General features: G+C 59.4%; 102 protein-coding genes and 1 pseudogene (2 of these 103 running past the window's edge). 80 read left to right on the plus strand and 23 right to left on the minus strand.

Going from position 1 to position 115,343, the window contains the following annotated elements; translation table 11 throughout:
* The 4 genes from VJU77_10160 to VJU77_10175 all read right to left on the minus strand — a co-directional run.
* A protein-coding gene (locus VJU77_10160; protein HKP03705.1) for a RibD family protein crosses the window boundary here: on the minus strand, positions 1 to 304 show its 5' portion. The gene continues 428 nt to the left of window position 1, outside the view; only the first 304 of its 732 coding nucleotides appear in the window; the start codon lies at positions 302 to 304; the stop codon falls past the left edge of the window.
* On the minus strand, positions 279 to 1,340 hold the full coding sequence (locus VJU77_10165; protein HKP03706.1) for a lysylphosphatidylglycerol synthase transmembrane domain-containing protein: 1,062 nt from the start codon (positions 1,338 to 1,340) through the stop codon (positions 279 to 281). The genes VJU77_10160 and VJU77_10165 overlap by 26 nt, the downstream gene beginning before the upstream one ends.
* Positions 1,337 to 2,248: a TIM barrel protein gene (locus VJU77_10170; GenBank protein HKP03707.1), complete on the minus strand. Its 912-nt coding sequence runs from the start codon at positions 2,246 to 2,248 to the stop codon at positions 1,337 to 1,339. Before VJU77_10170 ends, VJU77_10165 begins: the two co-directional genes overlap by 4 nt.
* A 108-nt stretch (positions 2,249 to 2,356) precedes the next feature.
* Positions 2,357 to 3,646, minus strand: coding sequence for an MFS transporter (locus tag VJU77_10175; GenBank protein ID HKP03708.1), 1,290 nt, complete (start codon positions 3,644 to 3,646; stop codon positions 2,357 to 2,359).
* Between the two features lie 517 nt (positions 3,647 to 4,163).
* On the opposite strand from VJU77_10175, the gene VJU77_10180 reads away from it, so the two are divergent.
* The 4 genes from VJU77_10180 (at position 4,164) to VJU77_10195 (ending at position 11,081) form a co-directional block, all read left to right on the plus strand.
* Positions 4,164 to 7,244 (plus strand): ATP-binding protein, encoded by a 3,081-nt coding sequence (locus tag VJU77_10180; GenBank protein HKP03709.1) that lies wholly within the window; start codon positions 4,164 to 4,166, stop codon positions 7,242 to 7,244.
* Between the two features lie 109 nt (positions 7,245 to 7,353).
* Positions 7,354 to 9,924, plus strand: coding sequence for an ATP-dependent chaperone ClpB (gene clpB / locus VJU77_10185; GenBank protein ID HKP03710.1), 2,571 nt, complete (start codon positions 7,354 to 7,356; stop codon positions 9,922 to 9,924).
* A gap of 44 nt (positions 9,925 to 9,968) precedes the next feature.
* Positions 9,969 to 10,295 carry a hypothetical protein gene (locus tag VJU77_10190; protein ID HKP03711.1) on the plus strand — a complete coding sequence of 109 codons (327 nt, stop codon included), beginning with the start codon at positions 9,969 to 9,971 and terminating at the stop codon, positions 10,293 to 10,295.
* Between the two features lie 459 nt (positions 10,296 to 10,754).
* A complete protein-coding gene (locus VJU77_10195; GenBank protein ID HKP03712.1) occupies positions 10,755 to 11,081 on the plus strand; it encodes a hypothetical protein in 327 nt (108 codons plus the stop codon).
* 168 nt (positions 11,082 to 11,249) lie between these two features.
* Here the strand turns inward: VJU77_10195 and VJU77_10200 are convergent, their stop codons facing one another.
* The 5 genes from VJU77_10200 to VJU77_10220 all read right to left on the minus strand — a co-directional run bounded on the left by VJU77_10200 (position 11,250) and on the right by VJU77_10220 (position 18,743).
* Entirely contained in the window at positions 11,250 to 13,445 is a 2,196-nt protein-coding gene (locus VJU77_10200; protein ID HKP03713.1) for an amidohydrolase family protein, read from the minus strand.
* A 21-nt stretch (positions 13,446 to 13,466) separates the two neighbouring features.
* Positions 13,467 to 14,396 (minus strand): ABC transporter ATP-binding protein, encoded by a 930-nt coding sequence (locus VJU77_10205; protein HKP03714.1) that lies wholly within the window; start codon positions 14,394 to 14,396, stop codon positions 13,467 to 13,469.
* Between the two features lie 181 nt (positions 14,397 to 14,577).
* A complete protein-coding gene (lnt, locus tag VJU77_10210) occupies positions 14,578 to 16,341 on the minus strand; it encodes an apolipoprotein N-acyltransferase (GenBank protein ID HKP03715.1) in 1,764 nt (587 codons plus the stop codon).
* Positions 16,342 to 16,347: 6 nt separating this feature from the next.
* Positions 16,348 to 16,662 (minus strand): hypothetical protein, encoded by a 315-nt coding sequence (locus tag VJU77_10215; GenBank protein ID HKP03716.1) that lies wholly within the window; start codon positions 16,660 to 16,662, stop codon positions 16,348 to 16,350.
* 41 nt (positions 16,663 to 16,703) lie between these two features.
* Positions 16,704 to 18,743: a phospho-sugar mutase gene (locus tag VJU77_10220; protein HKP03717.1), complete on the minus strand. Its 2,040-nt coding sequence runs from the start codon at positions 18,741 to 18,743 to the stop codon at positions 16,704 to 16,706.
* Between the two features lie 193 nt (positions 18,744 to 18,936).
* Between VJU77_10220 and VJU77_10225 the strand changes: the two genes are divergently transcribed.
* The 10 genes from VJU77_10225 (at position 18,937) to VJU77_10270 (ending at position 26,910) form a co-directional block, all read left to right on the plus strand.
* A complete protein-coding gene (locus VJU77_10225) occupies positions 18,937 to 19,518 on the plus strand; it encodes an NfeD family protein (protein ID HKP03718.1) in 582 nt (193 codons plus the stop codon).
* Positions 19,511 to 21,046 carry an SPFH domain-containing protein gene (locus VJU77_10230; GenBank protein ID HKP03719.1) on the plus strand — a complete coding sequence of 512 codons (1,536 nt, stop codon included), beginning with the start codon at positions 19,511 to 19,513 and terminating at the stop codon, positions 21,044 to 21,046. The genes VJU77_10225 and VJU77_10230 overlap by 8 nt, the downstream gene beginning before the upstream one ends.
* 326 nt (positions 21,047 to 21,372) lie before the next feature.
* Positions 21,373 to 22,569: an ADP-forming succinate--CoA ligase subunit beta gene (gene sucC, locus VJU77_10235; GenBank protein HKP03720.1), complete on the plus strand. Its 1,197-nt coding sequence runs from the start codon at positions 21,373 to 21,375 to the stop codon at positions 22,567 to 22,569.
* Positions 22,566 to 22,928, plus strand: a complete 363-nt coding sequence (locus VJU77_10240; GenBank protein HKP03721.1) for a VOC family protein — start codon at positions 22,566 to 22,568, stop codon at positions 22,926 to 22,928. Before sucC ends, VJU77_10240 begins: the two co-directional genes overlap by 4 nt.
* Entirely contained in the window at positions 22,925 to 23,281 is a 357-nt protein-coding gene (locus tag VJU77_10245) for a VOC family protein (GenBank protein HKP03722.1), read from the plus strand. Before VJU77_10240 ends, VJU77_10245 begins: the two co-directional genes overlap by 4 nt.
* 3 nt (positions 23,282 to 23,284) lie before the next feature.
* Positions 23,285 to 24,166 carry a succinate--CoA ligase subunit alpha gene (gene sucD, locus VJU77_10250; GenBank protein HKP03723.1) on the plus strand — a complete coding sequence of 294 codons (882 nt, stop codon included), beginning with the start codon at positions 23,285 to 23,287 and terminating at the stop codon, positions 24,164 to 24,166.
* A 17-nt stretch (positions 24,167 to 24,183) separates the two neighbouring features.
* Positions 24,184 to 24,423: a hypothetical protein gene (locus VJU77_10255; GenBank protein ID HKP03724.1), complete on the plus strand. Its 240-nt coding sequence runs from the start codon at positions 24,184 to 24,186 to the stop codon at positions 24,421 to 24,423.
* 15 nt (positions 24,424 to 24,438) lie between these two features.
* Complete coding sequence (locus tag VJU77_10260) at positions 24,439 to 25,566, plus strand: citrate synthase (GenBank protein ID HKP03725.1); 1,128 nt, start codon at positions 24,439 to 24,441, stop codon at positions 25,564 to 25,566.
* A 423-nt stretch (positions 25,567 to 25,989) separates the two neighbouring features.
* Entirely contained in the window at positions 25,990 to 26,358 is a 369-nt protein-coding gene (locus tag VJU77_10265) for a hypothetical protein (protein HKP03726.1), read from the plus strand.
* Positions 26,359 to 26,910 carry a hypothetical protein gene (locus VJU77_10270; GenBank protein ID HKP03727.1) on the plus strand — a complete coding sequence of 184 codons (552 nt, stop codon included), beginning with the start codon at positions 26,359 to 26,361 and terminating at the stop codon, positions 26,908 to 26,910.
* Between the two features lie 39 nt (positions 26,911 to 26,949).
* On the opposite strand, the gene VJU77_10275 is transcribed toward VJU77_10270, so the two are convergent.
* From VJU77_10275 to VJU77_10285, 3 genes are read right to left on the minus strand one after another with little or no spacing between them, the layout of a single operon-like run.
* Complete coding sequence (locus VJU77_10275) at positions 26,950 to 27,564, minus strand: hypothetical protein (GenBank protein ID HKP03728.1); 615 nt, start codon at positions 27,562 to 27,564, stop codon at positions 26,950 to 26,952.
* Positions 27,564 to 28,178, minus strand: coding sequence for an acyloxyacyl hydrolase (locus VJU77_10280; GenBank protein ID HKP03729.1), 615 nt, complete (start codon positions 28,176 to 28,178; stop codon positions 27,564 to 27,566). Before VJU77_10280 ends, VJU77_10275 begins: the two co-directional genes overlap by 1 nt.
* A gap of 57 nt (positions 28,179 to 28,235) precedes the next feature.
* On the minus strand, positions 28,236 to 29,033 hold the full coding sequence (locus VJU77_10285; protein HKP03730.1) for an RNA pseudouridine synthase: 798 nt from the start codon (positions 29,031 to 29,033) through the stop codon (positions 28,236 to 28,238).
* Here VJU77_10285 and VJU77_10290 point away from each other — a divergent pair.
* The 5 genes from VJU77_10290 (at position 29,011) to VJU77_10310 (ending at position 33,382) form a co-directional block, all read left to right on the plus strand.
* Positions 29,011 to 29,688 (plus strand): ABC transporter ATP-binding protein, encoded by a 678-nt coding sequence (locus VJU77_10290; GenBank protein HKP03731.1) that lies wholly within the window; start codon positions 29,011 to 29,013, stop codon positions 29,686 to 29,688. The two genes, VJU77_10285 and VJU77_10290, sit on opposite strands and share 23 nt — an antisense overlap.
* A gap of 181 nt (positions 29,689 to 29,869) precedes the next feature.
* Positions 29,870 to 30,328 carry an acetyl-CoA carboxylase biotin carboxyl carrier protein gene (gene accB, locus VJU77_10295; protein HKP03732.1) on the plus strand — a complete coding sequence of 153 codons (459 nt, stop codon included), beginning with the start codon at positions 29,870 to 29,872 and terminating at the stop codon, positions 30,326 to 30,328.
* Between the two features lie 85 nt (positions 30,329 to 30,413).
* A complete protein-coding gene (accC, locus tag VJU77_10300) occupies positions 30,414 to 31,799 on the plus strand; it encodes an acetyl-CoA carboxylase biotin carboxylase subunit (protein ID HKP03733.1) in 1,386 nt (461 codons plus the stop codon).
* An 8-nt stretch (positions 31,800 to 31,807) separates the two neighbouring features.
* Entirely contained in the window at positions 31,808 to 32,461 is a 654-nt protein-coding gene (gene thiE / locus VJU77_10305) for a thiamine phosphate synthase (GenBank protein HKP03734.1), read from the plus strand.
* Positions 32,462 to 32,464: 3 nt separating this feature from the next.
* A complete protein-coding gene (locus tag VJU77_10310) occupies positions 32,465 to 33,382 on the plus strand; it encodes a PfkB family carbohydrate kinase (protein HKP03735.1) in 918 nt (305 codons plus the stop codon).
* On the opposite strand, the gene VJU77_10315 is transcribed toward VJU77_10310, so the two are convergent.
* Complete coding sequence (locus VJU77_10315) at positions 33,379 to 33,552, minus strand: hypothetical protein (protein HKP03736.1); 174 nt, start codon at positions 33,550 to 33,552, stop codon at positions 33,379 to 33,381. The genes VJU77_10310 and VJU77_10315 overlap by 4 nt on opposite strands.
* Before the next feature lie 348 nt (positions 33,553 to 33,900).
* Here VJU77_10315 and VJU77_10320 point away from each other — a divergent pair, with 348 nt between their 5' ends.
* The 8 genes from VJU77_10320 to VJU77_10355 all read left to right on the plus strand — a co-directional run bounded on the left by VJU77_10320 (position 33,901) and on the right by VJU77_10355 (position 43,514).
* Positions 33,901 to 35,718, plus strand: coding sequence for a DUF4062 domain-containing protein (locus VJU77_10320; GenBank protein HKP03737.1), 1,818 nt, complete (start codon positions 33,901 to 33,903; stop codon positions 35,716 to 35,718).
* 63 nt (positions 35,719 to 35,781) lie between these two features.
* A complete protein-coding gene (locus VJU77_10325) occupies positions 35,782 to 36,456 on the plus strand; it encodes an aquaporin (protein ID HKP03738.1) in 675 nt (224 codons plus the stop codon).
* A 106-nt stretch (positions 36,457 to 36,562) separates the two neighbouring features.
* A complete protein-coding gene (locus tag VJU77_10330) occupies positions 36,563 to 38,650 on the plus strand; it encodes an MASE1 domain-containing protein (protein ID HKP03739.1) in 2,088 nt (695 codons plus the stop codon).
* On the plus strand, positions 38,647 to 39,315 hold the full coding sequence (locus tag VJU77_10335; GenBank protein HKP03740.1) for a response regulator: 669 nt from the start codon (positions 38,647 to 38,649) through the stop codon (positions 39,313 to 39,315). Before VJU77_10330 ends, VJU77_10335 begins: the two co-directional genes overlap by 4 nt.
* Before the next feature lie 51 nt (positions 39,316 to 39,366).
* Positions 39,367 to 39,810, plus strand: coding sequence for a response regulator (locus VJU77_10340; protein ID HKP03741.1), 444 nt, complete (start codon positions 39,367 to 39,369; stop codon positions 39,808 to 39,810).
* Positions 39,794 to 42,346, plus strand: coding sequence for a GAF domain-containing protein (locus tag VJU77_10345; protein HKP03742.1), 2,553 nt, complete (start codon positions 39,794 to 39,796; stop codon positions 42,344 to 42,346). The genes VJU77_10340 and VJU77_10345 overlap by 17 nt, the downstream gene beginning before the upstream one ends.
* Positions 42,343 to 42,720, plus strand: a complete 378-nt coding sequence (locus tag VJU77_10350; protein ID HKP03743.1) for a response regulator — start codon at positions 42,343 to 42,345, stop codon at positions 42,718 to 42,720. Before VJU77_10345 ends, VJU77_10350 begins: the two co-directional genes overlap by 4 nt.
* 392 nt (positions 42,721 to 43,112) lie before the next feature.
* Entirely contained in the window at positions 43,113 to 43,514 is a 402-nt protein-coding gene (locus VJU77_10355; GenBank protein ID HKP03744.1) for a hypothetical protein, read from the plus strand.
* A gap of 64 nt (positions 43,515 to 43,578) precedes the next feature.
* Here VJU77_10355 and VJU77_10360 read toward each other — a convergent pair whose 3' ends face one another.
* Positions 43,579 to 43,911: a hypothetical protein gene (locus VJU77_10360; GenBank protein HKP03745.1), complete on the minus strand. Its 333-nt coding sequence runs from the start codon at positions 43,909 to 43,911 to the stop codon at positions 43,579 to 43,581.
* A gap of 146 nt (positions 43,912 to 44,057) precedes the next feature.
* Between VJU77_10360 and VJU77_10365 the strand changes: the two genes are divergently transcribed.
* The 15 genes from VJU77_10365 (at position 44,058) to VJU77_10435 (ending at position 59,004) form a co-directional block, all read left to right on the plus strand.
* A complete protein-coding gene (locus VJU77_10365; protein ID HKP03746.1) occupies positions 44,058 to 44,249 on the plus strand; it encodes a hypothetical protein in 192 nt (63 codons plus the stop codon).
* A gap of 145 nt (positions 44,250 to 44,394) precedes the next feature.
* A complete protein-coding gene (locus tag VJU77_10370) occupies positions 44,395 to 44,799 on the plus strand; it encodes a hypothetical protein (GenBank protein HKP03747.1) in 405 nt (134 codons plus the stop codon).
* 88 nt (positions 44,800 to 44,887) lie between these two features.
* Positions 44,888 to 47,230: an ATP-binding protein gene (locus tag VJU77_10375; GenBank protein HKP03748.1), complete on the plus strand. Its 2,343-nt coding sequence runs from the start codon at positions 44,888 to 44,890 to the stop codon at positions 47,228 to 47,230.
* 85 nt (positions 47,231 to 47,315) lie between these two features.
* Entirely contained in the window at positions 47,316 to 47,744 is a 429-nt protein-coding gene (locus VJU77_10380; GenBank protein ID HKP03749.1) for a response regulator, read from the plus strand.
* Between the two features lie 565 nt (positions 47,745 to 48,309).
* Positions 48,310 to 48,711, plus strand: a complete 402-nt coding sequence (locus tag VJU77_10385) for a hypothetical protein (protein HKP03750.1) — start codon at positions 48,310 to 48,312, stop codon at positions 48,709 to 48,711.
* Positions 48,712 to 48,856: 145 nt separating this feature from the next.
* Positions 48,857 to 49,276 (plus strand): DUF3302 domain-containing protein, encoded by a 420-nt coding sequence (locus VJU77_10390; protein ID HKP03751.1) that lies wholly within the window; start codon positions 48,857 to 48,859, stop codon positions 49,274 to 49,276.
* A complete protein-coding gene (locus VJU77_10395) occupies positions 49,276 to 50,361 on the plus strand; it encodes a biotin/lipoyl-binding protein (protein HKP03752.1) in 1,086 nt (361 codons plus the stop codon). Before VJU77_10390 ends, VJU77_10395 begins: the two co-directional genes overlap by 1 nt.
* A 12-nt stretch (positions 50,362 to 50,373) precedes the next feature.
* Entirely contained in the window at positions 50,374 to 51,873 is a 1,500-nt protein-coding gene (locus VJU77_10400) for an efflux transporter outer membrane subunit (protein HKP03753.1), read from the plus strand.
* A 52-nt stretch (positions 51,874 to 51,925) separates the two neighbouring features.
* Positions 51,926 to 52,924, plus strand: a complete 999-nt coding sequence (locus VJU77_10405) for a L,D-transpeptidase (protein ID HKP03754.1) — start codon at positions 51,926 to 51,928, stop codon at positions 52,922 to 52,924.
* 742 nt (positions 52,925 to 53,666) lie between these two features.
* Positions 53,667 to 54,287: a carbonic anhydrase gene (locus VJU77_10410; protein ID HKP03755.1), complete on the plus strand. Its 621-nt coding sequence runs from the start codon at positions 53,667 to 53,669 to the stop codon at positions 54,285 to 54,287.
* Between the two features lie 33 nt (positions 54,288 to 54,320).
* Entirely contained in the window at positions 54,321 to 56,036 is a 1,716-nt protein-coding gene (locus tag VJU77_10415; GenBank protein HKP03756.1) for a SulP family inorganic anion transporter, read from the plus strand.
* 840 nt (positions 56,037 to 56,876) lie between these two features.
* The gene (locus tag VJU77_10420; protein ID HKP03757.1) at positions 56,877 to 57,398 is read left to right on the plus strand and encodes a hypothetical protein; all 522 of its coding nucleotides are present in this window, start codon (positions 56,877 to 56,879) and stop codon (positions 57,396 to 57,398) included.
* A 15-nt stretch (positions 57,399 to 57,413) separates the two neighbouring features.
* Positions 57,414 to 57,923, plus strand: coding sequence for a hypothetical protein (locus VJU77_10425; protein ID HKP03758.1), 510 nt, complete (start codon positions 57,414 to 57,416; stop codon positions 57,921 to 57,923).
* A 169-nt stretch (positions 57,924 to 58,092) separates the two neighbouring features.
* Positions 58,093 to 58,566 carry a GNAT family N-acetyltransferase gene (locus tag VJU77_10430; GenBank protein ID HKP03759.1) on the plus strand — a complete coding sequence of 158 codons (474 nt, stop codon included), beginning with the start codon at positions 58,093 to 58,095 and terminating at the stop codon, positions 58,564 to 58,566.
* An 18-nt stretch (positions 58,567 to 58,584) separates the two neighbouring features.
* Positions 58,585 to 59,004 (plus strand): hypothetical protein, encoded by a 420-nt coding sequence (locus VJU77_10435; GenBank protein HKP03760.1) that lies wholly within the window; start codon positions 58,585 to 58,587, stop codon positions 59,002 to 59,004.
* A 420-nt stretch (positions 59,005 to 59,424) separates the two neighbouring features.
* On the opposite strand, the gene VJU77_10440 is transcribed toward VJU77_10435, so the two are convergent.
* Complete coding sequence (locus VJU77_10440; GenBank protein HKP03761.1) at positions 59,425 to 59,862, minus strand: hypothetical protein; 438 nt, start codon at positions 59,860 to 59,862, stop codon at positions 59,425 to 59,427.
* Between the two features lie 122 nt (positions 59,863 to 59,984).
* Between VJU77_10440 and VJU77_10445 the strand changes: the two genes are divergently transcribed.
* The 8 genes from VJU77_10445 to cax are packed head-to-tail and all read left to right on the plus strand — an operon-like array spanning position 59,985 to position 66,969.
* Positions 59,985 to 61,223, plus strand: a complete 1,239-nt coding sequence (locus VJU77_10445; protein HKP03762.1) for a hypothetical protein — start codon at positions 59,985 to 59,987, stop codon at positions 61,221 to 61,223.
* 17 nt (positions 61,224 to 61,240) lie between these two features.
* Positions 61,241 to 61,684 (plus strand): potassium channel family protein, encoded by a 444-nt coding sequence (locus VJU77_10450; protein ID HKP03763.1) that lies wholly within the window; start codon positions 61,241 to 61,243, stop codon positions 61,682 to 61,684.
* A gap of 22 nt (positions 61,685 to 61,706) precedes the next feature.
* A complete protein-coding gene (locus tag VJU77_10455; GenBank protein ID HKP03764.1) occupies positions 61,707 to 62,345 on the plus strand; it encodes a hypothetical protein in 639 nt (212 codons plus the stop codon).
* Between the two features lie 23 nt (positions 62,346 to 62,368).
* Complete coding sequence (locus tag VJU77_10460; protein ID HKP03765.1) at positions 62,369 to 62,725, plus strand: STAS/SEC14 domain-containing protein; 357 nt, start codon at positions 62,369 to 62,371, stop codon at positions 62,723 to 62,725.
* 27 nt (positions 62,726 to 62,752) lie between these two features.
* Positions 62,753 to 63,661, plus strand: coding sequence for a polyphosphate kinase 2 family protein (locus VJU77_10465; GenBank protein ID HKP03766.1), 909 nt, complete (start codon positions 62,753 to 62,755; stop codon positions 63,659 to 63,661).
* Positions 63,658 to 65,376, plus strand: a complete 1,719-nt coding sequence (locus tag VJU77_10470) for a SulP family inorganic anion transporter (GenBank protein ID HKP03767.1) — start codon at positions 63,658 to 63,660, stop codon at positions 65,374 to 65,376. The genes VJU77_10465 and VJU77_10470 overlap by 4 nt, the downstream gene beginning before the upstream one ends.
* Positions 65,373 to 65,858: an FUSC family protein gene (locus tag VJU77_10475; protein ID HKP03768.1), complete on the plus strand. Its 486-nt coding sequence runs from the start codon at positions 65,373 to 65,375 to the stop codon at positions 65,856 to 65,858. Before VJU77_10470 ends, VJU77_10475 begins: the two co-directional genes overlap by 4 nt.
* 16 nt (positions 65,859 to 65,874) lie before the next feature.
* Positions 65,875 to 66,969, plus strand: coding sequence for a calcium/proton exchanger (gene cax, locus VJU77_10480; GenBank protein ID HKP03769.1), 1,095 nt, complete (start codon positions 65,875 to 65,877; stop codon positions 66,967 to 66,969).
* A gap of 34 nt (positions 66,970 to 67,003) precedes the next feature.
* Here cax and VJU77_10485 read toward each other — a convergent pair whose 3' ends face one another.
* A complete protein-coding gene (locus VJU77_10485) occupies positions 67,004 to 67,420 on the minus strand; it encodes an EF-hand domain-containing protein (protein ID HKP03770.1) in 417 nt (138 codons plus the stop codon).
* A gap of 166 nt (positions 67,421 to 67,586) precedes the next feature.
* Here VJU77_10485 and VJU77_10490 point away from each other — a divergent pair, with 166 nt between their 5' ends.
* The 5 genes from VJU77_10490 (at position 67,587) to VJU77_10510 (ending at position 74,247) form a co-directional block, all read left to right on the plus strand.
* Positions 67,587 to 68,225, plus strand: coding sequence for a VIT1/CCC1 transporter family protein (locus VJU77_10490; GenBank protein ID HKP03771.1), 639 nt, complete (start codon positions 67,587 to 67,589; stop codon positions 68,223 to 68,225).
* A gap of 4 nt (positions 68,226 to 68,229) precedes the next feature.
* A complete protein-coding gene (locus VJU77_10495) occupies positions 68,230 to 68,877 on the plus strand; it encodes a hypothetical protein (GenBank protein ID HKP03772.1) in 648 nt (215 codons plus the stop codon).
* A 122-nt stretch (positions 68,878 to 68,999) separates the two neighbouring features.
* Positions 69,000 to 71,495 carry a phosphoenolpyruvate--protein phosphotransferase gene (gene ptsP / locus VJU77_10500; protein ID HKP03773.1) on the plus strand — a complete coding sequence of 832 codons (2,496 nt, stop codon included), beginning with the start codon at positions 69,000 to 69,002 and terminating at the stop codon, positions 71,493 to 71,495.
* 4 nt (positions 71,496 to 71,499) lie between these two features.
* The gene (ptsG, locus tag VJU77_10505) at positions 71,500 to 73,278 is read left to right on the plus strand and encodes a PTS glucose transporter subunit IIBC (GenBank protein HKP03774.1); all 1,779 of its coding nucleotides are present in this window, start codon (positions 71,500 to 71,502) and stop codon (positions 73,276 to 73,278) included.
* Between the two features lie 21 nt (positions 73,279 to 73,299).
* Entirely contained in the window at positions 73,300 to 74,247 is a 948-nt protein-coding gene (locus VJU77_10510) for an L-lactate dehydrogenase (GenBank protein HKP03775.1), read from the plus strand.
* Between the two features lie 92 nt (positions 74,248 to 74,339).
* On the opposite strand, the gene VJU77_10515 is transcribed toward VJU77_10510, so the two are convergent.
* The 5 genes from VJU77_10515 to pyk all read right to left on the minus strand — a co-directional run bounded on the left by VJU77_10515 (position 74,340) and on the right by pyk (position 81,024).
* A complete protein-coding gene (locus VJU77_10515) occupies positions 74,340 to 74,816 on the minus strand; it encodes a hypothetical protein (protein ID HKP03776.1) in 477 nt (158 codons plus the stop codon).
* A 155-nt stretch (positions 74,817 to 74,971) separates the two neighbouring features.
* Complete coding sequence (locus tag VJU77_10520; GenBank protein ID HKP03777.1) at positions 74,972 to 78,106, minus strand: type ISP restriction/modification enzyme; 3,135 nt, start codon at positions 78,104 to 78,106, stop codon at positions 74,972 to 74,974.
* Positions 78,107 to 78,353: 247 nt separating this feature from the next.
* Positions 78,354 to 78,623 (minus strand): hypothetical protein, encoded by a 270-nt coding sequence (locus VJU77_10525; protein HKP03778.1) that lies wholly within the window; start codon positions 78,621 to 78,623, stop codon positions 78,354 to 78,356.
* A 180-nt stretch (positions 78,624 to 78,803) separates the two neighbouring features.
* Positions 78,804 to 79,547, minus strand: a complete 744-nt coding sequence (locus tag VJU77_10530) for an LOG family protein (GenBank protein HKP03779.1) — start codon at positions 79,545 to 79,547, stop codon at positions 78,804 to 78,806.
* Positions 79,548 to 79,557: 10 nt separating this feature from the next.
* Positions 79,558 to 81,024, minus strand: a complete 1,467-nt coding sequence (pyk, locus tag VJU77_10535; protein ID HKP03780.1) for a pyruvate kinase — start codon at positions 81,022 to 81,024, stop codon at positions 79,558 to 79,560.
* A 98-nt stretch (positions 81,025 to 81,122) separates the two neighbouring features.
* Here pyk and VJU77_10540 point away from each other — a divergent pair, with 98 nt between their 5' ends.
* Complete coding sequence (locus tag VJU77_10540) at positions 81,123 to 82,364, plus strand: ATP-dependent 6-phosphofructokinase (protein ID HKP03781.1); 1,242 nt, start codon at positions 81,123 to 81,125, stop codon at positions 82,362 to 82,364.
* 20 nt (positions 82,365 to 82,384) lie between these two features.
* Positions 82,385 to 82,714, plus strand: coding sequence for a hypothetical protein (locus tag VJU77_10545; protein HKP03782.1), 330 nt, complete (start codon positions 82,385 to 82,387; stop codon positions 82,712 to 82,714).
* A 19-nt stretch (positions 82,715 to 82,733) separates the two neighbouring features.
* Here VJU77_10545 and VJU77_10550 read toward each other — a convergent pair whose 3' ends face one another.
* Complete coding sequence (locus VJU77_10550; protein HKP03783.1) at positions 82,734 to 85,040, minus strand: acetate/propionate family kinase; 2,307 nt, start codon at positions 85,038 to 85,040, stop codon at positions 82,734 to 82,736.
* A 198-nt stretch (positions 85,041 to 85,238) separates the two neighbouring features.
* Here VJU77_10550 and VJU77_10555 point away from each other — a divergent pair, with 198 nt between their 5' ends.
* From VJU77_10555 to VJU77_10645, 19 genes and pseudogenes are all read left to right on the plus strand, one after another.
* Complete coding sequence (locus tag VJU77_10555; GenBank protein ID HKP03784.1) at positions 85,239 to 86,366, plus strand: sensor histidine kinase; 1,128 nt, start codon at positions 85,239 to 85,241, stop codon at positions 86,364 to 86,366.
* The gene (locus VJU77_10560; GenBank protein ID HKP03785.1) at positions 86,363 to 86,776 is read left to right on the plus strand and encodes a four helix bundle protein; all 414 of its coding nucleotides are present in this window, start codon (positions 86,363 to 86,365) and stop codon (positions 86,774 to 86,776) included. Before VJU77_10555 ends, VJU77_10560 begins: the two co-directional genes overlap by 4 nt.
* Positions 86,766 to 87,461, plus strand: a complete 696-nt coding sequence (locus VJU77_10565; GenBank protein HKP03786.1) for a response regulator — start codon at positions 86,766 to 86,768, stop codon at positions 87,459 to 87,461. Before VJU77_10560 ends, VJU77_10565 begins: the two co-directional genes overlap by 11 nt.
* 42 nt (positions 87,462 to 87,503) lie before the next feature.
* Positions 87,504 to 87,875 carry a response regulator gene (locus VJU77_10570; protein ID HKP03787.1) on the plus strand — a complete coding sequence of 124 codons (372 nt, stop codon included), beginning with the start codon at positions 87,504 to 87,506 and terminating at the stop codon, positions 87,873 to 87,875.
* A gap of 3 nt (positions 87,876 to 87,878) precedes the next feature.
* Positions 87,879 to 90,743, plus strand: a complete 2,865-nt coding sequence (locus VJU77_10575) for a hypothetical protein (protein HKP03788.1) — start codon at positions 87,879 to 87,881, stop codon at positions 90,741 to 90,743.
* A 24-nt stretch (positions 90,744 to 90,767) separates the two neighbouring features.
* The gene (aspT, locus tag VJU77_10580; GenBank protein ID HKP03789.1) at positions 90,768 to 92,462 is read left to right on the plus strand and encodes an aspartate-alanine antiporter; all 1,695 of its coding nucleotides are present in this window, start codon (positions 90,768 to 90,770) and stop codon (positions 92,460 to 92,462) included.
* 47 nt (positions 92,463 to 92,509) lie between these two features.
* Positions 92,510 to 94,165: a bifunctional aspartate transaminase/aspartate 4-decarboxylase gene (locus VJU77_10585; protein HKP03790.1), complete on the plus strand. Its 1,656-nt coding sequence runs from the start codon at positions 92,510 to 92,512 to the stop codon at positions 94,163 to 94,165.
* 37 nt (positions 94,166 to 94,202) lie between these two features.
* Positions 94,203 to 95,621: an OprD family outer membrane porin gene (locus tag VJU77_10590; GenBank protein ID HKP03791.1), complete on the plus strand. Its 1,419-nt coding sequence runs from the start codon at positions 94,203 to 94,205 to the stop codon at positions 95,619 to 95,621.
* Positions 95,622 to 95,682: 61 nt separating this feature from the next.
* Positions 95,683 to 97,365, plus strand: coding sequence for an aspartate-alanine antiporter (gene aspT, locus VJU77_10595; protein ID HKP03792.1), 1,683 nt, complete (start codon positions 95,683 to 95,685; stop codon positions 97,363 to 97,365).
* Between the two features lie 5 nt (positions 97,366 to 97,370).
* Positions 97,371 to 98,039: a TRIC cation channel family protein gene (locus VJU77_10600; protein ID HKP03793.1), complete on the plus strand. Its 669-nt coding sequence runs from the start codon at positions 97,371 to 97,373 to the stop codon at positions 98,037 to 98,039.
* Between the two features lie 93 nt (positions 98,040 to 98,132).
* On the plus strand, positions 98,133 to 99,521 hold the full coding sequence (locus tag VJU77_10605) for a DUF3300 domain-containing protein (protein ID HKP03794.1): 1,389 nt from the start codon (positions 98,133 to 98,135) through the stop codon (positions 99,519 to 99,521).
* Positions 99,522 to 99,539: 18 nt separating this feature from the next.
* The gene (locus VJU77_10610) at positions 99,540 to 100,529 is read left to right on the plus strand and encodes a DUF2950 domain-containing protein (GenBank protein HKP03795.1); all 990 of its coding nucleotides are present in this window, start codon (positions 99,540 to 99,542) and stop codon (positions 100,527 to 100,529) included.
* Between the two features lie 179 nt (positions 100,530 to 100,708).
* Positions 100,709 to 102,346: an alpha/beta fold hydrolase gene (locus tag VJU77_10615; GenBank protein ID HKP03796.1), complete on the plus strand. Its 1,638-nt coding sequence runs from the start codon at positions 100,709 to 100,711 to the stop codon at positions 102,344 to 102,346.
* A gap of 61 nt (positions 102,347 to 102,407) precedes the next feature.
* Positions 102,408 to 103,667 (plus strand): hypothetical protein, encoded by a 1,260-nt coding sequence (locus tag VJU77_10620; GenBank protein ID HKP03797.1) that lies wholly within the window; start codon positions 102,408 to 102,410, stop codon positions 103,665 to 103,667.
* Positions 103,664 to 104,674: a DUF4105 domain-containing protein gene (locus VJU77_10625; protein ID HKP03798.1), complete on the plus strand. Its 1,011-nt coding sequence runs from the start codon at positions 103,664 to 103,666 to the stop codon at positions 104,672 to 104,674. The genes VJU77_10620 and VJU77_10625 overlap by 4 nt, the downstream gene beginning before the upstream one ends.
* Before the next feature lie 259 nt (positions 104,675 to 104,933).
* Positions 104,934 to 105,874: pseudogene (locus VJU77_10630) on the plus strand (formylglycine-generating enzyme family protein).
* Positions 105,875 to 105,877: 3 nt separating this feature from the next.
* A complete protein-coding gene (locus VJU77_10635) occupies positions 105,878 to 107,359 on the plus strand; it encodes an arylsulfatase (GenBank protein HKP03799.1) in 1,482 nt (493 codons plus the stop codon).
* A 17-nt stretch (positions 107,360 to 107,376) separates the two neighbouring features.
* Entirely contained in the window at positions 107,377 to 108,228 is an 852-nt protein-coding gene (locus tag VJU77_10640) for a hypothetical protein (GenBank protein HKP03800.1), read from the plus strand.
* Between the two features lie 51 nt (positions 108,229 to 108,279).
* Positions 108,280 to 109,032 (plus strand): carbonic anhydrase family protein, encoded by a 753-nt coding sequence (locus tag VJU77_10645; protein ID HKP03801.1) that lies wholly within the window; start codon positions 108,280 to 108,282, stop codon positions 109,030 to 109,032.
* A gap of 150 nt (positions 109,033 to 109,182) precedes the next feature.
* Here the strand turns inward: VJU77_10645 and VJU77_10650 are convergent, their stop codons facing one another.
* Positions 109,183 to 109,323 (minus strand): hypothetical protein, encoded by a 141-nt coding sequence (locus VJU77_10650; GenBank protein HKP03802.1) that lies wholly within the window; start codon positions 109,321 to 109,323, stop codon positions 109,183 to 109,185.
* 1,675 nt (positions 109,324 to 110,998) lie between these two features.
* Between VJU77_10650 and VJU77_10655 the strand changes: the two genes are divergently transcribed.
* From VJU77_10655 to VJU77_10670, 4 genes are all read left to right on the plus strand, one after another.
* Positions 110,999 to 111,589: a hypothetical protein gene (locus VJU77_10655; GenBank protein ID HKP03803.1), complete on the plus strand. Its 591-nt coding sequence runs from the start codon at positions 110,999 to 111,001 to the stop codon at positions 111,587 to 111,589.
* 370 nt (positions 111,590 to 111,959) lie between these two features.
* Positions 111,960 to 114,221, plus strand: a complete 2,262-nt coding sequence (locus VJU77_10660; GenBank protein ID HKP03804.1) for a phage tail sheath C-terminal domain-containing protein — start codon at positions 111,960 to 111,962, stop codon at positions 114,219 to 114,221.
* 15 nt (positions 114,222 to 114,236) lie between these two features.
* Complete coding sequence (locus VJU77_10665) at positions 114,237 to 114,752, plus strand: phage tail protein (protein HKP03805.1); 516 nt, start codon at positions 114,237 to 114,239, stop codon at positions 114,750 to 114,752.
* Positions 114,753 to 114,764: 12 nt separating this feature from the next.
* Positions 114,765 to 115,343, plus strand: partial view of a hypothetical protein gene (locus tag VJU77_10670; protein HKP03806.1) — the 5' portion only. Its footprint extends 159 nt past the window's final position; the window shows 579 of its 738 coding nt (coding positions 1-579); its start codon is at positions 114,765 to 114,767; its stop codon lies beyond the right edge, outside the window.

Consider the following 115,343-nt stretch of genomic DNA (forward strand, 5'->3'; position numbering starts at 1 on the left):
TTGAGACAATCACGCGTAGCGGATAGGGCGTTTGTCCTCGCGCCACGCGGGCCTCGCGCATTTTCGGATCGGGCACGCCGAGCCGGACGTTGTCGTGCTTGAGGGTGCTGTGGCCGATCAGGACGGCGTCGCCCAGGGCGCGTTGCCGCAAAAGATGAGTCTTGTCTTCGCGCGAAGTGAAATCGACCGGCGTGAAGTTTTTCGTCGTGATTTTGCCGTCGAGGGTCATCGCGAACGTCACCGCAACGAACGGACGCCTGCCCTTCGTAGAAGATTTCCTATTCTTCTTTCTCGGCGATTTCATGCTCGAGGGTGGCGAACTCCTCCTTCATCTCGCGCATCCTCACATGGCCGGTGGCGCCGCTCGGTTTGTAGAAGAAATAGACAATTCCGCCGGGGAGGCAGCAAACCACGATCACCAGAAAGCCGGTGAGCCCGATCATTCGCGCGACGGCCGGAGGAACCGCGCAGAGATTGAAGAGCATGACCTGGAGAATGAACTCGCGCGTCCCGACCCCAGCGAAACTGATCGGCAACGATGAAATCGTGCGCTCGATCGGCATGATGGCGAAGAAATCGACCACTGCGACGTTGGCCTGGAAGGCGTAGGCGACGCAAAGGAAGGTGGCAAAGGTCCCGAGGTGACAGACCCATGATGCGGCGAAGGCGGCGGCGGTCGCGCGCCAGTGCCGCGCGTAAAGATGATAAGCGGCCGAGATTTCAATCAGCTTGTCCCGGCCCGGAAATCGATGGGGAAGTTTTCGCAGGAGATTGAACCCGCTCACGATAAAAGTTGTGCCCAGGAAGAGGACGGATGCCCCGAAAACGGCCAAAACGACCCAGACGTAAAAGCGCGGATTATGAAGCGGATTGGTGTCGAGCTGCGCGGCGGTTTCGCGGGTCAGCCAGCCGTAGCGCAGGAAAATCAGAATGCCGGTGATAATGATCAAGGCAATCAGCCCGACCATTCGATCGAAGAGCACGGCGAGAAGCGCCCCAGGCCTTTGCTTGGGAGTCTCCTTCCAGAGCAGGTAGGTTTTGATGATGTCGCCGCCCGTGCCTCCGGGAAGAAACTGATTATAAAACATTCCAATGAGAAACAGTGCACCGAGCCGTCCGGTGCTCAGGTTGATTCCCTGGACTTTCAAGAGAATCTGCCAGCGGACGACTGCGGCGAGCTCGACCAGGAAGTAGGCAAACATCGCGGCGACAATCCAGCGGTAGTCCGCGTCGCGAATCGCCACCGCCATCGCGCTTCGCACCGCCGGGTCGTGAAAAACCCAGTAGAGGAGCCCGCCAGTGACGGCCAGTTGGATAATCGTCAGGATCGTTTTTTTCATTCGCCGAAGTGTTCTTTCCAACGCGCGACAGATTGGCGGATTTCCTCGGCGGTCCTGCGCGGGCCCATTTCCCAGACAAATAAGCAGTTCGCCGGAAGAAGCGGAACAAGATTCTCCAAATTCACCATGCCGGTGAACGGCGCCTGGTGGTCCTGCGCCGGCCATTTGCAATCCTGGAGGTGACAACCGAAAGCCCGCGGTCCAATTGCGCGCAACCACTCGGCGTGATTGAGGAACCCGAGATTTTCCTTGATCTGGATGTGGCCCATGTCGTGCCAGTAGCCGAGTTGGGACGAGTTCAATTCGTCGAGCAACGCGGGCAGCTCGCGTTCGGTCGGGATCTCTTCGTAGCCGCGCCGGCCTTCCACTCCGAGCCGGATGTTTTTCTTCGCGGCGTATTCGGCGATGCGCTTGAGCGAATCCTTCACGCGTTCGAGATAAGGTGGCGCGGCGGCTTCGCGCGTTTGGACGGATTTCACTTTCTTGCGCACATATTCGCGGGAGAGCAGCTGTCCGGCCTTAGCCAGGGCGATCAATTCGTCCGTGATGGGATTCATTTCCACTTCGCCGCAGTGCAGAACCACAAAGGGTGCGCCGAGCCGCTCCGCGAAATCGATGGTTTTAAACGTGTGTTTGATCGCGCGTTCCCGTTCCTTCGTGTAGGCGGCCGAGATTTTGTAGCAATCGGGTGAGGCGTGCGTGATCTCGACTGGGAGCGGACAGAAATTATGCAGGCTCGTGAACTCCACTTCACCGGCTTCGAACATTTTCTGGATGCCCGGCATGAGCGAAATGCGGATGCCGTGCCCGAGCTCGACGCGGTTGAAGCCGAGGTTCTTGATCTCGCGCAGCATTTCGGCGCCGTCGGTATGGCGGCCGGAGTTCCAACAGGTGGAGAAGGAGATCATGTTTTCAAGGTAGGGACGGTGCGCTGCGCCGTCCGTAGGCGTGCAGCGGGTCGCGGAAACGGACGGCGCAGCGCGCCGTCCCTACCAAAGGCAATTCAATTCGCATCGTTAAGGAACAGTTGCTGTCGCTGGACTGGCGGGAGTGCCGATATGCGCTGTGGCCATTCCTGGACCCGAGCATTCCTTGCGCACGCGCAACAACACCAGGACCGTGATCGCGCCGTACGCGGTCGCGGCGATGGCCAGGGCGGTTTTCATTCCAATGAAGTCGGACAAACTGGTGACGCCCAGGCCGGCGATCGGCATCAGGCCGACGAAGCTCAGCATGAACACGGCCGAGACGCGGCCACGCAAATAGTCGGGCGCCCGTTCCTGGACGATGGTGCTGGCGAGCCCGAAATTCGTCGCCAGACCCAACGAGTTAACTACCAGCAGCGCCGTGGCGACGTAGAAACTCGGTCCGAGCGAGAGCCCCAGGATTGCTCCGGTCACGCCCAGCGCGCAGAAAATCATGAGCGGCACCCGTTTTTCTCGCGCCAGGCCGATGAGAAAAATCGAGCCGACCAGCGATCCGATGGCCGAAGCGCCCATGAGAAAGCCGAGGCGATCCGGGCCCAGTCCGAGGACCAATCGCACATAGAGCGGCATCATCACGGTGATGATCGGAAAGATGCAGACCGACTGGGTGGCGATCAGCGTGACCATGGCGAGACTCGGTCTGTCGTTGGCTACAAAACGGAAGCCGTCTTTGATTCCGCTGGTTCGCTTTTCTTCCTCCTCCGCGCTGCCTTTTGAACGAGGTGGCAGCGAGAGCAGCGCGATGATCAGGGCCACGAAGGAAAGGGCGTTGGCGAAAAAGGCGGAGGCGGTCCCCCAGAGACTGATGAGAATGCCGCCAATCGTCGGCCCGAACACGCGGGAGCCGTGGAAGACCGAGCGATCGATCGCGATGGCGCTTGGAATTTGCTCCTTTTCGACCAGCTCGGGCACAAGCGCGGAGAGCGTCGGCATTTCGAACGAATTCGAAACACCGAGGATCGCCGCGAACGCCAGAATATGCCAGATGGCGATCTGGTTTTTCCAGACCAGATAACCGATGGCGAGAGCGAGCGTGATCTGGACGTATTGAGTGACGAGCAGGATTTTGCGCTTGTCGTATTTGTCGGCGGCGGCCCCGCCGACCATCGTAAGCGCCAGCATCGGGAGGCCCGCCGCGAACTGAGCCATGCCCAACCAGACCGCTTTCGTCGTCAGCGTGCTCATGACGTAGCCCTGCGCCATGACCTGCATCCAGGTGCCGGTATCGGAAATCGCCGAACCAATGATGTAGCGCCGGTAGGGCGCATTGCGCAGTACGCGCAATGCGCTTCGTCCCGTCAATTTTGCTTCCGCGCTCATCGCGGAGACTCATACGCGGGGATGAACAGGCCTGCAACGCGTGAACTCCGTCGGTGTCAATTACCAGATTGCCGAGGTCGGCGCACAGGCCGGGCCGAATCGCGTTGCATACCATCTCAATGGCGAAAACCCAAACGAGAAAATCGCAACGCTTTCCTAATTCCGACGGCCCCAGGAGATTCGCATATTACGTAGCCCCCACCTTTGTCCCAAAAGCGACCATTTTTGGTCTGGCTTCGCAAACTTTTGTTCTTAGTATGCAGTCGCATATGAACCCCAGATGACTCCTGATTCCGACGGACTTCACGAGATTGCAAATACTGCAGATTCACGCCGGCAGGCCGACGTCGTATTCGTTCATGGCCTAGGAGGTGGGTCACATGGAACCTGGACGCACGCGAAAAAAGGAAACCCGGCGTACTTCTTTTGGCCAGAAGAGTTGGGAAAACGCTTCCCACAGTGTGGAATTTGGGCGGTCGGCTACCCAGCAGGACTAACAACACTCGGCAAACCCGGAATGATCATCGATAAAAGGGCGGGCAACCTCGCCTTAAAGCTTGCCAACGCGGGTATTGGCATGCGTCCCGTAGTATTTGTGACTCACAGCATGGCCGGGTTGATTGTGAAATCTCTAATCGTAGGCAGCCAAACGCTTGCTGATACGGATCGGAAGCGACTAGTTAGTGTAATTCGAGGGATTGTATTCTGCGCCGTTCCCCATAAAGGCTCCGCCTTTGCCGACGCTGCGGGCGTATTGGGAAGATTTTTCGGCGGTAGTCAGGCTCATGTGAATGAGATGCGTGCCAATGCCGAATCGCTTGACATTCTTCATGACGAGTTCATCGAATGGCACCACCACCACCCGATTCCAATCGATAGCTACGCAGAGAGTGTTGGACTGTTCAGAGGACGGTGGTGGTGGCGACCCCTAGCTCTAGGCCTTGTGGTTCCTCGGGCGTCGGCAAATCCGGGAATCGCTGGGTATACCATTCACGACGTGGATGACGATCACTTGAGCATCGTCAAGCCGCGAGACGCCAAGCACGACGTTTGCGCGGGTGTGCTGCGGTTTGTTGAGAGAATTGTGTCTGTAATTTCAGCGGAAGGAAGTCCTACAACCTCCGTTGTTCTACCGCTTTCTGTTCGTTCTTCGGAGAGCGCCGCCAACTTCGACGTATCCCGCATAATCAAGTATGCACCAGTTGAACTCGTGGGACGCAAAGAAGAACTCCAGCTGCTAAACGACGCTTGGGGTAGAGCAGTTCGCGGGGAAGCGAACCGCCCTCATGTCCTTAGCATCGTTGCGGTCGGTGGGGAAGGGAAAACCTCTCTCGTGAGCAAGTGGGTTACAGATTTGGCTCGCAACAATTGGCCCGGCTGCGAAGCAGCTTTCGCATGGTCCTTCTACAGCCAAGGGACTAGGGAAAATTTATCTTCGTCCGACGTGTTTATCAAAGAAGCGCTCTCATTTTTCGGTGACTCCGATATGGCAGCTAGCGGCGATGGGGCGTTCGAGAAAGGACAGCGCCTTGCTCATCTAATCGGTGGGCGGCGGACGCTTCTCGTCCTTGACGGTCTTGAGCCGATGCAATATACGCTAACATCACCGACTCCAGGGGCACTAAGGGATTTGGGGTTAGCCGCGCTGCTGAAAGGTCTTGCTTCCGCGAGCAATGGCTTGTGTATCATCACTACACGCTATTCAGTTTCCGACCTGCATTCTTACTTGCAGACAAGTGTCGCTGAGGAGCGACTAAACCAGCTTTCAAAACCGGCCGGCGTGGCGCTGCTCCGATCCCTTGGAGTGTTGGGAACACTCCGAGAGTTAGAGTCACTCGTCGGGGATGTCAAAGGCCACGCATTAACGTTGAACCTGCTCGGGAATTGGCTTCATACCGTTCACGCCGGAGATATTCGTCGGCGGGCGTTGGTGAAGTTGGAGCAAGCCGATTCGGAGCAACAGGGAGGCCACGCCTTCCGCGTCATGGCTGCATACGGACGCTGGTTCGAGTCCGAAGGCGAGCCAGGAAAATTCGCATTCGCGATGTTACGGCTGCTTGGATTGTTCGATCGTCCAGCGACCGCAGACTGTCTCGCTGCTTTGCTTCAGAATCCCGCAATACCGGGGTTAACCGACGCACTTGTCGGTGCCAGCGAGGCCCAATGCAACGCGGCATTCATTCGATTGGAGGCTGCCAGCCTGCTTGCAGTAAACCGAGGCTCGAACCGAAGATTGATCTCGCTCGACGCTCACCCGCTGGTGCGCGAATACTTTTCTCGCCAATTACGCACCAACAACCCAGAGGCGTGGCGTATTGCACACCGGCGGCTCTATGAACATCTTTCGCAGAACACGGCGGACAAGGCCGAGCCCACGCTGGAGGATCTCCAACCTCTCTACCAAGCGGTTGCCCATGGCTGCAACGCAGGACTGCAGCAGGAGGCCTTAGAACGCGTATACTACGATCGGATCAAGCGGCGAGCCCAAGGCTACAGTGATAAGAAACTTGGCGCGTTCGCTTCTAATTTAGGAGCTGTTGCGTGCTTTTTTGATCAACCTTGGAGCCGCCCGTCGGCTCTGGTTGCAGACGGGGCACAAGCGTGGCTCCTGAATGAAGCCGCGGTATGTTTGCGCGCGTTGGGTCGACTGACCGAAGCGCTAACTCCGATGAGGGTATCTGGGGAAATGGATGTCAAGGTTGGGCGGTGGAATGGTGCGGCCATCAGCTATGGTAATCTGAGCGAGTTGGAATTGACATTGGGCGACGTTGCTTCGGCAGTGGTGAACGCCGAGCTGTCCGTGGCCTACGCCGACCGAAGTGGCGAGTTGGAGGAGCGCGTGACCAAGCGAGCGGTGCACGCTGAGGCTCTCGATCGGGCGGGTCGCCGAACTGAGGCGCAAGCGCGCTTCGAGGAAGCCGAGCGGATACAAGTCCAGGAGTGTCCGGACTACCCACTGCTCCATTCGGTGTGGGGATTTTGGTATTGCGACTTCCTTATGGGTGAGGCGGAACGTGTCGCGTGGCAACTAATTCTAAAACTGCCCCTTTGCTCCGCCGTTAAGGACGCAGCGCTTTCTTGCCGTGCAGTCGCCGAGCGTGCTGCCCAAACCTTGAAATTAGCTGAATATTCTGGCGCGGACATCCTTAGTATTGCGCTTGACCGTCTTAGCGTAGGCCGCGCTGCAATTTGCGCTGCTATTCTGGAAGCAAATCGTTCAGACTTCGCTTTTGGCGTACGCCGCTCAGAGTTAGACTCGGCGGTGTCGGGACTCCGACGCTCTGGCAATATCGACGACCTTCCTCGCGGACTTATCGCGCGCGCCTGGTTGCGCTCGCTCACCGGCGCACGCACGGGAGTCGACAGCGCGCAGTCAGACCTAGACGAAGCTTACGACATCGCTGAGCAGGGACAGATGAAACTTTTTCTCGCCGACATTCACCTGCACCGCGCGCGGCTATTCTTGAATGAGGAATTCTACCCTTGGCTGTCTGCCGCAGGCGATCTAGCCGCCGCGAAGCAACTCATTGAAAAATATGGCTACGGGCGAAGAACAGACGAATTGCAAGACGCAGAAGAAGCGTTGAGGCGCGCCTAGGCTAGTCACTCATCAAACGCGATCTCCTCGCTATTTACGAACCCACAAGCGCAGGCCTTGATCACAAGCACGTATTTGCGGAAGTGATCGCAAAGACTACGTGTACATCATGCGGCCGGATAAATTTACCCAGAAGATGCAGGAGGCGCTGCACGCGTCGCAGACGGTGGCGTCGGACCTCGGGCATCAGGAAATAACGAATGAGCATTTTCTCGTGGCCCTCCTCGACCAGAGCGAAGGGGTGACCCGGCCGCTCCTGGAAAAAATGGGAGTGGCGGCCGGTGACTTGCATCAGCGCCTGATGAAGGACCTGGAGCGGCGCCCGAAAATCCAGGGCGGCAATCTGAACCAGGGGATCGGCAACGATTTGCGAACGACGATCGACGCGGCCGAGAAAGAAATGGCGCGGATGAAGGATGAATTCCTCAGCGCCGAACACTATCTCCTGGCGCTGTCGGACGGCAAGGGGGCGGCGGCGAAGCTGTTGAAGGACGCCGGCGTGACGCGCGATAAGCTGATGCAGGCGCTCCAGCAGGTGCGAGGTTCGCAGCGCGTGACCGACCAAAACCCGGAAGGAAAATATCAGACGTTGGAAAAATATGGGCGCGACCTGACGGAAATGGCCCGGCGCGGGAAGATCGATCCCGTCATCGGACGCGACAACGAAATCCGGCGGGTGATGCAGGTGCTGTCCCGGCGGACAAAAAACAATCCCGTCCTGATCGGCGAGCCAGGCGTGGGGAAGACCGCCATAGTGGAAGGCCTGGCTCGGCGCATCATCAGCGGCGACGTCCCGGAATCGTTGAAGCAAAAGAAGATCATCGCGATGGACATCGGGTCGATGGTCGCCGGCGCGAAGTTCCGCGGAGAATTCGAGGACCGGCTCAAGGCGTTCCTGAAAGAAGTGACCGATTCGCAGGGCGAGATCATTTTGTTCATCGATGAGCTGCACACTATTGTCGGCGCGGGCGCGGCGGAAGGATCGGTGGACGCGTCGAATCTGTTGAAGCCGCAATTGGCCCGCGGCGAACTGCGAACGATCGGCGCCACCACGCTCGATGAGTACCGAAAATACATCGAGAAAGACGCGGCGCTCGAGCGGCGTTTCCAGCCGGTCATGGTGGAGGAGCCTACCGTCGAGGACACCATAGCCATCCTGCGCGGACTGAAGGAACGCTATGAAGTCCACCACGGCGTCCGAATCCAGGACGCGGCCCTGGTGGCGGCGGCGGTGTTATCGCATCGTTATATCAGCGATCGATTTTTGCCGGACAAGGCGGTCGATCTCGTGGACGAAGCGGCTTCGCGGCTCAAGATCGAGCTCGATTCCATGCCGACCGAGGTGGACGTCGTCGAGCGCGAGATCATGCAGCATGAGATGGAGCGCCAGGCGTTGAAGAAGGAGAAGGACGCGGCCAGCAAGGAACGGCTGAAAAAACTGGAAAAGGAATTGGCCGAATTGAAGGAGAAATCGTCGGCCCTCAAGGCCGAGTGGCAGAAGGAAAAGTCGATCATCGAGACCCAGCGGAAATTCAAGGAGGATCTCGACCACGCGCGGACGGAATTGGAACGAGCGCAACGCCGCGGCGAGCTGGCCCAGGCGAGCGAACTGCAATATGGCCGCATTCCCGATCTCGAGAAAAAGCTGCGCGAAGTCGAGGAGAAGATCAAAGAGGGCGGCAACCGGTTGCTCCGCGAAGAAGTGACCGAGGAAGACATCGCCCAGGTCGTCTCGAGCTGGACGCACATTCCGGTCTCGCGTTTGCAGGAAGGCGAGCGCGAAAAGCTAGTCCGGCTGGAGGAGCATTTGCATCAGCGCGTCATCGGCCAGGATGCAGCCGTTAATTCGGTGGCGAGCGCGATCCGCCGGGCCCGGGCTGGATTGCAGGACGAGAACCGGCCGATCGGCTCCTTCATTTTTCTCGGGCCAACCGGCGTCGGCAAAACGGAGCTTTCGCGGGCCCTGGCCGAATTTTTGTTCGACGACGAGCAGGCCATGATCCGGATCGACATGAGCGAATACATGGAGAAACACACGGTTTCGCGCTTGATCGGGGCGCCGCCGGGCTACGTCGGTTATGAGGAGGGCGGGCAGCTGAGCGAAGCGGTCCGGCGCAAACCGTATTCCGTGGTCCTGTTCGACGAGATCGAGAAGGCGCACCAGGATGTTTTCAATGTGCTCCTCCAGGTGCTCGACGACGGCCGGATCACGGACGGACAGGGGAGGACGGTGGATTTCAAGAATACCGTCATCATCATGACGTCGAACATTGGGTCGCAGTACATCATGGAGGAATCTTCGCCCGAAGCGCGGGAGCGCCTGGTGATGGACGCCTTGCGGCAGCATTTCCGGCCGGAATTCCTGAATCGGATCGACGACATCATCATCTTTGACCGGCTGAACGAAGAGGAGCTGAAGAAGATTGTCGAAATACAGCTGAAGCGCCTGGTGCGCCGGCTGGAGAACCAGAAGATCACCCTGCAGTTATCGGACGCGGCCAGGGCGCTCATCGCGAAGCACGGATACGATCCGGTCTATGGCGCGCGCCCCTTGAAACGCGCGATCCAGAAATTGGTTCTCGATCCGCTGAGCATGGACATTCTCGAGGGAAAATTCCGGGAGGGGCAAACCATCAAAGTCGACGTTGCGGGCGAGGGTCTGACGTTCGCGGCGGGATGAGAATTCGAGCGACACGGGCGGGCTGATGTCTTAGGCTCCACCCCTTGAAAAGGTTTACTGCAATCGCTTTGCTGGCGGCGACAGCTTTCGCGGTGACGCCTGCCTTCGCCGGCGATAAAGAGAAGAACCGCAGTTGCTGCGCGGCAAAGGGCGAGATGGATTGCGCGGCGACCTACGCGAATCTCAAACTCACCCCGGACCAGAAGGCGAAGATGGATGCGTTGGTGGAGAAGTGTAAGGGGGCTGGCTGCACGAAGGAAAGCACTGCGGAGTTCATGAAGTCGGCCGAATCGATTCTCTCGAAGGAACAGATGGCTGTTTTTAAGACCGAGTGCGCCAAGGCGCACGAGAAGAACAAGGCTAAGTCGTGACGCGCGCTGCGCCGCCTGCACCTCAGTCCCGAAGGGACGTCGGAATAAGGCCCGGAGTGAAGCGAACCGAACTCCGGGGGACGCAGCCCTGGCGGTCAAACCCCTGCAAGGCGTGACGGACCGCGGCAGCGTGCATCGGCGTCTCGATCCGTCGCCCCTTCGGGGCTGGCTTCGTTTTTGGGAAGCCGTCCCGGAGTTCCGCTTCGCTTCACTCCGGGCTTTATTCCGGCGTCCCTACCGGACTCAGACTCGGAGCTTCTGCGGTGTCCCTTTGGGACTGAGAAGCGCCGGAGGCGCGAAGGATTAGAGCCCGGAGTGGAGCGAAGCGAAACTCCGGGAGTCTCGTTTCGCAGCGGGATCAGCCCCGGAGGGGCGACGGACCGGGAACACGACGGCACCCCGGCAACAGCAATTGAAAATTTGAACGACAAATCCCCGAGGCTGTCTTATTTGTCCAATATGAGCAAAATTACACGACTAGCTTTGATAGCTGCTTTGGCAGTTGCCGTCACCTCCGCCTATGCCGGAGACAAAAAGAGCTGCTGCGCGAGCCACGCCAAAAACGACAGCAAGGTCTGCATGACCGAGACCTTCGCGAAGATGAATCTTTCCAGTGAACAGAAGACGAAGCTGGAAGCCCTCCACGCCGAGGCCGACAAGTCCGGCTGCACCAAGGAGAGCATGGACAAGTTCCTGAAATCCGCAGAAGGCTTCCTGTCGAAGGAACAGATGGCGACGTTGAAGGCCGAGTGCAGCAAGATGCACGAAAAAGAGGCCAAAGCGTAACCGACAACGACCTGACAATTTGAGCGGCGATCCGGCGAAAGTTGGATCGCCGTTTTCTTTTGAGCGCGTAAAAGAATAGATAAGCATTTGACGACCAGCCTTCAACGCGTTTGAGCTAACTCGCGAATCGGAACGGCACGGCGACCGAGCGCCGCGGCTACAGCGCTGTCAGCGTTGCTCGAAGAGTTCGGCGCGGTTGACCCGCTCGCCTTTCAGGAACACCGCTGAGATCGACGAAAGCACGCGAACATCCCGAAGCGGGTCGCCATCGACCATGAGAAGCGTAGCTTCCTTGCCCTTTTCGACTGTGCCGATCCGGGAATCGGTCCGGAGCAGCTTGGCCGCGTTGCTCGTGGCGGCCTGAAGAGCCACCTCGACCGGAATCCCGGCCGCCACCCAAAGCTCGATCTCGTGTTGGACTGTCGGCCCGTGCATGACCAGGAAATTTCCGGCGTCGGACCCAGTCACCAAAAGCACGCCGGCCTGCCAGGCTTTCAGCAGGTTTCGGCCGCCAATTTCCATCGACATGGGGTAATGCTGCAAACCTTCGCGCAGTCCTTTGAATTGATCGCTGGTGGCCGCCTTTGCCGTGCCGTTAAGCAAATCCTTCTGGGTCACCTGCTGGACGAGGGAACGCTGGAGCAGCGTGGTGTCGCCCTTGGAGAAGTTCGAGAATCCTTCCACCACGCTTAAGGTTGGGTCGTAGGCGATATTCTTCGCCTTCATTTCCGCGATCGTAGCATCGGGGATTTCGTCAATGAACGAGCCGTGCTCGATCGAGTCCGCGCCCAGCAGGACCGCATCTCCGACATCCCTGGCGTTGCCGGTGTGGATGGCGACCGGGAGCTGCTTCGCGTGCGCTTCCTCAACGACCGACCGGAGAACTTCGACATCCATCCGGTTGAATGAATATCCGGGGACGCCCGCTTCCAGGACGCCTTTGATCGCATCGACGTGCTGCCCGGCCAGATCATTCACTTGCTTGCGCGCTTCTTCAGCGTTCTTCGGCGTCCGGACAAATTGAGCGTTGAACTCGGCCCGCATCGCTTCCGGCATGAACCTGGCGTATTCCGTTCCGTGCCCGCCTTCCGCGGTAAAGAGCGGCCCGCAAAATAGCAATTCGGTCCCGAGTTTTTCGCCGGTCCCAAAGCGACCGCGCAATTTCAACATGCTATCGAGACGATCGCCTGCGCTTCGGACTGCCGTCGTGCCGCAATAGAGATAAGCCTCGAGGGCGCGCTCGGAGGTCTTCGCCGGATCCATCTTCGTCATGTCCTCGGGGAAGCCGCCACTCGCGCCGAGATGGACATGCACGTCAATCAAACCCGGCAGGATCGTCTTGCCGGCCGCTTCGATCGCGTCGGCATTGAGTGATTTCGGGTCCGGAATATTTCCTTCGTAGATTTCTTCGATCTTCCCGTGGCGGATCAAAATCGCGCCGGATTCGATCACTTTTCCATTGCCGACAAAAATTCGGGCGTTGCGAATCAGCCAGGTATGACCGCGGGCCCGCTCCCGATCGAGAATCCGCGCCTTGGTCAATTCCTGCCGGCTCCAGACCTGATAACTGCCGAGAAGAAAGAAAGGGAGCAGAACGGCCAGGACCCAGAGTTTAGCGGATGGCCGGAGCTTTTCCTCCTTTTCCCAGCGGAAAAGTTTGGTCGCGATGAAAAGGGCGACCAGCATGGTAACAATCAGGGCGAAAACCGACGGCAGGTTCTGCATGATCGATTCGCCGCGTTGCAGAATTCCGGACATGCCGGTCACCAGGTAGGTGGCGGGGATGAACTGGGTCACGAGTTTCAACCAGTCCGGCATGAACGCGAGAGGGAAGCTCGCGCCGCTCAGGAAGAGCATCGGCATGTAAATGATCTGGATCAGGATGTTGCCTTCCTGCGAAGTATTGACCACTGCCGCGATGATCAAACCAAAGGCTCGGAAGGCGGCCACTCCGAGACAGACAAAGAGAAGCAGCGAACCCCAGTTCCCCGGGTAAGCCATGCCGAAGATGTTGTGCGCCAGGAACAACATCAGGCCCACCGTGGGGATGTAGAGGATCACGCCCATGGCGACCGACGCGCAGAGGAGCGGCACCGGCGTGATGGGGGTCACTTTGTAGCGCCGCAGAATATTTTCTTCCCGTTCCTGGACGGCGCGCATGCCGGCGCCGAAAAATCCGGTCCCTAGGATTCCGATCGTCGTGACCATTGTCACAACGAGGAGGATGCCGCTGCCAAATCGGCCGAAGGCGAAGCCGAAAGCGAAAAAGAAGATGAGCGGGAAAAGATAATTGAAGAAAAGAACGGCGCGATTTCGCCGCGCGAGCTTCAGATCGATCTTAAGAAAGGCGAGAAAGGCTTTCATGAATTCAGAAAATGCATGGCCTCAATCCCTCAATTTCTTCCCGGTCAGCTCGATGAAAACATCCTCAAGCGTGGGGCGGTTTAGGCGCACGTCATCGAGTTCAAGGCCCTGGGTGTCAATCCATTTGACCATCTCCACGAGGGTCCGGGCAGGACGCTTTGAATAGACGGTAATCCCCTGGAGATCCTCGCTCACGACGGTCCGAATTGCTTCCGGCCACTGCGGCAACGCGGAATCCTTCAGCGGTTGGTTCACACGAACTTCGATCGCCGATTGATTGACGCTTTTCTCCTGTAACTCCCGCGGAGAGCCGATCGCGATGATCTGGCCGGCGTCGATGATCGCAACCCGATCGCAAAGCCTTTCCGCTTCTTCGATGTAATGCGTGGTCATCAGGATCGTGCGTTTATCGGCGCGCAATTCTTCGATCAAATCGCGAATCTCCAGGCGCACCTGCGGATCGAGCCCCGTCGTCGGCTCGTCCAAAAAGAGCATTTGGGGGTCGTTAATCAGGGCCAGGGCAAGGGCCAGCCGCTGTTTCTGGCCACCTGAAAGCGTCGCGTATCCGGCATCTTTCTTGTCCTCCAGTTGGAGGCGTTTGAGGAGGGCGCCGGTGTCCGACTTCCGGGAATAAAGCGATCCAAAGAAATCCAACGCTTCCAGCACGGTGATCTTGTCGGGGAGATTGGTTGCCTGGAGACAGGCTCCGATTCGATCCTTGAGCTGTTTTTTTTGGCGATCCGGATCGAGATCAAGCACTCGTACTTCGCCGCCGGAGCGAGGCCGCAATCCCTCTAGGATTTCGACGGTGCTGGTTTTGCCGGCGCCATTTGGCCCCAGCAATCCGAAAACTTCGCCAGGGCGCACTTCAAAGTCGATTCCCTTGACCGCCTCGAACGTTCCATAGGCTTTCCGCAAGCCGCGCACATAAATCGCAAACTCTCCGTTCATGGCCATCTGGGTTGGCAAGACGAATACCGAACGAGAGACGCGGCGCTACAACTTTCGCCGCTTTTGACGCTCCCAATCTTGACGGCTTAAAGCCGTCAAGATTCCCTCGCGCCGGAGGCGCGAAGCACTGGAGCCGGCACGCCATCGTGCCGGAGGCGGGAGGCCAAGGTCACGGTTCCTCTCAACGGCCTGATGGCTGGCCGTCTCCAACGGACACTCTCCGCGTGAAGCGCCGCACTATGAGAAATGCGACCGCTAACGCGGTTATGCCCAAACAGACATGGTCGAACCACTCGCCGTAGCGGACGTAGAAGGTTGGCGAAGCGTTTACCGGAATAGCTACCTGGCCGGCGAGCGTGCCTTCAGTGAACTGGCTGCCGGATTCGTCCGTAAGCATTTGGGTAACGCTCCCGAACTCGTTCACGAAACAGGTGACCCCGGTGTTCGCGGCGCGGACCATCGGCAGGCGCGTTTCCACGCAACGAAAGACCGCGTTTGCCAAATGCTGGCGTGAGCCGGCGGAACGAAGAAACCAGCCGTCGTTCGTGACGTTGACGAGGAGGTTCGCGCCGCCGAGGACAAACTGCCGGGTCAGATCGCCGATCGTGTCTTCAAAACAAATGAGCGGCGCGATTTTCGCCTTGTCGCCGCTCAGGTGGAAAACGGTGTATTCCTTTCCGAAAGCGAAATCGTAGGGAACCTGGTCGCCGACCACGCGGGCGAGCAACGGAATCGTGTTTCGACCCGGAACATATTCGCCAAACGGCACGAGGTGGACCTTGCGATAGACCTGTCGTTTCGCGCCGCCGTCGGAAACCAGCAGCGCGGCGTTGTAGGCGAGCGGGGGATCGTAATCGAGCGTGCCCAGCATGAGATCGGTCTTCGCGGCAGCGGCGAAATCCATCACGAACCGGTTGCTGGTATTTTCGAACAGGACCGCGTCCGGCATTGAGCTTTCCGGCCAGACCAGGAGATCGGGGCGCGTCCCGGCTTCGAGCACCGGCAGGCTGAGCCGGCGGAATCCATCGAAGATTTTATTTTCAAATTCGACCGTGAATTTTTCGTCGCGGGGAACGTTGGGCTGGACGAGAGCGACGCTCAGCGCCCTGGTTTCGGGCCGGATATTGAGGGCGTGAAGGCCGAACCCCATGACGCCGACCAGGCCCGCCATGGTCAGGGTGAGATCGAAATGCGGCCGCATCGGTTTGACCTGCGTCTCCAAAATGAAGCGCCGGACCGTTGCGAGCAGGATCACGTTCGTGAACGCGACCAGGAAGGATAGCCCGGCCACTCCGGTGAATTCGGCCACTTGAATCAGGACAAGCTGCGCGTGCAAAGCGTGGCCGAGCGTGTTCCAACCCCAGCCGGAGAAGATCACGCCGCGGAGCCATTCCTGCGCGACCCAGGCCGCGGCGAGAAAAAGGGCGAGCCGGAGATTGTTGAAAGAGCTAAGCCACGGAGAGCGCCGGGCGGGAGAATCCAGGGGCGCGATCGGTTCTTCTGGCCCGAAAGTCTTCAAGCCGTGTTCGGCCGCGTATTTTTCGTTGAGCCGGCGGGTGACCGCGTCCACGCCTTCGGGCGCTTTCGGGGGCCGAGCCTTTCGCAATCGCGGCCGGAGCAAGCCGCAGAGCCAGCTCCAAAGCGCCACGTAAAGCGACATGTAAGCGCCGACCATCAGCCAGCCGGGAACAGTCACAGTCTGCAGCCAGGAAAAAACGGTCCAAAAAAAAGAAACCCCGGCGACGAAGCCAAGGAGAAGATCGCGAGCCCAGCGGCGTTTCAAGTCCGCCCCGGAAAACCAGACCGCGGCGAGGAGCGGGGTGAGCGCGATCCAGCAAAGCCAGTCGTAATTGAAAGGCGCGAAACAGCCGGCATAAAGGAGCCCGCTGACGATCGCAGCGATCCAGGGCCAGCAAACCCGCAGGAGTTTACCGAAGCGCGCCACTCGATTTTAACGTCGGCGCTGGCGCTCCTGCCGTTCGCGTTCGCGCTTCCGGGCCGGGTTCACCGCGTCCTGCAGATCCTTCGAGTAAGAGGGATTAACCCGGAAGGATGCTTTCTCAACGTCTTCCATCAGACGAATATTGACCTTGTTGGCAAGGACGTAGCCGAGATCGATCAATCCAATCAGCGTGTCGAGGAATTCGCCGGTCTCCATCTCTTCGATACGATCGATGAGCAGTTTGCCGAGGAGCGGGGAACCGGAGAGCCCGATTTTTTTCAGGATCGAGATCTCTCCGCCATCGAGTCTAATGTCACGGGCCATTTTGAAAACCTTTCCTTCTCTCGCGCAGGATGTCGAGCGTGTTATGACGCCGTCCGCGCGGCAGCGTCTTCCCGCAGCCAGTCCCATACCCGTTTGAGGTGTTCGCCCACTTCCGTTTTCATGGCCGCCAGCTCCGCCGCGGTGAATTTCGCACCCTTCGGACGGCGCTGGGCAAAGATATAATATTTGATCTTCGGCTCAGTCCCGGATGCCCGCACGGCGATCCGGGTGTGATCTCCAAACTCGTAGGTGAGCATTTTTTCCTTCGGAATTTCATCCCCTTCGATGTCGCGATAGGTATCGGTTTCGAAGTTTTTTACCTGGATAAGTTTCGCGCCGAGCATTTCATACGGTGGCTTCGACACATACGACGCCAGGAGCCGCTGGATGGTCTCGGCGCCGTCTGCGCCTTCGAAGGTGAGGGAGCCCGTGTATTCGTTGAAGTAGCCGAATTCCGAAAAGATCTCGTCCAGCAAACCTGCGACCGTGATCCCGCGCGATTTGGCGTAGGCGGCGACCTCACAGAACATGATCGCCGCGCCATTTCCATCCTTGTCCCGGACAAAATCCCCGCCGCTGTAGCCGTAGCTCTCCTCGCCGCCGAAGACATAATACGAAGCGAGCTCGAGCCGGAGGCGCCGGGTTTCCTTCTCTGGCATCTCCCGGTAGGGAAGGTGTGCTGCGCGGTCCGCCGACCCAGATAAGGAATCTTTTATTGACCGCCGCAGCGCGACGTCCCTACCAAGCGCCGCCAGCAACTCGCGCTCGTACTTGCCGAGTTTCGCGCCGATGTACTTGAACCCGGTCAGAGTTTCGACACATCGCAAGCCGTAATGCTGGGCGATCGCCTTTTGCAGGTCTGTAGTCACGAATGTCTTGATAATCACGGCGCGCGACGCGTTCTCCCTATTTAGAATGCCGAGCTCAAACAGGGTTTTGATCCGGTAATAGGCCAGGAGCGATCCGATCTGGTTGCCGGAAAGAAGTTGCATCGTCCCATCTTTCGCGCGCACGGCGACTCCCACCCGATCGCAATCGGGATCCGTGGCCACCACCAGGTCCGCCTTCTTCTTTTCCGCCAGGTCCACGCCGAGCTGGAGCGCGGCCGCGTTCTCCGGATTGGGTGACGCGACGGTCGGAAAATTTCCGTCAAACGTGTCCTGCTCTTTAACAACCGACGAATTGAAACCGAGGCGCTTGAGCATCGGCTTGATGATCACTCCGCCCGTGCCGTGCAGTGGGGTGAAGACGATCCGTAACGATTTCGCGGCGCCGATCAATTTCTTGTTCAGGATGAGGCTCTCGACCCGTTTCCCGTAGGCCGCGTCGATTTCCCGACCAAGGATTTTGACTTTCCCGCGCTCGCGGGCCGGGCGGGGGGTGTACGTTTCCCCCGGGATCGAAGAGACTTTTTCAATGATGGCGTTGGCATGTGGCTCGATCACTTGCGCTCCGTCATCGAAATACGCCTTGAAGCCATTATCATGCGGCGGGTTGTGGCTGGCCGTGATGACGATGCCGGCGCTCGCGCTCAGATGCCTCACCGCAAACGACAGCTCCGGGGTCGAGCGCGGACCCTCGAAGATCGCGGCATCGCAACCATTCTCCGCCGCGGTTTTCGCCGCCAGCTCTGAAAATGCGCGGGAGTAATGCCGGGTGTCGCACGCAATCACGAGCAGGGGCCGGCCAGCGATTTTTTTTCGGGCACGCCACGCGTGAAGGTAAGCCACGAGCCCCTGAGTCGCGCGGCTGACATTGTAGAAATTCATCGCGTTGGTTCCGACACAGGGAAATTCCGGGGGCTCGTTCTGTTCCGCGTTGCCCCGTTCTGCCTTGGTCACGATCTTGCCGATGGTCCGGCCGCGCAGGCCCCCAGTTCCAAAGGCGAGCGTTCGGAAGAAGCGATCGTTTAGTTCGTCCCACTGATTGGCCCGGGCGAGTTCCGAAACTGCGGCGAGATAAAGGGAAGAATTCGAGGCGGCGAGCAGGCCGCGAATGTTGGCAGCCGCCGAATCACGCAGGGCGCCGGATTTGACCGCTGCCTCCAGGATCGGTTCCAGATTTTCGGGTGTGCCCGGCATGGTCGCGAACTTGGCGACGCTATCCGGGCATTGCAAGCGGTTGTGGCCGGATCGGCCGCGCCGCCAGCGACCCGGCAATAATACTTACGGCGCGCTGAAACCGGTCGTGTCCGCGGGCGCCGCTAAAGAAGCTTGCAGTCTTTCGGTGAATCTTTCACGGTTCGAGCCCGAGCATGAAAAGGTGTTTCCTTAAATGAGCGATTGGTGGAACGCGCTTCTTATCGAGAAGCAAATTTTCTACGCGATCGGCCTTTTCTCCCTGGCAGTCCTGCTTCTTCAAATCCTTCTCACCCTGGTTGGCGTCGGCCACCACGATGCGGATTTCTCCGGACACGGCGATCACGATACGGGAATGGGTTTGCTCACGGTGCGAACCGTTACCGCATTTTTCGTCGGGTTCGGATGGGGTGGGGTTTTCATGCTCAATCGCGGCTATTCGATGGTGGCAGCGATTGCGGTAGGCGCGGCCACCGGCGCGGTTTTTCTTTTAACGACCGCGTTCCTCATTCGCAATCTGCTCCGGCTCCAAAGCAGTGGAGGCAATATCGATTACAACAACGCCATCGGAGCGGTTGGAACGGTTTACGTCACGATCCCCGGCGCGGAAGCGGGCGGAGGCCAGGTTGAGCTAAACATTCAAGGCCGCCTTATGACGGTGGGCGCCTACACCAAAGCCGCTTCCGCTCTTCGGCCAAACAGCAAAGTAAAAGTGGTCGGCTTGATTGGCGGAAGCACTCTGCTGGTCGAACCCCTGACGAATTCACCCAATGCCTGATCCCAACAACCCTGCTTCGCATATGGACATCCTTGTTCTCGCCGGTGCCGCGTTCGTCATCATTTTCGGCACGCTGATCGCGTTCGCCTCTCGCTACAAAAAATGTCCCTCGGATCGCATCCTCGTCGTTTACGGAAAAGTGAGCAGCGGACGGTCGGCCCACTGTCTGCATGGCGGGGCGGCCTTCATCTGGCCTATCATTCAGGATTACCAGTTCCTCGATCTCACCCCGATGCCGATCGAGATCAATCTCCAGGGCGCGCTTTCGAAGCAGAACATTCGTGTAAACACGCCCTCTACTTTCACGGTAGGCGTAGCGACCGAGCCGGGGGTGATGGAAAACGCCGCCGAGCGTTTGCTTGGTCTCGAGCTGCAGGAGCTCAAGGAACTCGCGAAAGACATCATCTTCGGTCAGATGCGGGTGGTCATCGCCACGATGAACATCGAGGAGATCAATTCCGATCGCGACAAGCTCATCGCCAATATCGCGGAGGGCGTCGAAGTCGAGCTGAAGAAAGTCGGGTTGCGGTTGATTAACGTTAACATCCAGGACGTCACCGACGCATCAGGTTACATCGATGCCCTTGGGCAGGAAGCCGCCTCAAAAGCGATTAACGAAGCGCGGGTCAAAGTCGCCGAAGCCGATCGGAACGGACAGATCGGCGCCTCCGAAGCACAACGCGACCAGCGCATTCGTGTGGCGACCGCGAACGCGGAAGCAACCAAGGGTGAAAACCTGGCCCTGGTTGATATCGCCAATTCCAATGCGGCCCGGCGGAGCAACGAAGCCGAAGCGGAACGCATCGCGAGCGCCGCGGAGAAAGTTGCGCACGCGCGGGCTCTCCAGGAAGCGTACACGTCCGAGCAGAAGGCAGAAACGCAGCGGGCCGAGCGCGACAAGGCCACCCAATACGCGAACATCGTTGTGCCCGCCGAAATCTCGCGCGACCGCGTTATCGTGGAAGCCGAAGCACAGGCCGAGCAAACCCGCCGGCTTCGTAAAGGCGAAGCCGATGGTCAACGCGCCACGAAACAGGCGGAAGCGGACGGGTTGCTCTTTGTTAAGAAAGCGGAAGCGGAGGGTCTGAAGGCACGTCTGCTGGCCGAAGCCGATGGCACGGAGTCCATTTTGACCAAGAAAGCCGCTGGTTTCCGCGATCTGATCGACACCTGCGGAGGCGCTGCCGGCGCCCAGAACATGCTCATCACCGAGCAACTGCCGAACATTGTCCGGGAACAGGTCAACGCCATTTCCAATTTGAAGATCGACAAGGTCACGGTTTGGGACGGCGGCAGGAACGCCGACGGCAAGACCGGCACCGCCGATTTTCTTTCCGGGATAATCAGCGCGCTCCCACCTCTGCATGAGTTGGCGCGCAACGCGGGGCTTGATCTGCCGACTTACCTCGGCCACCTCCAGCGCGAAGCCGAAAAATCACCGGCGCCGATGAAGTCGGCCGCACCGAGTGACGCGGGGACGTCTAAAGTGAAACCGGAAACCCCGGACCCGCAAAAGCCGAAGCCTTGAATCAGCGGCGGGCTGACAAATTAAAAACGGGTTGCCCGGCGCGCGCCAACGGCGTCGACTCAACTTAGCCTGGGGCATCGCCCCCAGGGTTTCGATATCCACTTCCGAATGAGCGCTGAAGGCGCGAATCAACGCCGTGCTGCAACCACGAGATGCATCGCGCTTTCAGCGCTACCCTGGGGTGCACGGCGATATTTCCTGGGGCGCTGCCCCAGGCTATAGAATGAGATAGCGCCTTTGGCGCGAGGCTGGAACTAACGATCTCGGGTTCAGAAAACGATTGCCGGGCGCGATGTTCGACGGCTTAGTGGTCCTCTAGCGCGCGAATGAACATTCACGAGTACCAAGCCAAGGAACTTCTCCAAAAATTCGGGGTGGCCACGCCTCCCGGCAAAGCGGCTGGCAGTCCGGCCGAAGCCGAGCGCGCCGCGAAAGACCTGGGCGGCGGAGAGCTTGTGGTGAAGGCGCAGATTCACGCCGGCGGCCGCGGGAAGGGAACCTTCACGAATGGCTTTAAAGGTGGCGTTCACCTGTGCAACTCGGCCGAAGAAGCGCGCGACCTTGCCTGGAAAATGTTGGGGCAAACGCTTGTTACCCACCAGACCGGTCCGAGCGGCAAAGTCGTGAACACGGTGCTGGTCGCGAAGTCGGTTAACATCGCGCGCGAGATCTATTTTGCGATTCTCCTCGATCGCGCGACAGCTGCGCCTTTGATCGTTGCGAGCACTGAAGGTGGTGTCGAGATCGAGGCCGTGGCTGAGAAGTCTCCCGAGAAAATCATTCGCGAGCCGGTAAATCCGCTGGCTGGTTTTCAGCCTTTCCAGGCGCGAAAGCTCGCGCGCCAGCTGGGCTTCGAGTCGTCACAAATCAAGGCGGCTGCGCAATTGTTCGACGGTTTGTATCGCACGTTCATCGGGCTCGATTGCTCGATGGTGGAAGTGAATCCGCTGGTGGTGACCGACAAAGGCGAAGTGGTCGCGCTCGATGCGAAGTTCAACTTCGACGACAACGCGCTTTACCGGCACCCGGAAGTCGCGGCCTTGCGCGACATCAGCGAAGAAGATCCGCGCGAGGTGGAAGCGTCGAAGCACGATCTCAATTACATCGGCTTGGACGGCAACATCGCCTGCCTCGTGAACGGCGCTGGTCTCGCGATGGCGACGATGGACATCATCAAGGTCTACGGTGGCAGCCCGGCCAACTTTCTCGATGTGGGCGGCAGCGCGACGGAAGAGCAGGTTACTGAAGCGTTCAAGATTCTCGTCGGCGACAAACGGGTCGAGGCGATCCTGGTGAACATTTTCGGCGGCATCGCGAAATGCGACGTGATCGCCCAGGGCATTCTCGCGGCAGCAAAGACCGTGGGACTCAGCGTTCCGCTAGTCGTGAGGCTTGAAGGAACGAACGTTGAAAAAGGCAAACAGTTGCTGAAGGAAAGCGGACTGGCGCTGATCACGGCCGATGATCTCGCCGACGCAGCGGAAAAAGCCGTTGGAGCCGCGAAAGCCAGAAACAAATCATGAAAGCTACTAATATAGCGTTCACCGGCATTCCGGTGACGGACATGAAACGGGCGCGCGCTTTTTACGAAGGCGCGCTTGGACTGAAACTCGCAGGGGAGTTCGCAGAAGGCATCTGGGTCGAGTATGAACTTGGGGACGATACCATCGCCCTAGGGAGCGTGGGCGATCAATGGAAACCGTCGCCGGACGGAACCAGCGTCGCGATTGAAGTGGAGGACTTCGAGGGCGCGATCAAGGATCTCAAGGCGGCTAACGTGACGTTCGCGGCGGAAGGAATCGACAGCCCGGTCTGCCGCATGGCCGTTGTTCAGGATCCCGATGGAAACAAAATCATCATTCACAAACTAAAATCGTCATGATCAAGGAAGTCGCATTTGTTGCCATCGCCGTGACCGACGCCGAGCGGGCGCGGAAATTTTACCAGGAAACCCTGGAGCTGAAACCGACCACCAGCGCAATGGAAGGCGCTTGGGTTGAATACGATCTTGGTGCGACAACGATCGGGGTAGGATGTCACCCGGCCTGGCAACCTTCGCGCGAGGGGACCACGGTCGCGTTCGAAGTGGACGATATCGATGCAACGATCGCGAAGCTGAAAGAGCGAGGGGTCGCGTTCGACATGGAGAAAATGGAGACGCCTGTCTGTTTCATGGCGCAGTTCCGCGATCCCGATGGGAACAAACTGGTAGTGCACAAACGCAAGAGCACCTGACGCATGGCCGTTCTCGTCGATAAAAACACCCGACTCGTTGTCCAGGGGATCACCGGAAGTGCTGGCGGTTTCCACGCGCGGCAATGCATGGAGTACGGCACGAACGTGGTCGCGGGGGTGACCCCGGGAAAAGGGGGGCAAAAATTCGACGATAAGGTGCCGGTGTTCGACACGGTCTCGGAAGCGCGCCGGGAGACGGGCTGCAATGTTTCAGTGATTTTCGTCCCGGCGGCCGGAGCAGCGGATGGAATCCTGGAAGCGGTCGACGCAGGAATCGAGCTGGTGATCTGCATCACGGAAGGAATTCCAGTGATGGACATGATGCGGGTGAAGGCCCAGATGGCTGGCAAGAAGAGCCGACTGATCGGGCCAAATTGCCCGGGGATCATCACTCCCGGCGCCTGCAAAATCGGGATCATGCCGGGCTACATTCATAAGCCGGGAAAGGTCGGCGTAATTTCGCGCTCCGGGACGTTGACCTACGAAGCGGTCTGGCAACTTACTTCGCGCGGCTACGGGCAATCCACCTGTATCGGCATCGGGGGTGATCCGATCAATGGGATGTCGCATCGCGACGCGGTCCAGCTCTTCGCCGAAGATCCCGATACGGAGGCGTTAATCGTCATCGGGGAAATAGGCGGCTCGGGGGAAGAAGAAGCCGCGGAATGGATCAAGGAAAATTACCGGAAGCCAGTCGCCGCGTTCATCGCCGGGGCCACGGCGCCTCCGGGCCGGCGGATGGGTCACGCGGGTGCGATTGTCTCGGGTGGGAAGGGGACGGCCGCTGGAAAAATCGAAGCGCTTAAGGCCGCGGGCATCGCCATAGCCGAAACACCAGCGACGATGGCGGACACCTTGATTGCACGGATGAAGAGCCGCGGGTAGCTTTGATCTACCCTCCTATGAAAATTACCAAGTTACGCGACGCGATGCATGCAGCCCCATTTCAGCCCTTTACGATTCACACCGGGGATGGACGCTCCGTGCACGTGCCGCACCCTGACTTCATCGCCCTGATGGGCGATGGCCGAACTGCCGTGGTGACCTCTCCCGAAAAGGAGGCATCCCCTTCGTACTTACTGATCGACGTCCCGTTGATCACGCAATTGGAAATTCAAGGGACCGCTACGAATGGCGCGTAGCGGTTATTACAGCTGATGACTGTTTCACGCGGACTCGAAGGCGTCATCGCGAATTCCACCGCCCTGAGCGACGTGCTCGGCGACAAGGGACAGCTGATTTATTGCGGCTACGACATCAACGAGTTGGTGGGCAAAGTCAGTTACAAGGAAGTCGTTTACCTGCTTTGGCACCGCAAGCTTCCTAACCGGAAAGAGCTGGAAACTTTCATTCGCGAACTGCGCAGCCAGCGGCAATTGCCGGGGCCGGTCATCGATTTCCTGAAGTCCGCCCCGAAAGACGCTAATCCCATGGACGTGATGCGGACGGCGATCTCGATGCTCGGGCTTTACGATCCGGATGCCGGGAAAGTCATCACCCCGGAAGTGAACCGGACCCGCGCAACTTCGATCACGGCGAAGATCGGCGTGATCGCGGCTTACTTTCATCGAGCGCGCCAGGGGAAATCGCTTCCGCCGGTGCGCGACGATCTGACCGAAGCGGAACACTTCCTCTATTTAATGTGCGGCGAGCCGCAATCGAAGGAAGCGAGCGACACGCTCGATGTCGCGTTCATTCTCCATGCCGACCACGGGATGAACGCCTCGACTTTCAGCGCCCGCGTCACGATCTCAACCCTCTCGGATTTCTATTCGGCGATCACGGCGGCAATCGGGACGTTGAAAGGCCCGCTCCACGGCGGCGCGAATGAGGGCGTAATCCACATGCTCGAGGAAATCGGGAGCGAAGACAAAGTCGACGCCTACGTCGAGAAACAGCTCGCGGAAAAGAAGAAAATCATGGGCATTGGCCACCGGGTTTATAAGACGCTCGATCCGCGCGCGCCCCATCTGCGCGCGATGGCGGTGAAACTGAGCGAAAAACTGGGCGAACCGAAATGGATCCGGATGTCGGAACGGATCGCCCAGATCATGAAGGAGAAGAAGAACCTGAACGCGAACGTCGATTTCTATTCAGCGACTGTCTATTATTCCCTCGGCATTCCGACGGATTTGTTCACCCCGATTTTCGCGATTGCCCGCTGTTCCGGGTGGTGCGCCCAGGTCCTCGAGCAACTCGAAGATAATCGCCTCTATCGGCCCCTGAGCGAATACGTGGGTGAGCCCGTCGGCAAGAAAGTCGTGCCCCTCGACGAGCGCCCGTAGGTCGACCTGCCGAGGCTCCGATTGCCAGGGGAGGAGTTTCGTTTGGTTGCGAATGAGCAGGGAAAATCTTGACGGCTTAAAGCCGTCAAGATTGCGCCGGCGGGCGGACAAGTTATTGGCGCCGGTGCGCGTTGCCCGCTGCGGCGCGTTGCTCGCTGCCGGCGCGTGATTGAGCCGGAAAGCGACGCTGCTCTGAACACTTCGCACAGCAGCGGCGACAGAGAATTATCGAACTTCTCAACTCGCCAAAGAGGATATCAGGCTTTCACACGCGGCGAGAATCTTGACGGCTTAAAGCCGTCAAGATTTTAGCGGGCCGGCGGGACGTACGTCCTCGTTTTGACGGGAGCGGTGCTCCAGGGTCCACCGCGGCCCCGCACAGCGCGCTAGACATTTTCATCGCGGCCGCTAATCTCGGCGCGAATGAAAGCCGTCGCGCTTCTGATTATGCTGGGGTTCTGCGCGGTCGGAGGTCTTTCGGCGCAGACTGGAAGCCTGGACGTCGGAGCTGATCCGAAGCTGCACGGACCGTATCCCACCAATTACCAGGAGGTCATCAACAACTGGCTCCAGACCGTGCTGATCGATGCCCCTAGTGCGCAGATCGAATGGATCAGCGGTCCCAAACCCGGCACCATGCCGGAAAAGAAGGGCGGGAATCCGCTTTTTGGCTACCTGGTGGAGTTCAGGCTGAATTCCCGGAATCGCTTTGGGGCCTACACCGGGATGCAAAGGAAAACGGTGTTGATCCACGACGGCCAGGTCGTTAAAGCAAAAGGGTTCGGTCTTTAAATGAAACTTGCTCGGAACACGCGGATCAAGGCGGAGGGGGCGATCGCCCTCTGGGTAATCGTGGCTGCCCTGGTGGGAGGCGTTCTTTGGTTCCTCTATTCGTCCCGTCAGGACGGCGAAAAGAACGCGCGGGCGTTTGCCGTCGAAGCCGTCAATCGCGTGGCCGTGCACTACGATGAAAAATATCTTCATGTGCATCTCAGTCCTCCCGCGCAGGTCAAATATTTGCAGTCGTGGCGGGATCGCTTGATGCAAAATCTGAAGTCACTGGGACCGGTGAAGCAACCGATCGAGGTGAAGGGCGACGTCCACTTCACCTCCGGATTCTTCGAGCCGGTCGGCAACTTCCGGGCGGAATTGACTTATCCAACGACGACGGCCGTCATGGAGCTGGCCGTTACGCGGGGAATGACGGTCTGGCAGATTGAGGACATTAATCTCGTCTGGACGCCGGTGGCGACACCCACTCCCACCCCCACGCCGGCGATGACGCCGACCGCTACGCCCACGCCGCCGCCGGAGCAGCAGCAGCGGCGGAAGCGGGGTAGGTAATCGGGGTCGCCGAGCGAGCGGGCAAGGGGCCTGGCGACGCTAGGTCAGCAATCGATCCAGTGAATCGACGCAAAGCTGGGACCACGTCTCGAGGTTTTGCCGGCGGGCCAGCAAATCGTTCTTCGTCAAAAAAGCGAGATTGGTGATCATGGCTTCGCGTTTCTGCACTTTCGGCTCGGCCAACCGGAAAACGTGGACGATCCCCAAATGGACCCGGCCGACTTCGGTGGTGTCGTCGTTCAGGAGCGCCACGATTCGATCTTCAAACGGCGATTCGATTTTGATCTCTTCGTTTACCTCACGCTCGACTCCAGCGCGGTAGGCATTTTCATCCCACGCGAAAAGGGATTCGTCCGTATCGTTCATGTGGCCGCCGATCCCGATCGATCCCTTAGCCACAAGGCGTTGTTCGCCCGCTTTTTTTCCCCGGACGTAATGCAACACCGTATCGCCATGCGCGATCACGGCGTAAGGAATGATCTGCTTGTGCGCCGGATCGTTCTCCGCCTGGGCGCGAGGGAGGAAGAAATTGTTCCCGCGAGAGAGCAGCGACCGGAGATATTTGTCCGGCTTGAAATTGAGGCCGTGAAAGCTGCCCAGCTCATCGAACAGGCTCCGGCGAATAACCAGGACGTTTTCCTCGGGAGCAGCCACTAGAAGACGTAGGTAACACCGACCTGGGGCCCGAGAAGATTCACGCTCGGGTTCGGATCGGTCTGGCCGCCGTTGGAATAATGCTGGTAAAGGATTCCGGCATTCAGTTTGAAATGGTCGTTCACCTTGTAGGAAACGCCGGTGGCCGTGAGGATGTTGAAGGTGAAGTCCTGCCCCTGCGCGCCGAAGATTTCCGAGTGGCTGTCGAGCCAGCCGAGCCCGATCCCTCCCGAGACGTAGGGAACAAAACGCGCCCCCGGCTTGGCGAAGTTGTAACGGAGCCCGACCGAGATGCCGTAATAGAAATTCTCCGGTCCGCGGAGGAGCGGCTCGACCATGAAGAGGGCGTAGACCTGGTTGTAACCCTGGAGCCAGCTGTCGCGTTCGACCACTCCCCAGCGCCATCGGGCGGTGAAGAACTGCGCGGCCACTTCGTAGCTGTTGGGGTTCCCGATGATGCCCAGCATGTAAGCGGTTTCGGCCGCAACTTCAAAGCTCGGCGCTTCCACCGTCCCACTCGTGAAGTGGGTGGAAATGCGATCCGTCCCCGCACAGGCCAGCGGCGCCAGCGAGCCCAGCAAGAGAGCGAGAAATGCAATTCGGAAACTTTTCATGAAAGAGCGGGAACGATAGGGCGACTGGGTCCAATTGCAATTTTCTCGAACGCGCCGTCAAAAGTCAGGGCGAACAAAGGCGGCCAGGTCGGGCGGAAGATCGCTGGTCCATCGTTCCTGGGCATCGATCTGCAAAGCGGCCGAGTGAAGTGCGTGGCGGGGCAGCAGGAGTTGCCCCTGCAATTTCGGCGTCCAGCCTGTCTTGATGAATTCCAGATAAAGCTTTTCGTCGGGTCCATAAATTTTGTCTCCCACCAGGGGATGACCCAGCGACGCGGCGTGCACCCGAATCTGGTGAGTCCGGCCGGTTTTGGGAAAAGCGCGGATGATCGCGAAACGTTCGCCACCCTCGCCGGCGAATCGGGTTTCGACGCGAAACTCCGTCCGGGCAGGAACGCCCGCCGGGTGAATCGCCTGTTTAAGCCAGATTGCGGACGGCCCATGCGCGCCTTGCCGCGCCAGGGGCGCGTCCACGGTGGTCGTTTCCCAGCCGGGCCAGCCCCAGATAATCGCCCGATATTCTTTGGCGATCCGTTGTTGCTGCATCAGGAGACCGAAGCGCCGGGCTGCGTTCGCGTTCTTCGCCACCAGGACAAGCCCGCTGGTTTCCCGGTCCAGGCGGTTCACGATGGAGACCTGTCCGCCATTGGCGATTTCAAAGGCCAGAAGCTGTTTCAGTTCGCCCCAGAGCGTGCGCACGTTGCCAGGCTTCGTGGGATGGACCAGTAGAAACGGCGGCTTCTCCACTACGACAAAATCCTCGTGCTCGGCCACGATCGAGAAGTCGCTCGCCTGGTTTGCACCGGCGGCGTCCGTGGCGGATAAAGCTCCCTTGATCTCGCTCCGGAATGTCACGCGCGAATATAAGACCGGCGAGCGCACGGTGCACGCTCTTGGCGGCGTCTCGCTCGAGATTGCGCGCCGCGAGTTCGTGGCCGTCCGTGGCCCCAGCGGTTGTGGCAAGAGCACGCTCATTCACCTTCTGGCCGGACTCGATCATCCAACGGCCGGTGAGATTTTTGTCGATGACCTCGCTCTGCACACGGCGGACGATGCGGCCCTAACCCAATTCCGGCGCCGCCAAGTCGGCCTCGTCTTTCAGTTCTTCAACCTTCTGCCGACCATGAATGTTCGGGAGAACATCTCTTTTCCCCTGCTTTTGCAGGGGGTCTCCCCGCGGGAAATCGACGAGCGAGCCGCGGAATTGATCGAATTGGTCGGGCTGGGGGAGCGGTCGGAGCATTTCGTTCATCAACTCAGCGGGGGCGAACAACAGCGGACGGCGATTGCCCGCGCCCTGGTGCATCGCCCATCGCTCCTGATCGCGGACGAACCTACGGGTAATCTCGACTCGCAATCCGCGGCATCGGTCATGGAGCTTCTGGAGAAGATCGGACGGGAAGCGATGACGACGCTTATCGTGGTCACCCACAGCAACGAAGTCGCCCGCGCCGCCAGTCGCCGGGTGGAGATGCGCGACGGCCGGGTCGTGGGCGATTCCGCTTCCTAGTCATCCGCGTCCTCGTTCTCGTCCTTCGTCCTCGAAAGCCGGGATTCACAAAAGAATCGAGGACGAGCACGAAGGACGAGGACGAGCACGACTGGGGGAGAGGTGGCTGATTCCTTTACTTGACCGGCCGGAAGAAACCGCGTTACCTAAACGCCCAGCCTCGACCACGGAGCCAACGCACTTGGAACTCAAAGACATCAAAGCCGTCATCGACCTGATGAGGAAGAACGACTTGTCGGTCTTCGAAATGGAGAAGGACGGGTTTAAGCTCAAATTGCAGAAGGGCGCGGAACAGACCCTCTATTCGGCGGCCGCGGCTGCTCCTCCGGCCCCCTTGGCGGCGCCGGCACCTGCGGCTGCGCCGCTGGCTCCAGCCCCGGCGCCGGAAGCTCAAACGGGCGGAGCGCTCAAGGACATCCTCTCGCCCATGGTAGGCACGTTTTACCGGGCCGGTTCGCCGGAATCGCCTGCCTTTACCGACGTGGGCAAAGAGGTCACCGAAGAATCCGTCGTCTGCATTATCGAGGCGATGAAAGTCATGAACGAAATCAAAGCGGAAGTAAAAGGGGTGGTCGCCGAGGTGGTGGCCGAGAACGGCAAGCCGGTCCAATTCGGCCAGGTCCTGTTCCGGGTGAAATGATCGTCGCACGAATCGTTTTTTGTAGGGCAGGCGCATCGCCTGCCACCTCGCACTGACCCGGCAAGCGAAGCGCTTGCCCTACAAGATGTTCGAGAAAATTCTAATCGCGAACCGGGGTGAAATCGCGCTCCGCATTATCAGGGCCTGCAAAGAGCTCGGCATCCGGACCCTCGCCGTCTATTCCGAGGCCGACGTCGATTCGCTCCATGTCCAACTGGCCGACGAAGCCATCTGCATCGGCGCGCCCCCCAGCTCCGAGAGCTATCTGAAGATCGATCGAATCATGAGCGCGGCCGAAGTCGGCGACGTCGATGCGATTCATCCCGGCTACGGTTTTCTGGCGGAAAATGCGCACTTCGCGGAGGTCTGCGAAAGCTGCAAGATCAAGTTCATCGGGCCGCCCGCCAGCGCGATGCACGCGATGGGCGACAAGAATTCCGCGCGCGCCTGTGCCCGCAAAGCGGGAGTCTCCGTTACGCCGGGCAGCGACGGGATAGTCGAGACCGAGGAGGAGGCGTTGAAGATCGGGCGCAGGATTGGTTATCCGCTCATGATCAAGGCCGTGGCGGGTGGAGGTGGACGAGGAATGCGGGCGGCCCATAACGAAGCGAGCCTCATCCCCGCCTTTCACGCGGCGCGGACCGAAGCGGAAAAAGCTTTCGGGAATGGCGCGGTTTACATCGAAAAGCTCATCATCAATCCGCATCACATTGAGTTTCAAATCATGGCGGACCAGCATGGGCACACCGTTCATCTGGGCGAACGCGATTGTTCGATTCAGCGCCGCAACCAAAAGGTGATCGAGGAATGTCCATCGCCATTGATTCCGCCCGGGCTTCGCAAAAAAATGGGCCATGCGGCGGTCAAACTGGCGGAATCAGTCGGTTACCAGAATGCCGGGACCCTGGAATTCCTGGTCGATAACGACGGCCATTATTATTTCATTGAGATGAACACTCGCATCCAGGTCGAGCACACGATCACCGAGGAAGTTTACGGGTGCGACCTGGTTAAGGAACAAATCCTGGTCGCCGCGGGCGAAAGGCTTTCGCGTCATGTGGCCCACGCGGAGCCGCGGCTTCATGCCATCCAGTGTCGCATCAACGCCGAAGACCCGGAACGAAACTTCCAACCCTCCCCGGGCCGGATTGCGTTTTATTATGCGCCCGGCGGACGCGGCGTAAGAATCGATTCCCATGCCTACACCGGCTACGTCGTGCCGCCTTATTACGATTCGATGATCGCCAAGCTGATCACCGTCGGCGCGACGCGCGCTTCGGCGATCGCGCGCATGCGGCGGGCCCTGGACGAATATTACATCACCGGGATCAAAACTACGGTGCCATTCCACAGCGCCATTATGCGCAACGCCGAATTTCAGAACGGCACCTACGACACCGGTTTCGTGGAACGCGTCATGAACTCGGACAACTTCCAGTTGAAGCCGACCCCGACGCGATTGCACGAATAGTCCTGCCCTTGAGTCCCGCCGATCTTAGCCGCTGCCGGCTCTATGGCATTCTCGATTCAGGGTATGTGGAGGCGACGGATGCGGAACTAGTTGCCCGGCAAATGATCGAGGGCGGCGTCGATCTGATTCAGCTTCGCGCCAAAAAAGAGACGCCGGGCGAAATTTCCAAAATAGCGGCCGGCCTCCGCTCGGTGACGCGAGAGTTGGGCATAGCCTTGATCATTAACGATCATCCCGAGATCGCGCGAGCGACCGAGGCGGATGGCGTGCACGTCGGCCAGGATGATCTTCCCATCGCGGAAGTGCGAAACGTGGTTGGGCCCAATTGCGTGGTCGGAAAATCGACTCACAGTCTCGACCAGGCCATCCGCGCTTTCTACGAAGGCGCGGATTACATCGGCTTCGGCCCTATCTTTTCCACGCCGACGAAGCCTGATTATCAGCCGATCGGTTTGGAGGAAATTCAAAAGGTTCATGAACTGCCGCTCCCGATTTTCTGCATCGGCGGCATCAAGCTGGAGAATTTGCCGGAGGTCTTGGCGGCGGGCGCGCGTCGTGTCGTGATCGTCTCGGGCTTGCTTCGAGCCGAAAATATCGTTGCCTATGCCCGCACCGCCAAAGCGCTCCTCAATCGCAAATCGCAAATCGCAAATCGAAAATAAACCATGTCCGTTCTCATCGTTGGTTCCATTGGTCTCGACACCGTCAAAACTCCGGTCGAAGAACACGCCGACCTGCTCGGCGGATCGGCCTCCTATGCCGCGCTGGGCGCGAGCTTTTTTTCTCCGGTCAAACTGGTCGGCATCGTGGGAGACGATTTTCCGGCCTCGGAGTTTGAGTTTTGGAAATCGCGCCGAATCGACGCGGCCGGGGTGCAACGCGTGGCCGGGAAAACGTTCCGATGGTCGGGCGAGTACGCCTGGGACATGAACACGCGCGAAACCCGCTCGATTGCATTGAATGTGTTCGAGCATTTTCGCCCGGCCCTGCCCGAATCGTATCGCCAGACCGAGTTTGTTTTGCTGGCCAACATCGCTCCCGCGCTGCAGGCGCACGTCCTCGACCAGATGAAACGCCCGCGCTTCATCGTAGCGGACACGATGGACCTCTGGATTGAAACCGCGCGGGGCGACCTGGACGCGTTGCTGAAGCGGGTCGATCTCCTGATTTTGAACGACAGCGAAGCGCGCGAGCTGACCAAGGAGACCAGCCTGATCAAGGCGGGCCGCAAGATTCTGAAGTCGGGTCCGAAATACGTCGCCATCAAAAAAGGGGAGCACGGCGCCCTCCTTTTCGGTGAAAACGAATTCTTCAGCTGCGGCGCCTATCCGCTCGAGGACATTCACGACCCGACGGGAGCTGGAGACACGTTTGCCGGGGGGATGGCCGGCTACCTTGCCAGCAAGGATACGACGCCGGACTTCGCGCATCTCCGCCGCGCGGTCATTTACGGAAGCGTCCTGGCCAGCTTCAATGTCGAGGAGTTCAGCCTGGAACGAATGCGCACCCTGACGACGGAAGAGATCCGCGCCCGTTACGACCTCTTCCGCGCCATGACCGCGTTCGACGAAATGCCTGATTAATATCCGCTCGGTCGATTGGGAGTCTGAGGCAGATGGTAGGTCGGGTCGGGCTGGTGAGGCGCGGGACCTCGGGCCGCCGCGTATTCTTCGTCGGTCATTAAGGAATTGTCTGCGCATCCGCCGAGCAGCAGGGCGCAACAAATCGAGGCGAGGATGAGTGCGAATTTCATAGGATCCATTTAGCGTTCGGGAGGTTTGGGAAGATTTCGAGCGAAGTCTTCACGCGCGTTCATTTCCGCTTTCGCTTGAGCCGGATCCTGCGGCGGAGGTGGCGGAGGCGGACCACCGGAACAGGCGGCCAGGAAAACAGAGATCGCAGATAGAATCGCAACTCTGGTCCGCATAAGGGCAACATTCATGCCTGCGTCCCTAATCCACCTGGCCGAGGGAGGCAATTCGAAAAACAATTTTCATGCAGGAATTTCGGGCGGCAGCCTCGGCGGCGATTTCGAAACCACCAGTCGTCCAGACGATCAATGCTTGTCAGCCTGCGAACAACCCGATAGGTGATCCTGTCCGTGGGCCCTCGACCAACAATTTTTGTTTCCGCCGTCAGCAAGGAGTTACGCAGTGCCCGCCAGCTCGTTTCCAATACCCTGACCTTCCTTGGCTACGAACCGATCTGGCAGGACATTTTCGGTACGGAAACGGGGGATCTGCGACAGATGTTGCGGGACAAAATCGACCAGAGCAAAGGCGTGGTGCAGCTCGTCGGTCAATGTTATGGCGCCGAGCCGACGTCACCGGATCCGGATTTCGGCCGGGTCAGCTACACCCAATACGAGGCACTCTACGCCCGGAAAAAAGGAACCAAGGTTTGGTACCTTTTCATGGACGAAGATTTCCCGATCGATCCGCACGAGCCGGAGCCGGAGGAGCAGCGCCAGCTCCAGGCGGCCTACCGAGGTGCGCTCAAGGTTGACTCGCATCTTTTCCATCCGCTCAAGACCCGCGAAGCGCTGGAGGCGGGTGTCCTCAAACTCCGCGACGATCTCACGGAATTACGGAAAGGTGCGCGGCGTTGGGCCTGGGGGATCGCGGCCCTGATCGGTTTTGTGGCGCTTCTTGTTATCTGGCTGGTCTTTGGGCAGAGCAAGGTGTCCACGAAGATCGATAAAAGCCAGCAAACGCTGGAAAAAATCGCGGACCGGTTCGATGCGCTCGCGTCGAACGGCGGTGTCATCGCAAACGCGAAGACGCCTGAAGAGCATTATCACAACGCCCGGATCCACGAGCTGAGCGGGAATTTCTCATCCGCCCGCAAGGAATACGCTGAGTATTTGTCGGCCAATCTGGAAGCGCTCGATCCGTGGCTGAGTTACTCCGCCATGTTGAAGATGGCGGACGGCAAGGCAGGGGCTCTCGAAGCGATGCGGTATTTTGCCAAATTGACGCCCCGCACGGTCTCCTACGACACGGCGCTCGCCATGCTGGAAGACGCCGACGCTCGCGTGAAAAAGCTGGAGGCGCTCGCGCAAAGCCATCCCGAGTTCGGCCCGCTCCCGTGGCTGATTAGTCAGGAATACTCCGAGGGGCGCCGCGGCGAACAGACGCTGGCGGATCAGCGCGCGGAAAAAGAATGGCTCCAGAAGTACCGTGACGCCCAGGCCGGCGGTAAATTTCTCCGCTATTTCCTCGATAAGAAGGAGGCCCAAAAATGGATCGAGACCGCGGACGCGCGCTGGGCAAAGCTTTCCAGCCTCCCGGAGAATGTCCTCGAAAATCCGGTCACCTTCATGGTCCAGGAAGCGCGTGACGGTTGGGATGTCATTCTTCAGCTCGCCGATTCGAGAGCGAAGGAAATCTTCTACAGGCTCGATGGCCAGGGTGACTTTAAATCCACGGGATTTCTCCAGAACAAGAACCCGCAAACCGGAACGGACATGATCGACTCCCGGGTTCATTTGAAAAATCTCGCGCCCGGCGAACACGCGATCGAGGTGAAATACCTGGATCGAACGGAGAAAAGCAACGGGCCGTATCCATTCAAGTTTTCGACGGTGACCGCGCGACTCAACGTGGCGAAGACCGCTCTCAATGCCGACAAACCGGCGTGGCTGCTCTTTCTTCCGGGCCCGCCCCGGCGTCTTTGTTTCACAATTCTCCTGATGTATCGCCCCGCCATTAAAGAAATCCGGTACTCCCTCGGGAGCGATGCCCTCGACCAGACCTTCCAATTCAAACCGACCGACAAGATGATGACGATCGACGACGTGGCTTCAGTCGATCAATGCGTGGTGGTCCCAACTGAAACCCAATTCGCCTCTGTCCAGGTCATTTATGGCGACGGCACGAAATCGGCGCTCCGAAAATATGCGCCGGAGGAGGGGAAGTAGCCGGCCGGGCATTTCGACGACACGCTTGCTTCCGCGACGCATTTTCGCGTAACACTTTCTGGCATGAACAAGTACATCGCGGAATTCATCGGAACTTTCTTCCTGGTTTTGACGATCGGTTGCACGGTGATCGGCGCCGGGGCGAGTGTGATCGCGCCGCTGGCCATCGGAGCGGCACTCATGGTGATGGTGTATGCCGGGGGCCACATTTCCGGCGGCCATTATAATCCGGCGGTGACGCTGGGCGTCCTGATCCGCGGCAAGGTGATGGTAGCGGACGTCATTCCCTACATCATTGCCCAGGTGGCCGGTGCTGCGGTAGCGGCCCTGGTGGTGAGCAAGTGTCTGCGGGCCGGAGTTGCCGTCGTCCCGATAGCGCCCCACGTTGGGCCGGCTTTGCTGGCGGAATTTCTTTTCACCTTCGCGCTTGTTTACGTGGTGTTGAACGCTGCCACCGCGGAGGGGACTTCGGGCAATTCCTTTTACGGGCTCGCCATCGGACTGACGGTGATGACCGGCGCCTTTGCGGTCGGCGACATTTCCGGCGGCGCCTTCAATCCCGCCGTTGCCGTGGGAATCTCGGTGCTCGGGATCTCGAGTTGGAGCAACATTTGGATTTACCTGGTGGCGGATTTCGGCGCTGCGATTTTCGCGGCCATCGTTTTCAATCTGATTAATCCGCCCGCCCAAACTACGCCGATTGCGACCGACGAGCCGCCTTACGAGACCCCGCGGTAAAGCGGGAACCGGGCCGAAGAGCCCCCGCGATTTACGTAGATTGATTTCCCATCGGGAATGAAGTGGGTATCCTTGCTCCTTCGCTCTGGGCGTAATGAGGGAGGCTATGGAAATCAATCGCGAGACCGTGGTCGCCACCGGCAAAGCGCCTTCTGTGGCGCCAGCCCCGGCGGAATTGAGCCGGGTGATCACGGCCGCGGCCCTCGTTTTTGCCGGCTATTATTTTGGCGCGAAAATTGGTTTTGCGCTCACCTTCCAGCCGCACCCGATCTCGGTCCTTTGGCCGCCTAATTCAATCCTGCTGGCGGCACTGTTGCTGACGCCGCGCCGGACGTGGTGGATCCTCCTGCTGGCGGCGTTGCCCGCTCACTGGCTCGTCCAAGTGCAAAGCAACGTTCCCCCGCGCATGATTCTGTGCTGGTTTCTCAGCAATTGTGTAGAAGCGTTGATCGGGGCTGCTTCGGTCCGCGCCTTCCTGCCTCGGCCCATCCGGTTCGATCGGATGGGAAACGTCGCGATTTTCTGCTTCTTCGGCGTCCTCGTCAGCCCATTCCTTTCCTCGTTCCTCGATGCTGCGTTTGTAAAACTGAATCAGTGGGGGGACAGCGGTTACTGGGAACTTTGGCGCATTCGATTTACTTCCAATGTCCTGGCGGCCCTTACCATTGCGCCTCTGATTATCAGCGCGGGGACGCTGGACTTTAGCCGCTGGAAAAAGATTTCGCCCGCACGATGGATCGAGGGCGCAGCGCTCTTGCTCACGCTCTTCGCCATCTGTCTCATTCTATTCAATAAACTAACTGCGGGTGCGGACCCGGCCTTTCTTTACCTGCCGATGCCCTGTCTGCTTTGGGCGGCGGTCCGTTTCAAAGCCAGAGGCGCAACCGCCGCGATCGCGGTAGTTACTTTCCTGGCGATCTGGGGTGGGGCCCACGGGCGGGGACCGTTTTCCGACAACTCGGCCGAAGAAAATGCTCTCTCGGTCCAGCTTTTTCTCATTTTCATGTCGCTCCCTCTGTTGTTTCTCGCGGCGCTGATTGAAGAACGGGACAGCGGGGTCAAAGCGTTGCGCGAACGCGAAGAGCGAATCAGTCTCGCCGCCGAATCCGCCAACGTTGCCCTCTGGACCATAGACTTTGATCGAGGAGAATCATGGATCAGTGAAAACGGCCGTGCTCTCTACGTTCTGGGACCCGGGGAACCACTCTCGCGCGAGCTCTTCCTCTCCCGGGTCCATCCCGAGGATCGGATCAAGGTTAGTGAAACCATGGAGCGAGCGCGAAACTCAACTTTGTCCTACGAAGCGGAATATCGGCTGCTCCTGCCTGATGGTGAAACGCGCTGGCACATCGCGCGGGGGCGCTATCTGAGAAACGAGCGCGGGCAAATCAGCGAACTCATTGGGATCGCTTTCGACGTGACCGCGCAAACAAGAGCGGACCTGGACCTGCGGCTTCAGCGCGAAGAGATGGCGCGCCTCAGCCGGGTGGCTTTGATGGGAGAACTGACCGCGTCACTTGCCCACGAGCTGAACCAACCGCTCACCGCCATCGCCAGCAACGCCGCTGCAGGGAAGCGGTTCATTGCGCGTGGGTCGTCCGAGATCGATGTGCCGATGTTCGAGGAATTGCTGGGCGACGTTTTTGCGGATGCGCGGCGGGCGGGCCAGATCATTCACAGCATTCATCGCCTGGTGCGGAAAGGGGAGGAGCACCGGCGACCGGTAGATCTCAACGAGGTTATTCTTGAGGTGCTGCGGCTATTGCATTCCGACCTGCTCGGCCGCTCCACCACGGTGAAGACCGATCTGGCGCCCGGCCTCGCGCCGGTTTCGGCCGATCCGGTTCTCCTTCACCAGGTCTTGCTGAATCTGATTGTCAATTCCCTCGAGGCGATGCAGCACACGTCTGTTCCGCAACGCCGGATCCTGATCGCCACCGCCGCGGACGATGGATTTGTCCAGGTCAGTGTCCGCGATCACGGAATCGGTCTTCCGAAGGAAGATCCGGACAAGATCTTCTCCCATTTCTTTTCCACCAAACCCGATGGAATGGGAATGGGGTTAACCATTGTCCGCTCGATCGTGGAAGGGCACGGCGGCGAACTGAGGGCCGAAAACGTAGAAGGGGGCGCCCGGTTTTGCTTTCGCTTGCCTATGACCCCAGAAATTACTAAAATGCAATCCCCCCAATGAGCGCGGCCCCGGAGCTTGTCTGCGTAGTGGACGACGACCAATCGGTTCGTCGCGGTTTACGGCGCTTGTTCAAGTCCGCCGGTTACGCCACGGAAATGTTCGCTTCGGCCGAAGATTACCTGGCACGGGAAACATTTTCCGGCCCGATCTGCCTGGTGCTCGACGTCCGGATGCCGGGCCTGAACGGCCTGGATTTGCAGCAGGCGCTCGAATCCCACGGGGCCTGGGAGCAGATCGTTTTCATTACCGGGCACGCCCATGTGCCGACCTGCCGGCAGGCCATGAAAAATGGCGCAGTCGATTTTCTCCTGAAGCCGTTTGACGACGTGGAACTCATCGAAGCGGTCGCGCGAGCGTTTTTCCGGGCGAAGGAGGCTCTGCGCCAGCGCGCTGAGCGGCGGGCGGCGCGCGACATGATTGACAAACTGACGCCGCGCGAATTTGAAGTGCTGCGCTTCGTCATCGTGGGCCTCTTGAACAAACAGATCGCCGACGAGCTCAACACCGCCGAGAAAACCATCAAGGTTCATCGCGGCCGGGTGATGCAGAAGCTTGGACTCACCTCGGTTCCCGATCTGGTCCGGTTTTCCCAGACCGCCGGGGTTTTGCCCGCCGCCGTCGGCATAGGACCAAAGTCCAATACCCAGCCGAAGCGAAACGATTAATCTGCGCGTTGCGACGCCTCCCGCAAACCAATGGGATGACGTGGTATATGCATGATGTCCGGAGAAACGGCTGCGGCGGAGATTGTCTTCCTGGTCGATGACGATGTCGCCATTCTCAACGCGGTCGGGCGCTTGCTGGTCTCTGATGGATTGGCCGTGCGTTCTTTCCGGAAGCCGAGCGAATTTCTGGCCCATGTGGAAGCAAATCCTGTCGCCCTCGTGATCCTTGATATCTGGATGGAGGGGATGACGGGCTTGGAAGTACAGTCGAAACTTTCCCGCATTTCGCCGGGCACCCGGGTGATCGTGATGACTGGGCGCAAGGACCCCGGCGCGCAAAAGACCGCCATGGATTTCGGCGCGTTCGCTTTTTTTATCAAGCCTTTCGACGACGAAGAATTCCTCTCCGCTGTCCACCGCGCCCTGGCGACGCGAACCGAACCTGAACACGGGAAACAAGACACAACGGGGGGTGGAGATGCAGCCATCTCGTGAAGAGCAGCTCAGCCTCCTCCAGACGATCACGCTCGAAGTTGCGGCGGCCAGCGATCTCTCTTCCGCCCTGGAAGTCGTGCTTCGCCGGGTTTGCGAGAAAACGGGCTGGATCCTCGGGCAGGCCTGGGTGCCGAATCAGGAGAGGACCCATTTGGACTGCGGGGCGGTCTGGTTTTGCGGCGAAGCTAATCTGACGCGATTTCGAGCGGCTTCCGAAAATTCCCATTTCCTCCCGGGCGCTGGTCTGCCCGGGCGCGTCTGGCAATCGAAACAGCCCGCATGGATAGAAGACGTTACCCTGGACGGGAATTTTCCCCGGAACACGCCGGCAGCGAAAGTGGGACTGAAGGCCGCTGTCGGCATTCCCATTCTCTCGGGTGAAGAGGTCATCGCCGTCATCGAGTTCTTCGTGCGCGAGGCCCGGACCGAAGACAAACGGCTGGTCACCGTCATTTCCGCGATCGCGGCCCAATTGGACCTGGTCATGGAGCGGAAACGGGCGGAAGAGAAACTCTCGGGTACGAACGAAATTCTTCGCTCCATTCTCTCCAGCATGGGTGACGGCGTCATCGTCGCGGACCGCAACGGGAATTTCCTCGTTTTCAATCCGGAGGCCGCACGAATGTTTGGGCGGGGCGCCGCCCAGATTGCCGCGAACGAATGGTCGCGTGAGTACGGCCTCTACCTGCCGGACAGGATCACGCCTTTTCCGCCGGAACAATTGCCTCTCGCCCGATCGATCCGGGGCGAAGAAGTAAACAATGTCGAGATTTTCGTCCGGCACGCGAAATTGCCCAACGGACTGTGGATACGGGTCAACGGCCGTCCGCTTCGGGGTTCCGATGGTGAGCTGGCGGGCGGGGTGATAGTTTGCCGCGACATCACGGACATCAAAAAGGAAGAGTTCTTCCTCTTCGATCAGAGCCGTGTGTTGGAAATGATTGCGGCCAACGCCACCCTTCCGGAAGTTCTCACCAGCCTGGTTCTGCTCATGGAAGCGCAAGCCGACGGATTGCGCTGTTCTATTCTGCTCCTGGGCCGCGATGGGAAACATGTCCATCACGGCGCGGCGCCGAGTCTGCCGGAGGCGTATGTGAAAGGCGTCGATGGCGCGCCGATCGGCCCGCGCAACGGCTCCTGCGGAACGGCCATGTACCTGCGTAAGCCGGTTGTCGTCAAAGATGTCCTGACCGATCCGCTCTGGGCCGATTATCGGAACCTGGCTGAGATTTGCGGGCTACGCGCCTGCTGGTCGACCCCCATTCTTTCCCCTCAGGGGGAGGTCCTGGGCTCGTTTGCGATGTATCGCGAAGAGAAGCGCGGCCCAGATCCGGAGGAGCTGCGCCTGACCCAAATTGCGACTCACATCGCGGGCATCGCCATTGAGCGACAGCGGGCCCAGGAAACATTGCGAGAGCGCGAGGCGCGCATCAATCTCGCCGCGGAATCGGCGGACCTGGCCTTTTGGGTCATCTATCCGGAACAGCGCACCGCCTGGATGAGCGACAAAGGGCGCGCCATTTACGGATTTGATTCCAAACAACCGTTGAACCGCGATTTGATTTGCGCGCGCGTGCATCCCGACGAACGCGCCGCGGTGCATGCGGCTTTCGATCGCGCCTGTTCCACCCTCGGAGTTTTCGAGTCGGAGCACCGTCTTCTTCTGCCCTATGGCAGAACGCGCTGGGTCATCGTGCGCGGGCGCTGTTTGGCGGACGAACAGGGGAATCTCCTGGAACTCCTCGGGGTAACGATCGATATCAGCGCGCAAAAGCAGGCCGATCTTCAGTTGCAAATCCAGCGCGAAGAGATGTCGCATTTAAACCGGGTGGCGTTGATGGGGGAAATGACCGCTTCGGTCGCGCACGAATTGAACCAGCCGCTCACCGCCATAGCCAATAACGCCTCGGCCGCGCGGCGCTTTCTCGAGCGCGGGAACTTCGATCGCGATTTGTTTCAGGAATTGCTCCAGGACGTTTCGGCCGACAGCCAGCGCGCTGCGGAAGTGATTCGCGGGATTCGAACGCTCGTGCGGAAAGACACGAATCTCACCCGGAGCGTGCTCAACCTCAACGCCATCATCGCGGATACTCTCCGACTGGTCAGTTCGGATATCGTATTGCGAGAAAGCGTGGTCACGACCGAGATGGACCATCAGTTGCCGCAGGTGGAAGCGGCGCCAGTCCAGATTCAACAGGTGCTGCTCAACCTGATCATGAACGCGCTCGATGCCGTCGAAGCGCTCCCGCCTACGGAACGGCGCATCATTGTCACCACTCGCTCGCTCAACGGCGAAGCCGCGCAAGTGAGTGTGCGCGATTTCGGCGCCGGTTTGCCAAAGGATCGCCCGGAAAAAGTCTTCGACCATTTCTTTTCCACCAAGCAAACCGGCATGGGGATGGGATTGACCATTGTCCGTTCCATTGTCGAAACCCATGGCGGCAAAATTACTGCGGAAAATGCACCGGATCGCGGGGCTTGTTTCTCCTTCCATCTGCCGGCCACGCGTGGCGATTCAAGAAGCCAGGCCGCATGAACCCCCCGGCCGAAGTTTGCCTGGTCGATGACGATCCCTCCGTCCTTCGCTCGATGAAATTTTTGCTTGCCTCGGACGGAATCGCGGTGCGCGCCTTCAACAAACCTGCCGAGTTCCTGGCCTACAGCGCCGTCCACTCTGTCTCCCTGGTGGTGACAGATATTTGGATGGAAGGGGTGACCGGTCTGGAAATTCTCGCCCGGATGTGCGCGCTCACGCCACGCCCGCGCGTGATTGTGGTCACGGCCCGCGACGACCTCGCCGCTCGCGCCACGGCCATGGCGATCGGCCCAGTCGCTTTTTTCATCAAGCCCTTCGACGACGAGCAATTCCTGGCCGCCGTCCAGCACGCCCTTGCGGAAGCAGCGGAATGATAACGGTTGGAAGGACGGCTCGCCGCGGCGAGCCGTCGGAAGGAAGAATAGCTGATGCAACAAGGTGGAGCCTCGCCTAACCCTCCGGCACGATGGCGTGCCGGCTCCAAAGCAATCTGGCCGACGCACTCCGAATCTTGACGGCTTAAAGCCGTCAAGATTGCTGTGCGTGGTTCGACGGTGGCGAGACGACAAATCCCCCCGGCTCGCCACGGGACGAGTCCGTCCGACTGGCGGACACGAAGGCGCGCCGGCTCCATGGCGACGGCTGCTCCAGGGCCTTAGGCTCATTGCCCCAAAGTCCAATTGCCGGGAAAGCTCGGTTAAGAAACCCTTGTTGCCTAACAACAGTGAAACCCACGTTTCACGACTCGATCGAAGGAACCCTTATCATGAAAACAAAGAGTGCATTCCTCTTCGCCGCTCTGCCTGTTTTGGCCGGCGCCCTCATCGGGCTGGCAGGCTGCGCCAGTATGGAAACCGCCAACACGAAATCGCTTCTCCTCCAGGCTGGCTTTCACGTTCGAACGCCGGACACACCGAAGCGGAAGGAGATTTACGCCTCGCTCACAGACAGGCACATGCAACGCGCCACCGTGGACGGAAAAGTCTTCTATGTTTTCAAGGACGAAAAGGAAGGCGTCGCTTATGTCGGTCGCGAAGCGGAGTACTCGCGCTACCGCGACCTCGCCGTCGCGCAAAAGATGCGGCAGGATTACTACATGGCCATGGAGATGGAACGCGCCTCGGCCCGCATGTGGTACGGCTGGGGACCGAGCGGCATCTGGTACTGACGAGCTACGTTAATTCCTCCTCGTGCTCGTGCTCGTGCTCGTGCTCGTTTAGGGATGGTCGCGTTTAGTGGCCTGTCTGTACCCGGCGCACCGCGGCCAGCAGTTCTCCGGGCCGGCTCGGTTTCTTGAGAATTCTGCGGGCCCGCAGCTCCTGGAGCCGGGCGCTGGTCGGGATTGATGGCCGCACAATCAGGATAATCCCTATTGACGGCATTTCGTGATCGGGCAAAATCGCGCCACCCTCGTGCAGGCACTCGTCCAGCGGATCCGATCGACTCTCGAAATCGAGAAACGATGTTTTGTGCGTCCTGACGAACTTCAGCGTGTTTGGCCATCTGTTGATGATGAACAACGCGAACCGCTGGTGCGCGAGTTCGCGCGGGAAAATGGTTTCCAAATTTACAACTACAGCCGCGTCCTGGGAGCGATGTTCGTCCCCGGTAGCGGGGAGGGCGATCGCGGGGATTCAAAGCGGTAGCCCCCGTAACGGATCGGGAACGGTTCGCGATTTGGACAACATCCGCAGGCGAATTAGAATTCGGTATGAAGAAGCACGCTGTAACCCTGCCGGAAGTGGGCCTGATCGCGGTGACCCGGGTGATGTTAGGTGCGGGAATCGGACTGCTCCTGAGCGATAAGCTCGCGCCCGAGCAGAGACGGGCGATCGGGTGGACGTTGGTGGCGGTTGGTGTCATTACGACCATTCCAATCGCAGCCGAAGTGCTCAACGATTAGAAAATCGAAGCGGCCTCGCCGGCGCCATCCTCCCGCCGCGCCGGGTGGGACTAAAGTCCAATAGCAATGGGCCTGGCCCGGTCCGGAGAATACGGGCGGGACGTCCGGCCATTCGGGGGTTCCCGAGGCGGCTTAGTGCTGACGTATGAAACTCCCTGAACAGGTGCTGTTCCGAAAAGAATTGCTTCTTCTCGTTTGGAAACCGCGCGGCGTTTTGGATGAAGCCAAGGTCAATGACATTATTGGTTTTATCGAGACGGTCGAAAGGCGGACTACCAAACCGTTAAACCGCTTTACCGATCTATCGGCGCTGGACATGGTCGACCTGAACTTCAAATTCGTTTTTCATGTCGCCCTTTTCCGGCGTCTCTCGGCCACTCCGAAACCGCCGGTGAAATCTGCTTTCTATGTTACGAGCCGGGCCACGGCGCATTATGCCAAGCTGCACGCCATGTTGACGGATCATTCGCCGCTCCAGGTTTCGCTTTTTACGGATCGCGCCAAGGCGGCCAAATGGCTCGGGGTCCCGGTTGATGCCCTGACCGCGTAAGCAAATCAAGCGGCTGCCCGTTGATCCACCGATTCTCAGCTTGGTTTAAGGCTGTGCCTTGTTAGTCTGCCTTTCCAAAGCATGAGCGGTGAAGGGGCACCCCGGGATGAATGAAGACGATCCACGCTTGATCCGCCGGCTGATGCGACTCGGTTCTCTAACCGGGGTGGCCGGGTGTATTTTTGCGGCGCTGCTCACGCTGCCTGCCGCGGCGGCGGAAGGCGAGCAGGCCAAGCGCGTGCTGGTTGTTCATTCGTTTGGCAGCGCCGCGCCGCCGTTCAGCGTTCACGCCGTCGCTTTCGAGACCGAGCTGGTCCAGAAGTTGGGCCAGCGCGTTGATCTCGATGAGGTTTCCCTGGACATGGCACGGTATTCCGATCCTGAAATGCAGGAAGCGATTGTCGAATACCTCGAACAGCGGCAGCGCAAGTGGAAGCCCGATCTCGTGGTGCCAATCGGGTCGCCCGCGGGGATCTTCGTGGCCCAGTATCGGGAACGGCTTTTTCCAGAAACACCGATCCTTTACACGTCGCTGGACCGCCGGTTGCTGCCTGCCGGAGCACTCGATAAGAACGCCGCCTACATCGGGCAGGTTTTCGATATCCCGGGTTTGCTCGAGGACATGCTCACTGTCGCGCCCCGGACAAAAAACATTGCAGTGGTAATCGGAGCTACCCCGCTCGAGCAACGTTGGAAGGAGATGTTCAAGAAGACGACCGCGCCGTGGTCCGAGCGCATTAACTTCATCTACTTAGACGACCTGCCGTTCGATCAAATGGTGGAAAAGGCAAAAAGCCTGCCGCCTGATTCCTTTATCTTTCTCCTTCTCCTGCTTCGCGACGCCGCGGGGGTGACGCATAATGCCGACGAGGCCTTGCAACGCTTGCATGCGGTGGCGAATGCCCCGATTAACAGCATTTTCGAGCACCAACTGGGGCTCGGCATCCTGGGCGGCCGCCTCTATCAAGGCGACCGCATCGGAAGAGAGGCTGCGGCCATGGCAATCCGCATCCTCGATGGAGAGCCCGCGTCGAGCCTTGAGCCTGTCCTGGTCGAGCGCCTGGCGCCCCGGTACGACTGGCGCGAGTTACAGCGCTGGCGAATCGATGAGAAAAAACTCCCGCAGGGAAGCGCAGTCCTGTTTCGCTCTCCTACGGCCTGGCAACAGTACCGCGGATGGATTGTCCTCGGCGCTTCGATCTGTATTGCGCAGGCGGTGCTGATCTCCGCTTTGCTCGCAAATCTCTTCCGGCGGCGGCGCGCGGAACGTTCGCTCAGTGAAAGCGAGGCGCGTTTCCGCAATATGGCGGATACCGCTCCGGTGCTCATGTGGATGGCCGGTCCAGATAAGCTTTGCACGTTTTTCAACAAGGTGTGGCTGGACTTCACCGGTCGGCCGATGGAGCAAGAGCTGGGTAATGGCTGGGCGGACGGTGTGCACCCGGAGGATTTGAGTACCTGCCTGGCGACCTATGAAACAGCCTTCGATAGGCGGGAGCCCTTTATCATGCAATACCGGCTCCGGCGTCACGATGGGGAATACCGCTGGCTCACGGATGAGGGAGTCCCGCGTTCTGACGCGCAGGGAAACTTCCTCGGTTACATCGGCGCTTGCGCCGATATCACGGAGCGTCGGCAGGCGGAACTGGATCTTCATGTGCAAAGCACGGAACTGGCGCGAGTGGGCCGGATGGCCCTGATGGGGGAGCTGGCGGCCTCTCTCGCCCATGAAGTGAACAACCCGCTCGGAGCCATGGTCGCGAACGCCAGTGCCGGGCAGCGGATGCTCGCGCGGAACACCCTCGGCCCGGAAGAATTGCGGGAATTGCTGGCGGACATCGTGGCGGACGGTCATCGCGCTCGCGAGGTCATCGAGGGTATCCGGAACATGGTGCGCAAGAGCGAGACCTCGTATTCGCCGATCCGGCCTAACGAGATCATCCGGGATCTCGTCCGGATCGTCCGGGCCGACGCGCTGGCCCGGCAGATAAACCTGGTCACGAGGATTGCGGAAAACAGCGGCCAGGTGATGGGCAATCGCGTTCAGCTCTTGCAGGTGTTGCTTAACCTGACCTTGAACGCGTTCGACGCCCTGAGCGTTATCCGCCCCGAGGCCCGGCGCGTTGTCATCCAGGTGGAACCGCTGGGCGACGATCATATTTGCGTGAGCGTCCAGGACTCGGGACCGGGCTTTCCACCGGGGATCGTCGATAAATTGTTCGAGCCTTTCTTTTCGACAAAAACGGAAGGGACCGGCATGGGCCTGGCGATTGCGCGCAGCATTATCGAAGCCCATGATGGAACGCTTTCCGGGAAGACCCTGGCTACGGGCGGCGCGCTCTTCACGATTTGCCTGCCGAGGGCCACCGAAGGCGAAACGAACAGAATAATCTCCGCGGCATCCGCAGGACTGGTCAAATACGATTCGTAAGCAGAGGACGGGAAAAGGATGAGACTAAAGTCCAGTGTTCTCCTTCGCCTTTTCTTGCGAACCTCATCCTCTATCCAACCACACCATGAGGGCTTTAGCTCATCGTCCTGAACCTCTGGCCAGGGCATCCTCAAACGGTTCGTCCGCAAACGGCTCGTCTTGCATTTGCCTCCTCGACGACGACCTCTCGATGCTGAGAGCGCTGGAACGCCTGCTGAAGTGCGAGGGCCTCAAGGCGAAAAAATTTACCGATCCGACTGTCTTTCTTGGGTCCATCAATGAGACTCGGTGCCCGGTCGCCATTCTCGACGTCTGGATGCCGGACATGAATGGATTGGAAGTGCAGGAGGAGCTGCGCAAAGCGTCGCCACAGACCCGCATCATTTTCATGAGTGGCCGGGACGATCCGGCGGTACGTCAAACCGCCCTGGAGGCAGGCGCATTTGGTTTCCTCGCAAAACCGTTCGACGACGAAACTCTGGTCCAAATGGTTCACGAAGCGCTGGCGGCCTGAGCCGCGGAGGACTCCTGGAACCAATGCATTCCGTCGCCCCATTTCAGGGGCTTAATTGTTCCCCAAAATCCACCGGGAGTTCCGCTTCGCTCCACTCCCGGCTTTAATTCCGACGCTGCCTTCCGGCGCTCCGGGATGGATCTCATCCGTCAAGGAACCCAACACAGGTTCGCAGCTGTTCCGCGGCCAGCCCCGAAGGGGCAGGGGATCAAAGCCCGGTGTGGAGCGGAGCGAAACTCCGGGAACCGATGCGTGGCGTTTGTCGAACCCCTGGCAAGGGGTGACGGACAGCGCTCGAAGTTATAGGCCGCGCTGCTCAAACGGCAGACGTGGGAGAACCGCGGATTACGCGGATTTCACGGATGGGAGAAGGCGGGAACCTGGGTTCATCATCTTTAATCCACATCCGCGCCATCCGTGTCATCCGCGGTTAGATTTTTCCAACTAAACCCGGCGCGCCATTCCGGCGTTCAAAGCGATCCACCCTCGGAGTATCGCACTTTGGTCCAGTAGATGCCGGAAATGTGGACTGTCACTCTGACTGGAAATCAAAAAATCGAATCTCGTGATTGATCTAAAAAAGGAAAATATGTTCGCGATCTTTTCCGTTCGGGCCCTGCGCCTGGCAATGTGCGCCCTCGTTTTCTTCGGCTGCGCCAGCCGGATCCCGGCCAACACCATGAGTGCCGCCCAAGGCGGGCGGCTAATTATCAAGCGCTCGGTCGCGCTGGGCCACAACGTGTCCGTCGCGATTTACATCGATGGCAAGCCCGCGGGAACCGTTCGGCGGAACAGCGGCTTCGAAAGATATCTCACCCCAGGCCGCCACCTGATCGTCGCGTCTCCCAATCGTGCCCGCGGCGACTGGCACGGAACTTTGAATGTCCGGCCCGGTGAAACCTACTCCTATACGGCCTCATATAACGTGGACAAGCTCGTGCTAACTCCAGCCGCCGTGTCTCGTTAGGCGACTTGTTTTCCGGATGATCTCAAGGAGCCAGACCCCGACCAAACTCGCTCCTCGAGCGTCCCGCAAAAGACCCATTAAGCGCTCATACAAATTTCGTAGCGGCCTTCGCCACCACTCTCCAACGCCTGCCTGGGTATTGAACATGAAGACACCACGATCGCGCCTGCTCATTCTTCTGGGGATGGCGTTGCTGCCGAACTCGGCGCAGGCCTCTCTTTTCCACGGCGAAACGCTCGACTCCATCGCGAATGGCATCGCGTGGGTTGTCATTATCATCGCGCCGCTCATCGGCATCGTGATCTTCTGGCTAGTCCACATCCTGCCGGAAAAAATCGCCCATAAAAAGCTGCATCCCCAGACGCGCGCGATTCAATGCCTCTGTCTGCTCTCTCTTGTCTTTGGCGGTCTTCTCTGGCCCATCGCCTGGCTCTGGGCCTACAGCAAACCTGTCCTCCACAAGCTGGCTTACGGTACCGATGTCGATGAATCGCTCGCTCACCACGACGGGGACGGAGCTCAGCACGTGGTCGAAGGTGAACATCACAAAGGAGGGCACGCCTAATGGAAATCATCCTCCTGATCATCTATTCGGTGATCGTCTGGTTCATCTTCATCAAGAAGAAGTGGCTCCCCTGGAACATCACCAGCCAGGTCATCGTCGTCACGATTCCGATCTTCGCGCTGACCGTCATCATCCTCATCATGAACATCGTGGCGCCCTCGTCGCACGATGTCCGGGCGATGAATTACACCATCCCCGTCGTTCCGCGCGTAAGCGGGCAGGTGACCGAGGTTCCGATTGAACCAAACCGGCCGATCAAGAAAGGCGATGTCCTTTTTAAAATCGACCCGGTGCCTTACGAAGCGGCTGAGAAAGCAGCCGCGGCTACCTTGCAGGGCGCGAAGGATTCACTCAACAACGCCACGAACAAGAAGGCCTCCTTAACTCCGCGGATTGAGCTTGCGAAAAAGCGCGTCGAGCAATTCACCCAGCTCGCTACCACCGGCGCCGGGAAACGAGCCGACCTTGAGCAGGCCCAAAGCGATCTCGGAAATCTCGAAAGCGAATTCCTCGCCGCCGACGCCACGGAATCGCAGGCCAAAGCGCAGATTAGCAAGTCGGAAGCAGACCTGATCAATGCGAAATACGATCTCGAAGGTTGCGTCCATCTCGCGCCGGCCAACGGTCGCGTAACGAATCTCGCGCTCCGGCCCGGCGTCCGCGCGACGACGGTCGCGTCTAATGCGGTGATGAGCTTCATCCAGGAGGATGATCCCTGGATTCTTGCTTTTTATCACCAGAACGAGCTGCGGTATGTCGAACCGGGCAACGAGGCGGAGATCTTCGTCAAGACCTACCCGGACCGGATCATCAAGTGCAAGGTGGACTCCATCATGTGGGCCACGGCGCAGGGCCAAATGCCCATCAGCGGTTGGGTGGGAACCACCGCGGCACTTGGCCTGGCCGACGACCGCATCGCGGTCCGGCTTCTGGTCGAACCGAAAGACAGAGAGATCTTCCTCGCCGCCGGCGCGGTGGGAGCCGGAGCGATCTACACCGAACATGGCAAGCTTCTCCACATCATCCGCAAAGTCTTCGTGCGCGTCTCGACGAAGATGGACTGGTTCGTCTTTAAGCTTCACTAACTTCCACCGGACATGAATCTGCGCGCCATCTTCGGCACAGTTGCATGCCTTGCGCTGACGGGTTGCTCTCTGCCCATCCCACCGTTTGGCGCCAACATCGCGCCCGAATCGGTGCGCCAACAACTCCCCGGCTCGTGGGCCGGTCCGCATCGGCGCGGCCCCGTCATTCCTAATTGGGTTCGCACTTTCGGGGATCCGGAGCTTACGGCTCTGGTGCAGGACGCCATCGAGCGGAATCCCGATCTCGCGGCGGCCGCCGCGCGAGTAGAAGCGTCGCGTTATGCCGTTCGCGTGGCGGCCTCCTCGCTTTATCCGCGCATCGCCATGAAGGGACTCGGTTCGCGCCAGGGTCAGGATCTCAGTGGCGATCTGAGCCGCGGCATTAATCCCCCGGATCTCGGCCCCCCGGGCACGGAAAATCCCGGCGGCAGCAACATCGATTCGAGCGTCGAATCCTCATCGCAGCGTTGGGTCTATGGCCTTGCCGCCGGCGCTTCCTGGGAGGCTGACGTCTGGGGACGGATCCGGGCAAAAAAAGCAGCGGCCTGGGCAGAAAGTCTCGCGCTTGAAGCCGACTACGAATTTGCCCGGCAATCGCTCGCCGCGGCGGTAGCGCGAGCTTACTTCTCGGCGATCGAAGCAGCGCAACAGGAGGCAAACGCCCAGGAATCGCTCGAGCTCTACAACGAATACACAAGACTCACCGGCGTGAAGAAATCCCAGGGCTTCGCCAGCGACTTCGATATGTCACAAATCAGGTCCCGCACCGCGGGCGCCCAGGATGCACTGGTCATCGCGCAGCAAGCGCGGGCGCAAACCATCCGCGCCATCGAAGTCGTCACCAGCCATTATCCTGCGGGCAGGTTTCAAGCACGCCGTTCCTTTCCCGCCCTGCCGAGAAGCGTGCCTGCCGGACTGCCCGCCCAAATCCTGGAAAGGCGTCCGGATCTCATCGCGTCCGAGCGCCGTTTCGCAGCTGCTTTTCACCGGGTCCACGAAGCGAAAACGGCGCGGCTACCGAGGATTGTGCTTGGCGCCACTGGCGGTCTCGGAACCGCGCAACTCGATGGGGTCGGATCGATCGATGCCCTGGTCTGGAGCCTCGCCGGCGGCATCACCCAGCCGATCTTCTTCGGCGGCGAACTCAAAGCCATCCAGGACATCCGCACCGCCGAACAAAAGGCCGCCATGCATAGTTACATCGGCACAGCGTTGCGTGCGTTCCAGGATGTGGAGAACGCTCTCGCCGGCGAGTATTACCTGCGCCAGCGCGAAGCCGCGCTCAGCGATATGGTTTCTGCCAGCGCCGAAGGCGTGACCTACGGCCGCAAACAACTCGAGGAAGGCCAGGCCGACATGTTTACCATCCTGCGCCTCGGCGGCGAAAACCTTGCGGCCAAAATCGAATACACCAAGGTCCGCGCTTCCCGTCTGCGCGAACGCGTGAACCTGTTCCTGGCCCTGGGCGGTGATTTCAAGGGAACCGACCCGCTGGAAAATAAGCTTAAATGAAATCGTCCCGATTTTCCCAGCGCGGGCGCCACGGTTCTTCCAAGCCACTAAAATGAACTCAAAATTGATCACTGCCGCCGCCGCCATCACCCTCGCCACGCTGACCGCGCAGACAACATTAGCTCAGGCGATGCCGCAGCCGTCGTTCCACACCAAAGGCACACCCACCGGGAAAGCAACCGGCCCGCTCAAACCTGGGGAATACTGGTGGAGTCCAAAGGTCTCGCCCTCCGGCCCGGTCGTTGTCCTGGTGAGCATACCGCTGCAACAGATGCACGTTTATCGCAACGGCATCCTGGTGGGGCGCTCGTCAGTCAGCACGGGATCCAAGGGGCACGACACCCCGACTGGCGTCTTTACGATTCTGGAAAAGAAGCAGACCCATCGGTCGAAGAAATACGACGACGCTCCCATGCCGAATATGCAGCGCCTGACCTGGAGCGGTATTGCCATGCACTCAGGCAACTTGCCTGGTTATCCGGCCAGCCACGGCTGCGTCCGGATGCCGTATGATTTCTCCACGCTGCTCTTTTCCATCACCGGGAACGGCGGCACGGTGATTATCGGCGACGCCAAGACGCAGCCGCGTTTCGCCGCGAACCCCGGGCTGTTGCTGGCCCCGACGGACTTCAAGCCTGAGATGCTCAAGTCGCTGGCGAAAGGCGAATACCAATGGGAACCGGAGCGGAGCACAAGCGGTCCCATCACGATGATGGTGAGCGCGGCGGGCCGGACGGTCTATGTCTATCGCAACGGCGAGCCGATCGGGCGCGCCGCGATCGAGGTGAAAGGGCGGCTTGGCAGCCACGTCTTCACCATGCTTGAAGGGGTGACCGCGAAGGAAAGCGTTTTCGTTCCGGGAAGTCCCGGCCGGAATTGGATGAGTGTGTCGAGCGGTGGCGATTTCGCCGGGGTCGCCAAACGCGTGCGAATCTCGCCGGAGTTCGCCGCGAAAGTTTACGAAGCGTTGAAGCCCGGCGCGACGATCATCGTTACGGATGAGCCGGTCGTGCGGAAGCAGAACAAGGATTTCACCATCCTGGCCGATTGATTCCCTGGTGGATCGCGCTCTCCGCCGCGCGATTCTGCTGGCGAAGGCAAAGTTGGATTCTGCGATTGTCTAGCCGCGGCCGAATGTATTGCCTCTTCTGGTGCCGCTTTGCGACGCGACGCGCCAAAACAAAGGCCTTGATCCGCCGCCCGTTCCCGGGGCTGGTTTCGTTGAAACGAGATCCCGGAGTTTCGCTTCGCTCCACTCCGGGCTTTATTCCGCCGTCCCTTCGGGACTAAGGCGCGTCGCATCAACTCGGCCGTCCATCGAGATTTAGGCAAGGCAACGAAGCGCCGCCTTCGATGCGTAGTCTCCGATGGGAGCGCCGGGGGCGCGAAAGAGTAGAGCCCGGCGTGAGCGCAGCGAACTCCGGGAATTCAGCAACGGACAATCAAAAACCCCTGCAAGGGGTGACGGATTTTCGAATTTGCGAGTTACAGATTGACCGGCTGAGCAAGGTGAAAGACCATCCCAGTCCGCTAAGGGAAAATTCCACTCGCGGCCGTTGTTCCGGCCGGGATGGCGGCCGCCGCGATCCAAACCGCGAGTGTGACCGTTATCGTCCTGCGCATGGCTGAGCTTAGGACAGAACAGGGCGGGGGAGATATTGCACCTTGGTCCAATACCCGCCACCGCCAGTGTTTCCTACTTTTCGGCCTGACGCGCCTGCAAATACAGGTGCTCGTTAATTACCGGCTGCGGGGCAAGGGTCCTTTAACTGTTGCAAAAGTAGACTTTCGCTATGGAATCATCTCCGGACACCGGCCCCTCCGCTGAGGAGGCGCTCGCACTGCTGATAGAAGGGAATCGGCGGTTTCTCCGGGGCGAGACGCCGCGGACCGCCTTTCATCGGGAGACCCTGGGCGACCTGGCGAAGGCCCAGCGTCCCTACGCGACCATCCTTGGCTGCAGCGATTCGCGCGTGGCGCCCGAAGTGATCTTCGATTCCGGCCTGGGGGAATTGTTTGTGATCCGCGTGGCCGGCAACATTCTCTCGCCGGAAGTCGCAGGGAGCATGCAGTACGCGGGGACTTACCTGAAGACACCACTGGTCGTGGTGCTCGGCCATGAGGGATGCGGGGCGATCAGCGCGGCGCTGGCCACCAAGCATGAGGGAAAGGAGTTTCCCTCTCGAGTTCAAGCCCTGCTGGCGAGCGTCGTCCCGGGACTTCCAGACCTCGACCCGCAACTATCCCCCGAAGCCCAGCTATCGGACGCCATCGAAAGTAACGTGCGCTGCACAGTGCGCCGGATCTTCGAATCGCCGGAATGCCAGGCGCGTCTGACCGAAGGGCGCTACAAACTCGTCGGCGCGGTCTATGAAATCGAAACGGGGCGGGTGCGATTCTTGTCTCCGGAATAGATTCTCGCGTCCCGAGCGAGGAGCATGCAACGCGTGAGCGCTGATGCCCAAGCCTTGTCGTCGCGCGTCATACGCGGTGACATTTTCGGCGGCTTGGCGGCCGGTGTTGTGGCGCTGCCGCTGGCGCTTGCCTTCGGTGTCGCTTCAGGCCTGGGACCAGTGGCGGGCCTGTATGGCGCCATCGCCGCCGGCATCATCGCGGCGGTGTTCGGAGGCACGCCCGTGCAGATCACCGGCCCGACCGGGCCGATGACGTTGGTCGTAGCGACCGTGGTGGCGGCGAACACGATTCCCTCGGGCGCCGTCAACCTTCCTGCCGTCGTGGGCATCATTGTTGTCGCCGGTTTACTGCAGGTTGCGTTCGGGTTGTTCCGGATTGGCGCCTACATCCGCTACGTTCCCTACCCGGTGATCTCCGGGTTCATGAGCGGCATCGGGGTTATCATCATCCTTCAGCAACTGTTTCCGATGCTCGGCGCGACTGCGCCTTCTTCCAATCCACTAAACATTCTCGGCCAGTTGCATCTGCTGGGCGCCAACATCAACTGGGCCGCCGTCGCCTTATCCGGAGCGACCATCGCGATCGTCTTCCTCCTGCCGCGATTCACCAAGGCGGTCCCGGCTTCGCTCGTGGCGCTGGTGGTACTGACGGCGTTGGCGAGCCTGCTCAAGCTCGATGTTCCGATGATTGGCGCGATTCCGTCGGGACTGCCCAGCCTCGTGATGCCCTCGGTCGACTTTCAGCGGCTGGTGCCACTCATGGCCGCCGCGTTGCAACTCGGGTTGCTTGGAACAGTCGACTCGCTGCTCACGTCGCTGGTCGCCGATAACCTGACGCGGACCCAGCACAACAGTAATCGCGAACTCATCGGGCAGGGGCTGGGAAACATCGCGGCGGGTCTCATCGGCGGAATTCCCGGGGCTGGCGCCACCATGCGCACCGTTGTCAACGTCGAGGCCGGCGGGAAGACTCGCCTGTCGGGTGTGGTCCACGGCCTGTTCCTCGCCGCCGTCCTGCTGGGGTTGTCGGGTCTGGTCCAGTATGTTCCGCTCTCTGTTCTCGCGGGTCTGCTGGTCGCGGTCGGGATTGGCATTATCGATTACCGCGGCTTTAGCCACGTCCTCAAGGTGCCGCGGTCGGATGCGTTCTTAATGCTCTTCGTTCTCATCCTGACCGTGTTCACCGGTTTGATCATCGCCGTGGCTGTCGGCCTCATCGTGGCGTCGTTCGTCTTCATGAAAAAGGTAAGCGATACCGCCGCACGGCAGACGACTCTCACGCCGGCCATCGACGAACCTTGGGCGGACGAACTGACCATCCCGGAAGCAGTCCGCCACCAGGTCGTCATCAAGCACGTCGATGGGCCGCTCTTTTTCGGCTTCGCCAGCCAGTTTCTCGACATCGCCCGGCAGGCGGCGGCGCAGAGCAGGCTCCTGATTTTGCGCATGGATCGCGTCTCTTACATGGACCAGACGGGCGTTTATGCGCTAAAGGATGCGCTGAACGGGTTCATCGCCGCCGGGGTGCGCGTGCTGGTGGTAGGCATCCCGGTGACCCACCGCGATCTCCTCGAGAAATTGCAGGTGATCCCGGCGGTGGTTCCTGAATCCGACGTCTTCGACGACTTCGACGCGTTGAAGAAGGCGCTTCCCCGCAGCATCGCGGAGATACCATTGAAAACGAATGAGGCCGCACCAGGAACGCCTCGGTTACAAGAAGACGGCCGGGCCCGCGAATCACGCGAATAAACCTACCCGCAATTCCATGCATAGGGTAGAGGCGCGGCGCGAATCAAAGGTAGGGACGGCGCGCTGCGCCGTCCGCGGAAGTGATTCAAACCACTTCTTCCATTCGCGTCCATTCGCGCCTGCCTCGCGGAAGACCGTGCGAAGGCGGGTCATTCTAGTTCACCTATTTCACCGCCCGCTTGCGCCAAAGGCGCGAGTCAAAACCAGGGAGCGGCGCTTTCAACCGCCGCCTGCGCCAAAGGCGCGATTCAAATCAGCCTGGGGCAACGCCCCAGGACTGAATTCCCAAGCAATCCCATCAGCGCTGAAAGCGCGATTCATCGAGGCGGGAGCGACCCTGCCCCAAAGCCCACGAATTCCCTCCAGAATGCCGCTTTGTTAGGCGAAATTTTGCAGCATAATTTTCCTTAGTTCTATGAACACGCCTCGAGTCGTCGCCGCCGCGATCGCAGTGTTTTTAGCGGTGACTGCTCTGCAGACGTTATCTTGGCAGGAGCGACCGCCGGCGGGATGGCAGCCTGCTTGGTGGCAGTCGCGATTGTGGGCTCAAGCCGGCATTCTCCTGCTCGCGCCCGCTTGGCTCGCTGGCGGAGCTGTCTCGACCATTGTCACGGGCCGTTCACTGCACACTACCAACGTGGTTGTCGCCGTTGCCTGCGGTTTATATACTGTCGCCGTCTACTTTGTTACACACTTGGTAACTCGATGGATCGGCAAACAATTTGCGAACAAACAAAAGCCCTAACCAGGGCCATGCCGTTTCGACGGGCTTCTTCCCCTTTTCCCTTCGGGCAACGCGCACTCTCGGCGGCCGTCGCTCATCTCTTTCTCGTTGGGCCGATGAGAGCGTTCATCGCGATTGCTGCGCTTGTTACCACAGCGGTTACCTCAGACGCAGCGGGTTGGGTTCGCGCTAATGTCTATTTTCGCGGCTGGCTGAGCGAGCGCGCCGTCGCAGTGTCGCCAGAGGGGCTTCGCGACGAGGCGCGACATGGCTACTCTCGCTCGGTTCACATTACCTCGCCTTCAAAGCTTCAGCAGTTGATCACTGCGCTGAATCTGCCACACCTCCATTCGACGCGAGGCGATACACGCAGCGACACTTACCTCGTTGTCGACCTGTTCGACAGCGCCGGAGCGCGCACCACCTATCGCTCCGACAGCTTTTATTTGTGGAACACAGACTGCACTCGTGGCCGTAAGGTCGATGCGCGCTTAAGGAAGTTTTTCGAGCAATTCACGCCAAGGCCTAACCAGACGATCCAGCCAACCGCTGGCCGGCGGACGCTTAAGTTTTCCATGATTCGAGCCTCTTCACCCGCCGCCACGCGCGCCCTCGCCAGCCGTCGCTCATCTTGTTAGGCCCCTTTCACGCTCATGCCATTAAGTAGCATCGTTGTCATTGTCGCCCGCCTTTTCGCGATCAATTGGCTCCTGCACGCCTTTGCACTCATCGCGTCTGCGCTGGTCACTCCCTCATTCCAAGAGCGTTCTACTTCCACTATCTTGATGACCTGTTCGCCGGGTCTGCTTTTGCTCATCCTCGGCGTTTTTCTCTGGATTCTCGCCCCTGCGGTGGCGCGGCTCGTCAGCCGCGGCTTTGATGCCACGTTGAGCGTGGGCGGCCTTTCGCGCACCGATCTTTACAGTTTCGCCTTCGTGTTTCTTGGACTCTTTTTTATCCTTTCCTCGGTCGCCGATGTCATCAACTGGATTCACTATTTCACCGTCTCCCACGACGCTCCCACACGAGACCCCCGTATTCAGAATTTTTATGATCTCATTCGGCCGTGTTTGACCCTTGCTGCCGGCCTCGTTTGCTTGCTGGGTGCCCCTCGTTGGACAAAGAAGCTGATTTCCCGCGACGAAAGAAGCCGAGAGGCCTGACCAGGCGATGCCGTTTCGACGGGCTCAAGGTCCTGAGCAAAAAACCGAATGGGGAGCGAGCGGCTGGCAGCCATGGAAAGTAAGATTTAAGAATTATGAAGGATGAAACCGCAGCGATGCGCTCTACCGCCAGCCGTCGCCGAGCTTGTTCTCGTTAGATGGTAAGCGCATGAGCCATCCACCACAGGTGATTTTGCGCGAGGTGGTCGACTCCGATCTTCCGATCTTCTTCGAGCATCAGCGCGACCCCGAAGCCGCCCAGATGGCGGCGTTTCCCTCTCGGGATCATGACGCCTTCATGATCCATTGGGCCAAGCTCCGCCGCGAGCCCTCGAACATCATCCGAACGATCGTCTGCGACCGGCAGGTGGCCGGGAATATTGGAAGCTGGATCGCCGGGGATCGGCGGCTGACCGGTTACTGGGTCGGGCGCGAATTCTGGGGCCGGGGCGTGGCGACGGCTGCCCTCGCCGCCTTCGTCGCCGAAATCAAAGAGCGGCCACTCCATGCCTTCGTGGCCAGCCACAACGTCGGCTCCATCCGCGTTCTGGAAAAATGCGAATTCGTCCCGTCGCCCGAGCACGATCACAGCATCGCCAGCGAAGATGGGATCCGGGAGTTCCTCTACATGCTCTCGCGCTGACCAATCGAATCAGAGTTTATGGCGCTATTCGCCCTCATCTTTCTCATCGTCGCGCTGATTCTCATCGGCGTTGGCATCGTTGTGGGGGTGGTGGTTTGCGGCATCGCTGCGGCTCTCGTTGCGGTCGGCGTCCTATCGTCGTCCGTGGTCGTGGGCCTGCTCACCCGAAAACCGGTTGCTGGTGCGCGGGCCTTTCTGCTTCAGTGTGCGCTCCTCACTGGCATTCCTTCCGGCATTCTCTGCGCGTGGCTTGTTCACTACCTCCTCGAGGCCGCGGGTCCCGCCTGGCTCATCTCGCTTTACGGAGCGCTGGGTGGCGCGGCAGCTGGCGCGGTTGTTGCCTTCCTGCTCGATTTCGCATTTCGGCGGTTACATGCCTGGGCCACTGCGAAGTTCTCTACTCGAACACGCCGTGAGATTATCACCCCCGTCGCCTAACCATACGACGTGAACGCGCGCATCATCTATCTCTGGGATCACGGCGCGCGCTCCCGTCCGTCGCCCCGTTCCGGGGCTGGTTTCGTTTGAAACGCGACTCCGGAGTTTCGCTTCGCTTTCACTCCGGGCTCTAACTCCGACGTCCCACCGGGACTAAGACTGTCCGGGCTGGTTTCATTGAAAAGACATTCCCGTCTCGCTTCGCTTCACTCCGGGCTTTACTCCGCCATCCCTTCGGGACTGAGACTGCCCGAAGGCGAGAGATCAGAAGACTCCACTCCGGCGTACCTTCGCGATTGAAAGCGCCGGAGGCGCGATGGAATTAGAGCCCGGAGTGAGCGCAGCGAACTCCGGGATGAACAGCAACGAACCAATCAAAACCCCTGAAAGGGGTGGCGGACCCCCGGAACGGTCGCCCTGTTACAGATTGACCGGCTGGGCGAGCTTGAAAAAGATCCGGGTCCGATAAGGGAAATTCCATTCGCGGCCGGAGATCGAGACGCCTCTCGAATTCACGTGCCGGTCGAGCCGAAAATCGCCCGTGGTATGGACTGGAATGCTGCGCCCGTTTACCAGGATCGCTTTCAAGTTCACCCGGAGGGCGTCCGACTTTGGCCGGCTTCCGAGCGACGCATCCACCACGCCGGTCAGATGAGTCCCCGCGGGCAAGAGCACTTTTCCTTTTACGACTACGGGGTGTTCGAGCTCGGCTTTGAAAGGAGACCCAATTCTCGCGTGACTCGAGACGGGCTCGATCGTGCGCGCTCGCAGCACCGTTCCAGCCGGGATGGTGATGGCCACGCCGAGGACTGCCGTTGAAACCCAAATGGCGAACGCGGCCACAAATGTCCTGTTCATGCTCCAATCTTAGAACAAAACCCGGCAATGGGAGATATTGCACCTTGGTCCAATACCCACCGCCGCCCGGGGTTTCCTATTGTTTGGCCAGGGCGACTGCACCTGCGCGCGCTCCTTAAGAAATGGGCCCTACTTCCACTGCTCCGGGAGCGATTGAAATTGCGAGCCTCGCGGCCGCCGGCGGTCTGCCCGAAAAGGGATCGGCCTGGATTCGGGGTCCGATCTGGGATGGCTTCTGGATGTTGAGCGCGCTTTGGCTGGCGCCGATCGTTCTCTGGCTTGCGTCGGGCTGGGCTAACCCGGAGTCGAGTCCGCTCGACGTGCTCTACTTCGGTCTCACGGCGTTGTTCTGGCTCGGGCACCGCTTTTGCAGCACCTACCTGGCTTACTGCACGGAAGCGTATCGCCCGCTCCTGCGGAGTCAGCCGGTCCGGTTCGTCGTCATTCCGCTTCTGATCACGATCGGATGTTTTGCCTTCTTTCTGCCCCCGGACGAGGCGATGCCCTGGAGTCGCGCGGAGCGGCTCGTGTTCCTGGCGATCGTCGATTACGCCTGGGTGACCTGGCATTTCGCCTCGCAGCATTTCGGCGCGCTCTCCCTCTATCGTTCCCGCGCCGGGCGCGCGCGCTGCGAGCAAACGAGACGCTTCGATCGATTTTTCGCACTGGCGGTCGGAGGCGCTCTGGTTTTTCTCGCAGACGTCCTGGCCGGTGCGGTCGCCTACCAGGATAAGTGGATCGACCAATGGTTCTTTCCCACCTGGATGGTCTCCGCCCAGGACCAGATCCGCGATGGCGGCACCCTCGTGCTGGTTCTCGTCACGGTCGCGGTCTTGTTTGCCGAGGTGCGCACCTCACGATGGTCATGGCCGCGCGTCTTATACATTTTGGGGATCGCGGTCATGGTGGGGATCGCACTCCAGCCGCGAAGTTTGTTTCTTTTCGTGGTCGTCTGGACATCGCAGCACTGGATTGTTGCCACGGGCCTCGCTTCGCAAACGGTGCGCGGCGAGCCGGCCCCGCAACGCGGACGAATCCGTGGTCTTCTCCATGGCTTGAACATCCGTCCGTGGGCAATCGTTCTGTTCCTGGCCGTCGTTTCCGTGCTGCTCCTTCCCATCTTCGAGGTCGAAGCCAATCGCCAGCCCGATGCCTATTATGGCGACCGCATTTTCGGCGCAATCGCGACCGGGTTGCGGACCTCGTCGTGGGTGCCAATTCTCGTCGCCCTCGGCTTCGCTTCGGGGTTCATTCATTACCTGCTCGATCGCAACGTTTATCGAATGTCGGACCCGCAGGTGCGCCAGGCCGCGCGCGGCTTGCTCGAGCGCAGAATGAAGAGTTCGAATGTTGTGTCCTAGACCAACGACTGGCTCGCATGTTCTCGAAACTAATCACTGCCTGGGTGTTGATGGCGCTGTGCGTGGCGGTGCATGCCATGGGCATGACGGCCGCAATGAATCTGCTCGAGAAAACGATCTTCCGAATCGGCGTGCGGTTTTGGGTTTCGACCTGGTTGCTGATCCGGGTCGCCGGGTGGGCCATTCTCCTTCACCTAGCGGAAATCGCGTTGTGGGCCTTTTTTTACGCCTGGAGACACGCGCTACCCGACATGACAACGGCGCTTTATTTCAGCGCCGTCACTTACACGACGACCGGATACGGGGACGTGGTCCTGCCCGGCCAATGGCGCCTGGTTGGCGGCGTCGAGGCGCTCACCGGCATTCTCATGTGCGGCTGGTCAGCCGCCTTCTTCTTCGCGGTGGTGAGCCAGACGCACGAGGCCCGGCAAAAAGCGAAAGAGGCTGACCAATCCGCATGAGACCTAACGAACGGGAAATTCCATGGCTGAAATAGCGGCTGCGCCTCCAAAGAAAAGACTGTGGATCGAGCCCGTCATCGCCCTGGTCATGGCGCTGACTACGCTGTGCACGGCGTGGTGTTCGTACGAGTCCGCCGCCTGGACCCGGGTTGCGAACCGGTTGATGAACGAGTCGAATGCGCTGGAACGTAAGGCAGCGCTCGTTGATGTGCAGGGGAGCCAGGCGCTGATCGTTCACACCTCCATGTTCATGCAACTGCTCGCTGCGTATCACGCCGACAACCAGAACCTCGTGAGCTTTTATGCCGAACGTTTCCCGCCCGACGTGAAGAAGGCCTATGACGCCTGGCTCGCGCAGAAACCGTTCGAAAACCCGAACGCCGACGCGCACCCGTTTGTGCCGAAGCTTTACGAAGTCCGCGGTGTCGCGGAAGCCGCGGCCATCAGGGCGCAGGCGGTGGAACGCCTCATCGGGGCCCGCGATGCGGGGAGCCGCTCCGGGCGATACCTCGCTAACACCGTCCTTTTTGCCACCGTGCTCTTCTTCGCGGGGACAGCCGGAAAGTTTGAACAGCCGCGCGTCCGGCTCTTCGCGGGGAGCTTTGCCCTGGCGGTCTTCGTAGTTGCCGTCACCCGCATGCTCCTCACCCCTGCCGCCTAACGACCGAAAACGACCATCCAACCATGAGCGCCAATCTTGACCAGCAGAGCGATCGCCTTTTCCTCCTTCGCATCCGGGGCGAGCTCAAAAAGACCGAGCTCGATGCTGTGCAAAACGAAATCGTAGAGAAGATGACCACCCGTCCGGTCCAGCTTCTGGTCATCCTGAAAAACTTCATCGGGTGGGAGCGCAACGAGGAGTGGGGGGACACCGACTTCTTCTTCGCCCACCGCGAGGACTTTGGAAAAATCGCGGTGGTTGGTCATCCCGTCTGGGAAGCCCAGGTCCTGGCGTTCACGGGCGCGGGAATACGCAAAGGTCCCGTGAAATTTTTCCCCGAAACAGGCGAGCCCGACGCGCGGGCGTGGCTGGCTGAATGAACATCGATCGAAGCACCAAGTAATCTTATGAACATCAAACAAGTCATCGAAATGAGCCACAAGCTCTCCAAGCCTTACCGCGTCCGAAACGGGAAGAAGTTCCGCCTGAAGGATGTTGATCCGGGGGACACCGGCGAGCACAAGGGCAAGGAAGACAAGGCGCGGGCGAAGGAGATGCTGGAGGTTGGGGTAGAAGCCCTCGCGGAATTGCAGGATATGCTTTACGGACAGGACCGCTGGTCGTTGCTCCTCATTTTCCAGGCGATGGACGCGGCGGGAAAAGACGGGACGATCAAGCACGTCATGTCGGGGGTGAATCCGCAGGGCTGCCAGGTTTCCTCCTTCAAATCCCCGACCTCGGAGGATCTCGATCACGATTTCCTCTGGCGTTGCCAAAAGGCCCTGCCGGAGCGCGGACGGATCGGGATTTTCAACCGCAGCTACTATGAGGAGACGCTGGTCGTTCGCGTTCACCCGGAGTTTTTGGCTGGGCAAAAACTTCCGGAGCAATGCGTGACGAAACACATCTGGGACGAACGCTTCCAGGACATCCGCGCGTTCGAGCGTTACCTGACGCGCAACGGGACGATCGTTCGCAAATTTTTCCTGCACGTCTCGAAGGAGGAACAGCAAAAGCGTTTTCTCGAACGGCTCGATCAGCCGGAGAAGAATTGGAAGTTCTCCGCCAACGACGCCAAGGAACGCGGCTTCTGGGACGATTACATGAAGGCCTACGAAGAGACGATTCGCGAGACGGCGACGGAAGATTCGCCGTGGTATGTCGTGCCGGCAGATAACAAATGGTTCACGCGCGTGGTCGTGGCCGCGGCCGTGATCGATGCCATGGCCTCCCTGAAACTGGCTTACCCAACCGTCAGCCCGACGAAGGCGAAGGAGCTCGCCGCCGCAAGAAAGGCTCTGCTCGAAAGCAAATGAGCGAAGCGATCGCAAGCAGCGCCGCGCCCGTCCCCCAAGGGCGTTTTACCGGGCTCCTGCAGGCGACGCAGTGGCTGCGAACTTACAAGCCGGCGTGGCTCCGCGGAGACCTGGTCGCGGGTTTCACCCTGTCGGCCTATCTTTTGCCGGCCGGCCTCGGCGACGCGTCGCTGGCCAATCTCCCTCCTGAAGCGGGACTCTACGCCTGCTTGTTTGGCGGATTGGTCTTCTGGCTGTTTTGCAGTTCGCGTCACACCACCATCACGGTCACGTCCGCCATCTCCCTGCTCACCGGCGCAACGCTCGGCGGGATGGCGGGCGCCGATCCGTCCCGATTCGGCGTTCTGGCCGCAGCCACCGCGGTGCTCGTGTCGCTCATGTTCTTTATTGCCTGGCTCGCGCGGGCGGGCGCCATCGTCAACTTCATTTCCGAAAGCGTGATGATCGGATTCAAATGCGGGGTCGCCCTGTTCCTCGCCAGCAGCCAGTTGCCGAAGCTCTTCGGCATTCACGGCGCGCACGGCAATTTCTGGAAGAACACGAGCAGCTTTTTCGCTCATCTCTCCGAAACAAATCCAACGTCGCTCACCGTGGGAGGCGCCGCGCTGCTGGTTCTCGTCCTGGGCAAAATTTTCCTCAAGAACAAACCAGTCTCCCTGTTCGTGGTGGTGGGCGGCATTTTGGCTTCGGGCTGGCTCGGCCTCTCGGCGAAGGGCGTGAAGCTGCTCGGTGAAATTCCCCAGGGTCTGCCTCCGCTCGGCCTTCCGCTGTTGCATTGGTCGGACTGGGATGAGCTGTTGCCCCTGGCGTTCGCTTGTTTTCTTCTGGCCGCAGTCGAAAGCGCCGCCATCGGGCGCATGTTTTCGGCCAAACACGGCGGCCGGCTCGACGCGAACCAGGAATTTCTCGCGCTCGGCGTGGCAAACCTCGCTGTCGGTCTCGGTCACGGATTCCCCGTGAGCGGCGGCATGTCGCAATCATTGGTCAACGAAGGGGCCGGCGCGCGGACACCGCTCTCAGGCGCGTTCGCCGCGGGGATTATTCTGATCGTCGTCCTTTTCTTTTCCCATTTGCTGGCGGCGTTGCCTCAACCGGTCCTGGCCGCTGTCGTGCTGGTAGCGGTGGCCGGCCTCTTCAAGGTGTCCGCACTCAAACATCTCTGGCAGGGAGATCGCACGGAATTCATCGTCGCGGTCGCAGCCATTATCGGCGTGCTGGGTCAGGGCCTGCTTCGCGGCGTCATGATCGGCGCGATCATTTCGCTGGTGCTGTTGATCCGGCGCGCGTCCCGGCCGCACGTGGCCTTTCTCGGGCGTATCCCCGGCACCCAGCGTTTCTCGGATTACGATCGCCATCCCGACAACGAATTGATTCCGGGCATGATGATCTTCCGGCCGGAATCGGGCCTGATGTACTTCAACATGGATCATGTGCGCGACACGATTGTGAACCGGGTGCGCGCAAACATCACGAGGCCGAAGATCGTCGTGCTCGATCTTTCCGCGGCGCCGCGGGTGGATATGCATAGCGCGCGGATGCTTGGCACCGTGGCCGCCGAACTCAAAGGAACCGGTATTCAAATCCTGGCGGTCGAAGCGCGCTCCTCGGTGCGTGACCGCTTGCGAAGTGAGGGCGTCGACGAGCATGTCGGGGGCATCAATCGCTTCGCTTCGGTCGCCGATGCTGTGGGCCAACATGGCGGAGAATCCCCTTGAAATTTCCGGCCCATGTTCCGGCCTTTCAGATGTCTGCGCGGGCGGCAGTGGCCGCGACGCTGTCGGTCGCAATCGTCCAGGGGCTGCAACTACAGTTCCCGATCTACGCGATGATTTCCGCGGTCGTCGTGACCGATCTCAAGGCGTCTGAAACGTGGAGGCTCGGACTGCCACGTCTGATTGGTTCGATCGTGGGAGCTGTGCTAGGCGCGCTGACCTGTGCTTTCCTGCGACCCAATGCCTTGGAAGCCGGCCTCGCGATTTTTGCCGCCATGTTTCTTTGCCACCTCTTGCGCCTGCGAAATGCATCGAAGGTCGCCGGCTACGTTTGCGGTATCGTCCTTCTCGCGTTCGGCGATCACCCCTGGGAATATGCCCTTCTGCGCACGATCGAAATCGCCATCGGAATCGCGATGGCGATGCTGGTAAGTCTCGTCCCAAGAATGCTCCCAACCGACGAGAGCAACGGCGAGGCGTCATGAAAGGAAATCCAATCTTATGAAAACCTTAATCAAAGAGATCCTGCACAACCCGCTGCTGTGGTTGCTGGTGTTTGTCCCGGTCGTGCTGGTTGCGCACAAGCTCAAGCCCGAATCGCACACGCTGCTCTTCGTGCTCTCGGTGCTCGCGATCGTGCCTTTGGCCGCCCTGTTAAGTCACGCCACCGAATCGGTCGCGGCCAAGACGGGGGACGCAGTGGGTGGCCTGCTCAACGCCACCTTGGGAAACCTGACCGAGCTGGTCATCGCGCTCACCGCTCTGCGCGCCGGACAATATGTCCTGGTGAAGGCGTCCGTCGCCGGCGCAATTGTGACCAACTCTCTTTTCATGCTGGGCGCCTGTTTTCTGCTCGGCGGACTCAAGTACCACGTGCAGGAATTCAATCGGGTCAGCGCACGCCTCCAGGCGGGGCTCCTCTTCCTGGCGACGGTGGCGCTGCTAATTCCATCGGCGATCTACCGGGCCGACCCGGTCGCAGGAGCAGCGATTACCCAGAAATTAAGCGTCGGCCTGGCGGTGTTGCTGATCATTGCCTACGGGCTTGGGATGTTCTTTTCCCTCAAGACGCACCGCGAACTATTCGCGAGCATCGGGCACGGCGAAGAGGGCGAGACGCCACTGCCGATGGGCGTGGCGCTGCCGACCCTCGCCGGCGTCACGATCCTCGTCGCCCTCGTCAGCGAAGTGTTCGTAGAGTCGGTCCAGAAAGCGGCGGAAGATTTTGGAATGACGCCTGCCTTCGTCGGTTTCATAATCGTGGCGCTGGTCGGGGGCGCGGCGGAAATGGCTTCAGCCTTTTCGGGCGCGCGCAAAAATCGCCTCGACCTGAGCGTAGGCATCGCGCTCGGCAGCGCCTCGCAAATTGCCCTCTTCGTCGCGCCCGTGCTCGTGCTCGTGAGTTATTTGATCGGGCCGACGCCGATGGATCTGCAATTCTGGCCCGGCGCAGTGGTGATGATTTTCCTGGCCACCCTCACGGCTTCGCTGGTCACGAACAGTGGGCGCTCGACCTGGTTCATCGGCGTAGGCGTACTGATGGTCTATCTGATTTTCGCGATGACGCTCTACTTGTTGCCGCCGCGAACTCAGTGAATGTGAAATCTACCGCGCGGCCAGACAGCGAAGATCAGCGAACCGGGCCTTCCTTGCTGGCGTAATAGGCTTTGATCTCCGCCATCGAGAGTTTGCCGTCCTTGTTCGTGTCCGCTTTCTGCATGAGCTCTTTCGCCATTCCCTTCTTCCGGCCGTAGGCCAGCGCCTCATCCATGGTGACAACGCCATCCGCATTCGCGTCGCGCACGCGAAAATCCTCGGCCTGGCCCGACCCCTTGATCACCATCCACTCTTCCCGCGTAACTTTCCCATCCTTGTTCTTGTCGCGGGGCCCAAAAATTTGCTGGACGAGAAAGGCATTCGCTTCATCGAGGGAAATCATTCCGTCGTGGTTTCGATCTGCCTGGTCAAAGCGATCCGGCGTTTTGGCGGTGGCGAAAGCCAGAGGCAGGGCGGCGACTGCGATTAGGAGAAGAGATTTGGTTTTCATGGTGTTTGGAAGTGCGGACAACTCAATGGTTGTATTCGCCGCCAGGCGCCTGCGCAAGAATTTGTGGGCTACGACCAAGGTCCGATTGGCGAACGTGCCCCGGCTCATTTATCGATCAGCCTGGAGGACGGACAACATGGAGTCCGGCTGACAAGCAAGAGCCATCATGAAAAAGGTGCTGGAGCCAATTGATCGCATATCCGAAGTCCTTTTTGGCCTGATCATGGTTCTCACGTTCACGGGGACACTGAGCGTCGCCGAGGCGGGGCGCGACGATGTCCGCACCATGCTCATCGGCGCTCTGGGATGTAATTTCGCCTGGGGAATCATTGATGGGATTCTTTACCTGATGGGCTGCCTCGCGGAACGAGGGCGCGGATTGCTCGCGCTTCGGGCGGCGCGTGACACCACCGATCCGGAAGAAGCGCGCCGCCTTGTCGCTAACGCCCTGCCACCGGCCATCGCGTCCATCACGGAACGCGCCGAACTCGAAATGATCATCGGGCGCCTGCGCGAGCTGCCCGAGCCGCCTGCTTACGCGCATTTGAAGCGGGATGATTGGCTGGGTGGTCTCGGTGTTTTTCTTCTCGTGTTCCTGTGCACGTTCCCAGTGGTGGTTCCGTTCCTTTTCATGCATAACGCCGGGCCAGCCCTGCGCGTCTCCAATGCCATCGCGGTCGTGATGTTGTTCCTGACGGAGTACTTTTTCGGACGACTGAGCGGGCATCGCCCGTGGCTTTTCGGCATTTCGATGGTGTTCCTGGGGCTGATTCTTGTCGGGATGACCATCGCGCTTGGGGGCTAGAGCGATGCGATTTGTCGCCTTGCTCGCGATTGCCGTTGCCGTTGCCGGAAACGTGGGCGCCGAGGACGCAAAGAATTTGATCCCTGAAGTCAAAAAGGAAGCGGACGAGAAAGACTGGAGCTTTTCCCTCTCGGCCGCCACCTACGTCGTGCCCGACTTCCGGGAATATGTGCAGCCGACTTTCACTGCAGATCGTCACTGGCTCCATCTCGAGGCCCGATACAACTACGAGAATCTCGACACGGGCTCGCTGTGGCTCGGTTACAATTTCGGCGGCGGCGAGAAACTCGAATGGGAATTTACGCCGATGCTGGGTGGCGTGTTCGGCGACACGACCGGAATCGCGCCCGGCTACAGGTTGTCGTTGAGCTATTGGAAGCTCGAGTTTTCCAGCGAAGGCGAGTTTGTCTTCGACACGCGCGACTCACAAGGAAGCTTTCTCTATTTCTGGTCGGAGCTGAGCATCGCTCCCGTGGAATGGTTTCGGTTTGGCCTGGTCGGCCAGCGCACCCGGGCTTACCAGACCGACGTCGATATCCAGCGCGGGATCCTGGTCGGTTTTTCCCACAAGGAGGTGGATGTCACGACCTACGTCTTCAACCTCGACCACGGTAAACCAACCTGGGTGTTCGCCGTGAGTCTGAGTTTCTGAGTGTCGACACCGGATTCAACCTCAACAATCGAGAACGCGCTCGACGGTCTGCCCCGCGGTCTGCAGGCTGAGACCGGGTGGTAATGGCGACGAACAGCTCCAAATTGCGATTGCTTGCTCCCGTGTCCGGTCCGATCTGGCCGCTGGAGCGAATTCCCGATCCGGTCTTCGCCCAGAAAATGGTTGGGGACGGGCTCTCGATTGATCCCACGGACGCGACCCTCCTCGCTCCATGCGACGGCGAAGTTGTTTCCCTCCATGCGGCGGGGCACGCGGTCACGCTCCGCAGCGGGGGTGGCGTGGACGTCTTGCTCCATATCGGGATCGATACGGTTGCGCTAAAGGGCGAAGGCTTTCGCCCGTCTGTTTCGGTCGGGCAACGGGTGCGCGCCGGCGATTCGCTGATTGCGTTCGATCTCGATTTTCTGGCCACGCACGCGAAGAGCCTGCTCACCCAGGTCGTGATTACGAACAGCGAGCGGGTGACAAATTGGGAACGGGCTGGAGGACTGGTGGCCGCCGGCAAGGACGTGCTCTTCACCATTACGCTCGGCGAAACGGCCGCGGCCGACGCCGCGGAAGCAGGCGAGACCATTGCCTCCGACCCGATCGTTATTCCGAATCCGACCGGGTTGCATGCACGGCCGGCCGCAGTGCTCGCCAGTCTCGCGAAAGGGTTTCGTTCGTCGATCAAGCTCGAGCTCGAAGGGCAACACGCGAACGCGCGCAGCGTGACCGCGATCATGGGTCTCGATGTTCGCAAGGACGCCGTCGTGCGCCTGGTCGCGAATGGGCCCGATGCGCGGGAGGCGATCGACAAGATCGCTCCGATCATCGCACAAGGCCTGGGTGACGAAGGCTCCGCATCGGCGCCGGCGACCACAACGGTTGCGCCTGAAACCGCGGCGCCGCGTCGCGCGCCGGCGGGCGAGGGGATTCTGGCCGGAGTTGCCGCGTCGCCCGGTCTCGCGGTTGGCGAAGTGTTTCAGGTTCGCCGCGAAAACATCGAGGTGATCGAGAACGGCGAAAGCGTCGAGTCCGAGCGTAGGCGCCTGACGAGCGCAGTCGAAGAGGCGAAGGGACAGCTCGAAGCCCTGCGGGCGCAGCTTCAGGCGAAAGCCGATCCGGCCAAGGCAGCGATCTTCGCCGCGCACGAAGAGTTGATCCAGGATCCCGATTTGCTCGAGATCGTGGAGTCCGCGATCGCGAAGGGAAAAAGCGCGGCCTTCGCCTGGAAGAAAGCCGTCACCACTCACGCCGACCGGCTCGCCTCCCTCCGCAATCCTCTGCTCGCGCAAAGGGCGAACGATCTCCGCGATGTCGGTCTGCGAGTGCTCGCCATTATCACCGGCGCCGAAGTGAAAGCGCCGGAATATCCCGCGAACGCCATCCTGCTGGCGGAAGATCTCACGCCGTCCGATACCGTCTCGCTCGATCGAACCCGGGTGATGGGATTCTGCACGACCCGGGGCGGCGCGACCTCGCACGTGGCGATCCTGGCTCGCTCGTTAGGCATCCCCGCTCTTGCCGGAATCGATCCTGCGGCGCTCGAGATTCCAAACGGCACCAGCGTTGTCCTGGACGGCAACAAGGGCACGCTGCGGCTCCGCCCGACGCCGGAAGAGATCGCGCGTATCCGCGGCGCGCAGGAGCGGGCGGAGCGGAAGCGCAAGGAAGACCAGGGTCACGCACACGAGCCGGCAGTCACGCGCGATGGAAAACGGATCGAAGTCGTCGCGAATATCGGTGGACTAAAGGACGCGAAACGGGTCGTCGAATTCGGTGGCGAAGGGGTCGGGCTTCTGCGCTCCGAGTTCCTCTTCATGGAACGCAACAGCGCGCCGACGGAGGACGAACAGTTCGAAGCCTACAAGGCGATCGCTGAAGCTGTGGGCGCCAGCCATCCGCTCATCATCCGCACACTCGACGTGGGTGGCGACAAGCCGCTCGCGTATCTGCCGATTCCAAAAGAGGACAATCCATTTCTCGGTGAGCGGGGCCTGCGGGTCGGGCTCGATCGGCCGGAAATTTTGCGCGCACAACTGCGGGCCATCCTGCGTGCTTCCGGCTTCGGCAAACTGCTGGTGATGTTCCCGATGATTTCGGAATTGCAGGAACTGCGCGAGGCCAAGGCGATGATGCTCGAGGAATGCGAGCGGCTCGGGATCGAACCAATTCCGGTCGGAATCATGGTCGAAGTGCCCGCGGCGGCGATCATGGCGGCGCAATTCGCCAGGGAAGCGGATTTCTTCTCCATCGGGACAAACGACCTGACCCAGTACACGCTGGCGATGGATCGCGGGCATCCGAAGCTCGCGCCCCGCGTCGATGGACTGACGCCCAGCGTGCTCCACCTGCTCGCGCACACGGTTCGCGGGGCGCACGCCGCCGGAAAGTGGGTGGGGGTTTGCGGCGGGATCGCGAGCGATCCGCACGGCGTGCCGATCCTGATCGGCCTTGGCGTTGACGAATTGAGCATCAGCCTGCCGGCGATTCCTGCGATCAAAGCGCAGGTCCGTAGCTTGAATGCCGAAGAATGCCGCGCCCTGGCCGAGAAAGCGCTCGCGACCGAATCCGCCGCCGATGTCCGCGCCCTGGTCCAATTGCCGGAGGAGTAATCACATGTCCGCCTTCAAGAACGCCTTCTCGCTTCTCCAAAAAATCGGCAAATGCATGATGCTGCCGGTCTCGGTCTTGCCGGTTGCCGGCATTTTGCTCGGCGTCGGCAGCGCGAATTTTTCCTGGCTGCCCGAGAGCGTCTCGCTCGTCATGGCGAAGTCGGGCGACGCGATCTTCGGAAATCTTCCGCTCCTCTTCGCGATCGGTGTTGCGATTGGGTTAACGGACAACGACGGCGTTGCCGCGCTGGCCGGCACTACCGGTTATGTCGTCTTCCTTGCCGCGATGGGGGTCTGCGCAAAACTGCGCGGCATCGATGTGAAACCGATCATGGGCATTCCGTCGATCGAGACCGGTGTGTTCGGCGGAATCATCGTCGGGATGATCGCAGCCTGGTGTTTCAATCGGTTCTACAAGATACAACTCCCGCCGTATCTCGGTTTCTTTGCGGGCAAACGCTCGGTGCCGATCATCACTTCGTTTGCCGTGATCTTTGTTGGCGCGCTGCTCAGCTTCATCTGGCCGCCAATCGGCCACGGCATCAACGCCTTTTCGCATTGGGCGGTGAATGAGCAGCCAGGGCTGGCCTTCACCATCTATGGCGTCGTCGAACGCGCGTTGATTCCATTCGGTCTTCATCACGTCTGGAACGTGCCGTTTTTCTTCCAGGCCGGGGATTACACCGATCCGGGGTCGGGCACGAAGGTGAGTGGCGAAATCGCGCGCTTCATCGCAGGCGACCCTACGGCGGGACACATGACCGGCGGTTACCTGTTCAAGATGTGGGGACTTCCGGCGGCGGCGATCGCGATGTGGCGCGCGGCCCGCCCCGAGAATCGCGCCAAGGTCGGCGGCATCATGATTTCCGCAGCCTTAACAGCGTTCCTCACCGGAATCACGGAGCCGATCGAGTTCGCCTTCCTGTTCGTCGCGCCGGTGCTGTATGCGATTCACGCCCTGTTGGCCGGCGCCGCCTATTTCCTCTGCATCCTGTTGGGCATCAAACACGGCTTCACCTTCTCGCATGGCCTCATCGACTACGTCGTCCTTTTCCCGAAATCGCACGGCGCACTTTGGCTGCTGGTGATCGGACCGATCTGGGGCCTGATTTACTACGGCATCTTTTCTTTCGCGATCCGTTACTTCAATTTGATGACGCCGGGCCGCGAGAAGGAAGATGCATTAGCCGCGTCGGCGCGGGTGGCGGGTGGCGATGAATTTGCCCTCCAGCTCGTCCGCGCGTTCGGCGGACGCTCAAACATCGTGAACCTGGACGCCTGCATCACGCGGCTGCGGGTGAAGCTCGCTGACATCACGAAAGCGAATGCCGATAAACTCAAAGCGCTCGGCGCGACCGGCGTGCTTGTGGTCGGCGACAGCATGCAGGCGATCTTCGGCACGCGAAGCGAGAACCTGAAGACCGAGATGCAGGATTATCTCAGGACTGCCGGGCCCGAGGCTGACGAAGTCGAAGCCGCATCTCCCGTGAAGGCCCCGGCGCCGGCTGGATTTGAATCCAAGCTGCGCGATCTCGACGCGGCCGGCAAAGCTGCGGGTTATATCGCCGCGCTGGGCGGAAAGGAGAACATCGTGCGCGTGGACGCCTGCGCGGAAACGCGACTGCGTCTCGTTGTTCACGACGAACAGAAAATCGACGACGCTGCTCTCAAGAACGGAGGCATTGCCGCTGTCGTGAAGCTGCCGGACAAGACCCTTCATCTTCTCGCCGGGCTCAACGCCGACCAATACGCCGCTGAAATGCGGGCGCAGCTCGCAACCTAGAGAGGTCCTGTTTCAGGTACGATGAAAATCGGAGTTGTCGGTTGTGGAATGGTCGGCTCGGCTTCGGCCTACGCGCTCGTCATGAGCGGCGTCGGCCGCGAGATCGTGCTGGTGGATTTGAAACGTGAGCGCGCCGAAGCCGAAGCGAACGATATTTCGCATGCGGTGCCTTTCGCGCATCCGCTCGTGGTGCGGGCCGGTGACTACGCCGACCTCAACGATGCCCGCGTCGTCATCATCGCCGGCGGCGTGGCTCAAAAGCCGGGCGAAACGCGCCTGCATCTGCTCCAGCGGAACGCGGACGTTTTTCGGCAAATTGTCCCTTCGATTTTGCGCTCCGCGCCCGAGGCCGTCCTGCTCGTTGTGAGCAACCCGGTCGATGTCATGACCCAATTAGCGGCTCATTTCGCGGCCGAGTTTGGGGTGCCGCCGGCGCGCGTCATCGGCTCGGGCACGACGCTCGACACCGCGCGGTTTCGCACTTTGCTCGGACACCATTTCGATGTCGATTCGCGGCATGTCCACGCTTACGTCCTGGGCGAACACGGCGATTCCGAAGTCCTGGCTTGGTCGCAGGCGACCATTGCCGGATTATCGCTCGACGACTTTGCCAAGGTTCACGGCAAGCCGCTAACGGCGGCCGATCGGGCGCGAATCGACGAGAACGTGCGGCGCGCGGCTTACCATATCATCGCCGGGAAAGGAGCGACGTATTACGGAATCGGCGGCGCGGTGGCGCGAATTGTGGATGTGTTGCTGCACGATCAACGCGCGATCCTCACCATCTGCGCGCGGCTGAGCGACGACGTGCCCGATTGCGACGGAGTCACTCTGGCATTGCCTCATCTCGTCGGGGGAAGCGGGGCGCTGGCAACCATTCCATTGCCGCTGGACGAAACGGAGCGGGCCGCGCTTCGACGCAGCGCCGGCATTCTCCGTGAAGCGGTGCAGTCGCTCCGGCTGGACTGAACCGGGAGCCGGTTGGAATATTTACACAAATGGGCAAGTTTCGGGTCTTCCGGGACGTGGCGGATTCGAAGCAACGCTCGCTTTTCGCGGCATTAGAAACCCTGTATTTGGCTGGTCCATTGTCCGATCTCTTTCCTCCTTTCAGCAGCTGAAATCGAAAGATAAAACTCTAACGATTCATCCATCGTCGTTATCAATGCGTCGATCGGAGCAACGATTCCTTCACTGATGAGAAAGTTTGCGGCGTGCGTATCGAAAACGGCAATGCGCTCGTGGGAATTGTAGAACGAGCGCGATTCTACATTCGTTCGTCCGAGTGGACGACAATCGGAAACATTGAATCCCCGTTCGTGCATGGCTGCTTCGACTTCCTCCGGCGTCGCGGCGCGGCCGCGAATCACATTCTGAGAAGTAACGATCGCAATCTGCCCGGGGTCGCAGATAACGCCTTCAAGCTGGATGTCGTCGTCGAAGGTGCGGTTGAAGAGGACGACGCGCGATAGATACTCAAATGGAGCAGCGTCGCGGATGTAAGGCACGCACATCCACCGCTGCGAATGGACGCTCATCTTAATGTCGTCGGTGCCAACCGCGATGGCGAAGCCGGCGGCTTCCGGGTCACGCGAATCGTGCGTGATCTTGAAGTAACGCTGTTTGTCGGTGTCCAGGAAAACGTGATGCTCGCCGTGCGTTTCTTCCGTGCGCGGCAGCCACTCCTCAGCTCTCAGGTCGACTTTCTTTTCCTGCGCCCACTCGACGAGGATCTCTCCCTGGGCTGCAGGATCGGCGGCGTCTCCTGCAAGGTCAGACTCTTCTCCAATTCCTCCCGCTGCTGCCGCCCTTCTTCTGAGTTCATCCAATGCGTCTGCGACATTCTCCATTCGCGGAGTTCCTTTCGTTTAGAAGGCGAATCCGATTGACCAAAGTCGGCCGGTAAACTGTCGACGAGCCTTAATGTCTCCAAGGTAACTGTAACAACCTGTCCGATCAGGCGCAGTATGTAGCCTTCGTCATCGGGCCGATTCGGATCGCTTTCAATTCCGGTGCGCGGATCGCGTGAGACGCGATACTGATCGATTATCCACTCCAGCGCAGAACGATTGCCGAGCAGGTATTGGAAGACCTCCGGTGGAATTCCGCAAACGGTGAGCGATTCGTTGTATTTCAGCTCAGCCTTATCCGGACTGAGCTTCATTTCCTCAACTCGGAGAGTGAAAGGCACATCGCGATGTTCGACGCGCTTGAGAGGAAACTCGGCGGCGTCTTCGTAGCCGACGTGCAACTCGGCGAGTCTCTTGCCGGCCTTGGCAAAGGCCCGGAAGTCCGGCGCAAAGGGGATGCGCGGCAACTCGCGCTTGAGGTTCGCGGCAAAGCGTTCGCGGTAGCCGGGATGGTGCACCAGCGCATAGACGTAGTGGAAGATGTCCCACTTAGTGATGCGCTCGTCACCGTAATGGCTTTGGAAACGCACCAGCGCCGAGAGCGGGATGTTCTCCCGCCGGTTCGTGCCGTCTTCGTCGTAGGTGTAGAAGGGAAAGCACTGTGTACCACAACCGAAGGAAGTCAGATGGAGATCGGGAATTACGTCTTGGGCGAGGCACATGAACGGGCGCTCTGAACCTATACCGGTTAGCGCGATTACAGTGTTTTGTGTTTCGGCGGTCGGAAAGATCCGGTGCAACTGATACCGCCGCTGATTGAGCAGATGATCGAAATAAAGATGCTTCCGAGTGAACGGCCGATACTGGCTCCTGCGAATCTTCGTGCGATCAAAGCGGAGCTTCTCGCCGCGGGTGAGCGCCTCCTTCAGCCGATCAGTCCATTTGATGAACGTTGGGTCATTGTTCACAAATGAATCAAGGTCGTCAGGGCGTCCTTCATCGTCGTAGCGCGAAAGCTCGGCGTTGAAGTTTTTCAGCATCCTCGTCGTCTTCTTGGCGAGAGCCTCGGCGTCGAAGTCGAAGACCCAATCGTCACGATTAGTAGCAACGCCGAGCGAATACGTGTTGAAGATCACCGGCAGATTCGCACCCGCGTCCGCCTTGACTTCCTTCAATCCCATCGGCATGAACTCCGCGAACTCTTCATTGGTGTCGCTCGTCAGCCATGTGTCCTTCGTGTCCGGCTTCAACTCTTGCCACTTGACCCCGGCGATCGTCTCCGCCTTTTCCAGAAACTCGTACTTCTGCTCCTTGCGCCAATCGACCGGCACGGCGTGATAGAGAATCTTCGTCTGCCGCCGCGTGCTCTCCGCATTGCCCGGCAGGCGGATGAAGAAATTGATACTCACGCCAACCTGGATGCCGAAGACGTTGTGCGTCGTGCCGGAGAGCTTCGGGTTTTTGCGCACGTTACCGCCGAGGTCTAGGACGTAGATGAGATTGAAATCCCTCGCGAGATGATGGCGCATTCCATCGAACGAGATTTCATCGACGAAGCTGTCGTTGTTCACGAACGCGACAATACCGGCATCGCCGATTCGGTCGGTGGCCCAGCGGATCGCCTTTACGTAAGGGTCGGCAAGCTTGCGCAGGAGCGTCGCGCGTGAAGCTTCGCCGTAGGTGGATGAGACGCGCGCGTCGAGTTCCGGATATTTTCGGTTCTTGTTGTTGTCGTTTTCGTTCAGTTGGCCTGCGTTGTAAGGCGGATTTCCGATGCAGACGAAAACCGGAGCTTCGCGCTGACGTTTAATGCGCTCGGTGTTCGCTTCGGTGAAGAACTCGAAGCCATGCTGAACGCGACCGGCGCCCGTGTGTTCGTGCGCGATTTGGAAAGTATCAACCAGGCAGATTCCTTCGAACGGTTGGTATGTGCCGGTGGCTTCGAGGTACTCATGCTCAATGTTCATCGAGGCGACGTAGTACGGAAGCAGCATCACTTCATTGCAGTGCAGCTCATGCGCGTACTTATGCTTCAAGGCTGACGGTTGGATGGCGCGCATTAGATTGACGACAAAATTTCCCGTGCCCGTGAAACCGTCGAGTGTGTGAACCTCGCGACTGCCGAGACCCGCATCCTTACCGAATTCTGTGCGGAGTAAGTGATCGACGCTCGCGACCATGAAGTCGACGATCGGCTGTGGCGTGTAAACGATGCCGAGCGTGTCGGCTTGTCGAACTGCGAAGCCTTGGAAGAAAGCCTCGTAAACGGTGTTCAAGAATTTCTGCTTCTCAGAGAAGTCAGGAATGGTCTTTGCCGCTTCTTCGAGCGCTGTGTAGAACGGGTTGAGCGTTTTGAGAAAGTCTTCGCGTGAGAATGCGCGAATCGTCAGAATGAGTTTCTCAATTTCCTGGGCGATGACGTTCTTCTGCATGAAGTCGCCGATTCCGAAGACGGTTTTGAAAATCCGCCAAGTGAGGAGATGCTGAACGAGCATTTCTTCCACGGCGGCGTCGGAGAGGTTCGGATTGATCGAAACGCGGCAGACCTCAACAAAGTCGGTGAACGCATGCTTGAACTCGGCATTCTTCTTCAGCTCCCTGCTGATTAGCGCCGTGAGGGCGCGGCCATGCTCGCCGATTCGATCTTTGAAGTCGATAATCGCTCTTTGCCACTCTTCTCTTTGTGGATCCTCGTAGCTGAGGAAGGTACGCAGAACGTCAGCGATCTGATCCAGAGTGCGAAGAGCACTGTCTAATACGCGCTTCCCATCCTGGTACAGGATCGCGCGTTCAGGCGACTGGAAGAGGATGTTCCTGCGCGGATAGCCGAGCCCGAATTTCTCCTTTACTGAGCGCTCAAGGTCGTCAGCGCTGTCTTTGGCCTCCCATAGTCCATACCAGAGGTTGAATTCGTCAAGCAGCGCACCATCGACGCGCAATGGACGACGCTCCCGTCGGACGATTGGGTATTCCGGCACCAACTTCCAGCCGAGTGGCCGCGCACAGTCATCCAACAAAACCTGGAATGAGGAACGAACAGCCGTTTCGTGATTAACACCGCGACGTTTGAACTCGTCAATTGAAGACTGATAACGTTCGAGTGCCTTTCGAGATATCGTCCTCAGTTCACTGCCCATGTCTACGTCGAGTATGGCAGTGACAATGGAAGTTCGCGAGCTTTCATCATGCCTCCAGCCGGAAAATGAAGCACGGCCGTTTCGGACTTCATTCCGCAAGCTTGCTCAGCAATCTGGGATTTCTTGGGAAAAAAAGCGAATACCCCCCCATCACTTCGGTGACCTGTGGATCGGTGTATTTCTCCTGCTTTTCTTTCAGCAGCTCTTCCCACTTGGCTTTAATGTCACGCCATGGGGTTTTTGCGAGCCGTCGAATATTGTACCAATGGTAGACTTCCCCAAAACTGATGAATGTTACTCCGTTGGCATATAGCTCGTCCAAACGAGCCCATAGTTGATTATCATGTCTTTTTTGCATGGCATTGTCTCCAGATATGAAAGTAATCTCGCCACTAAATAAATAAAAGCAAAGAAATAATTAAGTGGCTTTTATTTTTGGTCGGTTCGATTGCCTTTTGGTTCCGTCCGATTCGCCGCGTCAGGGGCTCAGCGAGTAACCGTGGCGACGGGATATGGTGCGTTTTAGAAGAGCTGCAGGTCAGTCCCGTCCCGTCTCGCGCTTCTGCTCCGCCAGCCACGCGTCGCGATTTTGCCGGACCAGCGCCATCGTTTCCTCGACCGTGTTGACGCAATGCGCGATACTGAAATCGACTTCGCTCGCGAGCTCATTTCCCTCCTGCAACATGGCGTGGCGGGCCCAATCAACGAGATCGCTCCACATTTTTCCGACGAGGATGAGCGGAGTGTTGTAGAGCTTGCGCACCTGGAGGAGCTGCCACGCGAGCGATAATTCCAAGAGCGTTCCGATCCCGCCGGGGACAACAATGAACGCGTCGGAAATGATCATAAAGTGATGGAGCCTGGAGAAAAAAGTGGCGTGTTCGTAGGCCTGGCCGACAAACGGATTCACCTCCTGCTCGAACGGCAAATCGACTCGAATTCCGACTGAACGATGCTTTGCTTCGGGGTCGGCCAAATTGGCGCCTTCGTTTGCTGCCCGCATCAATCCCGGTCCGCCGCCGCTCATGATGTCGCAGCCCATTCTGGTCAGCTCGGCGGCCAGCTGTTTTACGCTCTCGTAAGCCGGCGTGCCCGGCTTGAGACGGGCCGAGCCGAAGATGGTGACCCGATAGTTCTGCCGGGTGGTCCGGCGCAAGCGAGTCAGCTCGTTTACCACTTCCCAGAGACCGGTGACGGCCCGCTCGACCAGCGCCGTGGCCGCGTCTTCGTCACTCAACCTGACGACATCGGATTGCCCGAAAGAAGATTCTGATTTGCTCATTGGTAGCTCGTTAGGCGGACCCGGGATCGTTCGGGCCATCCTGGGTTCCGAGTTGCATTAGTTCGATCCGATGATTCGCCTTCGGGTTTCGCCTGGATGGACCGGCTACCAGCATGATGCGGCTGGCTGGCAGGCCCCGGTCGTGGAGCCAGCCGGCCGCGAAATCTCGCCAATCCTCCGGCTCTTCCGCTAAGTCGACCGGGTGCACTCCGTAGGAAAACGCGAGCCCCTGGCAAACGGCTGGATCACTGCCCAACGCGACGATCCAAACCGGCGGTTTGCAGCGCGAAATGAGGCGTGCCGTGCTGCCACTGCGCGTTGGGGTCAGCAAAATATCGCACGGCACCGTCTCCAGGGCGTGCTCGACGAGGGAAGCCATGCGATCGCCGCCCGTCATCGGCGCTTCGCGGCGGATCAGCTCGCGGCGTGCGGCGAGACTCGCTCGCGGCCGATGCGTTTCGGTGAAGGCCGCTATCTTTGCCAGCATCGTCACCGCTTCCTCCGGGAATTTTCCCATGGCCGATTCACCGGAAAGCATGACGCAATCAGTTCCGTCGAGAATGGCATTAGCGACATCGGTAGCTTCTGCGCGGGTGGGCAGGCGGCTGCTGACCATCGATTCCAGCATTTGCGTCGCGGTGATGACCGGCTTGCCGGCCAGGTTCGCCTTGGCGATCAGCTCTTTTTGCGTGTGAGCGATTTCTTCGATCGGGACTTCCACGCCGAGATCGCCACGGGCGACCATGATCCCATCCGTGGCGGCCAGGATCTCATCGTAATGATCCAGGGCGTCAGCCCGCTCGATCTTTGCAATAATGAACGGGCGCCCGCCCAATTCCCTCGCGACCTCGCGCAGCTTTTCAATGTCGGCGGCGCGTTCAACAAACGACTGGCTGACCGCATCAACCCCCGATTGCAAGGCGAACTCCAGGCAGGCGCGGTCGTGCTCGGTGAATGCGCTGATCCCGAGCTCAATCCCGGGGAGATTCAGCCCCTTCCGCGAACGGAGCTCGCCACCGACGGCCACGACGCATTCGACGTCGTTACCCCTTACTTCCTCGACGACGAGCTGAACAAGACCATCGTTGAGGAAGAGCCGGTTTCCCGGCTTAACCACCCGCGGCAACGGCTCGAAGCTCATCGAGACGCGCTTCTCGTTACCTTCGACGTTTTCGTTCGTGAGGGTGAAGCGATCGCCAGGCACGAGGTTGATCGGTTCCGGCACGATCTTGCCCAGGCGCATTTTCGGCCCGGGCAAATCCGCCATAATGGCCACGCGGCGCCCCGTTTCTTTCGCGGCCTGGCGAATGCGGTTGATCCTTTCGGTGTGCCCTGAGAAATCGCCGTGCGAAAAATTCAGCCGCGCAATGTTGAGTCCCGCGCGAATCAGGCGCACCAGCATCTCGGGCGACTCCGAGGCTGGGCCAATGGTCGCGACGATCTTGGTCTTGTGGGCGGACAGCTTTGTCTCGTTCATTGCAGGTGGCGCGAGTCTATCGATCGGAGCGGGCTCGCTTCTGTACGACCTAAGTCCGATAGACGGTTTCACCTTCGTGACGGCAAGTCTTCCTCGCGATGGACGTACCCAGCTTAGGTGAAGGGCGTTTTCCTTCCGGACTGAGCCATACCATCAGCGACGACGTTCGCATTCCGGAACATATTGAGATCGGCGCCGAGCCAGGTTTGCAGTTCGAGCTTGCCGGGCCGCGCGCGAAACTTTACTTCGACGCCGGGAAAACACGCGCCGGGATCGTGACCTGCGGTGGCTTGTGTCCGGGGCTGAACAATGTGATTCGCTCGCTTTTTCTCCAGCTCCACTACGGCTATGGGGTGGGGGATGTGATCGGGTTCCGCGGCGGGTACTGCGGACTCGATCCGGATTGCGGCGTCGAGCCGGTCAAGATCACGCCGGAGTTTGTCGAGGGGATTCATCAAAAGGGCGGGACGATTCTCGGCTCGTCGCGCGGCCCGGTCGATTTCGTCCGGGCGGTGGATAATCTCATCGCGCGAAAAGTGAACATCCTCTTCACCTTGGGCGGCGACGGCACTCAGCGGGGCGCCAACGACCTTTACCAGGAAGCGCGCAAACGTGGTTACGCGCTGTCGGTCGTGGGAGTGCCCAAGACGATCGACAACGACGTCGCCTTCGTCTCGCGCACTTTCGGATTCATCAGCGCGATCGACGAAGCGGCCCGCGTGCTCGACTTCGCCCATACCGAGGCGCGGAGCGTGGCGGGCGGCATCGGCCTCGTGAAACTGATGGGCCGGCACGCGGGCTTCATTACGGTTGGTGCCACCATCGCCAGCCAGGACGTCAACTTCGCGCTCGTCCCCGAAGTGCCGTTCAAACTCGATGTCTTTTTGGCGGCGCTGAAGGAACGGATATTAACGAAATCGCATGCCGTTATCGCCATCGCGGAAGGGGCTGGGCAGGATTTGCTCGGCGCCGAGGAATCGGAACGCGACGCTTCCGGGAACTTGAAACTCAAAGACGTCGGCCGGTTTTTTCGCGCCCAGATCGAGGCGTATTTCAAGGCCGAGGGTATCCCGGTCGCCGTGCGCTACTTCGATCCCAGCTATCAGATTCGCAGCCGGCCCGCCAATTGTGAAGACGCGGTCCTCTGCGACCTCTTCGCGCGGCACGCGGTCCACGCCGCCATGGCTGGGAAGACGGGCGTCGTCATCGGTTTTCTGCACGAGCGGTTCATCCACGTCCCTATCGAATTACTCGCCGGTCGCACCAAACGTCTCGACCCCGCCGAAGGTTGGTGGCGCTCAGTCCTCGCGACCACGGGCCAGCCGGAGCATTTCTCTTAAGAACGAAAGCAAACCACCCTATGACACCTGAAAACCTGAACATGGAAGAGATCACGGAGGCGCGGCGCAAAGCCATCGTCGCCTCCATTCGCACCATCAGCGTCGAAGAAATAAAGAAGCTGGGAGAACGCCTCTTCCCCATCGTCAACGATCCATGGCGCGAGAGGGTCTTCGAGTTCCTGGCCGAGAATGCGGGCGCGACGTTTCATCACGCGACCACCAACGACGAGGTTCAGCTCATCTACTGTAATGCGAAGGACAAGGGAATGTGGTTCAAGCCAGGAGTCGGCATGGGACCATTGCAGGCGAAATCGCTGGGGAGATTGAAGGAGATCGTCGAGGGAGGCTAATTCTCGCGCTTGAGCATGGTTAGGCTTCGCTTTGGATCCCGGCGATGAATCCTTGCGCCCCGGTCTTAACGTTAGCGGCATTGGCTTCGTCCGTATCGATGTGCATGGCGAGCGCAAAGCTCGGGTCGACCCGCACGAGAACATCGCCAAATTCCAGTTCGCGATCGCCGGTTATTCGGACCCGCACGATTGATTTGTCTCGCACGCCGTAACCGAGCGCGTCTTCCGGCGTCATGTGAATATGGCGGAACGCGCAGATGACGCCGCGTTCCAGCTGGACGCTCCCGGCCGTGCCTTCCAGCGTGCAACCAGGAGTATCCGCGATGTCGCCACTTTCCCGAATCGGGGGATGAACTCCGAGCTTGAACTGCTCGGTCATGGCAATCTCGACCTGGGAATATTTTCGAGTCGGTCCGAGGACCCGAACGCGCTCGATTCGGCCTTTTGGTCCCACGATGGCGAGTTGTTCCTTGCAGGCGTACTGGCCCGGCTGCGAAAGATCGGACTGTTTCGTCAGATGGTGGCCTGGACCGAAGAGCGCTTCGACGTGTTCCTGGGTGAGATGAATATGATGAGCCGAGACTTCGACCAGGAAGGATCGTTGCTGCTGCGCCTCCAGCGCCCGCATGATGTAGGACCGGCTTAAGGTGCGTAACGCCTCCCGGGCCATCATCCGTTCCTCGTCTGTCGGCACGACGAGCACAGCCACCTTGGAATCATCGGTCGATATCCGGCAGGCTTCGTCGCCACGTGCGTCGCGATTGCGTTGCGCGTCGAGCGTGATGCCCATGCATTCCAAGCCCTGCAACGCCAGGGCGCGAACCTCGGCGCTGCCCTGGCCAACGCCACCGGTGAAGATGACCGCATCCAATCCGCCCATCGACGCGATGTAAGCGCCAATGTATTTGCGGACCCGGTAGCAGTACGTCTTGAGCGCAAGCAGGGCCGGGTGCTGGCCCTCATTCGCCGCTTTGAGGATTTCGCGCATGTCGCTCGAAATCCCGGAAAGCCCGAGCAGCCCGCTTTTTTTGTTCAGCATTTCCTCGCTTTGGGAGGCGCTGATGCCTTCCGTCCGTTCCAGAAAAGCGAGGACGCCGGCGTCGATATCGCCGCAACGGGTCCCCATGATCAAGCCCTCGACCGGAGTGAATCCCATGGTCGTATCCACCGAGCGTCCATGATCGACCGCGCAGAGCGAAGCGCCGTTGCCCAGATGGCAACTCACCAGTTGCAGCTCGTTAGGCCGGCGCTGCAAGAACTGGGCGGCGCGCAGGCAGACGTAATGGTGCGACGCTCCATGGAACCCATAGCGGCGGATTTTTTTCTTTTCACAGAGCTCATAGGGCAAGCCGTAGAGATAGGCGTAGGCCGGCAAGGTGTGGTGAAACGCGGTGTCGAACACCGCCACCTGGGGCACCGCGGGAAACAAGCGGCGCATCTCGCGAATACCCGCGACCATCACCGGGTTGTGCAAGGGCGCGAGCGGATTGAGCGCTTCCATCTCGTCGAGCAACTCGTCCGTGATGAGCGCGCCTTCGGTGAACTTCTCCCCGCCGTGCACCACGCGATGAGCGACCACGCTGATGTCGCCCGCGCCGCTCAGCACACCGGTCTCCTTCGAAGTAAGTTCGGCCACCATCGTTTTGAACGCGTCCGCAAAAGCGCCTTTCGGCAGCTCGCGTTTGACCTCTCCCTTGGGCCCGCGATGGCTGAGCTTCGTTCCTTCAAGGCCGATCCGCTCGATTTGTCCGCGCGCCTGCCGCGTTTCGTTGGCCGTGTCGTAGAAACAATATTTGAGCGATGACGAACCGCAGTTGATGACGAGAATCTTTTCCGGCCGCTCTCCTTTGAGCTTGAGGCCGTAAGGATCATCGCCTTCCCGGAACGCCGCGCCCCCTTTTGTGGGATCGCTCAAGATGGTCTTCATCCGTTCCGCGATGGTGCGCGAGATGCGCCGCACCGCGCCCGGCTCGGAGACGATGAGGGACTGGAAAATCGATACCGGAATAAGCAGCACCTCACAGTGCGAATCGGCGATGAAGTCCGCCGCCACGGCATCGCCGGTCATCAGCGCCATTTCGTTGAAGGTGTCGCCGGCTTTTAATTGCCCGAGGGAATGCCGCGTTCCCCCATCGCCGACGGCCGAGGCCGTCACCGTCCCGCTCAGGACGACCCCAAAGTGCGCGGCTTCCTCGCCGCGATGCATAATTGCTTCCCTCGCTTCAAAGGAAACGACGCGCGAAGCCTCGACCAGCTGTTGCAGACGGTCGGCGGAGAACTCCTGAAACAGGGGAACCTGTTCTTTGAGAAACGCAGGCGAACTCATGGTTTTGGACCGGGCCGTCCTCTGGCAGAATGAATGAATCAGGGGGGCGGCCGCCAACTGGACCAAAGTCCGATTGATGGCGGATTCGCGGAAAAGCATGGTGCCACCCAACACCAACAGGCCGAATTTCCGTTTCGGACGGGCGTAAGACCAAGGTCCCATATCCGGGTGCGCCCCAAGCGCTACCATGGCCGGGACATGCTCACTCGCATTGTTTTTTTCCTCCTGGCATGCGATCTGGCGCTAACAACGGCGGCGGCTGAACGTCCCCAGGGCACCTCGGCTGGGGAAGTGCGATTGCTTCAGAGCGAGCGGTCTGCGTTGCCCGCGATTCAAGCGGCCGATCTCGCGCTCGCGCGCCCCCTTGATCGCCAGGCGTACTACAGGTGGGTCGCGGCCTTAAATCCGCTGCCGTCCTACCTGGCCTCAATCTGGGAAGAGCGCCGGGGCCTTATCATTGCGGTTCTCGCAATCGTGGCAGTACAATCGGCGCTGATTGCGGGATTGCTGGTGTATCACGCCGCGCTTCGCCGGGCGAAGGGCGAGGGGCAGGAGGCGCACTTGGAGATGCGGAGGTTGCAAAACGAGATCGCGCACGTCGGTCGGGTTTCCATGATGGGCCAACTGGCCTCATCGCTGGCCCATGAAATCAACCAGCCGCTGGGCGCGATCCTGCGCAACGCCGAGGCAGCCGAGCTCTTCTTGGAGAGTAAGAATCCGGACCTCGAAGAAATCCGGGCGATTCTTGCCGACATTCGGGCCGACGATCAGCGGGCGGGATCCGTGATCGATCGAATGCGTTCCCTGCTCAAGCGACACGTGCTAGAGACTCAACTTCTCGACCTCAGCGAAGTCGTGGGCGATGTCGCCCAACTTGCGCGGCCAGATGCAGCGTCACGGCGCGTGGCCCTGACGGTGGAAGTGCCGGACATTCTGCCGCCCGTGCGCGGCGACCGGGTCCATCTGCAGCAAGTCCTGCTCAATCTCATCGTGAATGGGATGGACGCGCTGAATGGTTCGAGCCCTGAGAATCGGAGCGTCACGGTGCGCGCCCGGGTCGACGCGGCGCAAGGAGTTGAGATCTCGGTGAGCGACACTGGCCACGGCATTGCCGCCGCGAAACTTTCCCAGGTCTTCGATCCTTTCTACACCACCAAAGCGGATGGAATGGGGATGGGTCTGCCTATCTCCCGGACCATCGTTGAGTCGCACGGCGGACGGCTTTGGGCCGAGAACAACAACAACACCGGGGCGACCTTCCGTTTCACGTTGCCGCTGGCAGACGGAGCAAGGGGCGGGGGGCGAGGGGCGAGGGACGGAGTATGAGCCAGCGATCTTTGGAGGAATTTGGAGCGGACCGGAAGTCGAAGGAGCTTTTTGATCTCGTCGTCGCGGATCGGGAACGGCTGCGACGTGATCCACTCTGTTTCAAATTGGTTTCTCAGCAAATTGGCAGTGCGGATTCCATCTGCTCAAACATTGAGGAAGGCCACGGCCGCCTGAGCCCCCCTGAGTACATACGCTTCCTCGATTTTGCCCGCGGTTCCGCGCGCGAGACTCGAGGTCGCTACCTGCGCATGACTCACTGGCTTGGTGAAGACGTTGTTCAGCAACGCACCGCCTTGGCTGACGAGATCCTCGGAATTCTTACGGCGTCGATCGAGCGACTGCGCTCTCAATCCAGCTCAACCACAACAGAAAGACTCCATGAGGAGGTAACCTTATATGGCACTTAATCCAGCCCTCGACCCTCGACCCTCGTCCCTCCGTTCCGGCTCCGGCTCTCAGCCAATCGTCCATCTGGTGGACGACGACAATTCATTTCTCCGCGCTACTTCCCGTTTGCTGCGGGCCAAGGGATTTGTGGTTAAGACTTTTACTTCCGCGGCCGATTTGTTTTCCCACCGTGACCAGGACGCGTCCGGATGTTTGGTGGCGGATTTGCAGATGCGAGAAATGGATGGCCTCGAATTGCAGGCGGCCATCGCGCGGACTTGCAATCCGTTGACCGTTCTTTTTCTCACCGGCCACGGCGACATCCCGGCGAGCGTCCGGGCGATGCGGGGTGGGGCAGAGGATTTCATAACGAAGACCGCGCCCAAAGGGGTCTTACTGGACGCGATCCGGCGCGCGATGAGCCGGGATGCCCGGGATCGGAAGAAACGAGCGCGAAGGCGTGAGATTCTGGAGCGGGTTGGGACTCTGACCGAGCGCGAGCGCGAAGTATACAGCCACGTAATCCGCGGACGGTTGAACAAGCAGATTGCCGATGATCTTGGAATCACCGAGCGGACGGTTAAATGCCATCGCCAAAGCATAACGACTAAGCTTGGCGTGCCTTCCGTGGCAGAGCTTACCCGGCTCGCACTCGAAGCGGATATTTTCACTGAGAACACCGCGCCCCTCCCCAAAGGACAGTAGCCGGCCTTGCGCCGCGGGACCTACGATGCCCACCACTTTCCGATGGTCCGAAGCAAACAGACTTATGTCGCCGTCGTCGATGACGATGAAAAGGTGTGCCAGTCCTTTGGCCGATTGTTGAGAGCGGCTGGCTTTCAATCCATTACCTATTCTTCGGCCGAGGCATTTCTGGCCGATACAAAGCAGCCGCGCTTCGACTGTCTTGTGCTCGACATCCAACTCGACGGAATGTCAGGGCTTGAGCTGGCTCAGCAGCTGAAGGCCAACGGCGGGTCGCCTCCCTTCATTTTTATCACCGCCCATGACGATCCTAACGCGCGCGGTGAAGCCGAAGCCTCCGGCTGCGCCGCTTATTTTCAAAAGACCGATTCCGGCGCCGATGTCCTCGACGCCATTCGACGTGCCGCCGCCTGAACTATGAAACCACCAGCCAAAACATTCCGAACCAAGAAGCGCAACCAGGTCATAACCATGCCCACGTCCCCGGCAAAAACTTCCAAGCCCACGTCCCAATCTTCTATCGGCATGTTCAGCGCGGGCGAAGCTCGCAGCGATCGCTGGCAGGAGCTGGCGCATGCCGCCCAGACGCTGGCCGCTCAAAGCGCAGCAGGTTCTTCCACAAAGGAAACTTTCGCCTCCGCAGAAGCGCTCCTGGCGTCGCTTACCATGATGGAAACCTTCCGGGCTTATCCCGGCGAAGCGATGATGAGCGCGCTGAAAGACGCTCTTAGCCGGCACGATTTCTCCAGCTTTTCCAGAATCACCAATCGAATTGCCAAGGCCATCATCACCGGTTCCTACCGCCGGTCGGCGAGCGCCTGGAAGCTGGGAGAGGACGGAGAGAAGGAAGGCAACGATCGCCTGATGAAGGACTACTTTGACACCGGCGATCTGGCGAAGCCTTACTTCGAGGTCCTCATTGTCAGTGACGATCCCACGACGGAACAGGTGCGGCAGGGGCGGGCCGAGCTGCGGCAGCTTCGTCGCCCGGAAGATCCGTTTGTGTATGAAGCCGTAACGGTGCCGAGCTTCGAAGAAGGCGTCCTCGCCGTGGTGATGAATGCGGATGTGCAGGCTGTGGTCATCAAGGACAACTTCCGTTTCAAATCGCAGTTTGATGCGCCGCTCCTGCGCACTTATTTGGAGCAGCACCTGTCGCAGGACCTGGGTTCGCTCGAGCCAAAGGACTACGGCGTAGCTCTGGCTCGAGCTATCGGAAAAATACGCCCTGAGCTGGATGTTTACCTCGTCGTCGATGGCGCGGTGGAAAAGGTGGCGAGCCATCTCGATTCCAAAAATATCCGGCGCATTTTCTACGGGATCGAAGACCTGATGGAAATCCATCTCGCTCTGCTGGAGGGAATCAACCAGCGCTACGACACGCCTTATTTCAATAACCTGAAAAACTACGCGCGCCGGCCGATCGGCACGTTCCACGCCCTGCCCGTGGCGAGGGGCAAGTCGGTCTTCAATTCTCATTGGATCCGGGACTTCGGCCATTTCTACGGCGCCAACATTTTCATGGCGGAATCCTCAGCCACAACCGGCGGCCTTGATTCGCTGCTCGAGCCGACCGGCAATATCAAGGTTGCGCAGGACAAGGCGGCGCGGGCCTTTGGTTGCCAGCATCTGTTTTTCGGAACCAATGGCACTTCCACGTCGAACAAGATCGCGGTCCAGGCCATCGTTCGTCCCGGTGACATTGTGCTCGTTGACCGCAACTGTCATAAATCCCATCACTACGGACTGGTGATCTGCGGGGGACAGCCGCTTTATGTCGAGGCTTATCCTCTGACCGAGTACTCGATGTATGGCGCGGTGCCTCTGCGAACAATCAAGAAGGCCCTGCTGGAGCTGAAGGCGGAAGGAAAACTAGATCGCGCCCGCATGCTCCTGCTCACGAACTGCACCTTCGACGGCCACATCTATAATGTAGAGCGGGTTATGGAGGAGGTGCTGGCGATCAAGCCAGACATCGTCTTCCTCTGGGATGAGGCGTGGTATGCCTACAACCGGTTCTCTCAATTCCACCGCATGCGTTCCGCGATGGGGGCGTGTGAAGCGCTCCGGGAGCGTTATGCCTCCGAGGCCTATCGAGCCGAGTATGCCGAATTTAAGAAAAAACACGGCAAGATCGATCCGAAGAACGCCAGGCTGCTCGAGACGCATCTCCTGCCTGACCCCGATGCAGTGAAGATCCGGGTCTATGCCACGACTTCCACGCATAAATCGCTCTCCTGTTTCCGCCAGGGCTCTTACATCATGGTGAATGATGATTGCTGGGAGAGCACGGAGGCGCCGTTCAAGGAGGCATTCTTCGCTCATACGAGCACCTCGCCGAACCTGCAGCTGATCGCCTCCCTCGACGTCGCCCGCCGGCAGGCGGAGCTGGAATGTTATGAGCTGGTCGGGCGTTCCATTGAGCTGTCCCTTATCCTGCGCCGGGAAGTAAATCGCCATCCGTTAATCTCGAAATACTTCAGCATCGCGACGAACGCCCAGATGGTGCCTGCCGAATACCGGGAGAGCGGATTCGAAGACTTCCATGCGGATGGGGTGAATTGGAAAACGATCTACGACGCCTGGAAGACGGACGAGTTTGTGCTGGATCCTACGCGCATCACCCTCCTCTGCGGTTCCGCCGGCTTCGATGGCACCGCGTTCAAGGGATTGCTTGCGAGCAAGTTCGACATCCAGCTCAACAAGACGTCGCGAAACAGCGTCCTGCTTCAGACCAACATCAACAATACCCGGAGCGACATCGCCTACCTGATCAAGGTTCTGGCCGACATGGCGCGCCAGATTGAGCGCAAGCTTTCCACGGATGCCGACGAGAAGGCCGCGTTCGACACTCGCGTGAAGAGCCTGGTCACGGACGTGCCAAACCTTCCGAACTTCAGCCGATTCCATGACGTCTTCCGCGAGAATCCGCGCGGCAAAACAAACGAAGGCGACATGCGCACGCCTTTTTTTCTCGCCTATGACGCGGTGAACTGCACGCATGTGAAGCTGCACAGCAAGGAGATTGACGACCTCGTCAGGCGCGGCGAAGCCGTCTCGGCAAAATTCGTGATCCCTTATCCTCCGGGCTTCCCGATCATGGTGCCGGGTCAGGTCATCACGAAGGAAACGATCGAGTTCATGCGCAAACTCGACGTGAAAGAGATCCATGGCTACCAGGCCGCGCTCGGCCTGGAGCTAATCCGGCCGGAGAAGCTCGGAAAAAGAAGCGTCACGAAGAAAGCCAGGGCATCCACGCCCGTGCGCAAAAGAAAATCCTAATCAACCCCGGAGAAAGGCGACCATATGATTGACTGGTTTTTTGCAACCCTAAAGCAGTACCCCGAGATCGCGATCTTTCTCGCACTCGCCTTAGGTTACTTTTTTGGGAAGTTTACCTACAAGGGAATCGGCCTCGGGGCGGTGACCGCCACCCTAATCTCCGCCGTGGTGATTGGGCAGATCGGGATCACCGTCAACCAGCCGCTCAAGGCATTTTCCTTCCTGATGTTCCTCTTCGCCGTCGGCTACGGCGTCGGGCCGCAATTCGTGCGCGGCATTGCGAGTAGCGGCCTGCCGCAGGCGATCTTTGCGGTAGTGCAGTGCATTTTGAGTTTGGCCGCCTGCGTGGTGATCGCGAAGTTTGCCGGTTACGATCTCGGCTACGCGGCCGGACTCTACTCGGGCTCGCAGACCATCTCTGCCGCGATGGGACTTTCGACCGACGCCATCAACCAGCTGGGCAAGCCCGCTGCGGAAGCCAAGGCGTTGCTCGACTCGATGCCGATCGCTTATGCCGTGACCTACATGTTTGGCACGATGGGGTCGGCCATTGTGATTGCCGTTCTCGGACCGAAACTTTTGGGCATCAATCTCGTTGCCGCCTGTAAGGACTACGAGGAGAAGCATGGAGGCGGCAAAAAGGAGGTGGGCGGCCCTGGCACTGGCTGGACCCGCTGGGCACTGCGCGCTTACAAGGTGCAGCCGGGCGGCAAGGCCGCCGGTTTGCGCGTGGCCGAGGCTGAGTCGCTGGTGCCCGGGGCGCGCCTGTTTATCCTGCGCATCCGGCGCGGGGGCGAGATTATGGATGCGACCGCGGATACCGTCCTGAAGGAAGGCGATGCGGTCGCGGTCGCGGGCGAGCGGGAGGTGCTTGTGGGCGTCCTCGGGGCAGCGGCAGTCGAAGTCGAGGACAAGGAGCTGCTCGCGGTTCCAGTGGAAGGCGTCGACGTCCTGGTGACTAATAAGGAGGTCGACGGCAAGACGCTCGAGGAACTGGCGGCGCGCCCGGAGGCGCGTGGCGTGTTTCTGCGCAAGATCACGCGCGGCGCTACCGCCACCGATATTCCTGTCCTGCCGGGAACCGAAATCAATCGCGGCGACTTGCTCACCCTCGTGGGCCGCACCTCGGATACCACGGCGGCCACCAAGATGCTGGGTGTCGCCGACCGCGCAACCGATGTCACCGATATGGCATTCGTGGGCCTGTTTGTCGTGGTCGGCGCTTTGCTCGGCTCGCTCGTGGTCAAGGTGGCTGGGGCCCCGCTCACCCTGTCGACCGCCGGCGGAGCGCTGGTCTTCGGGATCATCGGCGGCTGGCTGCGCTCAGTCCGCCCATCATTTGGACGCATTCCGACGCCCACGGTTTGGTTTATGAACTCGGTCGGCCTGAATATCTTCATCGCTATTGTCGGCATCTCGGCCGGTCCGGGCTTCGTCAATGGTCTGAAAACTCAGGGCGTCGGCCTCTTCCTGTGGGGTGCGGCCGCCACCACGATCCCGCTGGTTCTCGGCATGTTCATCGCCAAATTCGTATTTCGCTTCCACGACGCTCTCAACCTCGGAATAGTTTCTGGGGCGCGCACGACGACGGCGTCGCTAGGCCTCGTCTGCGATCAGGCCAGGAGCCAGATCCCGGCGCTCGGCTACACAGTTACCTATGCGGTGGGGAATACGCTCCTCACCATCTGGGGCATGGTCATGATCCTGTTGCTGTCGTGAGAGCGATTCCAAACCCTTTATTAACCACTGAGTAACCAGGAGGCTGCATGGACATAAACCTTAAGAAATACGAAAAGCTTGGACCGTTCGAGATCAAGGATTTCGTCGCGAAGCTCGCTACGAAATCAGCACAGGAAAATTCCCTCTCTTATCTCAACGCAGGCCGCGGCAATCCGAACTGGGTTGCGACCGAGCCCCGGGAAGCGTTCTTTCTCCTGGGGCAGTTTGCGGTCACCGAATGCAAGCGGGTGCTGGACCTGCCGCCCGGCGTCGGCGGAATGCCCAAGGCGGATGGGATCGCCGGCCGGCTCGAGTCCTGGGTAAGAGAGCATGACGACATGCCCGGAGCGGACTTCCTGGGAGCGATGGTGCCGTGGGCGGTAAAAAAATTCTCCTTCGATGCCGACAAGTTCGTGCACGAGCTGGTCGACTCGATCATCGGCGATCACTACCCGGTGCCGGACCGCATGCTGGTCCACAACGAACAAATCGTTCACGAGTACCTGCAATGGGCGATGTGCGGAAATCCACGGCCCAAAGGGACGTTCAAGATCTATGCGGTCGACGGTGGCACCGCCGCCATGTGCTACACCTTCAAGTCGCTCAAGAGCAACCGCATCCTCAACCCCGGCGACACCATCGCGCTCGGGGTTCCAATTTTCACTCCTTACCTCGAGATGGCGCATCTGGAGGATTACGACCTTCACTTCGTCGAAATCCACGCGAAACAGGAGAAGCAATTCCAGTATCCGAAAGAAGAGATCGACAAGCTGCTCAACCCGAAGATCAAGGCATTCTTCATCGTCAATCCAGGCAACCCTTTCGCGGTCGCGCTTTCCGACGAAACAATCAAGCTGATCGGGGACGTGCTGAAAAAGCGGCCGGATCTTATCCTGCTCACAGATGACGTTTACGGCACTTTCGTACCGGGCTTCCGCTCGCTCATGGGTGAATTCCCGAGGAACACTCTCGGCGTCTATTCCTACAGCAAATACTTCGGGTGCACCGGCTGGCGCCTCGGCACCATCGCAATCCACGAGGACAATATCTTCGACGAAATCATCGCGAAGCATCCCGAGTCCATCAAAAAGAAGCTGGATAAGCGCTATGGCACGCTGACCCTGGAGCCGCGCAAGCTGGCGTTCATCGATCGCATTGTGGCCGACAGCCGCGACGTGGCGCTGAATCACACCGCGGGTCTGTCACTTCCGGCGCAGGTAATGATGACCATGTTCTCGCTCTACGAGCTGATGGACACGAAGAAGGCGTATCAGAAGGCCTGCCTTGGTATCTGCAAGAAGCGCTTCGAAGCTGCGGTCGAGGGGTTGGACATCAAACTCGGGCCTAACGAGCACTTCGACTATTACTATGGCCTGCTCGACTTCGAGTTCTTCGCTCGAAAGTACGTCGGCGAGGACATCGTCAAGTGGATGAAGAAAAACGTGCATCCGCTCGACATCGTGTTCCGGCTGGCCCAGGAGCACGGCATTGTTCTGCTCAATGGGGGCGGCTTCGCCGCGCCGGACTGGTCGGTGCGCATATCGTTCGCGAACCTGGATAATCACGTTTACGACGATATCGGCCGGGCCGCCCGCGCCATCGCGAGAGGCTACCGCGCGGCTTATGAAGCTGCCAAAGGCAAGAATGGGAAGAATGGCAAGGCAGCGGGAAAGAAAGGACCCAAGGGAAAGGCGAAACGGTAACTGGCCGCTTCGCGATGCTGTGATCTGGAGCGCTGTTATGAGAATACGAATCTTTCTCGGCGAATGCGGCTGTGCCGCCATCGCATTGCTCGTCCTAATGAGCGGCACGGACTCGGCCCTCGGCCAGGGCGCCGCCGCTGCGCCGGCATCGGCTGCGACATCTTCGACTGAGGAAGGCCGGACACCTCTAAGTAAGACATTCGACTTCGACGAGTGGCGGCTCGAGGAACGCCGCCAGGCATTCAAGGATACGAAGTTCGAGTTCAACCTGCGAACCATGTTCCTGGATCGAAACCAATTTACCGGACTCGAAAACGAGGCCTGGGCGATTGGCGGGTGGGCGGGAGTGAAGACCGGTTATTTCCTCGATCACATCGCCTTTGGCGCGACGTATTACTTTTCCGTGCCCATCTACGCGCCGGAGAGCCGGGATGGAACTCTGCTCCTGGAGAAGGGGCAGGAAAATTACGACATTCTCGGGGAACTCTACGCGGATATTCGAATCATCGACGGGTTGAATCTCAACATCGGACGGAAGGCCTACGACACGCCGTTCATTAACCGCAACGACACCCGGATGACGCCGAATACATTCGAAGCGATCGTCTTGCAGGGCGTTATCGAATTAGACAAAAGCGACCCCGGTGTGAACGCGGACGGCACGGCTCTAAGTAAGGAGGGCAAAAACGTCGTCGCGCCGCCCCCGAAAAAAGAAGTGGCTACCCTGAAGTATGGGCTTGGCTATTTCGATCAGATCAAGGAACGGAACTCCGATGATTTTGTCTCAATGGCGCGCGATGCCGGCGCAGATGTAGAACGCGGCGTGTTTTCCGGCGGCCTCATCTACCAGAAGGGGAAATTCTCCATCGGCGCGATCGATTACTACAGCGATGACATCATCAATATCGCTTACGCGGAAACGAAAGGGGAAATTCCGTTTAGCCCCGACTTTCGGCCGAAGTATCACGTTCAGTTCGCAGACGAGCGCAGCGTCGGGGATAATCTGCTCGATGGCGTGAGTTTCAGGTCCGATGAAATCGGCCTCAAGGCAGAATTGCCGGTAAAGAATGCCCTTTTTTCCTTCGCGTTTACCCACACGTGGGGGGATGCCAGCCTGCGCGCCCCGTGGAGCGGTCATCCCGGTTATACGAGCGTCCAGGTGCAGGACTTCAATCGGCCAGGCGAGAGCGCATTCCTGTTCCGGATTGGCTATGAATTTCCGTGGGTGAAAGGCTTGAGCGCCTATGCGCTCGGCGTTTGGGGGACTGAGCCGGACCAAAGCGGACAATACCGGCAGGACGAGTACGATTTTAATCTTCAGTGGGCTGCGCCCAAGAAGAGTGTCGTGGACGGTCTCTCGGTGCGCCTGCGTTTCGCTATTGTGGATCAGCACGGCGGGAACGTCGAGGACCTGACTGACTTCCGAGCGACCGTTAACTATTTGATTAAGTTCTAGCCAGAACGCGCGGTGGATTTTCCATGAGCATCGCTCCCAACCTGGAAGAGCAAGCCATAGGATGAACTATCTGACCAACGCCCTTCGGGAACATCAGGAACTGGCGATTTTCCTGACTCTCGCAATCGGTTTTCTAATCGGCCGGATCAAGATCGGAACGTTCAGTCTGGGGACAGTTGTCGGCACCCTCCTCGCAGGAGTTGCCATCGGGCAGTTAAACATCCAGGTCCCCAGTGTCGTCAAATATGTCTTCTTCGATCTTTTCCTCTTTACTACCGGGTACAAAGTAGGGCCCCAGTTTTTTCGTGGGCTAAAGAAAGACGCGCTCCCGCAGGTCACGCTCACCGTCGTTCTCTGCGTCGTCTGCCTGATGGCCGCCTTTTTCGCGGCGAAAATGCTTGGCTACGATATGGGGACAGCGGCCGGGATGCTGGCCGGCGCCTTCACCGAATCCACCGTTATCGGCACCGCCGGCGATGCCATCGGGCGCCTCTCGCTGTCGGATGCGGACAAGCTGAGTCTGACCAACAACATCCCTGTCGCTTACGCCGTCACCTACCTTGTCGGCACTGGATTCATTGTCTGGTTTTTGCCCAACGTGGGTCCAAAGCTGATGGGCGTTAATCTAAAAGAGGAAGCGCGAAAACTTCAGGAGAAGATTTCAGGTTCAGGAGGCTCTCAGGCAGAAGCAATGTCCGCTTTCATGAAGCTGGGCGTGCGCGCTTACCGTATCACCCGCCCGGACTTGATTAACCGGAGCGTCGCTGAATTGGAGTCGCGTCCCAGGGAAGCTCGCGTCTTCATCTCGCGCATCCGCCGGGATGGTAAGATCATCGAACCGCAACCGGACACGATGGTTCGCGAGGGAGACGTCGTCGCGGTCCTGACAAGATCGGAGTTGCTCATGTCGCGCGGCGCGGAAGTCGGGGTCGAAATAAGCGATCCAGAGCTGTTGAATTTTCCGATTGAAATGCTCGATGTCGTCATCACGAACAAGTCGCTCGACGGCAAAAGCATTACGGAGCTGGCAGCCCTGGATAGCGCCCGGGGCGTGTTCCTCAAGAAGCTGACGCGGACTGGCCAGGCCATGCCCTTCCTGCCGGAAACGCGAGTGGAACGCGGCGACCTGGTAACTTTGATCGGATCAGAGAAGGATGTTGAAGGAGCGGCGAAGAGTATTGGCTATCCCTACCGCAAAACGGTCATGACGGACATGATCTTCGTCGGAGCCGGTATCTTCCTTGGCGGCATGGTCGGGTTGCTCACCGTTGTGATTGGCGGCCTGCCCATTACCCTGACCGCCAGCGGCGGCGCGCTGATCATGGGCCTGGTCTTCGGCTGGCTCCGTGCGGTCCGGCCGACATTCGGCCGGATCCCTGAATCGGCCATGTGGGTCTTCGATACGGTCGGGTTGACGGTTTTCATGGCCTGCGTAGGACTGGCCGCGGGCCCAAGTTTCTTCTCCGGCCTTCAGAAATCCGGCCTAAGCCTCGTCCTTGTCGGCCTCATCATCGCCGTCCTCCCGCATACCGTATCCATCTTGTTTGGGCGTTATGTCCTGAAGATGAATCCGATTATTGTCCTCGGAGCCTGTTCCGGGGCCGGGACGATCACCGCGGCGTTACGCGCCATCCAGGAAGAAGCGCAAAGCGAACTGCCGGCCCTCGGCTACACCGTGCCTTACGCGATTGGCAATATTCTTCTGACAGCGTGGGGTCCTGTCTTGATCGCCATGATGTCGTAGGTGCGATGCCCGCCGATCCGTTGATCATCCAAAGAGTGGACCTTCCGGCGTTCATCGATTTGGGCGCCACCATTCTTTTCAGCATCACCGGAGCGGCGGTGGCGATTCGACGCCACTACGATGTCATCGGTGTCTTCGTCCTGGGTCTCGCTTGCGGGCTGGGCGGGGGCTTATTGCGTGACGGTTTGTTTATTCAAAGCGGGCCGCCGGTCGCGATGCGCGACGCCTCGTATCTGGTCGCGGTGCTCATTGGAGTTGTGATTGCTATTTTGTTCTTTACCCACGTGGAGCGGTTATCGAAGCCGTTCCTGATCATTGATGCGTTGGCCCTGGGAGCCTACGGCGTGGTGGGTGCGAGTAGATCCTTCGAAGCCGGCCTGACCACTCCCGCCTGCATCTTCGTCGGCGTTATAAACGCGGTCGGCAGCGGCCTGATCCGCGATGTCCTCATGCGCGACGAGCCGCTCCTGCTCAAACCCGGACAATTCTACGTGATTGCGTCGCTGCTCGGCGTCGCCGGATTCGCGGTGTTGCTAACCGTTTTCCGAACTCCCGTTGTTCCGGCGGCCATCGCCGCGATTGCCATTACCTTCGTGTTCCGTCTCCTCGCCATTTTCTTTGATTGGAAGACCACTTCGGTCATCCGCCCGCCCCCCGCAGTTGATGGCCCCTGACTTCCCGTTACCAGGACTCACAATCTCGTACGACCAAAGTCCAGTTGTCACGCAGAAGTGCGTGTCAGAAAATCCGCATTAACTCGCAAGAACATGAAACCAAAAGCCGCTCGACCCGGATTCGTAATCCAATCATCTCACGCCATCGTCGCGCTCTCCTGTGTGGCATTGCTTTTGTCCGGCAACGCCGCGCTGTTGGCGCAAACGCCTCCGGCCACCCAACCGGCGACGCAACCGGCAGCGCCGCCCGCCGAAGCGCCCGATGCGCCGAAGATTCCGAATGATCAACTGGACTCCTTGGTCGCGCCGATCGCGCTCTATTCGGATCCGCTTCTGGCCCAGACCCTGGCGGCTTCAACCTATCCGCTTGAAGTCATCCAATTGAAGCAATGGATGGATCAGAACAAAAGCCTGAAAGGCAAAGCGCTGACAGATGCGGTCGCGAAGCAACCGTGGGATCCGAGCATCCAATCGATGACGATGGTGCCGGATGTGGTGACGCGCCTGGCTGGAAACATCCAATGGACGACAGACCTCGGGAATGCCTTCCTCGCGCAGCAACAGGATGTGATGGACGCCGTGCAGCGAATGCGCAACAAGGCCCAAAGCAAAGGCACCCTCAAGACAAGCAAGGAGCAAGTGGTCCAGAGCAAATCGGAAGGCGGCAAGGAAGTGATTGTCATCGAACAAGCCAGTCCGGAGACCGTTTATGTTCCATCCTATGATCCAGCGATCGTTTATGGTCCACCGGTGTATCCCTACTATCCCTACTCCTATCCCGGATATTATCCGGGAATGGGGCTGGCCTGGGGCACCGGTATCCTGATCGGGGCGGGGATTGCCAACGGCTGGTGGGGCAATTGCAACTGGGGCGGCGGCGACATCAACATCAATAACAACAACAACTTTAACCGGAACAGCAACCGGAACACGATCAACAACCGTCCCGCCAACGCCAACGGCAAATGGCAGCATAATTCCAATCATCGCGGGCCCGCTCCGTACTCGAACCGCAAGACAGCAGACAAGTTCGGCGGGAACGACCGCGGCGGCCCGAACAGCAACCGGGGACCGGGCGGCGACCGGAATGGGCCGGGCGGCGACCGGAATAAAGGACCCGGTGGCGACCGGAACAGACCTTCGAACCAGCCGAGTAACCGGCCCGGAGGCGATCGGACGGCCGGCAATAAGCCAGGCGGGGATCGTTCCTCGGCGAATCGACCGGGCGGCGATCGTTCGTCAGCGAATCGGCCATCGAACACGAGCAGACCGAGCGGCGGAGGAGACCGGATTTCCAACAACCGGTCCACGCACTCTCCCAGTCCCAGGAGCAACAGCTCTTTCGGCAATAGCGGAGGCTTTAGCAGAAGTTCGGCCTCGTCCAGCTTCAGCCGCGGCTCCCACAGCATGGGAGGCTCGCGCGGCGGAGGAATGTCCCGCGGTGGAGGAGGGGGAGGCAGAGGCGGCGGCCGCCGGCGTTAGAAACCAAGGACGAAACCAATGAAATCAAAATCACTTATTCTTTTGAAACTCCCATTGATCACCGGCGCCTTGTTGCTTTCGGCGACGCTTACTTTGAGCGCGGCCGAGAAAAAAGAGGCGGCTCCGCCACAGGGAACGGGCAAGGCATTCGATAGCGCGCAGGCGGCCGGCGATGCTCTGATCCAGGCTGCGGAAACCTTTGATGTCGCTGCCTTGAAGGAGATTCTCGGCCCCGGGAGCGACGATATCGTGGCATCTGAGGATCCCGTGTCGGACAAGAATCGTGCAGCCGACTTTGTGGCGAAAGCCAAGGAAAAGCATTCGATCGAGGTCGATGCAAAAAATCCGAATAGCGCCACGCTCCTGGTCGGTAATCTGGACTGGCCGCTTCCCATTCCGATCGTGAAAAAGGGTGGGAAATGGTATTTCGATATCAAGACCGGCCGGGAAACGATCCTGTTCCGGCGCATTGGAGCGAACGAGCTGGACGCCTTGGAGATTTGTCGGGGGTTCGTCGACGCCCAGCATGAGTATGCCGCGGACAAGCACGATGATTCCAAAGTCAATCAATATGCGCAAAAGATCATCAGCACCCCGGGAAAACAGGATGGATTGGCCTGGCAAAATGCGGATGGCACCTGGGCGGGTCCTCTCGGTGAAGAAGTCGCAAAGGCGCTGGAGCAGGGCTACAGCGATAAGGCCAAGCCGTACCATGGCTACTTTTTTAAAGTCTTGAAAGGCCAGGGGCCGGCTGCGCCGATGGGACAGATGGATTTCGTCGTCGGAGACGCCATGATCGGCGGATTCGCGCTGGTAGCTTCGCCGGCGGAATACAAGGTCACCGGAGTGCAGAGTTTCATCGTGGGCCCTGATGGCACCATTTATGAGAGGGACCTCGGGCCGGATACTCTGACCGCGTTCAAGAGCATGGAGCGTTTCAATCCCGACAAGACGTGGACGGCGACGGAGGATCATTGGCTGGATGAGGTCGAAGTGGCGGGGCAATAGGGCCACGCTTTTAGGAACCTCTAATTCTCTCAGTGGTTAGCGGAATCGGCTCCTCTTCGCGGAGGGGCCGATTTGCTTTGTCCGGTCGGCCAATCCGGACATAGCACCTTAGTCCAATATTCGGCTGGGAATTGGTTTGCCAAAGTCACACAACCAGAAAACAAATGAGCTGACGCGCCGTGATCCCGGTCCGACTTATCAAATTAACCCTGGCCGCGCTCCTCGTGGCCGGCTGTGCGGATATTGCCACGGTCCGCCAGACCACCCCGCGTCTGCCTGCGGTCGCGAACGAAGCGCCCGAACTGTTGGTGGCGGAAAAGGAACTGGAGAAAGCGAGGAAATGCCAAACGAGCGAGCCGACTCGTGCGCTCGGCGGATATCTCGCCGCTGCCCAAGGCGCGGAACGCCAGCTGGAGCGGAACGCGGGAGATACGCGGGCGCGTCTCGTTTACAATTTCGCGGTGGCTCGCGCCCTTGAGGTGATCCAGTCCGCGCCTCTCGATCCCTGGAGCCATTCGCTCTCGGTCCCTGGGCCGGATGGAGAATATGTCGTCACAACTCTTCGTCCTGCGGGTCCCGATCGCAATCCGGCCGATTACAACATTACACCTACCGATAGCCTGAGTATCGGCGGCGCCTACTTCGACAAACGCGTCACCGTGGAAGGCATTGGCGCCCCGCTGGTGGCGGCGGGCCGGGAGAAAAAAGCCGACTTTCGCAAGAATTTCTCAACGCCGCGCCTTTACGGGACAGCGACGGCCATTATCCGGTTTCGCGATCGTCATCATGCGCAAATAGAGTTCTTCGAGCCGCTCTCTACCGAACGGATCTCGTTTGCCGGCCATACCTCCCGCCTGGCCGCGGACTTCACCGCGCCGCTTGCGGTAGGACTAACTGCCGAGCGCCCCGACAAGCTCGGGTTGGCTCGGTTCCTCCACCCGGGAAAGTACGCCGACACCGCGCGGCTGGCGCGCTTGCAAGCCTACGATCCCAATCGCATTCCGGTCATCTTTGTCCACGGCTTGCAGGATACCCCGGCGAGTTGGGCGCCGATGATCAACACTCTGCGGGAGGACCCGGAGATTCGACGCCGCTATCAATTTTGGGTCTACAGTTATCCGAGCGGTTATCCTTATCCGTATTCGGCGGCGCTCTTCCGCCAGGAGCTCGACGCAGTGGCTCGCGCGTTCCCGAACCGGCAGCGCGTTATCCTCATCGGTCACAGCATGGGCGGAATGATCAGCCGGCTGATGGTCACCGATGTCGGGGACAAACTCTGGCGCGAGCGCTTCGGGAAATCGCCGGCCCAGACCAATATTCCGGCGGAACCTAAAAAGCTTCTCGAGGATTCGCTGGTCTTCAATCACCGCTCGGACGTGCGTCGCGTGATTTTCATCTCGTCTCCCCATCGCGGCAGTATCCTGGCTTCCAATTGGATCGGGCGCATCGCGACAAAGCTGGTGAAGACCCCGCTCTTTTTTGCCACCCTGCCGATCCGCGCCATCAACGCCGCGAGCGCCAATCCCGAGATGATGAATTTCGAGAAAATTCCAAACAGCATCGATACGCTTTCCCCGAACAGCCCATTCGTAAAATCGATCGACAAATTTCCGATCACGCGCAGCATTCCTTTCCACACCATCGAAGGTGACCGGGGCCGGGGCGACGCGCCGAACAGCTCTGACGGCGTTGTTCCGTACTGGAGCTCGCATCTGGAGGGAGCACAGTCGGAGTTGGTCGTGCCCTCGAATCACAGCGCGCACCAAAATTCCCAGGCAATCGCCGAGGTCCGCCGCATCCTCAAGTTAACCCAATGATGTGGGACCAAGGTCCCATTCCCTCACCAACGCGCGGAGCCCAATCTGGCCGCAACCCGTCATGAAAAATTTTACCGGCTTCGCCATTTTGTTTCTCACCACGGTCTCACTCCACGGCCAGGCGGTCACGTTGCCGACCCAGTCGGAGTACGAGGAATTGCCCGAGCTCAAGGCGAGCGAAATCCTGCGAGACACGATCCTGAATGGACCGAATCACAAGGTCCGCGAGGAAGTGACGACGCAATCCGGCGCGAACCATTTCACGATCGATTCCCATTTCGGAATTTTTACGGCTGAAGGAAACGCGATGCTCGTGAGGCGCGTCGACGAAATCAACGCCATCGCGCGGCTGAGTGAAGTTTCAAAGACCGACGAATTTACAGAGTCGCTAAAAAAAGCGGCAATGAAGCCGGTGAACACGGCCAAGGCTCTTGTAACCGACCCGGTGAAAACGCTCTCCGCGGTTCCGAAGGGTTTGAAGAAGTTCATGAACCGCGCCGGTGACACGGTTAAGAGTATCGGGAAGAAGAAGGACTCCGAGGATGGAGACGCAAACCGAATGCAGGACATGATCGGTTTCACCAATGCAAAGCGAAAGGTGGCGATCAGCCTGGGTGTCGACCCTTACAGCACCAACGACGTGTTGCAGAAGCAGCTCGATGACATCGCCTGGGCGAACTTTGCCGGCGGCCTGGTTTTCTCCGTGGGCACGATGCCGATCGGTGGCGGAGTGGGCATGGCGCTCACCGCCACCCAGGTGACCGGTAATTTCGAGAGCATCCTGCGAGAGAAAAGCCCGGCCGACCTCAAGGCTATGAACCGCAAGATCCTGCAGGGCCTCGGCGCCAGCAGCGAGGATACTGAGCGATTTTTGAAGAACTCCGCTTTTTCACCTTCAGCGCAAACCGCGTTCGTCCTCAACCTTCAGGCACTCGACGGCGTCGCCAATCGCGGGGCCTTCGTTCGGCTTGCGGGGACCATTAGCTCGAGCGAGCCCGACGCCATCTTCTGTGTGCAAACCGCCGCCCTGATGGGCAATCTTCACAAGGGCGAAAAGCCGCTCGCGCGCATCGAGCTTCTCGGTGACTTCCCGATCTGTATCGCGAAAGATGGGACGACGGTGGTGGCCATGCAGTGGGATTACGCAGCCTACACCCCGATGGCCGATAAGTTCTCGCGCGATCTCGAAGAATTCACCAAGGACAAGGGGAACAAGCGCCTGATCGCGTTGTCCGGGACTATCTCGCCGCGCCTGCGGCAGGAGCTGGAGGCGCGTGGCGATACCGTGCAGGACAAGCTGGCCCCCGGCCCCCTGAAATGAGCCGGTTCTGGGGCGGTCTCCTCCGCCTTCCACTGTACTTTGTGTTGGTGATCGCGACGCTCTGGGCGGCGGGCGCGCTTTTCTTCGATCTGCCGATCGCGTGGCTCCGCGGGCCGCTCGCCCTTATCTACGGCCTGGCAATGTTTGCCGCCCTGTTTTTCGTCAGGGGCCGCTGGCGCGCCATGAGCGTGGTCGCGTTAGGCTTTGCCGTCGTCCTGGCGTGGTGGCTAACCCTCAAACCAACCGGGAACAAGGCGTGGCAACCAGATGTAGCGCGGACCGCCTGGGCGGATATTCAGAGCGATAAAGTGACCCTGCATGACGTGCGTAACTTCGATTACCGAACAGAAACCGATTACACCGAGCGCTGGGAAACCCGCGAAGTCGAGTTGTCAAAGCTCACGGGGGTGGACCTTTCCATCACTTACTGGGGCTCGCCCTGGATCGCGCATCCGATCGTGAGCTTTCTCTTCTCCGGCGCTTTGCCGGTGGCGTTTTCCATCGAGACGCGCAAAGCCGTGGGCCAAAACTATTCGGTCATCGCGGGGCTTTACCGGCAATATGAGCTCATCTGCATCACCGCCGATGAGCGGGACCTCATCCGGTTGCGTACGAATTACCGCAAAGGCGAAGATGTCTTTCTCTACCGAACCGTGATCACCCCGGACCACGGCCGCGCCCTTTTTCTTGCCTACCTCAATCGTCTCAATCGAATGCACGAGCACCCCGAGTTTTACAATCAGCTAACCGATAACTGCACCACGGAAATTCGCGTCGCCAATATCGAGGCGCGACAGGGTAAGGTTGCCCCGTGGAACTGGCGACTGCTGCTCAACGGAAAGAGTGACGAATTGCTTTATGAACGCGGCGCCATCGACCGGAGCCTGCCGTTCGCCACGCTCAAAGAACGAAGTCTGATTAACAAAAAAGCCCAGGCTGCGGATGCCTCGCCGGATTTTTCCCAGTTGATTCGCGTCGGATTGCCACAGCCTGTGTTTGCGCGTTAGCGGTGGCCGACCCCGAGTCAGACACTGGTCGAAAAGCCACAAAAATCTTCCATTAATATCTATAGTTGTTCATCTTATGGTGGTGCGATTCATGTGCCGGCGCCGTTGGCTTCAGTTCAAAATGGGGTTTGTGGCCGCGCTCGCCTTGCCTGCCCTAGCCGGCGATAACGACCTGAGCAAGGCTACCGTCAGCAATTCCTGGAAGCCCGATTCGGCGGCTCCGGAAGGAATGGTCTGGATTCCCGGGGGCGAATTCTCCATGGGCGCCAGTAACGAGGGCCGCGGAAATTGCTGCGATATGGCGATGGCCTCGAATGACGCGAGCCCCATGCATCGCGTTCGGGTGGATGGCTTCTGGATGGACACGACCGCGGTGACCAACGCGCAGTTTGCGAGGTTCATCGAAGCCACCGGCTATGTCACAATGGCGGAGAAAACGCCGACGCGGGAAGAATTGCCGACGGTACCTGACGAGAATCTTGTGGCAGGCTCAATTGTTTTCGCGGTCACGCCTCGCGAGGTTCCGCTACACAACCACCTTCAATGGTGGGCTTACGCCAAAGGCGCGGATTGGCGTCATCCTCTTGGAGCCGGCAGCGATCTCAAAGGCAAAGAGAATCATCCGGTGGTTCACGTCACGTTCGCCGATGCCGAAGCCTATGCGAAGTGGGCCGGCAAACGTTTGCCAACCGAGGCGGAATATGAGTTCGCCGAGCGCGGCGGGCTCTCCGGCAAAATCTACGCCTGGGGCGACGAGTTTCGCCCGAACGGCAAATGGATGGCGAACACCTGGCAGGGAAAATTCCGGTCAAAGATTCGGGCGACGACGGCTTCGCCGGAACCGCGCCGGTGAAAAGTTTTCCACCCAACGGCTACGGCCTCTACGAAATGGCGGGCAACGTCTGGGAATGGTGCAGCGATTGGTATCGGGCTGATTACTACGCCGAGCTGGCCGCCGCCGACAAGGTCTCGCTCAATCCGCAGGGGCCAACTTCCTCCTACGATCCGGCCGAGCCTGGCGAAAAGAAACGCGTCCATCGTGGCGGCTCCTTCCTTTGCAACGAGCAGTATTGCTCTCGCTACATCGTCGGCACCCGCGGCAAAGGCGAAATCAACACGGCCACCAATCATCTCGGCTTCCGCTGCGTGAAAACCGCGGCGGCGCCTTCCGGCAGCTCCGCCTCCGCTTCTTTGCCTTAACTCATGAAAATAACACGACAAATCCTACTGATCCTCGGCGCCCTCGGTTGCAGCCTCCTTTTTTGTTCGGGCGCTGAAACAAAATCCGCGGCCCCACCCGCCGGCAAGCCCAACATCATCCACATCGTGGCCGACGATCTCGGCTGGAAAGATGTCGGGTTCAATGGCGCCGCCGACATCAAGACGCCGAATCTCGACAAGCTGGCCGCGACCGGCGCGAAATTTACTCAGTTCTACGTTCAGCCGATGTGCACGCCCACGCGCGCCGCCCTTATGACTGGGCGCTATCCTTATCGTTACGGCCTGCAAACGATCGTCATTCCCACGGCCGCCGCTTACGGGTTGGACACGGCGGAATGGCTGATGCCGCAGGCCCTCAAGGAGGCCGGCTACAACACGGCGATCATTGGCAAATGGCATCTCGGGCATGCCGACCGGAAATATTGGCCGAAGCAACGCGGCTTTGACTACCAATACGGCGCCATGATTGGCGAACTGGATTACTTTACTCACGACGAACATGGGGTGCTGGATTGGTTTCGGGACAACCAGCCAGTCAAGGAAGAGGGTTATGCGACCACACTCCTCGGCAAGGACGCGGCGAAATACATCAACGCGCAGAATTCAACCAAACCATTTTACCTTTATCTCACGTTCAACGCGCCCCATACGCCCTATCAGGCGCCGCAAGAATACATCGATCGTTACAAGGACATTCCTGACCCAACGCGCCGCACTTATGCCGGCATGGTCGCCTGTCTGGATGATGAGATTGGCAGGGTGATTGATGCGCTCGACAAGAGAGGACTGCGCGAGAATACAATCGTCCTTTTCCACAGCGATAACGGCGGCACGACCAACAAGATGTTTACCGGCCAGATGGCCGACGTGTCGAAGATCAAGTTGCCCTGCGATAACGGCCTGTATCGGGACGGCAAAGGATCGCTCTTCGAGGGTGGGACCCGAGTTTGCGCGCTGGCGAATTGGCCGGGCCACATCAAAGCCGAAACCGTCGATGGAGTCATTCACGCCGTCGATATCTACCCAACCCTGGCCGCCCTGGCCGGCGCTTCGACCGCGAAGTGCAAGCCGCTCCACGGCGTGAACGTCTGGGATGTGATCGCCGAAAATAAGCCATCGCCGCGGAAAGAATTTATCTACAATGTGGAGCCGTTCCGCGCCGCGATTCGGCAGGACGACTGGAAACTGATCTGGCGCACGCTTATTCCGACCAGCGTGGACCTCTACAATCTCGCCGACGATCCCACCGAAAAGAACAACCTCGCTGCCGCCCATCCCGATAAAGTCGTCGCGCTCCAGACGCGTCTCGAAGCCGCCGGCAAGGATTCCGCCAAGCCGTTGGCGCTCGAGTATATTTTTCAGACGGCGATGAAAGCGACTACCCCGTTGCTGCCGACGGACGAAGCCTTCTACACGGATGCAGATACCGACTCGACACCTCCAAAGATTGGAACCGAACACTGAGGATGAATATGCGGAGGATGAAATCAGTTCTTTGCCTGGCAGCGATCGCGCTGTTCCTGATCAATCGTCCGAGCGCGATCGGTTCGGTCGATGCGAATGGAGCGGCGCAGGACATCGACGAAAGCCCGCCGCCGGTGGTGCAGGATCGGTCGAAGGAAACAGTGGCGCCCCCCCTCGAGAAGAAATGTGAACCGCCGGCGGACACCGAGTTTCGGATCGGACTTCCGGGATGGATGGCCGGATTGTCCGGGGATTTCGGCGTCCGCGGAACGGTGGCCGACGTAGATGTCGATTTTGTCGACATCCTAAAGCGGGTCGACATGATCGCGGCCGGGTCGCTCTACTATCGCTCGCATCGCTGGGAATTCTCGGCGGACGGCCTTTACCTGCGGCTGTCGGACGAGGCACAGCTGCGAGGTGTCCTCTTTGGTAGTGCGCACCTCGCGCTGAAGTCGGCCTTCGCGGAAGGGTTCGTCGGTTACCGGATGATTAATTGTCAGCAGGGCTATCTCTCGCATTTCGCGGGCTTCCGCTACAACTACATGAGCGGCGATTTCCGCCTCACGGGCGCTCTCGCCGCCGGCCGCCGCACGTTTGGCGAGATCGATTGGGTCGATCCGGTGGTTGGCCTAGGCGGCCGGGTCCATCTCTGGAAACCGATCTCGCTCTGGGCCCGGGCCGATTTCGGCGGCTTCGGCACGGTCAGCGATTTCACCTGGCAAGTGCAGGGCGGGCTCGAGCTCCAAATCACTCGTTCGATCTACTCGAACATCGGCTGGCGCCATTTGAAGAACGACTACACCTCCGGCGGGTTCACGGACAAGACCGCGATGAGCGGTCCGTACATCGAAACCGGCATCAATTTCTAGATCGAAGGATCGACCCACCAGAATTCAAGCCCATAGAAAGAAGACAAATCAATGATTCGAAAAATCAAATACAGCTTCCTGTCCGCTTTCGTTGCTCTGATGGCGGCGACTGTTGCGGTCCAGGCCCAGGACAAGAAACCGGAGACCGCTACCACGGCGCCGAGCAACGGAAACGGCTCGACTGCGCCTACGAAAGAAAAGCAGACGGCAGCAACGCCAGAATCCGTGCTGGCGGAATTGAAGGCCGGCAATGCCAGGTTCGTTTCAGGCCATCCGCTCAAGCGTGATCTCAAAGCAGACGTCAAGGCCACCGCCTCCGGTCAATATCCTCTGGCGGTAGTCCTGAGCTGCCTCGACTCGCGTCAGCCGATTGAAATTGTCCTCGATCAAGGCGTCGGCGACATCTTTAGCGCCCGGGTCGCTGGCAACCTGGTGGACGAGGATATTCTCGGAAGCATGGAATTCGCCTGCAAGGTTTCGGGCTCGAAACTGATAACAGTCCTCGGCCACACGAACTGCGGCGCGATCAAAGGCGCGATTGACGACGTCAAGTTGGGCAACCTCACCAGCCTGTTGGCCAAGGTTAAGCCAGCCGTTGCGCAGGTTCCGGCAGACGTGAAGCCGCGCGATTCCAAGAACCACGACTTCGTCGACAAAGTCGGGGAAGCCAACGTCCGGCTGGTGATGCAACAGGTCCGCGAACGGAGCCCGATCCTGCGCGAGATGATCGATCAGAAGCAGATCGGCCTGGTCGGCGGCATGTACGATCTTTCCACGGGCGAGGTTCACTTCTTCGAGAAGTAGAAAGCCGACCTAATCCGCAAAAGGACCTATCGAGTTACAGAATGGTCCGGTGACTTCGATCTGTTTCCCGGGGACGGCGAGCCACAGGTTCGCGGTCGTGACCCTTTTGTTTCCGACCGGCGCCAAATCAAACCAGCGGTGGATTTCCGGCTATTCCGAAGCTTGCGCGATATGTGGAAAATTGTTGCCATCTGTCGTGACGGACGCACGCCACCGCCAGTACAGCGCCGCCGCCGCCGTTCGATTCTCCACGCCGAGCTCTTCAAAAACGTCGTGCACATGCTTCTTCACTGTCTCTGTTTGTTTGGTCCGTCGATTATCTCGGGTCGAACCCGAACTCATGAGGATCGTGAGATTTTCGTCGGCATGGATGTCGACGTAGCTCGCATTCTTGCACAACGTCTGTCGCTAAAGCCGCGGTCGGTTTCGTCAGGCACAGATAGCGGTGTGGTTCGGGCGGCGGTTCTCTTGTTAGAAGCTTAATCGGGCCGTCGAAACGACAATGAAAACACGCAAATTGGTGTTCGACAACACTTCGGTAGTTCTGGTAGTCACGCGACCTCCCCATGCGACGGTATTACCAAATTCTTGGCGTGTCGCCGAAGGCAACCTCAGAAGAGATAAAGGCGGCCTGGCTCTTTAGCATTAAGGCCTTTCATCCAGACAAATTCTCCCGTTCCTCGCCAGAACAGCAGCGAACGGCCGAGGCGCGAACGAAAGCGATCAACGAAGCGTATGCTATCCTTTCCGATCCTCATAAGCGAGCGGCCTACGACCGAGAATCTGTTGCGCAAGGCCCCAACGTCGCTGCGTCGCCACCTCCACCGCCGCCGACACGACCGCCCCCGCCGCCGACATCTCGACCACCGCCGACGCCACCACCCCAGCCAACATCTACGCCACCTCCCCATGCTTCCGCTCCCGTCTCCGGGATCGCATCGGCCGGCTCGGCGAAAGGGTTCAACGCAGGTGGATTGTTAATTGTTGGAGTCGTGCTGGTCATAATAACGACGGCAGCGATCCTCACAGCTTTTCAGACCACAAACCGTCAGACGTTATTGAGGTATTCCTCACCAAGTCCAGCCGCCACAATCGAAAAGGAATTTGATGCCGATAAGTTCCTCAATGCTCCTAAAGCTGAGGCGGTAGTGAACAGCAAGCAGGTCCCAACAAACCAAGAGTCTGTTTCGAGGACGCCTTCGCCACCCCCGACGCCCGTGGTAACATATCGCGTTAGCGGCCTCCCCAAGCGGGACCGCTTTCTAAATGTACGAGCTGGACCGGGTACCAACCACCCTGTAGTCGCCGCGTTGATGCCCACGGGCCGCGGCATCATTCTCGGTCCCGGACGTGTTAATAATGGAGGAACGATCTGGCAGGAAATATTTTCTGGCACATATCATGGCTGGGTCAACGCTGAATACCTCGTGACCGAACTGCCAGTAGCTAAGCCGTAATTCATGAGCTTCTACTTGCGAAAAAGCATCAGCGTCGGCCCACTTCGCTTTAATTTATCCAATTCTGGTGTTGGCGTTTCGGTCGGTGTGAAAGGGTTTAGAGTTGGTGCAGGGCCGCGGGGTAATTACGTCCACATGGGTCGGGGCGGGATCTATTATCGCAAAACGTTATCCCAGCCCTCTAGACGCAATGGGTCGTCAAGGAGCGTCGGAGGATCGGAACCTGGTTTTACTGCACCTCCTGCGCAGGGCGTTGGTCCGATGGAGGACATCGAATCTGGAAACGTCGAGGATATGGTGGATTCATCGTCGGCGGAGCTTTTGCAAGAGCTTGACGAGAAAAAACGAAGGCTTCGAATAGGGCCCTTCTTTGCCACAGCGGCGCTGGTTGCTGCCTTGGCAATGTTCGTCGTCGGTGTAAATCCGATAATCCAGTGTGGTCTAGACATCTGTTGGCTTGCAGCAACACTGTTTGCATTTCAATGCGATGCATTGGCGAAACGGTCGTGTTGTTCTATCATTTCGACGCTCCTTTGGAGCGCGCCTATGAGGCACTCCATAAAGCAGCCGCGGAACTGACGACGTGTGCCGGTTGCTGGCACATTGCGGCCTCAGGCGCTGTTTACGATCGGAAGTATCATGCCGGGGCGTCCGAAGTCGTGGATCGCAAATCAACGGCGATAAGACGTGCCGCCCCTCCGTTTCTCAAGACGAATATAGAAACCGTCAGTATTGGCGTCGGGAAGCAGACGCTGTTCTTGTTTCCAGACCGCGTTCTTGTTTACGCGTCTGGAAAGGTAGGAGCGATTGGCTACGATCTCCTCCGAGTTTCGGTTTGCCAGACCCGCTTCGTCGAAGCATCCGTCCCTAGCGATGCTCGCGTCGTGGGGCAAACCTGGCGCTATGTAAACAAAAATGGCGGGCCGGACCGGCGGTTTGCGAACAATCCGACACTGTCTATTTGCCTATATGATGAACTGCATCTCACGAGCAGTAGTGGGCTCAATGAAATTATTCAGGTTTCACGATCTGGGGTTGGCGCCGGGCTTGAGCAAGCAGTGACTACGTTAAAGTCGTATCTAGCACGACCGATCCTCTGAGCCCGTGATTCGCGGAGGGGTCGAAATGACCGCTCTTTTCCCAAGGGGAGCGCACCCGTGAAGATTCGAACTTCAAACTTCTGATCCGTAGTCAGATGCACCGTTTTCGCGATCAGAGGGTGGGGGATTCATGTTTTGCATGGGGTCCCAACATAGTTCCTTAGCCAGGCGTTAGCCGGAAGTTTGCATGTTGGGATTTCACTAAGGCAAACGCGTGGTTCCTCAATGGAGTTTCGTTTTCGGCGGGCGGATTGATTCATTTTAGTGTTGCTTGCGTTTCCGCTTTTTGTTCTTCTCGTCTCTCCCCTCTTCCCCATCCCCACCTTTCACCAACTTCCGCCAATAGCATTGTTCAAACGGAGAATTCCCCATGCCAGCGACTCTTTCCTATCCCGGCGTTTACATTGAAGAAATTCCGAGCGGCGTCCGCACCATAACGGGTGTGGCTACGTCGATCACGGCTTTCATTGGGCGAACGCGCCGAGGGCCGGTGAATCAACCGACCGTCGTGAACAGCTTCGCCGATTTTGAGCGCCTTTTCGGCGGGCTCGCCGCGGACCACACGGTCGCGTATGCAGTAAAGGATTTTTTTGGAAACGGCGGTGGCCAGGCAATCATCGTTCGGCTTTACAAGCCATTTTTTGCTACCACTTCCATGCAGGTCGCCGCGGCGGGGATGGCGTTGACTGATGCGCAAAAGGGGGCCGACGCCGTTAACCTGGCTGCCCAAAACGAAAAGATTAACAACGTAACTCCTCCGACAGCAGCTTCAGTGAAGACCGCAGCCAACAATGCAATTCCTTTAAGCCCCTCCGCGAAACCGGCAGAGCGATTAGCGGCGGAGAAGGTCGCGGCTGCCGCTGCCGCCGAAGCCGACAGGGCGCCATATACGAATAACGATTCGTTAAAGATGGATATTTCTGGAAATCCTACAGGTGGCAAAATCAAATTTGCAGCCGGGTCGATGGATTCGGGTGATATCCTGATCACGGATCTGACGGATAGCACGTCCGCCGGCTCTACCAGCGCAGCAACCGCTGTTAAGAATGCCTTCAACGCGCTGTTCCCAGGCACAGTCATGACTGTCGTGCGAACCGGCCCCACTCCGGCGGCATCGACGAACTTTTCTTTCTTGATAACTTTTCAAACGGCCTCCGACGTTCCACAACCCGCGTCGATCAACGTCACTAGTCCCGCGGGGTCGCCCCTCACGCCTGCCGTCTCAAAGGTGACAATTTCCTTCCCGCAGCCGGATGCCGACAGTGTAGCGAAGGCGGCGTCTGATGCCGCCGGTACGATGAACAACCCTGGCCCTGCCGTGACCAGCGCAGTTGGACAAATTGCGCCGAACAATCGGGCGCGCCTAACTATTCCTAATGGCGCCAACGACCTGACTCTCGAAGCCGCCACACCAGGCGCGTGGGGAAACTTGCTCCAAGTCGAGGTCGATTACGCGACCAAGCCAGACGATAATGGAATGCCGGACACAACCTTATATAACCTGACGATTACCGATGGAGGCACAGGTAAGACCGAGCAAATCCGCAACGTCACGGGCACCGCAAACGCCGTTCGTTCAGTCAGCCGCGTCCTGGACAATGAATCGTCGCTCGTGCGAGTGGTGGGCACCGCGCCGACAGCGCGACCGGCTGAGACAATGGGAACGCCCATCACTGTGGGTGCGGCGGACGTGGCGGTCGACAGTCAGCCGTTGAGCGCCGTAGAATTTGAGGGCAGCGCCGCGGACAAGACTGGCTTGTTTGCGCTCGATAAAGCGGACTTGTTCAATGTTCTCTGCATTCCCGCTGATACGCGAGACGGCGATACTCCGGTGACCACTTATCCAGCGGCAGCGAATTACTGCTCGGCGCGGCGGGCAATGCTCGTTGTCGACCCGCCGGCGGCGTGGACCGCGAATCCGGACACGGCGGCGGCGAAGGCGCTCGCCGGTCTGAACAGCGTGGGAATACACGGCCCCGCCGCGCGCAATGCTGCCCTGTTTTTCCCGCGTATCATTGAATCCGACCCAACGCGCGGAGGGCAACTCGATGTCTTTGTTCCCTGCGGAGCCATTGCGGGCATCTTCGCCCGGACTGACTCGACTCGCGGCGTATGGAAGGCTCCGGCGGGCCTCGACGCCGCTATCAACGGTATCGCCGGTTTGCAGGTTAACCTGTCCGATGGCGAGAACGGCCAACTCAATCCACAAGCCGTCAATAGCCTGCGGAATTTTGCGGTAGCGGGGCCGGTTGTCTGGGGTGCCCGGACGCTTCGCGGCGCGGATGCGATCGGAGACGAATACAAATACATTCCGGTGCGCCGCACGGCTCTGTTTATCGAGGAGAGCCTCTATCGCGGGACGCAGTGGGTCGTGTTCGAACCGAATGACGAGCCGCTTTGGGCGCAAATCCGTCTCAACGTCGGAGCGTTCATGCACAATCTTTTCCGGCAGGGCGCCTTCCAGGGAGTCACACCAAAGGAGGCGTACTTCGTGAAGTGCGACAAGGAAACGACCACGCAGAACGACATCGATCTCGGGGTCGTCAATATCCTGGTCGGGTTCGCCCCGCTGAAACCGGCCGAGTTTGTCGTGATCAAGCTCCAGCAGATAGCCGGGCAGATCCAAACCTAAACCGAGGAAATCTCCATGGCTCAATTCTCAGTCAACGCCCAGCGCTTCGATCCTTACAAGAACTTCAAGTTCCGGGTGAAATGGGACGGCAAATATGTCGCCGGCATCAGCAAGGTGACGGGGGGCCTCAAGCGCACTACCGAAGTGGTGGAGCACCGCGAAGGCGGCGATCCGAGCGCCACCCGTAAATCACCGGGCCGAAACAAATTTGAAGCGATCACGCTCGAACGGGGCGTGACCCACGACCCGGAGTTTGAAAACTGGGCGAACAAGGTCTGGAATTTCGGGTCGGGCCTGGGTGCGGAAGTTTCGCTGAAAGATTTCCGCAAGGACATCATCCTCGAGATTTACAATGAGGCGGGTCAACTGGCTCTCGCTTACAACATCTTTCGCTGCTGGGTTTCCGAATACCAGGCCGCGGCCGATCTCGACGCAAACGCGAACGTCGTTCTTATCCAGCAACTAAAACTCGAAAACGAAGGTTGGGAGCGCGATCCCGCGGTCCCGGAACCGGCCGAGCCTACGCTCTAAGGCCTGGCGGCCATGCGCGCTTTGTCGGCCGGAGAGCTGTTGACGGTCTGGGAACTGGGGTCCGCTCAACCTCCGCCGCAGCGCACCGTCACCCTCCTGGCGGCGGCGTGCGGCGAGGACGCGGATGCCGGCGAGGTGGCGCGCCTTACTCCAGGGCAAAGTGACGGTCGATTGCTGGCACTCCGGGAGCGGATCTTCGGGCGCCAACTGGCGGCGACTTCCTCGTGTCCGGCGTGCCGCGAAGTTTTGGAATTCGAAATCGATACCGCAAACATTCGAGTGGCGTCGCTTTCAGAGCCTTCGAATGCGATTGATTTGGAGGACGACGATTACGAAGTGCGCTTTCGGTTGCCCAATCAGCTCGATATCGCCAGCCTGGATCCGCGAACGAATATCGAGAGCAATCGGCAACACCTTTTGGACCGGTGCGTCGTGGCCGCGCGCTGCGCCGGCCGCGAGATTTCCGCGGACAAACTGCCGCCGGAAATTGTTGCGGCGATCTCGGATCGAATGGCCCAGGCCGATCCGCAGGGAAACGTGGAACTGGCGCTGAGCTGTCCGCAATGCGGACACGATTGGACCGCGCCGCTC

Source organism: Chthoniobacterales bacterium (assembly GCA_035274845.1).
Classification (GTDB): Bacteria; Verrucomicrobiota; Verrucomicrobiia; order Chthoniobacterales; family UBA10450; genus AV80.

Bases quoted from the DNA above. Each gene is read 5' to 3' on its own strand.
- pyk (HKP03780.1), bottom strand. From the start codon at position 81,024: ATGAACGAGACAAAGCTGTCCGCCCACAAGACCAAGATCGTCGCGACC.
- VJU77_10325 (HKP03738.1), top strand. From the start codon at position 35,782: ATGAACAAGTACATCGCGGAATTCATCGGAACTTTCTTCCTGGTTTTG.
- VJU77_10645 (HKP03801.1), top strand. From the start codon at position 108,280: ATGATTCGAAAAATCAAATACAGCTTCCTGTCCGCTTTCGTTGCTCTG.
- VJU77_10330 (HKP03739.1), top strand. From the start codon at position 36,563: ATGGAAATCAATCGCGAGACCGTGGTCGCCACCGGCAAAGCGCCTTCT.
- VJU77_10230 (HKP03719.1), top strand. From the start codon at position 19,511: ATGCCTGATCCCAACAACCCTGCTTCGCATATGGACATCCTTGTTCTC.
- VJU77_10240 (HKP03721.1), top strand. From the start codon at position 22,566: ATGAAAGCTACTAATATAGCGTTCACCGGCATTCCGGTGACGGACATG.
- VJU77_10350 (HKP03743.1), top strand. From the start codon at position 42,343: ATGAACCCCCCGGCCGAAGTTTGCCTGGTCGATGACGATCCCTCCGTC.
- VJU77_10380 (HKP03749.1), top strand. From the start codon at position 47,316: ATGAGGGCTTTAGCTCATCGTCCTGAACCTCTGGCCAGGGCATCCTCA.
- VJU77_10370 (HKP03747.1), top strand. From the start codon at position 44,395: ATGAAACTCCCTGAACAGGTGCTGTTCCGAAAAGAATTGCTTCTTCTC.
- VJU77_10265 (HKP03726.1), top strand. From the start codon at position 25,990: ATGAAAGCCGTCGCGCTTCTGATTATGCTGGGGTTCTGCGCGGTCGGA.
- VJU77_10455 (HKP03764.1), top strand. From the start codon at position 61,707: ATGGCTGAAATAGCGGCTGCGCCTCCAAAGAAAAGACTGTGGATCGAG.
- VJU77_10540 (HKP03781.1), top strand. From the start codon at position 81,123: ATGGACGTACCCAGCTTAGGTGAAGGGCGTTTTCCTTCCGGACTGAGC.
- VJU77_10610 (HKP03795.1), top strand. From the start codon at position 99,540: ATGAAATCAAAATCACTTATTCTTTTGAAACTCCCATTGATCACCGGC.
- VJU77_10555 (HKP03784.1), top strand. From the start codon at position 85,239: ATGCTCACTCGCATTGTTTTTTTCCTCCTGGCATGCGATCTGGCGCTA.
- VJU77_10565 (HKP03786.1), top strand. From the start codon at position 86,766: ATGGCACTTAATCCAGCCCTCGACCCTCGACCCTCGTCCCTCCGTTCC.
- VJU77_10345 (HKP03742.1), top strand. From the start codon at position 39,794: ATGCAGCCATCTCGTGAAGAGCAGCTCAGCCTCCTCCAGACGATCACG.
- VJU77_10180 (HKP03709.1), top strand. From the start codon at position 4,164: ATGATCATCGATAAAAGGGCGGGCAACCTCGCCTTAAAGCTTGCCAAC.
- VJU77_10430 (HKP03759.1), top strand. From the start codon at position 58,093: ATGAGCCATCCACCACAGGTGATTTTGCGCGAGGTGGTCGACTCCGAT.
- ptsG (HKP03774.1), top strand. From the start codon at position 71,500: ATGTCCGCCTTCAAGAACGCCTTCTCGCTTCTCCAAAAAATCGGCAAA.
- aspT (HKP03789.1), top strand. From the start codon at position 90,768: ATGATTGACTGGTTTTTTGCAACCCTAAAGCAGTACCCCGAGATCGCG.
- VJU77_10465 (HKP03766.1), top strand. From the start codon at position 62,753: ATGAACATCAAACAAGTCATCGAAATGAGCCACAAGCTCTCCAAGCCT.
- VJU77_10495 (HKP03772.1), top strand. From the start codon at position 68,230: ATGCGATTTGTCGCCTTGCTCGCGATTGCCGTTGCCGTTGCCGGAAAC.
- VJU77_10585 (HKP03790.1), top strand. From the start codon at position 92,510: ATGGACATAAACCTTAAGAAATACGAAAAGCTTGGACCGTTCGAGATC.
- VJU77_10460 (HKP03765.1), top strand. From the start codon at position 62,369: ATGAGCGCCAATCTTGACCAGCAGAGCGATCGCCTTTTCCTCCTTCGC.
- VJU77_10280 (HKP03729.1), bottom strand. From the start codon at position 28,178: ATGAAAAGTTTCCGAATTGCATTTCTCGCTCTCTTGCTGGGCTCGCTG.
- VJU77_10195 (HKP03712.1), top strand. From the start codon at position 10,755: ATGAGCAAAATTACACGACTAGCTTTGATAGCTGCTTTGGCAGTTGCC.
- VJU77_10435 (HKP03760.1), top strand. From the start codon at position 58,585: ATGGCGCTATTCGCCCTCATCTTTCTCATCGTCGCGCTGATTCTCATC.
- VJU77_10400 (HKP03753.1), top strand. From the start codon at position 50,374: ATGAATCTGCGCGCCATCTTCGGCACAGTTGCATGCCTTGCGCTGACG.
- VJU77_10260 (HKP03725.1), top strand. From the start codon at position 24,439: ATGACTGTTTCACGCGGACTCGAAGGCGTCATCGCGAATTCCACCGCC.
- clpB (HKP03710.1), top strand. From the start codon at position 7,354: ATGCGGCCGGATAAATTTACCCAGAAGATGCAGGAGGCGCTGCACGCG.
- VJU77_10255 (HKP03724.1), top strand. From the start codon at position 24,184: ATGAAAATTACCAAGTTACGCGACGCGATGCATGCAGCCCCATTTCAG.
- VJU77_10215 (HKP03716.1), bottom strand. From the start codon at position 16,662: ATGGCCCGTGACATTAGACTCGATGGCGGAGAGATCTCGATCCTGAAA.
- VJU77_10560 (HKP03785.1), top strand. From the start codon at position 86,363: ATGAGCCAGCGATCTTTGGAGGAATTTGGAGCGGACCGGAAGTCGAAG.
- VJU77_10225 (HKP03718.1), top strand. From the start codon at position 18,937: ATGAGCGATTGGTGGAACGCGCTTCTTATCGAGAAGCAAATTTTCTAC.
- VJU77_10220 (HKP03717.1), bottom strand. From the start codon at position 18,743: ATGCCGGGCACACCCGAAAATCTGGAACCGATCCTGGAGGCAGCGGTC.
- VJU77_10270 (HKP03727.1), top strand. From the start codon at position 26,359: ATGAAACTTGCTCGGAACACGCGGATCAAGGCGGAGGGGGCGATCGCC.
- aspT (HKP03792.1), top strand. From the start codon at position 95,683: ATGAACTATCTGACCAACGCCCTTCGGGAACATCAGGAACTGGCGATT.
- VJU77_10545 (HKP03782.1), top strand. From the start codon at position 82,385: ATGACACCTGAAAACCTGAACATGGAAGAGATCACGGAGGCGCGGCGC.
- VJU77_10575 (HKP03788.1), top strand. From the start codon at position 87,879: ATGAAACCACCAGCCAAAACATTCCGAACCAAGAAGCGCAACCAGGTC.
- VJU77_10170 (HKP03707.1), bottom strand. From the start codon at position 2,248: ATGATCTCCTTCTCCACCTGTTGGAACTCCGGCCGCCATACCGACGGC.
- VJU77_10640 (HKP03800.1), top strand. From the start codon at position 107,377: ATGAAATCAGTTCTTTGCCTGGCAGCGATCGCGCTGTTCCTGATCAAT.
- VJU77_10530 (HKP03779.1), bottom strand. From the start codon at position 79,547: ATGAGCAAATCAGAATCTTCTTTCGGGCAATCCGATGTCGTCAGGTTG.
- VJU77_10405 (HKP03754.1), top strand. From the start codon at position 51,926: ATGAACTCAAAATTGATCACTGCCGCCGCCGCCATCACCCTCGCCACG.
- accC (HKP03733.1), top strand. From the start codon at position 30,414: ATGTTCGAGAAAATTCTAATCGCGAACCGGGGTGAAATCGCGCTCCGC.
- VJU77_10205 (HKP03714.1), bottom strand. From the start codon at position 14,396: ATGAACGGAGAGTTTGCGATTTATGTGCGCGGCTTGCGGAAAGCCTAT.
- VJU77_10665 (HKP03805.1), top strand. From the start codon at position 114,237: ATGGCTCAATTCTCAGTCAACGCCCAGCGCTTCGATCCTTACAAGAAC.
- VJU77_10340 (HKP03741.1), top strand. From the start codon at position 39,367: ATGATGTCCGGAGAAACGGCTGCGGCGGAGATTGTCTTCCTGGTCGAT.
- VJU77_10200 (HKP03713.1), bottom strand. From the start codon at position 13,445: ATGAAAGCCTTTCTCGCCTTTCTTAAGATCGATCTGAAGCTCGCGCGG.
- VJU77_10490 (HKP03771.1), top strand. From the start codon at position 67,587: ATGAAAAAGGTGCTGGAGCCAATTGATCGCATATCCGAAGTCCTTTTT.
- cax (HKP03769.1), top strand. From the start codon at position 65,875: ATGAAAACCTTAATCAAAGAGATCCTGCACAACCCGCTGCTGTGGTTG.
- VJU77_10165 (HKP03706.1), bottom strand. From the start codon at position 1,340: ATGAAAAAAACGATCCTGACGATTATCCAACTGGCCGTCACTGGCGGG.
- VJU77_10605 (HKP03794.1), top strand. From the start codon at position 98,133: ATGAAACCAAAAGCCGCTCGACCCGGATTCGTAATCCAATCATCTCAC.
- VJU77_10510 (HKP03775.1), top strand. From the start codon at position 73,300: ATGAAAATCGGAGTTGTCGGTTGTGGAATGGTCGGCTCGGCTTCGGCC.
- VJU77_10660 (HKP03804.1), top strand. From the start codon at position 111,960: ATGCCAGCGACTCTTTCCTATCCCGGCGTTTACATTGAAGAAATTCCG.
- VJU77_10620 (HKP03797.1), top strand. From the start codon at position 102,408: ATGAAAAATTTTACCGGCTTCGCCATTTTGTTTCTCACCACGGTCTCA.
- VJU77_10590 (HKP03791.1), top strand. From the start codon at position 94,203: ATGAGAATACGAATCTTTCTCGGCGAATGCGGCTGTGCCGCCATCGCA.
- VJU77_10355 (HKP03744.1), top strand. From the start codon at position 43,113: ATGAAAACAAAGAGTGCATTCCTCTTCGCCGCTCTGCCTGTTTTGGCC.
- VJU77_10390 (HKP03751.1), top strand. From the start codon at position 48,857: ATGAAGACACCACGATCGCGCCTGCTCATTCTTCTGGGGATGGCGTTG.
- VJU77_10315 (HKP03736.1), bottom strand. From the start codon at position 33,552: ATGAAATTCGCACTCATCCTCGCCTCGATTTGTTGCGCCCTGCTGCTC.
- VJU77_10245 (HKP03722.1), top strand. From the start codon at position 22,925: ATGATCAAGGAAGTCGCATTTGTTGCCATCGCCGTGACCGACGCCGAG.
- sucC (HKP03720.1), top strand. From the start codon at position 21,373: ATGAACATTCACGAGTACCAAGCCAAGGAACTTCTCCAAAAATTCGGG.
- VJU77_10485 (HKP03770.1), bottom strand. From the start codon at position 67,420: ATGAAAACCAAATCTCTTCTCCTAATCGCAGTCGCCGCCCTGCCTCTG.
- VJU77_10365 (HKP03746.1), top strand. From the start codon at position 44,058: ATGAAGAAGCACGCTGTAACCCTGCCGGAAGTGGGCCTGATCGCGGTG.
- VJU77_10625 (HKP03798.1), top strand. From the start codon at position 103,664: ATGAGCCGGTTCTGGGGCGGTCTCCTCCGCCTTCCACTGTACTTTGTG.
- VJU77_10420 (HKP03757.1), top strand. From the start codon at position 56,877: ATGAGAGCGTTCATCGCGATTGCTGCGCTTGTTACCACAGCGGTTACC.
- VJU77_10635 (HKP03799.1), top strand. From the start codon at position 105,878: ATGAAAATAACACGACAAATCCTACTGATCCTCGGCGCCCTCGGTTGC.
- VJU77_10175 (HKP03708.1), bottom strand. From the start codon at position 3,646: ATGAGCGCGGAAGCAAAATTGACGGGACGAAGCGCATTGCGCGTACTG.
- VJU77_10445 (HKP03762.1), top strand. From the start codon at position 59,985: ATGGGCCCTACTTCCACTGCTCCGGGAGCGATTGAAATTGCGAGCCTC.
- VJU77_10550 (HKP03783.1), bottom strand. From the start codon at position 85,040: ATGAGTTCGCCTGCGTTTCTCAAAGAACAGGTTCCCCTGTTTCAGGAG.
- VJU77_10525 (HKP03778.1), bottom strand. From the start codon at position 78,623: ATGCAAAAAAGACATGATAATCAACTATGGGCTCGTTTGGACGAGCTA.
- VJU77_10515 (HKP03776.1), bottom strand. From the start codon at position 74,816: ATGAGCGTCCATTCGCAGCGGTGGATGTGCGTGCCTTACATCCGCGAC.
- VJU77_10600 (HKP03793.1), top strand. From the start codon at position 97,371: ATGCCCGCCGATCCGTTGATCATCCAAAGAGTGGACCTTCCGGCGTTC.
- VJU77_10440 (HKP03761.1), bottom strand. From the start codon at position 59,862: ATGAACAGGACATTTGTGGCCGCGTTCGCCATTTGGGTTTCAACGGCA.
- VJU77_10450 (HKP03763.1), top strand. From the start codon at position 61,241: ATGTTCTCGAAACTAATCACTGCCTGGGTGTTGATGGCGCTGTGCGTG.
- sucD (HKP03723.1), top strand. From the start codon at position 23,285: ATGGCCGTTCTCGTCGATAAAAACACCCGACTCGTTGTCCAGGGGATC.
- VJU77_10425 (HKP03758.1), top strand. From the start codon at position 57,414: ATGCCATTAAGTAGCATCGTTGTCATTGTCGCCCGCCTTTTCGCGATC.
- VJU77_10310 (HKP03735.1), top strand. From the start codon at position 32,465: ATGTCCGTTCTCATCGTTGGTTCCATTGGTCTCGACACCGTCAAAACT.
- VJU77_10570 (HKP03787.1), top strand. From the start codon at position 87,504: ATGGTCCGAAGCAAACAGACTTATGTCGCCGTCGTCGATGACGATGAA.
- VJU77_10395 (HKP03752.1), top strand. From the start codon at position 49,276: ATGGAAATCATCCTCCTGATCATCTATTCGGTGATCGTCTGGTTCATC.
- VJU77_10335 (HKP03740.1), top strand. From the start codon at position 38,647: ATGAGCGCGGCCCCGGAGCTTGTCTGCGTAGTGGACGACGACCAATCG.
- VJU77_10410 (HKP03755.1), top strand. From the start codon at position 53,667: ATGGAATCATCTCCGGACACCGGCCCCTCCGCTGAGGAGGCGCTCGCA.
- VJU77_10470 (HKP03767.1), top strand. From the start codon at position 63,658: ATGAGCGAAGCGATCGCAAGCAGCGCCGCGCCCGTCCCCCAAGGGCGT.